Annotated in this window: 88 protein-coding genes and 2 pseudogenes (2 of these 90 cut by a window edge); 62 read left to right on the top strand and 28 right to left on the bottom strand. The window is 68.8% G+C overall.

Annotated features, from left to right (window positions below):
- Positions 1–869, bottom strand: the 5' portion of a protein-coding gene (locus tag AC07NX_RS01035) for a phytanoyl-CoA dioxygenase family protein (RefSeq protein ID WP_494638330.1). The gene continues 61 nt to the left of window position 1, outside the view; 869 of the gene's 930 nt are visible here — the first part of the coding sequence; its start codon is at positions 867–869; its stop codon lies beyond the left edge, outside the window.
- Between the two features lie 202 nt (positions 870–1,071).
- Between AC07NX_RS01035 and AC07NX_RS01030 the strand changes: the two genes are divergently transcribed.
- The 6 genes from AC07NX_RS01030 (at position 1,072) to AC07NX_RS01005 (ending at position 7,415) form a co-directional block, all read left to right on the top strand.
- Positions 1,072–1,767, top strand: a complete 696-nt coding sequence (locus tag AC07NX_RS01030) for an XrtA/PEP-CTERM system exopolysaccharide export protein (protein ID WP_494638328.1) — start codon at positions 1,072–1,074, stop codon at positions 1,765–1,767.
- Between the two features lie 69 nt (positions 1,768–1,836).
- Positions 1,837–3,201: a hypothetical protein gene (locus AC07NX_RS01025; protein WP_494638326.1), complete on the top strand. Its 1,365-nt coding sequence runs from the start codon at positions 1,837–1,839 to the stop codon at positions 3,199–3,201.
- A gap of 5 nt (positions 3,202–3,206) precedes the next feature.
- Complete coding sequence (locus tag AC07NX_RS01020; protein WP_494638597.1) at positions 3,207–4,016, top strand: nucleotide-binding protein; 810 nt, start codon at positions 3,207–3,209, stop codon at positions 4,014–4,016.
- 104 nt (positions 4,017–4,120) lie between these two features.
- A complete protein-coding gene (locus AC07NX_RS01015; protein ID WP_494638324.1) occupies positions 4,121–5,524 on the top strand; it encodes a TIGR03016 family PEP-CTERM system-associated outer membrane protein in 1,404 nt (467 codons plus the stop codon).
- Positions 5,521–6,405, top strand: a complete 885-nt coding sequence (locus AC07NX_RS01010) for an XrtA system polysaccharide deacetylase (protein ID WP_494638322.1) — start codon at positions 5,521–5,523, stop codon at positions 6,403–6,405. The genes AC07NX_RS01015 and AC07NX_RS01010 overlap by 4 nt, the downstream gene beginning before the upstream one ends.
- Positions 6,402–7,415 carry a FemAB family XrtA/PEP-CTERM system-associated protein gene (locus tag AC07NX_RS01005; RefSeq protein WP_494638320.1) on the top strand — a complete coding sequence of 338 codons (1,014 nt, stop codon included), beginning with the start codon at positions 6,402–6,404 and terminating at the stop codon, positions 7,413–7,415. Before AC07NX_RS01010 ends, AC07NX_RS01005 begins: the two co-directional genes overlap by 4 nt.
- On the opposite strand, the gene AC07NX_RS01000 is transcribed toward AC07NX_RS01005, so the two are convergent.
- Positions 7,395–8,612 carry a TIGR03087 family PEP-CTERM/XrtA system glycosyltransferase gene (locus AC07NX_RS01000; protein WP_494638318.1) on the bottom strand — a complete coding sequence of 406 codons (1,218 nt, stop codon included), beginning with the start codon at positions 8,610–8,612 and terminating at the stop codon, positions 7,395–7,397. The two genes, AC07NX_RS01005 and AC07NX_RS01000, sit on opposite strands and share 21 nt — an antisense overlap.
- An 86-nt stretch (positions 8,613–8,698) precedes the next feature.
- Between AC07NX_RS01000 and asnB the strand changes: the two genes are divergently transcribed.
- Positions 8,699–10,681 carry an asparagine synthase (glutamine-hydrolyzing) gene (gene asnB / locus AC07NX_RS00995; RefSeq protein WP_494638316.1) on the top strand — a complete coding sequence of 661 codons (1,983 nt, stop codon included), beginning with the start codon at positions 8,699–8,701 and terminating at the stop codon, positions 10,679–10,681.
- A 145-nt stretch (positions 10,682–10,826) separates the two neighbouring features.
- On the opposite strand, the gene AC07NX_RS00990 is transcribed toward asnB, so the two are convergent.
- Positions 10,827–12,092 (bottom strand): glycosyltransferase family 4 protein, encoded by a 1,266-nt coding sequence (locus tag AC07NX_RS00990; RefSeq protein WP_494638314.1) that lies wholly within the window; start codon positions 12,090–12,092, stop codon positions 10,827–10,829.
- 319 nt (positions 12,093–12,411) lie between these two features.
- On the opposite strand from AC07NX_RS00990, the gene AC07NX_RS00985 reads away from it, so the two are divergent.
- The 15 genes from AC07NX_RS00985 to AC07NX_RS00915 all read left to right on the top strand — a co-directional run bounded on the left by AC07NX_RS00985 (position 12,412) and on the right by AC07NX_RS00915 (position 29,157).
- Positions 12,412–13,767 (top strand): TIGR03013 family XrtA/PEP-CTERM system glycosyltransferase, encoded by a 1,356-nt coding sequence (locus tag AC07NX_RS00985; RefSeq protein WP_494638312.1) that lies wholly within the window; start codon positions 12,412–12,414, stop codon positions 13,765–13,767.
- Positions 13,764–14,957, top strand: a complete 1,194-nt coding sequence (locus AC07NX_RS00980) for a glycosyltransferase family 4 protein (RefSeq protein WP_494638310.1) — start codon at positions 13,764–13,766, stop codon at positions 14,955–14,957. Before AC07NX_RS00985 ends, AC07NX_RS00980 begins: the two co-directional genes overlap by 4 nt.
- Positions 14,864–15,982 (top strand): glycosyltransferase family 2 protein, encoded by a 1,119-nt coding sequence (locus AC07NX_RS00975; protein WP_494638308.1) that lies wholly within the window; start codon positions 14,864–14,866, stop codon positions 15,980–15,982. Before AC07NX_RS00980 ends, AC07NX_RS00975 begins: the two co-directional genes overlap by 94 nt.
- Before the next feature lie 69 nt (positions 15,983–16,051).
- Entirely contained in the window at positions 16,052–16,561 is a 510-nt protein-coding gene (locus AC07NX_RS00970) for an acyltransferase (protein WP_494638307.1), read from the top strand.
- Positions 16,558–17,586, top strand: a complete 1,029-nt coding sequence (locus AC07NX_RS00965; protein ID WP_494638305.1) for a Gfo/Idh/MocA family protein — start codon at positions 16,558–16,560, stop codon at positions 17,584–17,586. Before AC07NX_RS00970 ends, AC07NX_RS00965 begins: the two co-directional genes overlap by 4 nt.
- Positions 17,583–18,707 (top strand): DegT/DnrJ/EryC1/StrS family aminotransferase, encoded by a 1,125-nt coding sequence (locus AC07NX_RS00960; RefSeq protein ID WP_494638303.1) that lies wholly within the window; start codon positions 17,583–17,585, stop codon positions 18,705–18,707. The genes AC07NX_RS00965 and AC07NX_RS00960 overlap by 4 nt, the downstream gene beginning before the upstream one ends.
- Complete coding sequence (locus AC07NX_RS00955; protein ID WP_494638301.1) at positions 18,707–19,399, top strand: acyltransferase; 693 nt, start codon at positions 18,707–18,709, stop codon at positions 19,397–19,399. The genes AC07NX_RS00960 and AC07NX_RS00955 overlap by 1 nt, the downstream gene beginning before the upstream one ends.
- Entirely contained in the window at positions 19,396–20,403 is a 1,008-nt protein-coding gene (locus tag AC07NX_RS00950; protein WP_494638299.1) for an NAD-dependent epimerase/dehydratase family protein, read from the top strand. The genes AC07NX_RS00955 and AC07NX_RS00950 overlap by 4 nt, the downstream gene beginning before the upstream one ends.
- Positions 20,400–21,572, top strand: coding sequence for a DegT/DnrJ/EryC1/StrS family aminotransferase (locus tag AC07NX_RS00945; protein WP_494638297.1), 1,173 nt, complete (start codon positions 20,400–20,402; stop codon positions 21,570–21,572). Before AC07NX_RS00950 ends, AC07NX_RS00945 begins: the two co-directional genes overlap by 4 nt.
- 36 nt (positions 21,573–21,608) lie before the next feature.
- Positions 21,609–22,457 (top strand): ABC transporter permease, encoded by an 849-nt coding sequence (locus AC07NX_RS00940; RefSeq protein WP_035090961.1) that lies wholly within the window; start codon positions 21,609–21,611, stop codon positions 22,455–22,457.
- On the top strand, positions 22,441–23,730 hold the full coding sequence (locus tag AC07NX_RS00935; protein WP_494638295.1) for an ABC transporter ATP-binding protein: 1,290 nt from the start codon (positions 22,441–22,443) through the stop codon (positions 23,728–23,730). The genes AC07NX_RS00940 and AC07NX_RS00935 overlap by 17 nt, the downstream gene beginning before the upstream one ends.
- Positions 23,727–24,722, top strand: a complete 996-nt coding sequence (locus AC07NX_RS00930; protein ID WP_494638293.1) for a glycosyltransferase family 2 protein — start codon at positions 23,727–23,729, stop codon at positions 24,720–24,722. Before AC07NX_RS00935 ends, AC07NX_RS00930 begins: the two co-directional genes overlap by 4 nt.
- Positions 24,719–25,765 carry a glycosyltransferase family 8 protein gene (locus AC07NX_RS00925; RefSeq protein ID WP_494638291.1) on the top strand — a complete coding sequence of 349 codons (1,047 nt, stop codon included), beginning with the start codon at positions 24,719–24,721 and terminating at the stop codon, positions 25,763–25,765. Before AC07NX_RS00930 ends, AC07NX_RS00925 begins: the two co-directional genes overlap by 4 nt.
- A 151-nt stretch (positions 25,766–25,916) precedes the next feature.
- Positions 25,917–27,917: a hypothetical protein gene (locus AC07NX_RS00920; RefSeq protein WP_494638289.1), complete on the top strand. Its 2,001-nt coding sequence runs from the start codon at positions 25,917–25,919 to the stop codon at positions 27,915–27,917.
- Between the two features lie 7 nt (positions 27,918–27,924).
- Positions 27,925–29,157: a glycosyltransferase family 4 protein gene (locus AC07NX_RS00915; RefSeq protein WP_494638287.1), complete on the top strand. Its 1,233-nt coding sequence runs from the start codon at positions 27,925–27,927 to the stop codon at positions 29,155–29,157.
- Here AC07NX_RS00915 and AC07NX_RS00910 read toward each other — a convergent pair.
- The gene (locus tag AC07NX_RS00910; protein WP_494638285.1) at positions 29,099–29,371 is read right to left on the bottom strand and encodes a hypothetical protein; all 273 of its coding nucleotides are present in this window, start codon (positions 29,369–29,371) and stop codon (positions 29,099–29,101) included. The genes AC07NX_RS00915 and AC07NX_RS00910 overlap by 59 nt on opposite strands.
- Positions 29,372–29,561: 190 nt before the next feature.
- On the opposite strand from AC07NX_RS00910, the gene AC07NX_RS00905 reads away from it, so the two are divergent.
- The 4 genes and pseudogenes from AC07NX_RS00905 to AC07NX_RS00890 all read left to right on the top strand — a co-directional run bounded on the left by AC07NX_RS00905 (position 29,562) and on the right by AC07NX_RS00890 (position 32,745).
- Positions 29,562–30,881 (top strand): putative O-glycosylation ligase, exosortase A system-associated, encoded by a 1,320-nt coding sequence (locus tag AC07NX_RS00905; protein WP_494638283.1) that lies wholly within the window; start codon positions 29,562–29,564, stop codon positions 30,879–30,881.
- 117 nt (positions 30,882–30,998) lie between these two features.
- Positions 30,999–31,979, top strand: coding sequence for a UDP-glucose 4-epimerase GalE (gene galE, locus AC07NX_RS00900; RefSeq protein WP_494638281.1), 981 nt, complete (start codon positions 30,999–31,001; stop codon positions 31,977–31,979).
- Between the two features lie 208 nt (positions 31,980–32,187).
- Positions 32,188–32,289 (top strand): annotated as a pseudogene (locus AC07NX_RS00895) (hypothetical protein); the annotation flags it as partial.
- Between the two features lie 189 nt (positions 32,290–32,478).
- The gene (locus tag AC07NX_RS00890) at positions 32,479–32,745 is read left to right on the top strand and encodes a hypothetical protein (RefSeq protein WP_494638603.1); all 267 of its coding nucleotides are present in this window, start codon (positions 32,479–32,481) and stop codon (positions 32,743–32,745) included.
- Positions 32,746–32,810: 65 nt separating this feature from the next.
- Here the strand turns inward: AC07NX_RS00890 and AC07NX_RS00885 are convergent, their stop codons facing one another.
- Positions 32,811–33,596: a Crp/Fnr family transcriptional regulator gene (locus tag AC07NX_RS00885; RefSeq protein ID WP_494638279.1), complete on the bottom strand. Its 786-nt coding sequence runs from the start codon at positions 33,594–33,596 to the stop codon at positions 32,811–32,813.
- 914 nt (positions 33,597–34,510) lie between these two features.
- On the opposite strand from AC07NX_RS00885, the gene AC07NX_RS00880 reads away from it, so the two are divergent.
- A complete protein-coding gene (locus AC07NX_RS00880) occupies positions 34,511–36,028 on the top strand; it encodes a calcium-binding protein (RefSeq protein ID WP_494638277.1) in 1,518 nt (505 codons plus the stop codon).
- A 213-nt stretch (positions 36,029–36,241) separates the two neighbouring features.
- Here the strand turns inward: AC07NX_RS00880 and AC07NX_RS00875 are convergent, their stop codons facing one another.
- Positions 36,242–36,964 (bottom strand): energy transducer TonB family protein, encoded by a 723-nt coding sequence (locus AC07NX_RS00875; protein ID WP_494638275.1) that lies wholly within the window; start codon positions 36,962–36,964, stop codon positions 36,242–36,244.
- Positions 36,965–37,161: 197 nt separating this feature from the next.
- Here AC07NX_RS00875 and AC07NX_RS00870 point away from each other — a divergent pair, with 197 nt between their 5' ends.
- A complete protein-coding gene (locus AC07NX_RS00870; RefSeq protein WP_494638273.1) occupies positions 37,162–38,034 on the top strand; it encodes a lytic transglycosylase domain-containing protein in 873 nt (290 codons plus the stop codon).
- A 179-nt stretch (positions 38,035–38,213) separates the two neighbouring features.
- Here AC07NX_RS00870 and AC07NX_RS00865 read toward each other — a convergent pair whose 3' ends face one another.
- Both AC07NX_RS00865 and AC07NX_RS00860 read right to left on the bottom strand, forming a co-directional pair.
- A complete protein-coding gene (locus AC07NX_RS00865) occupies positions 38,214–39,419 on the bottom strand; it encodes a CaiB/BaiF CoA transferase family protein (RefSeq protein WP_494638271.1) in 1,206 nt (401 codons plus the stop codon).
- Between the two features lie 65 nt (positions 39,420–39,484).
- Positions 39,485–41,293, bottom strand: coding sequence for an ATP-binding protein (locus AC07NX_RS00860; RefSeq protein WP_494638269.1), 1,809 nt, complete (start codon positions 41,291–41,293; stop codon positions 39,485–39,487).
- A 160-nt stretch (positions 41,294–41,453) separates the two neighbouring features.
- Here AC07NX_RS00860 and spbR point away from each other — a divergent pair, with 160 nt between their 5' ends.
- From spbR to AC07NX_RS00830, 6 genes are all read left to right on the top strand, one after another.
- On the top strand, positions 41,454–42,590 hold the full coding sequence (gene spbR, locus AC07NX_RS00855; protein WP_494638267.1) for a pole-localized protein SpbR: 1,137 nt from the start codon (positions 41,454–41,456) through the stop codon (positions 42,588–42,590).
- A gap of 143 nt (positions 42,591–42,733) precedes the next feature.
- On the top strand, positions 42,734–43,486 hold the full coding sequence (locus AC07NX_RS00850; RefSeq protein ID WP_494638265.1) for an NUDIX hydrolase: 753 nt from the start codon (positions 42,734–42,736) through the stop codon (positions 43,484–43,486).
- 174 nt (positions 43,487–43,660) lie between these two features.
- Positions 43,661–44,902, top strand: coding sequence for a glycosyltransferase (locus AC07NX_RS00845; protein ID WP_494638263.1), 1,242 nt, complete (start codon positions 43,661–43,663; stop codon positions 44,900–44,902).
- 80 nt (positions 44,903–44,982) lie between these two features.
- Positions 44,983–46,509, top strand: coding sequence for a methyl-accepting chemotaxis protein (locus AC07NX_RS00840; protein ID WP_494638261.1), 1,527 nt, complete (start codon positions 44,983–44,985; stop codon positions 46,507–46,509).
- An 85-nt stretch (positions 46,510–46,594) separates the two neighbouring features.
- On the top strand, positions 46,595–48,166 hold the full coding sequence (locus AC07NX_RS00835) for a tryptophan halogenase family protein (protein WP_494638259.1): 1,572 nt from the start codon (positions 46,595–46,597) through the stop codon (positions 48,164–48,166).
- A gap of 89 nt (positions 48,167–48,255) precedes the next feature.
- Complete coding sequence (locus tag AC07NX_RS00830; protein ID WP_494638257.1) at positions 48,256–50,025, top strand: hypothetical protein; 1,770 nt, start codon at positions 48,256–48,258, stop codon at positions 50,023–50,025.
- A gap of 74 nt (positions 50,026–50,099) precedes the next feature.
- On the opposite strand, the gene AC07NX_RS00825 is transcribed toward AC07NX_RS00830, so the two are convergent.
- The gene (locus AC07NX_RS00825; protein ID WP_494638255.1) at positions 50,100–51,470 is read right to left on the bottom strand and encodes a cation:proton antiporter; all 1,371 of its coding nucleotides are present in this window, start codon (positions 51,468–51,470) and stop codon (positions 50,100–50,102) included.
- A gap of 198 nt (positions 51,471–51,668) precedes the next feature.
- Here AC07NX_RS00825 and AC07NX_RS00820 point away from each other — a divergent pair, with 198 nt between their 5' ends.
- From AC07NX_RS00820 to AC07NX_RS00795, 6 genes are all read left to right on the top strand, one after another.
- On the top strand, positions 51,669–51,923 hold the full coding sequence (locus tag AC07NX_RS00820) for a type II toxin-antitoxin system Phd/YefM family antitoxin (RefSeq protein WP_494638253.1): 255 nt from the start codon (positions 51,669–51,671) through the stop codon (positions 51,921–51,923).
- Complete coding sequence (locus AC07NX_RS00815; protein WP_494638251.1) at positions 51,893–52,420, top strand: type II toxin-antitoxin system VapC family toxin; 528 nt, start codon at positions 51,893–51,895, stop codon at positions 52,418–52,420. Before AC07NX_RS00820 ends, AC07NX_RS00815 begins: the two co-directional genes overlap by 31 nt.
- Before the next feature lie 351 nt (positions 52,421–52,771).
- Positions 52,772–55,654, top strand: coding sequence for a TonB-dependent receptor plug domain-containing protein (locus AC07NX_RS00810; protein ID WP_494638249.1), 2,883 nt, complete (start codon positions 52,772–52,774; stop codon positions 55,652–55,654).
- A 71-nt stretch (positions 55,655–55,725) separates the two neighbouring features.
- Entirely contained in the window at positions 55,726–56,388 is a 663-nt protein-coding gene (locus tag AC07NX_RS00805) for a putative 2OG-Fe(II) oxygenase (RefSeq protein WP_494638247.1), read from the top strand.
- Between the two features lie 85 nt (positions 56,389–56,473).
- Entirely contained in the window at positions 56,474–58,771 is a 2,298-nt protein-coding gene (locus AC07NX_RS00800; protein ID WP_494638246.1) for a heparinase II/III domain-containing protein, read from the top strand.
- A gap of 215 nt (positions 58,772–58,986) precedes the next feature.
- The gene (locus AC07NX_RS00795) at positions 58,987–60,093 is read left to right on the top strand and encodes a LacI family DNA-binding transcriptional regulator (RefSeq protein ID WP_494638244.1); all 1,107 of its coding nucleotides are present in this window, start codon (positions 58,987–58,989) and stop codon (positions 60,091–60,093) included.
- Between the two features lies 1 nt (position 60,094).
- Here AC07NX_RS00795 and AC07NX_RS00790 read toward each other — a convergent pair whose 3' ends face one another.
- The 3 genes from AC07NX_RS00790 to AC07NX_RS00780 are packed head-to-tail and all read right to left on the bottom strand — an operon-like array spanning position 60,095 to position 63,495.
- Positions 60,095–61,027, bottom strand: coding sequence for an ROK family protein (locus AC07NX_RS00790; RefSeq protein ID WP_494638242.1), 933 nt, complete (start codon positions 61,025–61,027; stop codon positions 60,095–60,097).
- Positions 61,024–62,235: a glycoside hydrolase family 88 protein gene (locus AC07NX_RS00785; protein WP_494638240.1), complete on the bottom strand. Its 1,212-nt coding sequence runs from the start codon at positions 62,233–62,235 to the stop codon at positions 61,024–61,026. Before AC07NX_RS00785 ends, AC07NX_RS00790 begins: the two co-directional genes overlap by 4 nt.
- Positions 62,236–62,238: 3 nt before the next feature.
- The gene (locus AC07NX_RS00780; RefSeq protein WP_494638239.1) at positions 62,239–63,495 is read right to left on the bottom strand and encodes an oligosaccharide MFS transporter; all 1,257 of its coding nucleotides are present in this window, start codon (positions 63,493–63,495) and stop codon (positions 62,239–62,241) included.
- Between the two features lie 450 nt (positions 63,496–63,945).
- Here AC07NX_RS00780 and AC07NX_RS00775 point away from each other — a divergent pair, with 450 nt between their 5' ends.
- The 5 genes from AC07NX_RS00775 (at position 63,946) to AC07NX_RS00755 (ending at position 73,756) form a co-directional block, all read left to right on the top strand.
- The gene (locus AC07NX_RS00775; RefSeq protein WP_494638237.1) at positions 63,946–65,409 is read left to right on the top strand and encodes a glycosyl hydrolase family 28 protein; all 1,464 of its coding nucleotides are present in this window, start codon (positions 63,946–63,948) and stop codon (positions 65,407–65,409) included.
- Between the two features lie 127 nt (positions 65,410–65,536).
- Positions 65,537–66,544, top strand: a complete 1,008-nt coding sequence (locus tag AC07NX_RS00770) for a LacI family DNA-binding transcriptional regulator (RefSeq protein ID WP_494638235.1) — start codon at positions 65,537–65,539, stop codon at positions 66,542–66,544.
- A 232-nt stretch (positions 66,545–66,776) separates the two neighbouring features.
- Positions 66,777–68,747 (top strand): glycoside hydrolase family 97 protein, encoded by a 1,971-nt coding sequence (locus tag AC07NX_RS00765; RefSeq protein ID WP_494638233.1) that lies wholly within the window; start codon positions 66,777–66,779, stop codon positions 68,745–68,747.
- Positions 68,748–68,758: 11 nt separating this feature from the next.
- Positions 68,759–70,477: a glycoside hydrolase family 43 protein gene (locus tag AC07NX_RS00760; RefSeq protein WP_494638231.1), complete on the top strand. Its 1,719-nt coding sequence runs from the start codon at positions 68,759–68,761 to the stop codon at positions 70,475–70,477.
- A gap of 339 nt (positions 70,478–70,816) precedes the next feature.
- On the top strand, positions 70,817–73,756 hold the full coding sequence (locus AC07NX_RS00755; protein WP_494638229.1) for a TonB-dependent receptor: 2,940 nt from the start codon (positions 70,817–70,819) through the stop codon (positions 73,754–73,756).
- 76 nt (positions 73,757–73,832) lie between these two features.
- Here the strand turns inward: AC07NX_RS00755 and AC07NX_RS00750 are convergent, their stop codons facing one another.
- The 6 genes from AC07NX_RS00750 to AC07NX_RS00725 form a co-directional block, all read right to left on the bottom strand.
- Positions 73,833–76,997, bottom strand: a complete 3,165-nt coding sequence (locus tag AC07NX_RS00750; protein WP_494638227.1) for an efflux RND transporter permease subunit — start codon at positions 76,995–76,997, stop codon at positions 73,833–73,835.
- A gap of 4 nt (positions 76,998–77,001) precedes the next feature.
- Positions 77,002–78,156, bottom strand: a complete 1,155-nt coding sequence (locus AC07NX_RS00745) for an efflux RND transporter periplasmic adaptor subunit (RefSeq protein WP_494638225.1) — start codon at positions 78,154–78,156, stop codon at positions 77,002–77,004.
- Positions 78,153–79,397 carry a TolC family protein gene (locus AC07NX_RS00740; RefSeq protein ID WP_494638223.1) on the bottom strand — a complete coding sequence of 415 codons (1,245 nt, stop codon included), beginning with the start codon at positions 79,395–79,397 and terminating at the stop codon, positions 78,153–78,155. The genes AC07NX_RS00745 and AC07NX_RS00740 overlap by 4 nt, the downstream gene beginning before the upstream one ends.
- A gap of 52 nt (positions 79,398–79,449) precedes the next feature.
- Entirely contained in the window at positions 79,450–79,776 is a 327-nt protein-coding gene (locus AC07NX_RS00735; RefSeq protein ID WP_494638221.1) for a hypothetical protein, read from the bottom strand.
- An 89-nt stretch (positions 79,777–79,865) separates the two neighbouring features.
- A complete protein-coding gene (locus tag AC07NX_RS00730; protein ID WP_494638219.1) occupies positions 79,866–80,303 on the bottom strand; it encodes a DUF2147 domain-containing protein in 438 nt (145 codons plus the stop codon).
- On the bottom strand, positions 80,300–81,160 hold the full coding sequence (locus AC07NX_RS00725) for a metal-dependent hydrolase (RefSeq protein ID WP_494638218.1): 861 nt from the start codon (positions 81,158–81,160) through the stop codon (positions 80,300–80,302). The genes AC07NX_RS00730 and AC07NX_RS00725 overlap by 4 nt, the downstream gene beginning before the upstream one ends.
- Before the next feature lie 316 nt (positions 81,161–81,476).
- Here AC07NX_RS00725 and AC07NX_RS00720 point away from each other — a divergent pair, with 316 nt between their 5' ends.
- The 6 genes and pseudogenes from AC07NX_RS00720 to AC07NX_RS00695 all read left to right on the top strand — a co-directional run bounded on the left by AC07NX_RS00720 (position 81,477) and on the right by AC07NX_RS00695 (position 87,268).
- Positions 81,477–82,091, top strand: a complete 615-nt coding sequence (locus AC07NX_RS00720; protein ID WP_494638217.1) for a TetR/AcrR family transcriptional regulator — start codon at positions 81,477–81,479, stop codon at positions 82,089–82,091.
- Between the two features lie 102 nt (positions 82,092–82,193).
- Positions 82,194–82,808 carry a TetR/AcrR family transcriptional regulator gene (locus tag AC07NX_RS00715; RefSeq protein ID WP_035071414.1) on the top strand — a complete coding sequence of 205 codons (615 nt, stop codon included), beginning with the start codon at positions 82,194–82,196 and terminating at the stop codon, positions 82,806–82,808.
- 157 nt (positions 82,809–82,965) lie between these two features.
- Positions 82,966–83,464 (top strand): annotated as a pseudogene (locus AC07NX_RS00710) (TonB-dependent receptor plug domain-containing protein); the annotation flags it as partial.
- Positions 83,465–83,808: 344 nt separating this feature from the next.
- Positions 83,809–85,938: a TonB-dependent receptor domain-containing protein gene (locus AC07NX_RS00705; protein WP_494638594.1), complete on the top strand. Its 2,130-nt coding sequence runs from the start codon at positions 83,809–83,811 to the stop codon at positions 85,936–85,938.
- 134 nt (positions 85,939–86,072) lie between these two features.
- A complete protein-coding gene (locus AC07NX_RS00700) occupies positions 86,073–86,543 on the top strand; it encodes an RNA polymerase sigma factor (RefSeq protein WP_494638216.1) in 471 nt (156 codons plus the stop codon).
- Between the two features lie 251 nt (positions 86,544–86,794).
- Positions 86,795–87,268: a PraA/PraB family alkane oxidation protein activator gene (locus tag AC07NX_RS00695; protein ID WP_494638215.1), complete on the top strand. Its 474-nt coding sequence runs from the start codon at positions 86,795–86,797 to the stop codon at positions 87,266–87,268.
- 125 nt (positions 87,269–87,393) lie between these two features.
- On the opposite strand, the gene AC07NX_RS00690 is transcribed toward AC07NX_RS00695, so the two are convergent.
- From AC07NX_RS00690 to AC07NX_RS00680, 3 genes are all read right to left on the bottom strand, one after another.
- Positions 87,394–88,704: an HlyD family secretion protein gene (locus tag AC07NX_RS00690; RefSeq protein ID WP_494638214.1), complete on the bottom strand. Its 1,311-nt coding sequence runs from the start codon at positions 88,702–88,704 to the stop codon at positions 87,394–87,396.
- Between the two features lie 68 nt (positions 88,705–88,772).
- Positions 88,773–89,996, bottom strand: coding sequence for an ABC transporter permease (locus AC07NX_RS00685; RefSeq protein ID WP_494638213.1), 1,224 nt, complete (start codon positions 89,994–89,996; stop codon positions 88,773–88,775).
- The gene (locus AC07NX_RS00680; RefSeq protein ID WP_494638212.1) at positions 89,993–90,676 is read right to left on the bottom strand and encodes an ABC transporter ATP-binding protein; all 684 of its coding nucleotides are present in this window, start codon (positions 90,674–90,676) and stop codon (positions 89,993–89,995) included. Before AC07NX_RS00680 ends, AC07NX_RS00685 begins: the two co-directional genes overlap by 4 nt.
- 164 nt (positions 90,677–90,840) lie before the next feature.
- Here AC07NX_RS00680 and AC07NX_RS00675 point away from each other — a divergent pair, with 164 nt between their 5' ends.
- Positions 90,841–92,295, top strand: coding sequence for a TolC family protein (locus tag AC07NX_RS00675; RefSeq protein WP_494638211.1), 1,455 nt, complete (start codon positions 90,841–90,843; stop codon positions 92,293–92,295).
- 3 nt (positions 92,296–92,298) lie between these two features.
- Here the strand turns inward: AC07NX_RS00675 and AC07NX_RS00670 are convergent, their stop codons facing one another.
- Entirely contained in the window at positions 92,299–93,354 is a 1,056-nt protein-coding gene (locus AC07NX_RS00670; protein ID WP_494638210.1) for a LacI family DNA-binding transcriptional regulator, read from the bottom strand.
- A gap of 218 nt (positions 93,355–93,572) precedes the next feature.
- On the opposite strand from AC07NX_RS00670, the gene AC07NX_RS00665 reads away from it, so the two are divergent.
- The 3 genes from AC07NX_RS00665 (at position 93,573) to AC07NX_RS00655 (ending at position 96,858) form a co-directional block, all read left to right on the top strand.
- Positions 93,573–94,844: an MFS transporter gene (locus AC07NX_RS00665; protein ID WP_494638209.1), complete on the top strand. Its 1,272-nt coding sequence runs from the start codon at positions 93,573–93,575 to the stop codon at positions 94,842–94,844.
- A gap of 135 nt (positions 94,845–94,979) precedes the next feature.
- On the top strand, positions 94,980–95,786 hold the full coding sequence (locus AC07NX_RS00660) for a TrmH family RNA methyltransferase (protein WP_494638208.1): 807 nt from the start codon (positions 94,980–94,982) through the stop codon (positions 95,784–95,786).
- A gap of 79 nt (positions 95,787–95,865) precedes the next feature.
- Complete coding sequence (locus AC07NX_RS00655; RefSeq protein ID WP_494638207.1) at positions 95,866–96,858, top strand: alpha/beta hydrolase; 993 nt, start codon at positions 95,866–95,868, stop codon at positions 96,856–96,858.
- A gap of 58 nt (positions 96,859–96,916) precedes the next feature.
- Here the strand turns inward: AC07NX_RS00655 and AC07NX_RS00650 are convergent, their stop codons facing one another.
- Positions 96,917–97,639: a helix-turn-helix transcriptional regulator gene (locus AC07NX_RS00650; RefSeq protein ID WP_035071153.1), complete on the bottom strand. Its 723-nt coding sequence runs from the start codon at positions 97,637–97,639 to the stop codon at positions 96,917–96,919.
- A 122-nt stretch (positions 97,640–97,761) separates the two neighbouring features.
- On the opposite strand from AC07NX_RS00650, the gene AC07NX_RS00645 reads away from it, so the two are divergent.
- Complete coding sequence (locus tag AC07NX_RS00645) at positions 97,762–98,487, top strand: glutathione S-transferase family protein (RefSeq protein ID WP_494638206.1); 726 nt, start codon at positions 97,762–97,764, stop codon at positions 98,485–98,487.
- Between the two features lie 52 nt (positions 98,488–98,539).
- Here the strand turns inward: AC07NX_RS00645 and AC07NX_RS00640 are convergent, their stop codons facing one another.
- Both AC07NX_RS00640 and AC07NX_RS00635 read right to left on the bottom strand, forming a co-directional pair.
- Complete coding sequence (locus AC07NX_RS00640; protein ID WP_494638204.1) at positions 98,540–98,770, bottom strand: hypothetical protein; 231 nt, start codon at positions 98,768–98,770, stop codon at positions 98,540–98,542.
- 2 nt (positions 98,771–98,772) lie between these two features.
- Positions 98,773–98,967: a hypothetical protein gene (locus AC07NX_RS00635; protein ID WP_494638202.1), complete on the bottom strand. Its 195-nt coding sequence runs from the start codon at positions 98,965–98,967 to the stop codon at positions 98,773–98,775.
- Between the two features lie 166 nt (positions 98,968–99,133).
- Here AC07NX_RS00635 and AC07NX_RS00630 point away from each other — a divergent pair, with 166 nt between their 5' ends.
- A complete protein-coding gene (locus AC07NX_RS00630; protein WP_494638200.1) occupies positions 99,134–99,919 on the top strand; it encodes an IclR family transcriptional regulator in 786 nt (261 codons plus the stop codon).
- A 21-nt stretch (positions 99,920–99,940) separates the two neighbouring features.
- Here AC07NX_RS00630 and AC07NX_RS00625 read toward each other — a convergent pair whose 3' ends face one another.
- The 3 genes from AC07NX_RS00625 to AC07NX_RS00615 are packed head-to-tail and all read right to left on the bottom strand — an operon-like array spanning position 99,941 to position 104,646.
- Positions 99,941–103,054: a TonB-dependent receptor gene (locus AC07NX_RS00625; protein ID WP_494638198.1), complete on the bottom strand. Its 3,114-nt coding sequence runs from the start codon at positions 103,052–103,054 to the stop codon at positions 99,941–99,943.
- On the bottom strand, positions 103,044–104,021 hold the full coding sequence (locus tag AC07NX_RS00620) for a FecR family protein (RefSeq protein ID WP_494638196.1): 978 nt from the start codon (positions 104,019–104,021) through the stop codon (positions 103,044–103,046). Before AC07NX_RS00620 ends, AC07NX_RS00625 begins: the two co-directional genes overlap by 11 nt.
- A complete protein-coding gene (locus tag AC07NX_RS00615) occupies positions 103,999–104,646 on the bottom strand; it encodes an RNA polymerase sigma factor (RefSeq protein WP_494638194.1) in 648 nt (215 codons plus the stop codon). Before AC07NX_RS00615 ends, AC07NX_RS00620 begins: the two co-directional genes overlap by 23 nt.
- A 309-nt stretch (positions 104,647–104,955) precedes the next feature.
- Between AC07NX_RS00615 and AC07NX_RS00610 the strand changes: the two genes are divergently transcribed.
- From AC07NX_RS00610 to AC07NX_RS00590, 5 genes are all read left to right on the top strand, one after another.
- Positions 104,956–108,438 (top strand): TonB-dependent receptor domain-containing protein, encoded by a 3,483-nt coding sequence (locus AC07NX_RS00610; RefSeq protein ID WP_494638192.1) that lies wholly within the window; start codon positions 104,956–104,958, stop codon positions 108,436–108,438.
- A gap of 183 nt (positions 108,439–108,621) precedes the next feature.
- Positions 108,622–109,497, top strand: a complete 876-nt coding sequence (locus AC07NX_RS00605) for a rhamnogalacturonan acetylesterase (protein WP_494638190.1) — start codon at positions 108,622–108,624, stop codon at positions 109,495–109,497.
- Positions 109,498–109,520: 23 nt separating this feature from the next.
- Entirely contained in the window at positions 109,521–111,863 is a 2,343-nt protein-coding gene (locus tag AC07NX_RS00600) for a glycoside hydrolase family 95 protein (protein WP_494638188.1), read from the top strand.
- Positions 111,864–111,865: 2 nt separating this feature from the next.
- A complete protein-coding gene (locus tag AC07NX_RS00595; protein ID WP_494638186.1) occupies positions 111,866–112,825 on the top strand; it encodes a pectinesterase family protein in 960 nt (319 codons plus the stop codon).
- Positions 112,826–112,880: 55 nt separating this feature from the next.
- Positions 112,881–115,343 carry the 5' portion of a sugar-binding domain-containing protein gene (locus tag AC07NX_RS00590; protein ID WP_494638184.1) on the top strand. It continues 684 nt past the right edge of the window, so only the first 2,463 of its 3,147 coding nucleotides appear in the window; its start codon is at positions 112,881–112,883; the stop codon falls past the right edge of the window.

Here is a 115,343-nt window from a genome sequence, read left to right as displayed (position 1 = left end):
CAATAGGCGTCCACCATCGCCTCGCTCTCCACGGGGTCGTAGCGGAATGCGAATATGGGCAGCAGCGAATACTGCACCTGGAGCATCAGGCGCGGGCCTGTGGTCGGGCGGCCGCCACAGTGCACCCCCAAGGTGTCGGCCATGAAGGTGGTGCCCATCGGCCCCGTCACGATCGCTATTTTGTGCCCCCCGAAGCGCGTTTCAATTTCGAGTTGCGTGTAGGCCCTCATGGTCAATCCGAAGGCGGTGTCGTGGGATCTTCGAACGAAACAGTGCGGGCCCGAGCCAGCGTCGACGTCCGACAGATAGATGAACAGCTTCAGGAAGCGCCAGTCGTCGACATCGCGATGAAAGCTCTGAAACCGCGTGGCCTCGCGGCTGAACGGGAATGTCCAGCGCACGCCGATGCTTGAAATCGTGGGTTTGCAGCCCAGATAGTCCGCCGCGATCCGCAGAACCCGCGGCGTGTTCACGAGCGTCAGCAGACCTGGACAGGCAAGGACGGTCTCCAGGCTGTAATCCGCCGCGGCGGCGCCCGCCGGTATCTGTTCGATAGGGAGGCGCGCGCCGTTCGGCGCGGCGACCATGTTGCCGCGGAAATAGTCGGCGATCCGTTTGACCTCGACCGGGGGAACGAGGGGCGGCAGCATGGCCAGCCCCTCCTTCCTGAGGTCGGCCAGCGCGGCTTTGCACGTCCCGTCGCGTGGCCAGGTCACCGGTCCGCCCTGTCGCACGCGCACGGCCGCGGCGATGAGAAACGACAGGGCGCGGCGGATCACGGGCGCGGTCGCCATCCGCTGTCCGTAGTAGAACAGCGCGCGTCGCGCCTGGAACCCGGGCCCAGGCTTGAGCCGAGCATAGGGGATCATGGTGCCCTCGTGGTGTGGTGCGGCATCTCGCCCGGGGGCCGAATAGCGCCTTCTCACCGGCCGACGATCCATCATTCGACATAGTCATGATCGTCCCAGTGTTCCTATTCATGAGGTGCAACCGCTCGATCGTTCAGCGGCGAGCGGAGATCTGGGGCGACGCCACGTGGCCCCGGGTCGCAGGCGTAAAAGGGGCCAGACATTGGAACGTCGACTGTCGAGTATCTCCGCGGCCACTGACGGATCGTCCGGGCGACGGACCCTCAAGATCAGCATTGCGCGTCATTGGCGGAAGCTCGGCGTTGTGAGCTTGCTCTGCGCGGTGATCCCGCTAGCCGCCAACGCCCAGCCCGCCACGGACCTTGGCCGACCAGCGGCCGTGTCGGAGGCGGCCGACTACCTCATCGGGCCGGGCGACATCCTCCAGATTTTCGTCTGGAAGAACCCTGACCTTTCGGTGGAAGCGCCGGTCCGCCCCGACGGTCGGATCACCACCCCGCTGGTGCAGGACATCCAGGCGCAGGGCCGCCGGCCGACGGAACTGGCCGAAAACCTCCAACGGTCGCTTTCCAACTACATCCAGGAGCCGGTGGTCACTGTCGTGGTGAAAGCCTTCGCCGCGCCAGGCAACTCGGCCGCGGTCCGTGTCATCGGGGCGGCCGTGACGCCCAAGACGGTCCCGTATCGGGCCGGGCTCACCGCGCTGGACGTGCTGATCGATGTTGGCGGCCTCACCATGTTCGCCAATGGCAATGGGGCCAAACTGCTGAGGCGTGAGAACGGCGCCTACCAGTCCTACCCGCTGCGGCTCAAGGACCTGGTCCGATCGGGCGACCTGCAAGCCAACGTGAACCTGATGCCGGGCGACATCATCCGCATTCCTGAACGGATGTTCTGACCTGGCCCATCGGCCTTCAATACCGACCGCGCCCCGGGGCGAGGCCGGTTTCGAGAGAGTAGTGCTTCCATGCTCGATCCCCTCTTCACGCTCATCAGGAACGAAAGCCGCCGGATCTGGTGCTACCGCTGGCTGGCGGCCGCGACCACCGTGGTCCTGTGGGGCGGCGCGGCGACCTACGTTCTTCATCTCCCGAACGTGTATGACGCCTGGGGGCAGATCTACGTGAACGGCCAGACGCCGCTCGCCGCCACCGCCGAGGGCATGTCTCTGGTGGGGGAGGGCTATGGCAGCCCCTACGTCGTCCAGAAGACGCTGCTCAACGACGTCAACCTCGAGAAGGTCGTGCGGCAGATGGATCCGGCGGCGGCGTCGATGGACCGGGCCGCCCTTGAGGTGGAGATGACCCGGCTCAGGAAGAAAATCCACCTGGCGCGAGACCCGGGAGAGGATTTCGTCGAGCTTCATGTCACGGACAAGGACCCGGTTCGCGCGCGCGACGTGGTGCGGCTGTTGTTGAACCAGTTCGTCGCCCGCAACGTGGATCGCGCTCAAGCCGATCTCGGACGGGCGGGCCAGTTCCTCGACGAGCAGGTGGCTTCCTACGCCGCGATGGTCGCCGCCTCGCAAGTCAAGATCGCCGAATTTCGGAAAAGCCACCCCGCGGTGTCCGCCACGACGGTCGACACGGGCTTCCAGGACCAGGGGCTGGCCCCCGCGCCCGTCGCCCAGGCGGCTTCGCCGCCAAGGTCATTCGCCGCCAGCAGACGCGTGTCGGAGCTGGAGTCGCAACTCACCGCTCTCCGCGCCACCTACACCGAACAGTATCCGGACGTTATCGCGACCCGCCGGCAGCTCGCCGAAGCGATCCGCGCGCGCGATCTTGAGGAGAGGGCTGCCCTGACCACCGCAGGCCGATCGCCGGCCCTGGTCGGGGGATATCGGCCGCGGCGGATCATGCCCGCCCCGATCCCGCCCGAGGTCGCTTCGGAATGGGCCAATTTGCAGAAGAACGACGAGGTGCTTCGCAACGCCTACCAGCAACTGCTCAACAAGCGTGTCGCCACCCGGATGTCACAGGCCGTCTACGGCGCCGACGGCGTTGGCAAGTACCAGGTCACCCGGGAGCCCACGGTTCCGACGGTTCCGACCGGGCCGCACCGCCTCCTCTACCTGGCCCTGGCCGGATTGCTCGCGGTCGCCGGCGGGCTGGGGGCGGGATGGCTGCGCGCCGCCACAAGGAGCATATTCGTGTCGACGCAGGAGCTGGAACAGGCTGTACAGCTTCCCGTGATCGGCACGCTGTCCTGGGAGCCCGCATGGAGCGCCCGGCCGACTCGACTGGCGCGCGCGCCTAGAAGCATCCGCGGCGCGGCGCCGAACCCCCCCATCATCCTGAAATCCTATCGTACAACCTGGGATTACCGGCCGTGAGCAACATGCCTCAAATCCTCCCGAGCCTCGTCGCGACCGACTCCAGGGCCCTGACGACCAACAACCGCGACACGCCTATGGTCCAGAACCTGTGGACACGCGCCGGAGAGTTGAAGCGGGTCGGCGTGGTCGCCCCCCCTCGCTTCGACGAATCCCGCACGCGCGAGGAGTTCCGGGTCCTGAAGCGACACATGCTGGCGCGGATGGAAGCGGATGTCGGGCCCTACGATCCCCGGACGATCCTGATCACCAGCGCTTCGCCTGGGGAAGGCAAGACCACGATGACCCTCGGGCTCGCCTTGAGCTTCATGTTTGAGCACGACCGTCGCGTCGTCCTCATCGACACCGACATGGGCGGTTCCGAGCTCTCCAAGCGCATGAAGCTCGGCGACCAGCTGGGACTTCTCGACTACCTGGACGACGAGGATCTGGAAGTCAGCGATATCCTGTACCCAACCAGCGTCCGGGGCGTTTACGCCGTCCCGTTCGGCCGGCCCCGCGTAACGGCGCCAGAGCTGATGGCCGGCCAACGCATGGGTCGCCTGATCGAGACGCTGCACCACGGAACCGAGGAGCGGATCGTGATCATGGACTCCGGCTCGGTGCTCTCCTGCAGCGTGACCGTCTCGCTGGCCAAGCACGCCGGCCAGATCCTCTTCATCGCGGCCATGGGCGAGTCCAAGCGGGCGGAAGTCGACGAAGGACTGGGCATCCTGCATCGCCACGCGGGTCCGCTTGACGCGGCGCGTGTCGCGCTGGTGTTCAACAAGACCGACCGGTCGCAGTCGCACGTTCGCTATTCCAGGCGGCATTGAGCCGGCCGGCTCGGGGGAAACGGCAGAACATGTCTTGCGAACACCCCTCGCGGCGGAGACCTCATCCCGGCGGCACGTGGGCCGTGCTCTTCTGTACAACCTGCATGACCCTGACCGGAGGCATTGCGCCAGCCGCGGAACCCGCCGATCAGCGCCCGTTCTCGATCACCCCGACCTTGGGCGTGCAGGGCGTCTACACGGACAATGCGCGCGTCACCGCCTCCGACAGGAGGTCGGACTTCATCCTGCGTGGCCTGCTCGGCGCGGACGTGAAGCTCGCCACCAGCCGCGTGACGGCCCAGGCTGTCGGCGAGGCGTCCTACGACGCCTATTCGCGCCTGTCGGAACTCAACGGATGGTCCGTGTCCGGCAACGGCGCCGCGAACCTGCAACTGATCAGGAACACCCTCGCCATCGAGGCCGAAGGCGCGGTCACCAATGGCGCCATCTCGACATTCGGCGCCCCCGCCACCCAGCGTCACGGCGCCGGCCAGCGCGTCCGGCTGTCCACCTACACCGTGGGCCCGCGCCTGACGATGACGCGGGGCGACCACGTCGACGTCGCGGCGGCGGCGCGCTTCTCGCAGGTCTTCTACGCGACGGACGACCGCGGTTCCAAGGGGAGGCTGCCGGAAGACGACAGCATCGTCCAGCTGGTCGGCAGCATTGGCAGCGGCGCGCGGCTGCGGCGATACGAATGGCTGACCACCGGCGAGTTCGTCAAGAACGACCATGGCTACAGGGCCGCGAACGCGACCCAGTCGGTGTTCGTGGGGCTCCGGCCGAAAGTCCGCCTGATTTCGCGCCTCGGCTATGAGCGCGTCACGCCGCCGGGCCTTGCGCGCATCACCGCGCCGATCGCCAGCGCCGGTTTGGAGTTCACGCCGAACGCGCGCTCGAAGATCAGCGTCGAAGGCGGCAGGCGATACCACCGCACCGCCTGGGCGGCGGACGCCAATTTCCAGGTCTCGCGGACCTTGCTTCTGATCGGCGCCTATTCGAAGACGATCCAGCCGGGCCAGGTCGCCGTGGCCAGATCGTTCCGCGAGTTCGTCCAGCGCAGCGCCCAATTGCAGCCGGCGAACGCGCCGACGGGCTTCACATTCGACGGCAACCTCTACGGCGAGACATCGGTGTACAGGTCCGGCGATCTGCGCGCGATCTATACCGGCGCCACCGATTCCCTGACGGCCTCGGGAAGCTGGACGAACAGGACCTTCCTGCGATCGGGCGGCCGCGACCGGACCTTCATCGGTCAAGTGGGCTACACCCGGCGTCTTCGACCGGATCTCACGCTCTCCCTCGGAACGAACTACAGCCACACCTATGAGAGCCTGCTCTATGGGGCGAGCAAGACGCACGGCTTCTCCGGCCGCCTGGCCTACAAGATCAATCCGAGAACCGAGTTCGACACCCGGTTCGATCGGACCAAAAGCCGGCAGCTCTTCCCAGGCGGCGAACGGATCACCGAGAACGCCGTCTCCATCGGCTTCAGGAGGACCTTTTGAACCGCCGGGGTCAGAGATCGGCCGCGCCGCCCGCCCAGGTCATCAATGGTCTCTCCGTCGACGTGGAAGACTACTTCCAGGTCCAGGCCCTTGCCTCCATCTACCCGCGCGCGGACTGGGAGGGGTGCGAATCCCGGGTGGAGCGCAACACGCAGCTTATCCTCGACGTGTTCGCCGAGGCGGGCGTCAGGGCCACCTTCTTCACCCTGGGCTGGATCGCCGTCCGCCACCCTGGCCTCGTCCGCCGCATCGCCGACGCCGGCCACGAGGTCGCCAGCCACGGCTTCAGTCACATCCGGGTGGACAGCCAGACGCCCGAGGCCTTCCGCGACGACGTTCGCAAATCGCGTCTGGTTCTGGAAGAAATCGCCGGTGTGCCGGTGCGGGGCTATCGCGCCGCGACCTTCAGCGTTGGGCCGCACACGCCCTGGGCTTGGCGGACGCTGGAGGAAGAGGGCTACGCGTACAGCTCGAGCGTCTATCCGGTCGCCCGGGACTTCTATGGCGTGCCGGACGCGCCGCGCACCGCCTACCGACCTGACGGCGCCACGACGCTGGTCGAGATTCCAATCTCCACCGTCCGGTTCGGCGCGCGCAACTGGCCTTGCGGCGGCGGCGGCTATTTCCGGCTGCTGCCCTACTGGCTTTCCCGCGCCGCCATCGACCGCGTGAACCGCGTCGATGACATGCCCGCCGTCTTCTACATCCATCCCTGGGAACTGGACCCCGGACAGCCGCGCGCCAGGGGCGCGCCGCTCAAGTCCCGCCTTCGCCACTACGTGAACCTGTCCAAGACGCACGACCGCCTGAGGCGGCTGGCCCGCGACTTTCGCTGGGACCGGATAGATCGCGCCTTCAACCTGGCCGGAGGCCCTCGATGACGCCGACTTCCGAGCAACAGTGGGATGAGTTCGTTCTCAACCATCCCGACGCCACCTTCTTTCACCGATCGGCATGGCGCGACGTGGCGAGCCAGGTCTTCGGTCACCGGGCCCACTATCTGACCGAGCGGCGCGACGACGGAAGCCTCGCGGCGATCCTGCCGATGGTGGAGATCCGCAGCCGCCTTTTCGGCCATGCCCTGATCTCGAACGCCTTCTGCGTTGGCGGCGGCCCGCTCGCATCGGATGCGGATTCTTTCGCCGCCATCCTGGACCAGGCCGAAACACTGGGACGCAAGCTGGGGGTCGACTATGTCGAGTTGCGCGACCTGCCCGTGGCCCCCGGGAACTGGCGCGCGCGGGGTGACCTCTATGCCGGCTTTGAAGCGCCGATCGCCGCGGCCGAGGAGGACAATTTCGAGCAGCTGCCCAAAAGGCAGCGGGCTCTCCTCCGCAGGGTTTTTGCGCGCGGCATGACCAGCCGCGTCGAGACCTCTCCTCAGGTGTTCTACGAACTCTATTCTCGCACCATGAGGAACCACGGCACGCCCGCCTTGCCGCCACGGTTCTTCGAGCGGCTGTACTCGGTGTTCGGATCGGACTGCGACATCCTGACGGTGAGTTCCGAAGGCCGACCCATCAGCTCGGTCCTGAGTTTCTACTTTCGTGGCCGGGTCCTGCCCTACTATACCGGCAGCCTGCTGGAAGCGCGCGCCCTTGGGGGCAATGACCTGATGCTCTGGGCCCTCATGCGGCACGCTGTGGAACGCGGCTGCACCACCTTCGATTTCGGGCGCAGCAAGGTCGGAACGGGTCCCTACGAGTTCAAGCGCCACTGGGGCTTCGAGCCACGGCCGATCACGCATCAATATCGATTGCTGAAGTCCAAGGTCCTGCCGAACGTCAACCCTACGAACCCGCGCTACGCCGCGCTGATCGGAATCTGGCGGCGGCTGCCCTTGCCAGTCGCCAACGCCATTTCCCCGATCCTAAGCCGCAGTCTGGCCTGAAAGCGGCTTGACCAAGTCGGCGATGAGCCGGTCCATCGCCTCGAGTTGGGCGTCCCAGCGATGGTGGCGCTGCACGAACCGCCGGCCGCGGGAGCCCAGGTCCGCAGGGGCGACGCCCAACAACACGTCCGCGACCGCCATCGCGAAGCCCTGAGCGTCCGCCCCTACCAGAACATCGCGCCCGGGTCGCGCGGCGATGCCGTCAAGAGCGTCGGGCGTGGCCACGACGGGACGCCCGGCGGCCAGGCCTTCGAGCACCTTGTTCTGGATCCCGCGAGCGATGCGCAGCGGCGCGACCACGACCGCCGCTCCCGCGAGGTAGGGCCGGACGTCCGGCACCGTGCCGGTCACCTCGACTCCTGGCGTCGCGCGCAGGGCCAACACGCGCGCGGCGGGCGCCGCGCCGACGATGCGAAAAACCGCGTCGGGTCTACGCTCACGGACTTTCGGCAGGATCTCGCGCACGAACCATTCGGCGCCGTCGATGTTCGGCTCGTAGTCCATACGCCCGCAGAAGACGATCGTCGGTTGGAGGTCCGGGTTCGGAATCACCCCGAAGCAATCGGCGGCCACCCCGTTGGTGATGACGTGCAGCTTGTCAGCGCCGTCGGGCTGAAAGTTCGCCAGCAGCCGCCGTTCGGTCTCGGAGACCAGGATCCCGGCGACCGCCGCGTCGAGGGCGCGCCGCTCGAAGCGGATCAGCCGCCGCGTCTCGGCGGCGTAGATCCAGCGCGCGGGGGCCGGGGCGCGTTCGGCGTAGGCGCGCCACTTCTCGGCGTCCGCATCGACGAAATCCACCACCAGGCGCGCGCCGGGGCGCATCCGGCCGACGACGTACTGGGCCATGGCGGAGGAGAAGACGAAGACCACGTCCGGGCGGACCTCCCGCAGCACGTCCTCGATCCAGCGTTCAAGCATCGGATGCCGAAAACGCGCCACGCTCAGGGGCGCCCCGACAACCGCCGCCCAGGCCATGTTGCGGGCGCGACGGAAGCGGTCGAGAGGGGCGAAGCAGGCGTCGCGATAGCGGGCCTTCGCCATCGGCAGGCTCCGCAGGTCAGCCAGGTCGTCCGCCCCCGCACCGAGCCAGACCTCATGCCGCGCGGCGAGATGCTCCAGGATATGGAACGCCCGGATCTTGTCGCCCTTGTCAGGCGGGAAGGGCACGCGGTGTGCGAGGAACAGAATTTTCGCCATCGGGGGTCGTCCTCGCCTTTTGACAGACCCGCCACGACGCGGCGGAGCCAAACTCCAGTCCTCGTAGCGGCGGACCTGGAGGCAGCATGTGCGGGATCGCGGGCCTGTTCGATATCAAAGGATCACGGACATACGATCCGGCGCTGATCCGGCGCATGATCGCCGCGATCGCCCACCGCGGTCCCGATGGCGCGGGCGTCCATCTTCAGCCTGGCGTGGCGCTCGGCCATCGACGGCTGGCCATTATCGACATCGTGGGCGGCGCTCAGCCGATGGAGACCCGCGATGGGGCCCTCACCGTCGTTTTCAATGGCGAGATCTACAACTTCCATGAGCTGCGGGGTGAACTGGAGGCCAAGGGCGCGCGCTTCGAGACCCGCAGCGACACGGAAGTGTTGCTGCATGGATGGCGCGCATGGCGGGAGGTTCTGTTCTCGAAGCTACAGGGACAGTTCGCGTTCGCGCTTTGGGATCGGGATGAGCAGACGCTGGTCCTCGGGCGCGACCACTTTGGGAAGAAGCCGCTGCACTATCAGGTGAGTCCCGACGGGACCCTGGCGTTCGCCTCCGAGATCAAGGCCCTGCTGACCCTGCCTGAAGCCGATCGCGCCTTGGACGCGCAGGCGGTCGAGGACTTCTTCACCTACGGCTATGTGCCTGACCCGAAGACCATCTATCGTTCCATCCGGAAGCTGCCGGCCGGGCACTACCTGTTGGCCCGGCGCGGGCGCCTGCCGGAGATTCGTCGATACTGGTCCTTGCTGGAGACCGCGCCGGCGTCGGGAACCGCGACTCCCGAGCTTCTGGTGGAAACACTGGCCGCGGCGGTCAAGCGTCGCCTCGTCTCCGACGTGCCCTTGGGGGCGCTGTTGTCGGGCGGCGTCGATTCAAGCGCCGTCGTCGCCCTGATGGCGTTGCAGGCCGGGCGCCCCATCGACACCTTCTCAATCGCGTTCGGCGACCGGGATTTCGATGAAACCTCCTACGCCCGCGCCGTGGCCGAACGCTATGCGACGCATCACGACGTCCGCCGGGTGAGCGCCGACGATTTCGAGCTGATGGGGCGACTGCCGGAAATCCATGATGAGCCGTTTGGCGACGTCTCGGCGATCCCCACCTTCGCCGTATGCGCCCAGGCCCGGCGATCGGTGACGGTGGCCATGTCGGGCGACGGCGGCGACGAGGCGCTCGCCGGCTATCGACGCCACGCCTTCCACTGCGTCGGGGAGCGCGTGCGCGCCCACGTCGCGCCGTCCGTGCGCGCTCGCCTGCTCGGCCCGCTGGCGGACATCTATCCGCGCGGCGCCTGGCTCCCACGGCCCCTCCGCGCGAAGACCACCCTGCGCGAACTGTCGCTGGATTCCGCGAGCGCCTACGCCCGCATGTCCTCCGCGCTCCCCGAAGAGGCGCGGGCGGCCCTGCTGACAACCGATTTCCGAAAGGCGCTGGGAGGCTACGACGCCGGCGACATCATTCGCACGGCGTTCAATGTGGACGCGCCGCTGGATCCCCTGCAACGCGCCCAATACGCCGACATCATGACCTATCTGCCCGGCGACATCCTGACCAAGGTGGACCGGGCGAGCATGGCCAATTCCCTGGAGGTCAGGTCGCCGATGCTCGACCCGCGGTTCGTCGCCATGTCCTTCTGGCTGCCTCCGGCCCTCAAGCTGTCGCGCGCGAGCGGCGGCAAGGCCATCCTCAAGCGCGCCATGGAGCCCTACCTGCCGCGCGATCTGCTCTACCGGCCCAAGCAAGGCTTCTCGGTGCCCCTTGCGCGCTGGTTCCGAGGTCCCTTGCGAGAGGCGATCCTTCGCCTGGCGGACAGTCCGCACCTACGCGACTGCGGCATGATCGACACCGGGCGTGTGAGGAAGATGGCCGTCGAGCATGTCGAGGGGTTCCAGGATCACTCCAAGGCGCTCTGGTTGACCTGGGTGTTCGACGCCTTCCTGGCGCACAACGCCGCATCCGGCGCTCAGGCGGCCAACGACTGGCGCGATGAGGACCCGTCGCCGAGCGACTGGGGGACCGCCACGCGGCCCGCGGCGTCATCGACTCTGGTCTAATAATACCAACGGCCTTTATCCCAATGGTTCTCCCCCTTACCAACAGTCGTCATCCCGGGCCCGGGATGACGAGGAGGAGGGGGAAAGCGGGGAGCCGAACTTTAAAGGCGCCTAGTCTGAGCGTTGACCGTCCAGCGGTCCGCCATCACGGCGCCGCTGGGGCACATACGCCATTCTCCGGTTCGCCGAGGAGATGGCGAGCGAGGTCCAGGACGCCCGGGGCGTGTCTGCCTTCGAACCCCGCCGCGGCCGCCCCATCCAGCAAGGCCTTGTTGGCTTCGCCGATCCTGGTCCAGCTGAAGGCCTCCGCGTAGCGCCGGGTCTCCGTCCGGCTCGGCATGTTTCGACGCAGGAGGTCCAGCGCTTCCACCAGACCTTCCGGCGTGCGTCGGTTCATGAGCACGCCCGCGGCGTCCGACCGAACGACCTCCTCGGCGCCGTTGACGTTTGTAGCGACCACCGGCGTGCCGCAGGCCATCGCCTCAAGCAGCACGTTCGCCCAGCCCTCCCGCGAGGAAGCCAACACCAGGACGTCGGCCGCGGCATAGACGCTCGGCAGGTCGGCGTGCGCGACTTCACCGAGGAAGCGGACGCGGCCGGCGACGCCCAGGCGCCTGGCATGAGCTTCCAGCGCCGCGCGCAGGGGGCCGCCCCCCGCGATGAGGAGATTGCAGTCGGGGCGTTGCGCGAGCGCCTCAAGGACAAGGTCGACTCCTTTTCGCGGGATGAGGCCGCCCACGCAGAGCAGCGTGAATCCGTCCAGCCCGAGGGCCGCGCGCGCGGCGGCCCTGTCTTGTGGGTGAAAAAGCCCAAGATCGACACCATTGCGCAGGACCATGGTCCGATCCTCGGGCGCGCCAAGGGCGATCAGCCGACGCCTCAGGTCGCCGCAGACCGTGACCATGGCGCTCGCCTGATGGGCCGCCCAGCGGATCCGTCGGCGGGCGCCGGTTTCGTCGGGGATCAAGGTGAGGTCCGTTCCTCGGCCGGTGATGATCACCGGCAGCCGAAGGGCCTGCCCTAGACGCGCGGCGGCGACGCCGTCCGGGTAGAAGTAGTGGGCGTCGATGACGTCGAACTGCTGGCCGGCCGCCCGCAGCTGGCGCGCGAGCGCGAGCCCGCGGCGAAAGAGCGCTTCGGGCGCATAGCCGGAGCCGACCTTCGGAATGACCAGGTAGCGCGGGTGCCAGACCTCGACGCCGTGCCGCACCTCGTGCCGCGGGACCCGGGCGAAGGTCGAGTAGCGACCGAAAAATTCGTGGGACAGCGGGAAATACGGCACCGGCGCAATGACGGTGGCCTCAATGCCGCCCCGCGCGATCGTCGCTCGGAGCCGGTTCTCGACGAACACCCCGTGGTTCGGCTGAGCCGCGTTTGGATAAAGGGTCGAGAATACCAGGACACGGGTCACGCGGGAGCCTCTCGGAGCGGCGCACTCGTCCGGGATGTACGGAGAATGTCCGGGCGCCCGCATTTCAGAATGATGCATCGCCGGATCGACGCCCTGACCGCGCGCCCCGCTTGAGTGGCCGCTTTCATCGTCGACGACCCGAAAGGTGATCATTCGACAGGGCGGCGGTCCAGTCCGCCGAAGTTAATTGGGGTTAACCGTGGCGGGCCCGACGAGGCGCCGCCGTGAAGACATTCCAGAATTGTGGGATTTGGCCGTGAACATTTTTGGACATCACGCTCCTCGCCAATTCTGCGTCCTCGCTTGCCTGGATGTCGGAATGCTCCTGTCAGTCCTGCAGCTTCTGGACATCTCCCAACGATGCGCGGGGTGTTTCGCCGGACCCCTGGTGCAATTCGATCCGCCGGAGGCCGTTCTGCTGACCGCCGGATTGCTGCTCATCACGACAGCGGTCGGGCTTTACAACAACGACGCGGCCCAGAATTTCAGGATCATCCTGAAACGGTTCCTGGTGGCGTGGCTGATCATATTGGTGCCGACCGTCGCGGTCATCGCCCTGACCAAGATCGCCGCTGGACTTCCCTTCAGCGAACACGTTGGCGTCCTGTCGCTGGCCATCACCCTGTTCATGCTCATCATGCTGATGCTGCACGTGGTGCTGGGATGGTGGCTGGGGCTGTCGTTCATGAAACGACGGGTCCTGGTGCTCGGTGACGGTCCGGGCGCCGAGGCGGTGACAAGGTTCCTCATTGGGCCCGGTCGCGGCCACTTCCACCACTTGCAGACCGTCCGCAGTTGGCGGGCGCCGGACTACGCCTCTCCCCGGATCGGCAACCTTCTGGTCGCCGTCCCGCCCCCCGAACGGGCGCCGCTTTCGATGCTCGCGGAGAGGCTGCGCACGGACGAGATCATCGTGGCGGTGGACGACCACGGAGGGCTTCCGGTCGCCGAACTCATGGAGTGCAAGCTGCACGGCATGGAAGTGGTCGACGCGCTGATCTTCTGGGAGCGCGAAGCCGGCGTGATCGATTCCTCCAAGGTCGAACCGGGCTGGCTCACCTTCTCCAGCGGCTTCGTCTTCAATCATCGCCACCGCTTGCTCAAGCGCGCGCTCGATCTCATCGTCAGCCTGGCCTTTCTGGTCATCGCCCTGCCGGTGTGCCTGCTGACGGCCCTGGCCATCCGGCTGGAGAGCCGCGGGCCGATCTTCTATCGGCAGGAGCGCGTCGGTCTGAACGGACGGACCTTCAAGGTTTGGAAGTTCCGCAGCATGAGGACCGACGCCGAGCAGGACGGCGTGGCCCGCTGGGCGGCCTCCGCCGATGATCGTGTGACCCGTGTCGGCCGTTTCATCCGCAAGGTGCGGATCGACGAAATTCCCCAGGTCATCAACGTCCTGGTGGGAGAGATGAGCTTCATCGGCCCGCGGCCGGAACGCCCGTGTTTCGTCGAACAGCTTCGCGAGGTGCTCCCCAACTACGACCTTAGACATCGCATGAGGCCGGGCATCACCGGCTGGGCGCAGGTGAACTATCGCTATGGCGCGTCCATCGAGGACGCAAAACAGAAGCTCTCCTACGATCTCTACTATCTCAAGAAGAACGACATCCTGCTCGACTTGGTGATCTTGGTGCAGACGGTCCGCGTGGTCCTTTTTCCGGACGGCGCCCGGTGACCCACGACCTGCAGTCAACCGACTTCCTTGCCTCGCCGAGGATCGAACCGACGCCGTGGTTCGACGGGCACGATGATCGCCCGCATCTGGTCCACGTCTTCCCCAGCTTCAATATCGGGGGCACCCAGGTGCGTTTCGCGGCGCTGGCCGCGGCCCTGCACGCGCGCTTTCGTCATACGGTGGTGTCGCTCAACGGCGACTACGGCGCCGCCGCGCTCGTCTCGCCTTGCGCACCGGTGCGCTACGCCGATCCGGCGCCGCCGACCTCGGCGTCCCTGTCCGGGCGGCTGAGCCTCTATCGCGCCAAGCTCGCCGCGCTCAAGCCGGACGTGTTGGTGACCTACAACTGGGGAGCCATGGAGGTCGCCTTCGCCAACGCGATTGGCGGTGTTCCGCATGTTCACATGGAAGACGGCTTTGGTCCGGAGGAGGCCGTCCGGCAGTTCCTGCGGCGGATCTGGGCGCGTCGGGTCGCCCTCGCTCGCAGCCACGTGGTCGTGCCGTCGCGAACGCTGCAGACCATCGCGATCGACACCTGGCGTCTGGCCCGACGCAACGTCCAGCACATCCCCAATGGCGTCGCCCCGCAGGCGGACTACGTCACGCGCCTGGGCAGCCTGCGGCCGAAGCTGCCACTGGGGCTTCCAATGATCGCCTGGGTCGGCGCGCTCAGGCCCGAGAAAAATCCGCTTCGCCTGCTTCGCGCCTTCGCGCCGCTCAAGACGCGCGCCGCGCTTCTCCTGATCGGCGACGGGCCCGAACGGGACGCCGTCGTGCGGGAAGGCGCGCGGCTCAAGCTTGGAGGGCGACTGTTTCTTCTAGGGCCCCGGACCGACACGCGGGACCTCATCATGCAGTCTCAGATCCTGGCCTTGTCGAGCGACACCGAACAAATGCCGTTCGCCATCCTGGAAGCGATGGCCGCAGGGCTGCCGGTCGCCTCAACCGACGTCGGTGACGTTCGCGACATGGTGGCGGTGGAAAACCGGCCTTTCGTGGTGCCGCCGTCCGAGGCCGCCCTCAGCAACGCGTTGCAGGCCCTGATCGCCGACCCGGCGTTGCGGGAGAGCATCGGCCAGGCCAATCGCGCCCGCCAGTGCGACCTCTACACCCTGTCCGCCATGGTCGAAGCCTATGGTGCGCTGTTCGACAGGCTCAGCGCCCGGTCTCCCGCAAGGCGGTCCAGGTGAGACGGGAGCCACGCGTTTCGATCATCGTGCCGGCCTATGGCGTCGCACATCTGCTCGGCGACGCCCTGGCCTCGCTCCAGGGGCAACACCGGCAAGATTGGGAAGCGATCGTGGTCGACGACGGAACGCCCGATGACGTGGTCGCGGCGTTCGCGCCCTTTGCGGACGATCCGCGTTTTCGCCTGCTGCGGACCGACAACCGGGGGGTTTCCACCGCCCGAAACCGCGCCATCGCCGCGTCGACGGCGCCCTTCGTCGCTTTCCTGGACGGCGACGACCTCTACGACCCGACCTATATCGAGCGGATGCTCGCGGCGATAGAAGCCGACGCCGCCCTGGCGTTCGTGAGTTGCGACGCGATCTGCTTCGGCGCGGGCGAGCGCGCGCCGCGGCGCTATTCCGCGATCTACCCCATGGCCGGGCCCGTTTCGCTGGAACGGGTCCTGAATCGCGAGATGAACATCTTCGTGGCCGCGATCGTCCGCCGGGAAGCCCTGGACGCGATCGGCGGCTTCGACGCAGGGTTGGTCGCCTCCGAGGACCTGGACCTGTGGATACGCCTGCTGGCGGCGGGATGGGGCGGCGCCGTTCTGGCCGAGCCGCTCGTCCGCTACCGCCGCCGTCCCGGTTCGCTGTCGTCGAGCGCCCGGCGCATTCTGGTCGGCTCCTGCACGGTCTATCGCAAGGCGTCCGCGGCCCTGGAGGGGCGGGCCGAGCAGGCGGTGGCCGACCGCATGCTCGCCGCCTGCGCCCAGACGTTGCGGTGGATGGACGGCGAAGCCCTGATCCTTGGCGGCGACGTCGCCGCGGGCCTGCGGCTGCTGGCGGGCGCCGAGCAGCGCTCCCGGCGCTGGCGCATCGCCGTGAGCGTCATGCGACGAGCGCCCCGTCTGGCCGCCTTTCTGCTGCGGATCAGGCCTTGGCTGCCAAGCCCGAGCCGCTCCCCGGGCGGTGGCGTTCCTTCCGAGACGACGGGTCGCACCGACCGCGGAGCCTTGACCGCTCCGCCGCCCATCAAACGATAGGGTGGGGCGCAGGCGATCGATTAAAACAGTAGATCATTCGCTGAATTCCAGTGTGGGATCTTGTGGGACATGTCCATTACTAGCGACACATCTCTTGGATTGAACGTAGAAATCCCTCAAAGAGAACTCGTAAACTTGTACGGGTGTGTCATTGGTGATTTCACTCGCATAGGCGCGTTCGTGGAAGTCCAGAAACGGGCGAAAATCGGCGCGCGATGCAAGATTTCATCTCATAGCTTTATTTGTGAAGGTGTTGTCATCGAGGACGATGTCTTCGTCGGCCACGGGGTGATGTTCACCAACGACCTGTACCCACGGGCGACGATCGCGGGCGGCGGCCTGCAGACGGAAGCGGACTGGCGGGTCGTTGCGACCATCGTTCGCCAAGGGGCCTCGATCGGTTCCAACGCCACGATCCTCGCCGGCGTCGTCATCGGCGAGGGCGCGCTGGTAGGCGCCGGGGCGGTGGTCACTCGGGACGTGGCCGCCCACGCCATTGTCGCCGGCAATCCCGCCCGGCCCCTGCGGGACGCGCGTCGTCCCGCGCATCTTCGGCCAGCACAGGAAGTTCGCACATGATCGGCGTCGCGGTGATCGGTTACGGCTATTGGGGCCCCAATCTGGCGCGGTGCTTCGCCGAGACGGACGACTGCCGCCTTGTCGCCATCGCGGATTCGTCGCCCGCCAGCCTGGCCCGCGCCGGGAAGCGCTACCCCCATGCGCGCCTGCTGGCCGATTGGCGCGAAGCCTTGGCCGATCCGGAGATCGATGCGATCGCGATCGCGACCCCCGTGCGGACCCACTACGAGATCGCCCGCGCGGCGTTGCAGGCCGGCCGGCACGTGCTGGTCGAAAAGCCGATGACCGAGAACTCCGACCAGGCCCGCCAACTGATCGAGATGGCGGAGCAGCGCGGCCTGACCCTGCTGGTCGACCACACCTTCGTCTATTCCAGCGCCGTGCAGAAGATGAAGGAACTCATCGCGGCCGACGATCTGGGGCAGATCTATTACTACGACTCGACGCGCATCAACCTGGGTCTGTTCCAGCGCGACGTGAACGTCATCTGGGACCTGGCGGTGCATGATCTGGCGATCCTGCAACATGTTCTCGACAGCCCGCCCACCGCCATTTCCGCCAACGGGATCAGCCATGTGCGCGGGGCGCCCGAGAACATGGCGCAGATCACGCTCTATCTGGAAAGCGGCGCGGTCGCGCACCTGAACGTCAATTGGCTGGCGCCGGTGAAGGTCCGGCGGGTGCTGGTCGCCGGGACCCGAAAGATGATCGTCTGGGACGATCTCGAGCCCAGCGAGAAGATCAAGGTCTATGATCGCGGCGTCAGCCTGACCGCCGACCCCGAAGAAATCTACCAGATGCTGGTCAGCTACCGGATCGGCGACATGTGGGCGCCGCGGCTGTCCACCGCCGAACCCGTCCTCACCGAAACGACGCACTTCATCGCCTGCATCAGGGACGGCCTGACCCCGATCACGGACGGTCGCCTGGGCCTCCAGGTCGTGGAGATGCTCGAGGCGGCGACCCGTTCGATGAGCATGCGCGGCCATCCCGTCGAGCTGAATCCTCAGCGGAGAGCGTCATGATCCCGTTTCTCGACCTCAAGCTTCAGCACGGCGCGCTCGAGCCCGAGCTCGCCGAGGCGGCGCGCCGCGTGATCGCCAGCGGCCAGTTTGTCCTGGGCGAGCACAACGCGGTGTTCGAGGCGGCCTTCGCGGCGTTCTGCGGCTGTCCCCATGCCGTCACGGTCAACACCGGAACCTCGGCGCTGCACCTGGCCCTGCTCGCGGCCGGCGTCCGGCCGGGCGACGAGGTGATCACCACGCCCTCGACCTTCGTCGCCACCGTGGCCGCGATCCAGTACGCCGGGGCGACCGCCCGGCTTGTCGACATCGATCCCGAAACCTGGACGATGGACCCGGCGCTGCTCGAAGCCGCCATCACGCCGCGGACCAAGGCGATCGTTCCGGTGCACCTGCATGGGCGCCTGGCGGACATGGCTCCGATCATGGCGATCGCCCGCGCCCATGACCTGATCGTAATCGAGGATGCGGCCCAGGCGCACGGCGCCGAGCTGGACGGACGCCGCGCCGGCGCCATCGGCGACATCGGCTGCTTCAGCTTCTATCCGGGCAAGAACCTCGGGGCCTGCGGCGAAGGCGGCGCCGTCACCACGCACCGCGCCGACCTGGCCGCCCGCGTCCGGCTGTTGCGGGACTGGGGGCAGGAACGGAAATACCTGCACGTCGAAAAGGGCTTCAACTATCGCCTGGATGAACTCCAGGCCGCCCTGCTGAACGTCAAGTTGCCCCATCTGCAAAGCTGGACGCAGATGCGCCGCCACGCCGCGGCGCGCTACGACCGGAACCTGGCCGGCGCCGGCGTCCAGCAGCCCGCGCCGCCACGGAGCCGCAACCACGTCTACCATGTGTACGCGGTCCGGGTTCCCGATCGCGACACCGTGCGCGCCAAGCTCGCCCCCGACGTCGGAACCAACATCCACTATCCGATCCCGGTGCACCTGCAGCCGGCCTATGCGGACCTCGGCTACGGGCGCGGCGACTTCCCGGCCAGCGAGCTGCTGGCGGACGAAACCCTGTCGCTGCCGATGTTTCCCGGCATCACGGACGAGCAGGTGGACGCGGTCTGCGACGCCCTGCGTGACGTGTGCAAGACGTCTTCATCGCTTCACGGAAAGGCCGCCTGATGGAGCCCGCACGCATCGCCAGGGCCGTTCACGGCCGGGGGGCGGTCAAGCCCGATCCGGCCTTCGAGATCGCGTTCGCCCAGGATCTGGCGCACCGCTGCGCGCCGTCCGAGATCATGGCTCTGTTCCGCCGCTTCAATCAGGGCGAGGACCATATCGATTTCCTGATGCGGCGAACCTGCGTCCGCGCCCTGGCCAGGCGGTGCGGGTCCGGCCTTCGGATCGAACCGGGCGTCGGCCTGCGTCACGTCGAGACGTTCGAGATCGGCGACGGCGTGGTGATCGGCGAACAGGTCGTGATCCATGGCCGGTTCGACGGGAGGTGCGAGATCGGGAACAAGGTCTGGATTGGCGCGCAGGCCTTTCTCGACGCCCGCGACCTGGTGATCGGCGACAATGTCGGCTGGGCGCCGGGCGCCAAGGTGCTCGGCTCGAAACATTCCGGCCTGCCGATCGACGTGCCAATCATAGCGACGGACCTCCTCATCCCGCGGACCGTGGTCGAGGATGACGCGGATATCGGCATGAGCGCCATCCTGCTGCCCGGCGTCACGATCGGCCGCGGGGCGATTGTCGGGGCCGGCGCCGTCGTCACCAAGGACGTGCCCGCCTTCTCGAAGGTGGCCGGCTGTCCGGCCCAGTTGATCGGCTACCGAGACGGCCGCGAGGTCTTGGCGGAGACCTCGCGATGACCCGTCCCCTCTATGACCTGTCGGGCCGCAAGGTGCTCGTCACGGGCGGCGCCGGCTTCATCGGCAGCCGTACGGTCGATCATCTCCTCATGGCCGGCGCTGGCGAGATCGTCGTGGTCGACGACATGGTGCGCGGCCGGCGCGACAATCTCGCCCTCTCGCTCGCGAGCGGCCGGGTTCGCCTGGTGCAGGGCGACATCTGCGATCGCGCGCTGATGAACGATCTGGTGAGCGGGTCGGACACCGTTTTCCATCTGGCCGCGCTGCGCATCACCCAATGCGCGGCCGAGCCGCGCCGCGCCATCGAGGTGATGGTCAACGCCACCTACGACCTCCTGGAAGCGTGCGTCGCGGCGAAGGTGCGGAAGGTCGTCATGGCCTCGTCGGCGTCGATCTACGGCATGGCCTCGTCGTTCCCCACCCGCGAAGACCATAACCCTTACGCCAACCGCACGCTCTATGGCGCGGCGAAGACCTTCGCCGAAGGCCTGCTGCGGACCTTCAACGACATGCACGGGCTGGACTATGTCGCGATGCGCTACTTCAACGCCTATGGCCCGCGCATGGACGTCCATGGCCGCTACACCGAAGTGCTGATCCGCTGGATGGAGCGCATCGACGCGGGACTGCCGCCGATCGTGTTCGGCGCCGGCGATCAGACCATGGACATGGTGCATGTGGACGACATCGCCCGCGCCAACCTGCTCGCGGCGCGCGCGCCGGCGAGCGACCTCGTGCTCAATATCGGCAGCGGGGAGGAAACCAGTCTGGCCCGTCTGGCGGAGCTCACCGCCAAGGCGATGGGCGGCAAGGGTTTGATGCTGGTGCATGAGCGGGAGCGCGCCGTGAACCCCGTGCCCAAGCGCCTCGCGGACATTTCCCTGGCCATGGAGCGGATCGGTTACGCGCCGAAGGTCTCCCTCGAGGATGGTCTGCGCGGCCTGGTCGCCTGGTGGCGCGCGGAAAAGGCCAGGAGCGCGGCGACGAAAGGAGAGGTGGCATGATCCCGATCACGAAACCCCTGCTGGACCAATCCGAGGCCCAGGCCGCGGCCGAGGCCGTTCTGTCCGGCTGGCTCAGCCAGGGCGCGCAGGTCGCAGCCTTCGAGGCCGAGTTCGCGCATCGGGTGAGGGCGCCCTACGCCTGCGCGGTCTCGAACTGCACGACGGCGCTGCATCTCGCGCTGCTGGTCGCTGGCGTCGGCCCCGGGGATGAGGTCATCACCGTCAGTCACAGCTTCATCGCCACCGCCAACGTGGTGCGGCAATGCGGCGCGACGCCGGTCTTCGTCGACATCGATCCCGCCACCTACAACCTGGACCCTGAACTGCTCGCCGCCGCGATCAGCGCGCGGAGCAAGGCTATCCTCTGCGTGCACCAGGTCGGTCTGCCCTGCGACCTCCGGCGCATCTTGTCGATCGCGGGCGCGCATGGCTTGGCGGTCATCGAGGATGCGGCCTGCGCGATCGGCTCGGACATCCGCCTCGACGGAGCCTGGGCGCCGATCGGCGCGCCGCACGGCGACGTCGCCTGTTTTTCCTTCCATCCGCGCAAGGTGATCACGACCGGCGAAGGCGGCATGCTGACGACCCGGCACGCCGACTGGGATCGCCAGTTCCGGCTGTTGCGCCAGCACGGGATGAGCGTGCCCGATACAGCGCGCCATCACGCCAGCGATGTCGTGTTCGAGGAATACCCGGTCAGTGGGTTCAACTACCGGATGACCGACATTCAGGCCGCGATCGGCCGCCGGCAGCTTGAGCGTCTGCCGGAAATCGTGACGCGCCGCAGGGCGCTTGCCGCCGCCTACGAGCGCATGCTCGCCGAAGTTCCGGGCGTAAGGACTCCGTGCGAGCCGGCCTGGGCTCGCGGCAACTGGCAGAGCTACTGTGTCCGCCTTCCCGACGGCGTGGACCAGCAGCGGATCATGCAATCGATGCTGGACGGCGGGGTGGCCACCCGGCGCGGCGTCATGTGCTCGCACCTGGAGGCGCCCTATGCGGGGATGGGCGTCGGATCGCTACCCCATTCCGAACAGGCGCATCGCCGCTGCATCCTGCTGCCCCTCTATCCGCAGATGACGCAAGGCGACCAGCACGAGGTCGTGGACGCATTGCGCCTCGCCCTGGCCGCCGAACGCTGGGCGGCCGGCGCGCCGCGCGAAGTGGCCTGAGATGACGCGCGCGCCTCCGATCGATTGGACCTTCCGATGACCGCCGCGACCTTGCCCAAGCCCGATCACCGGTCCATCGACATCCGCCCGGGCAGAGCCCTGGGGAAGCTGGAGCTGGGGGAGCTCTGGCGGTACCGCGAACTGCTCTATTTCCTCATCCTGAGGGAGCTCAAGATCCGGTACCGGCAAGCGGCGATCGGCGCCGCATGGGCCTTGATCCAGCCCATCATGACCGTGGCGATCTTCAGCGTGGTGTTCGGCCATTTCGCGAAGATGCCGTCGGGCGGCGTGCCCTATCCGATTTTCGCCTTCACCGCCGTCCTGCCCTGGATGTACTTCGCCGAGGCCGTTCGCCGCGGTTCGACCGGTCTGGTCGGCGATTCCGATTTGATCCGCAAGATCTACTTCCCCCGGTTGCTTGTTCCGCTCGCCATGGTGGCCGCACCGCTTATCGACTTCGCCGCGGGATTTGTTGTTCTCCTAGCGATACTTGCCTTTTACCAAGTTCCGATCACCATATACATTCTTCTCTTGCCACTATTTCTTCTGGTGGCCCTCGGTCTCTCGCTATCCGTGGCGCTTTGGCTTGGACCTTTGAGTGTTCGGTTTCGCGATGTCATGCATGCGCTGCCATTCGTCATCCAGGTCTGGATGTATGCTTCGCCTATTGCCTATCCGATGGCCATCGTTCCTGAGCGCTGGCGGCTTCTATACAGCCTTAACCCCATGGTCGGGGTGATCGAGGGCTTCCGCTGGGTGCTCCTCCGTGACGGCCACCCGGATTTCAGAGCGATCGCGATCAGCTGCGTGATCATCTCGGCCTGCCTGGTGGGCGGCTTGGTCTACTTCAAGAAGATGGAGCGCTCCTTTGCGGACGTCATCTGATCCGGCGGGTTCGATCGCCATCGAGGCGCGGGGACTTGGCAAGAAATATCGGCTCCAGGGTCGCGGTCGGCGGCACGACACGGTTCGTGACATCCTGGCCTCCGCCTTCAGCGCCGCGCTCAAGGGAGGGCGCGAGCCCAACCGCCCCGCCGAGAGCTTCTGGGCGCTGAAGGACGTCTCGTTCCAGATCCGGCACGGCGAGAATGTCGGCGTTCTCGGCCTCAACGGCGCGGGCAAGAGCACCTTGCTGAAGGTGCTTTCAAGGGTGACGGCCCCGACCACGGGGCAGGCTCGCATCCATGGCCGCCTGGGGTCGCTGCTCGAAGTCGGCACGGGCTTTCACGGCGAGCTGACCGGGCGCGAGAACATTTTTCTCTACGGCGCGATCCTCGGCATGAAGAAATCCGAGACGGAGCGGAAGTTCGACGAGATCGTCGCCTTCGCCGAACTCGAAGAGTTCATCAACATGCCGGTGAAACGATATTCGAGCGGCATGTACGTTCGTCTGGCGTTCGCCGTCGCGGCGCACCTGGAACCGGACATCCTGCTTCTGGACGAGGTCCTGTCGGTCGGAGACCTGCCCTTCCAGCGAAAGTGCATGGAGTTCGCGCGGAACCTGCAGAAACGGCGCGCGACGATCATTCTGGTCTCCCACAACATGTTCAGCATCAAGAGCATGTGCGACCGGGTCATCTACCTTCGTGGCGGGCGCGTTCAATTCGACGGTCCGACGGAAAAAGGCGTTGAACTCTACGAGGCCGATTGCCGACTCAGCGCGGTGCCCTGGGCGAGCCACGAGGCCGCCGACTGGCCGATCGCCATCACCGATGTCATGGTGATGGACGAGACCCACGCGCCAAGGGCCATATTCGACCACGGCGAAAGAATGCGGGTGCGGGTCGACTACACCACGACCCGGTTCGTGGACGCCCCCAATTTCGTGATTTCGATCGTGCGGTCGGACGGCGTCGCCTGCTGCTGCTACAGCACCGAACTGGACGGGATTGTCGTCGCCCCCTCGTCGGGTCGGGGTGCGATCGAGTTGCTCACGCCGCCGCTCGCCCTGATCTCCGAGCACTACAGGATCGAGATCCTCGTGCGCGAAAAGGGCTTTCAGAAGCTCATCTGCGCCCAGGGCGGCGGCTCCTTCCACGTCAGGCACCCGATGCTGGACACGCACTTTGGCGTGTTCCACGAGCCTGGAGCGTGGGAACTGGAAGACGGGCGGCGGCCGGCGACCCTGCGGACCATCGCCATGGGGGCGGGATCGTGAAACCGGCTGGCGTCGATGTCATCGTTCCCTGCTACAACTATGGCCGTTACCTGCGGCGGTGCGTGGCCAGCGTTCTGCGGGAAACGCGAATTCCGATCCGCGTTCTGATCATCGACGACGCCTCGGACGACGGTTCGGCGGCGGAGGCCCGCAAGATCGCCGCGGAGGATGACCGGGTCGAGGTCATCGCCCATCGCGTGAACCAGGGCCACATAGCCACTTTCAACGAAGGCATCGGCTGGGTGCGGGCGGACTATCTGCTGCTCCTCTCGGCCGACGACCTGGCGGCGCCCGGGGCCCTGGCGCGGGCGGTCGGGCTGATGGAGAGCCATCCCGACGTCGCCTTCGTGCACGGGCGCGCCATCCGTTTTTCGCACGAGGATGAACTCGATCAGCTCCCCGAAAGCCTTGACGCCGACGGCGCGGCGATCTGCAGGGGCGTCGACTTCATCGGCGACCTGTGCGCCCGCCCGGTCAATCTGGTCGAGACCGCCACCGTCGTCGTGCGCAGCAGCATCCAGAAGCGGATCGGCGGCTACCGCCCCCACTTGCTGCATTCGGGCGATCTGGAGATGTGGTTGCGCTGCGCCGCCTACGGCAACGTCGGCGTGATCGGCGCGGTCCAGGGCTATGTCCGCCTGCACGCCAACAATATGCGCGACCGGTACAAGGGGCCAGCGGACTACCAACAGCGATACGAGGCCTTCGTTGATTTCTTCGACCACAACTCGGCGGTGGTCGCCAACGCCCCGCAACTGAAACGTCAAGCCCTGAGGGCGCTTGCCCGTCAACTGGTGGGCGACGCTTCGAACGCCCTCGACAATGGGCGGCGCTACGCGTGGATGATCGCGCGGGCGCGGAAGATCTGGCCTGGGGTTCGTTGGACGAGATCCTATTGGAGGCTGGCCCTCAAGGGGATCGTCGCGCCCCTCCTGGCGCGCGGGACGTGGAAGGGGGCGCCGAAGCCCGCCGATACGGGGCCAACGCCGTGAACGCCGCTCCGAACGAGATCTCCCCGCCGCTCGCGGGGCGCACGCCCGGCGAACAGGCCAGGGCGGCGGACAGGACGATCACGGTCCTGTTCTGCTGCGACCCCGGTTACTACCAGCACCTGGCCGTCGCCCTGGTTTCATTGCTGCTGAACAACGCGAATAACTTCCTGGACGTGCACCTGATATCGAGCCGTCGAGACTCCGCCCTGGAGGCGAAACTGGCCGGATCCTTGGGTGGACACGACAATTTTCGACTTCGGATCTACTACTGGAATAACAATCAAAACCTATACACATCGCATCATATAACGATGGAAACCTATACAAGGTTGTTCGCGGCGAGCATACTTGACAACTCCATCGACAAGATCCTTTACCTGGACTCGGACCTGATCGTCGTGGACGACCTGATGAGCCTATGGCGAACAGACGTCCGGAATCATGTCCTGGCCGCCGTTCCGGATCCCTTCGGCCTGGGGCGCCGCGAGGCGCTGGGCATGCCGCGCGAGGGTTCCTACGTGAACGCCGGCGTCCTCCTGCTGAACCTGGCCAGGTGGCGCTCCGATGATCTGACAAGGCGGCTCGCCGATTTCATCGCGCGAGAAGGCGATAATCTCGTCTTCCATGATCAGGACGCGATCAACGCGATCCTTCATGCCACGACCAAGGTCCTGCCTTATCGCTGGAACCTCCAGGCCAGGATGCTTCGCCCCCGCCGGCTGACATCGCTCGCCGATCATGCCGCGATCGCGCGGGCCGCGCGGTCGCCGGCGATCATTCACTACACGTCGGCCCGCAAGCCCTGGCTGTTCGTGGCGGCGACGCCGGGAAAGCGGCTCTATCGCCACTATCTTGGACTTACCGCGTGGCGCACGGCCCCGCCGATCGGCAAGAGCTGGTCGCGCCTGCCGGAATACCTGGCCAATCACGCCCTGGATCTTCTCGGGTCCGACTATACGTGGGAGCGGGTCTTGCGAAGCACCACCATCGGCCGCGTCATCGACAGGTCCGCCCGCCTGCTTGCGACGGGTCGGGCTCACTAGAGCCCCGTGCGGCGCGAGAAACCCTCAACCTGTCAAATGACCCGGCCGTCGCGGCCGCTGGGCGCCACCCTGGCCTGAGCGCCCCTCGCCTGGGCGTAGCGCCGGCCGGACCTGTTGTCCCGTTGGCGTTGCCGGGAGCGTCGGATCAGACATGCGTTGGATTTTGCTCGTCATCCTTCTGTTGGGGTTCGCGCCCTGCGCGCCGGCCGCGGCCGAGCCGTTCAAGGGCGAAGCCGCGAGATTTCGCATCACGAACGACGCCGACGGCGCCATCGCCAAGCGGATCGTCTCTTTCGGCCAAGTCTTCCGGCGCGGCCAGGTGAGGCCGAATTCGCGCCTGGCGGTCAAGCTGGGAGGCGCGATCGCGCGGTCGCAGATGGATGCCAAGGCCTTGTACCCCGACGGCTCCGTGCGCCACGCGATCATCACCATCCAGGCGCCTGGCATGGCGCAAGGGGGAGCGCTCGACGGCGTCATCGCAACAGCGGCCGCCGGCCCGTCGCCAGCGGTGGCCGCCCCTCCGCGGCGCGTGCCGAACGTCCAGCTGGCGTTGACCTTCCATACTCGCACCAATCGGGTCGAGACCTTCAACATCGACCTGCGGAATCTCGCGCAGGCCGCCGCCGGCGGCGGCGAGAGGCCTTGGCTCAACGGGCCGCTGGTGCGGGAACGACGCTATGCCTCCGAGCGCATGCACGGCGTCCAGGTGGTGTTCGACGTGTGGACGCCGGCGGTGGGCGCGCCCCGCGTGGATGTGATCTTCCACAACGACATCGCGCTGAACCCGGATATTTCGACCCAGGTCTATGATGTGAGGTTGAGTATTGATGGGACGCCGGCCTACCGGGTCCAGGGCGTCGCGCATTACCCCTATGCGACCTGGCACAAGGTGATCTGCGCCGACAGGGCGCCGCCGCCGCGGGTGACGCCGGACCTCGACCTGTTGATCGCCACGGGCGCCGTGCCGCGCTATGCCCGTTTCCAGCCGGATCGGCGCGCGACCGACGCCGTTCACAAATTGGCGACCCGCAACGATCGGCCGCTCGGGTCGGCGAGCGTCACGCTCCACATGCCCGCCACCGGAGGACGTGCGGACATCGGGCCGCTGCCCGCCTGGGCGGTGTTCTATCTCCTCGATCCGTCGCGGGAGAACCAGGAGACGCTTCTAGCCAACGCCGACGCGGCGGGATCCATCCCCTGGCACGTCCGCGACGTGCACACCGGCGGCCCGATCAACATCGACCAGCACCCCCTGGTCTGGGTGGACAAGCGCGGCGTCGCGGCGCCCGGCGTGCTGGGCCGGAGGTACGAGATCCGCGACACGCGCTGGCAGCCCGACGACGCCCATCAACCGTCGCTCACCTATCTGCCCTATCTGCTCACAGGCTCGCAGTACTATCGCGATGAACTTGCGATGCAGGCGGGGTTCGACCTTCTGTCGATGAATCCGGAGTATCGCGGCCAGGCGGCGGGCATCCTGCTGGGGTCCCAGGTCCGCGCCGTCGCCTGGTCCCTGCGAACGCTGGCCAACGCGGCCTACATCCTGCCCAGCGACAGCCCCTTGCCGCGCTATTTCGAGGCCAAGCTCAAAGGCAATCTGGACGAGATCGTGCGCCGATACGTGAAGGGCGACGAACTCGCCGGCGCCGGCGACCTGCGCGGCTACCTGCCGGGCCCCTACGCCCAGGAAGGCGCCACGCCGCCGTGGCAGAGCGACTACCTGGTCATGGTGCTCGGCTGGATCGACAGCATGGGCTACCCGCAGGCGCGCACGATCATGGCCTGGATGACCAATTTCGTGGCCGGCCGCTTCACCAACGACAAGCGCGGGTACGACCCGATCTACGGCACCCCGTATTTTCTGTTCGTGGCCGACCCGAAGTCGACGCGCCTGTTCTCGACCTGGCCCGAGGCCTTCAAGGCCACGTTCGATCCGGTGCGCCAGCCCGTGACCACACTCGACTATCCAGATTGGGGAGGAGGCTACGCCGCGCTCGCGCGGGCCTCCCTGGCCTCGATCATCAACGCGACCGGATCCGCCCAGGCCCGGGAAGCCTACCGCTTCGTGAAGGCCCAGACCCCGCGGATGGACGCCAGCTATCCCAGTGAGCCCGCCTTCGCGATCGCTCTCGCCATCCCTGTCCAGGACTAGGCCCAGCATGGATCAGCGCCCGCTCCGCATCCTCTACCACCACCGGATAGCCGCGTCGGACGGCATGCGGGTCCACATCACCGAGGTCGTCGCCGCCCTCAGAAACCAGGGACACCTGGTGTGTGTCGTGGGGCCCACCTCGGCCGATGAGGCCCAGGCGGCGGGCGCCAGCAGCCAGCTCGAACGCACCACGGACCTGTTGCGCCGGCTGCTTCCGTCCGCGGTGTTCGAGCTTCTCGAGCTGGCCTACAATATCCCAGCCTATCTGAGGCTGCGAAGCCATGTGCGCGCGTTCAGGCCGGACGTGCTCTACGAACGCTACAACCTCTTCCTGCTGGCCGGCCTTCTGCTGCGGAAGCGTCATCGCCTGCCGATGCTGCTGGAGGTGAACTCCCCCCTGGCGGCGGAGCGCGGTTCCTTTGGCAAGCTGCAATTGACCTCCGTGGCGCGCGCCTGCGAGACGGCGCTCTGGCGAGGGGCGGACGCGGTTCTGCCCGTGACCGAAGTACTGGCCGCCGAGGTGCGACGAGCCCGCGTCGGACCGGAGGGGGTGCACGTGATCGCCAACGGCGCGGATCCGCGACGGTTTCCGGCGGCCGGCTCCGGCGCGCGCCTGCGTCGGGACCTCGGCTTGCCAACCGCCGCCGTGGTGCTGGGCTTTGTCGGCTTCGTCCGCGATTGGCATGGCGTGGGCTGGGCCGTGGAGGCGTTGCCGCGGCTGCCGCCGGAGGTTCACCTGTTGATCGTCGGGGACGGCCCGAGCTTGCCGCACCTGCAGGCTCGGGCCGAGGCGCTCGGCGTGGGCGCGCGCCTGCACTGTGTGGGCCGCGTGCCGCACCCGCGGGTGGCCGCCTACACGCAGGCCTTCGACATTGCGTTGCAGACCGCTTCGACCCCCTACGCATCACCATTGAAGCTCTTCGAATACATGGCCCTGGGCCGCGCCATCATCGCGCCCGACCAGCCGAACATCCGCGAGGTGTTGGCCGACGGCCGCAACGCCCTGCTGTTCACGGTAGGGAGCCAGGCGTCCTTCGCCGCGGCCCTGCTGCGGTTGTGCGGAGACATCGAGCTTCGCCGCGAACTCGGCGCCGAGGCGCGGCGCACGGTCGAGCAGACGCCCTACACCTGGGCGCACAACGCCGGCCGCATCGCGGCGCTGGCGCGCGCCGCCCGGACGTCTAGAACGGCCGTCCCGGCCGACGTTGGACGGTCTTCCATCTCGGTTCCGCACGACTGACATCGGGCGCCTCCGACGCCGGCGGAACGCGGGGCGCGCCGCGACGGGGGGAGGCCTTCCACTTCGGAGCGGCGTCCACCGGAGCGCGCCTGCCCGACTTCATGCCGAGCAGCCCCGCTTCGGCGGCGTCCTCGCCCGCGTCCGCCCGCCGGTAGACCCACCACGCCACCGCCAGCAAGGCGATGATCTCCAGAGCGAACAGAATGCCGGTCATGTCGGGTCTCCTGGGCCCATTGCCCGACAATGCGCCCAGGCCCGCACGCGCAAATGACATTCGCGCCCCAGCAATCGGGCGGCGGCGTCCACATCCGGGCAGCTGGCGCGGGAAAGCGGCCCGAGGACCATCATTTGCCGCAGAGCAGCCGGGCGCCCCAGCGCACCTTGTGGCGCATACGAGGCCCTCCATGCGCGATCTGATCCTCCTGGCCGCTCTGATCGGCATCATACCGATGATCCTGCGCGCCCCCATCGTGGGTCTCGTGGCCTGGCTCTGGATCGCGATGATGAACCCCCAGCGCGAAGTCTATGGCTTCCTCATGGGCTTCCCGCTCAACTTCCCGATCGCCGTGCTGACAGGTCTGGCGTGGATGATCTCCAAGGAGCGCAAGCTGGTTCCGTTGAACCCGTTCACGGTGTTCATCGGCCTCTTCGCGCTGTGGGCCTGCCTGGCCACCTACCTCGCCCTGGATCAAGCATACTCGATGACGATCTGGAGCCGCGCGATCAAGACGATCGTCCTGGTCCTGGCGGTCGCGACGCTGGCGAACACCAAGGCGCGCATCCAGGCGGTGCTCTGGATCTGCGTGGCTTCGCTTGGCTACTACGCCGTCAAGGGTGGCGGCCATATGCTGCTGACCGGTGGGGGGCAGCGCGTCTACGGCCCCGATGACACGATGATCGCGGACAACAATTCGCTCGCCCTGGCCCTGGTCATCGCGCTGCCGCTGATGAACTACCTGCAGGCGACAAGCCGCAGTCCACTGGCCCGCCTGACGTGCCTGACCGTCCTGGGCTTCTCCCTGCTGACGATCGTCGGCACCTATTCCCGCGGCGCCTTGCTGGCGCTGGGCGCGGCGGCCGTGGCCTATGTCTTGAGAACCCGGGCCGCGGCCAAGTTCGTGGTGGTGGGGGTGGTGATGGCGGCCGCGCTGCCAAGCGTGGTGCCGTCGAGCTGGTTCGAGCGGATGTCCACGATCCAGACCTACAGCGAAGACGCCTCGTTCGAGGGCCGGGTCGCGGCCTGGGCCACCAGCGTCAACATCGCGACCGCGCGTCCGCTCACCGGCGGCGGGTTTTCCGCCGTCGAGCTTGATCCGGTCGCGCGGCAGTTCCAGTCCCCGGGCAGCCTGAGGGCCGGCCGGGCGGCTCACAGCATCTACTTCCAGGTGTTGGGCGACACGGGGTTCGTGGGCCTGGCTCTCTACCTGCTGATGATCGCGGCCGCCGCTCTCAACACGATCCTCGTGCTCGCGGCGACGCGCGGCCGTCCGGACCTTGGCTGGGCCAACCTGCTGGCGCGTATGCTTCAGGTGAGCATCGTGGCCATGCTGGTCGGGGGCGCGGCTCTCTCGATGGCCTATTATGACGGCTTCCTCGTGCTCCTGGCCATCACGGCCTCGCTGCACCGGGTCGTGCGCGGGACCGCGCCTCAGGCCGCTACGGTCGTCGCCGCTTCGTGGGAGCGATCCATGGTGGCGCTAGCGCCTCGCGCAGAGCAGAAATAAAGACATAGAAATATCCTTTGAGTGAAGGTGTTCTGTAAATACATCTAGAATTTCCCTTATAAATCCAAGGGTGTGAGCGTTATTTCACACTCATTTCTGGTTTCATAGGGTGAAATCATGACGGTGCTCATCACGGGTGGCGCTGGATATATTGGCAGTCACATGGCTTTGACGCTACTGGAGCAGGGTGAAGACGTTTGTGTGCTTGACAACATCTCGACTGGAATTAGGTCTCTGGTTCCCGGCGCCGCACATTTCTTCCAGGGCGATATCGCCAACCAAGCGCTGGTCCAGTGGATTCTCGCCGACCACGACATAGACACGGTCCTGCACTTCGCGGGCTCGACCGTTGTCCCCGAGTCTGTCGAAAACCCGCTGCTGTACTATGAGAACAATACGTCCAAGACGCGTCACCTGCTGGAGGCCTGCGTCCGGAGCGGCGTGAAGCACTTCATCTTCTCGTCAACGGCCGCCATCTACGGCGCTTCCCAGGAGGCGGTGATCGGGGAGGATGCCGCCAAGTCGCCGGCCAACCCCTACGGTCGCTCCAAGCTCATGACCGAATGGATGCTGCAGGACACCGCCCGTGCGACGGGCCTGCGCTATATCGCTCTGCGCTATTTCAACGTCGCCGGCGCCGACCCGTTGGGCCGGTCGGGGCAATCAACGCCCAAGGCGTCGCACCTCGTCAAACGCGCCTGCCAGGCCGCGCTTGGGCTCCTGCCTTACATCGGAATTTTCGGCGTGGATTACGAAACACCGGATGGCACCGGCGTACGGGACTACATTCACGTCAGCGACCTTGTCGCCGCGCACGCCCTCGCGCTTGGCCACTTGCGTTCGGGCGGCGTGTCTGGCGCCTTCAATTGCGGCTACGGGCACGGCTTCTCCGTCCGGGAGGTGATCGGGGCCGTCGAGAACGCCGCCGGCCACCGGCTGGCCGTGCGGGAGTTTCCCCGGCGGGCGGGAGATCCGCCGATCGTCGTGGCCGATCCGACGCGGCTCAAGACCCAACTCGGGTGGATTCCGTCACATGAGACGCTGGAGAAAATCGTCGGGGACGCGCTGGCCTGGGAGCGTCGTTTGAGCGCCGCCTGAAACATGGCCCACGGCGTCCTTGGCGGGATCTGGTACGAAGCGTTCGCGAGATCTCGACGGTTGGCTCCGACGAGAGGCCCGGCCATGGGTGGCGCGGGGCGAGGCCGCCCGGATCGCCAAGGCGCCGATATCGACGCCGAAGCTCTCCGTATGCACGTGAAGCACGCCTAAGTCTGGCGGGGCCCCGCCGGGCGAGGAAGGATCGTCGATGGTTTTCGAGCACCCCTCGGCCGCGCTGCTATCGGACTACGGCCGCGGGGGCCTGGCGCCGGGCGCGGCGCTGGCGGTGGTCGCGCATCTGGACCTCTGCCGGCAATGCAGGCTGACCCTGGGAGAGATGGCCGGTCGGCGTTCGACAGCGGTGACCTCGCCGAACGTTCCCGACGGCGGGCTGGCGGCCGCTCGTGGCCGCCATGAGGCGCCTTCGGCGGCTGGACCGCTCCCACGCGCCCTGAGGCGCATAGTGGTCGGGCGTTGGCGTGGGGCCGGCCGGGACGTCATGAGTGCGCCGCTCCGGGGCGTCAGCGGCCTTGGCGAGTCCGTCCATCTGCTTAGGGCCGCGGCGGGAGCGTCGTTCGTCCTGCCGGACGCGGCGGAACTTCTTCTGGTGGCGAGGGGCGCCGTCCGGGTCGGCTTGAGCCGCTATGCCGGCGGCGACTTCCTGGACCTGTCCGACGCGCGTGCATCACGCGCCATGGCCGACGCCCGGACAGGCTGCCTCTGCCTCGTGGTGGGGGGCGACGAACTGTATCGGCCCCATCCCTGAGCGGCCCCACGCGTCCGCACGCCTCCCGCTTCCAGTCCGAGGCCGCTCGGAGGTCGGAAAAGCGCCTAGGCCGACAAGTTCCGTTTCGGGGGCAGGATGGCGCGACCCATGCGATCCTCGCCCGCGCACAGCGTCAACGCGTCGAACTCCAGATCGTCGGCTTCCGATCGATAGCATGAGGCCGCCGCCAGCCTTGGCCGATTCCTGAGCGTCACGGATCCGGCCTTGATGCAGACCCAGCCCTCCTTGCGCAGGCCTTTCAAGGTGCGGTTGATGTGCACGACGCTGAGCCCCAAAGCGTCCGCGAAGACTTCCTGGGTCAGGGGTATCTTGAACGTCTCGCCATGAACCAGGCCGACGCGTTCGAGCCGCTCATGGAGCTCGAGCAGAAGGTGGATCACCCTTTCCTTCGCCGAGAGCCGCCCCATGCGCATGAGGTGGTCGTAGAGGCGCTGCTCCCGTTGAAGCGCCGCGTCCCGGCCAGCGGAGTCGACCGTCAGCTGCGGCTCGCGGCTCACGACCTCGAGCCGCGTGAGCGCGACGACGCCGCAGGCGCCGACGCTTCCAGCTCCGCGCGCCTCGATGGCGTCGCCGGGGAGAAGAAACGAGAAAATCTGTCTCCGGCCATCAGGGAGGATACGCAACTCGCAAGCCCAGCCCGAGACGATGATCAGCTGTTTTTCAGGACCGGTGCGCTCGCCCTGTCGAACCTGCGACCCGGCGTCGTAATGCTCGACGCGGCGCCAGAATGCGCGGACGCGCTCAACGTCTGAGATCTTTCCCGACCCAATATCACCCAGGGTAGATGCCTGGAATGATGATTGACTAACAGAATACGTCTCGCCTTCCATCGGCAGCCCTCGCTTTCGACCATATATTATTGATTTTTACTATGTAAATATCAGTACCTATAGTCACCATTACATAATAATCATCCTCTTTATGAAGGTTGCATTATGTAATGATTTACCAATCTTAACAGTGAACTCGATGAATTATTTGTCAATACATCATTCGATAGGTACGGGGCAGCGACTCAGCGGGAATGGCGGACCTTCCATGGCTGCGGAACGCCCGTGGCCGATATCCCCTCCCACTGAGGTCGCATGCCCTTGCGGCTTAGCCATCGCCGCCCAGGGGGCGGGCGGGGGCGCGGACAAATCGCCGGACGAAGAGATCACGCCAGGGTGATCCCCGACCGTGCGGCCTAACGAGCAAGGCCTGAACCCGGCGCCGCTCAAATAGCGATCGGTTCGCCTTGAGACATAGCAGAAGGGGCGGTCGCATCCTCCGGTGGCGCCGCCCCGGCTCGGGAGATCCAATACACCAATGATTCGCGAACACTGTTCTCTAAAGTCTACGAACAGCGCTATTTAAAGTCTACGAACAGTGTTCTCTGAGATTTTCGAAGAATAGGCACAGTATCTATTGCGGCATTCTGACGCGGCGCCGATTCATATCTGCTGCGAACCTAAAAGCTCGGGTTGCAAAGCTTCGCAGCAGGAGAATTTCGCCGCCATCGAGGCGGTTTTCCAAAGCTGCGCAAGCGATCTGTTTGTCGTGAAGGGGCCGTGGCGCTCGGGTCCTCGTATCAGCGCGCGCCACAGAACGTTGCAAGCAAGACACACAGGCCGACAGTCAGAGGTTGTTTAAAATCAATGGATTGGGGCGGAGCGGCTCTCATTCGCGCCGCACCGTCGCCCCAATTGGCCCAGCATTGGGACCTTGGAGGGCGGGGGCGCCGTCAAGCAAGAATGGAAGCCGAATGACCACACTCACGGTCGGCCAAGGCCAGCAATACGCGACGATCAGCGCTGCGGTGAATGCGTCCCATGATGGGGACGTCATCCAGGTGCAGGCTGGGACGTACACGAACGATTTCGCGACCATCAACACCAAGATCACCCTGCAAGGCGTGGGAGGGATGGTCCACATGGTGGCGACGGGCGACATCCCTAACGACAAGGGCATCCTGATCGTCAACACCGACGTCACGATCGACCATTTCGAGTTTTCGGGAGCCACCGGCGCGAGCAATAACGCCGCCGGCATCCGCTATCAGGGCGGCGCGCTGACCCTGACCAACGACTATTTCCACGACAATCAGAATGGCCTGATGGGCGGCGGCGTCGTAGGCGGCACCATCACCATCATCAACAGCGAGTTCGCCAACAACGGGGCCGGCGACGGCTACACCCACAACCTCTATGTCGGCGACATCGCCAAGCTGACCATCAGCGACAGCTACTTCCATGACGCGGTGGTCGGCCACGAGATCAAGAGCCGGGCCGCCGAGACCGTCATCACCAACACGCGGATCATCGATAACAACTCCACCTCGAGCTACAGCGTCGACCTGCCGAACGGCGGCAAGGTGACGCTGAGCGGCAACGTCATCCAGCAGGGCCCGAACGGCGAAAATCCCAATATCATCGCCTACGGCGCCGAAGGTGTGACCCATGCGGTCAACACGCTGACCATGACCAACAACACCGTGCTCAACGATATGGGCAGGGGAACGCTGGTGTTCGACGCCAGCGGCACGTCGGCCACGCTGGACGGGACGAAAGTGTGGGGGCTCAGTGACAGCCAGATGGCGTCCAGCTCGGCGGTAACGGTCACCAACACCACGCACTTGTCCGCCGAGCCGACGCTCGACACCTCGCATCCCTGGGCGACCAGCACCACGACGCCGCTCCCCGAGCCGACCCCGACGCCGACGCCGACGCCGACGCCGACCCCGACGCCGACCCCCGAGCCGACCCCGACCCCCGAGCCAACCCCGACGGGCATCGTCTGGTCGGGTGGTAGCCGCGGTAACGTGAAGTCCGGCGGCGCGGGCAATGACAGCCTCTCGGGCAACGGGGGCGCCGACACGCTCTCTGGTCTGGCGGGCGATGACACCCTGTCGGGCGGCTCCGGCAAGGACACTCTGTTGGGCGGCTCCGGCAATGACACCCTGTTGGGCGGTTCCGGCAATGACTTCCTGCTCGGCGGGACTGGCAATGACCAGCTGGCCGGCGGCGGCGGCAACGACGTCTACAAGTTCGAAGCCGGCGGCGGCCACGACACCGTCATGGGCTTCGCCACGCACAACTACTCCGGCACGGAACGCGACCACTTCGACGTTTCGGGCCTTGGCGTCCATTCGTGGGAGTACGCCTCCGCGATCCACATGACCGACACGTCGGCCGGCGTGGTGATCTCGGTGGGCGACATGGACATGCTTGTGTCCGGCATGCACGCGTCCAGCTTCAGTGCGGCCGACTTCATCTTCGCTTGATCGAACACGCCCGCCGCGCCGGGAGCCTGCTACGGAGCGGGACGCCCGGCGCGTCGGTGCGTGTAGGCGCGGGGCCTGGGATGACGGGCGAAAAAGGGAGTGTCGGGGACACGCCCTCGGTGGACGCCACCGACCAAGCATAAAACCCCGGGGCGCCGCGCTGGAAGGCGCGCGACGCCCCGGGGCTCCCCCGTGACCCGAGGGCGGCGCCGGTTAGCCCTCGGCCGCGTTGAAGCGGATCGGGATGCGGACGCTGGCGCCGTCGACGGCCTGGCCGTTCTCCATCTGCGGGCTCATCCGGAAGAACCGCGACAGCTTGACAGCGGCCTTGCCGAAGCCCTCCTCGGCCGGGGTTTCGTCTAGCACGCTGCAGGCCTGGATCGTGCCGTTGGCGGCCACCGTGCAGTTCAAGGTGGCCATGCCGCCGACGCCCCGGCGCATGGCGCTTTCCGGATAGAAGCGGCTGAACTCCGAGGCCCCGGGCTTCTTCAGCCAGTTGGGCCGGGTGACGACCTTGGGCTGGATCGGTTCGACCAGGGTCGGCGGACCGGGCGGCAGATCGGTTTTCAGGTCCACCGGACCCGGACCGGGCGGATCGCGCGGACCTTCGACCGGCTTGACCGGCAGCGGATCGACCGTTGGGGGCGTGACCAGCGTCGGCTTGTGGACCAGGGGCGGGTTCGACGTCGCCTTGGGCGGCGTCGGCTTGTCGGGCTTGGGGGGATCGGGGATCACCGGGTCGATCAGGATCGGCGTCGGATCAATGTACTCGATCTTGGTCGGCTCGACCCACTTCTGATAGGCCAGATAGGCGAACAGGCCCGCATGGGCGGCCGAAACCACCACCAGCGCCGCGAACAGCGCCTTGGACGGCTTGCCGCGCTGGGTGTCCAGGCCGGGAATGTAGGAACCGACCGCGCCTTCGTAAGCGACCATGACAACCTCCTTCTGCATCGACCGCCTGAAGAAGCCGGGGTCGATGAAGCAAGCCTGTCACGCAGAATTACGTTTGTAAATATTACGGGCGTAGAATTTTTACACCTGTAACTGCGGCGACCCGCCACAGGCAATTTCTGCCGGGCTCCCGGGCAGGGTTAAGGCGCGATTAACCATGCGGGTTCACATCTTCGGGCATGGCGAATGTCACCTCCATCCGTAGCGTCGTCGAGTCGGCGATCCAGCGCGCGTCCAGCGCGACGGGCGTGGATTTCTCGTTCCTGATGGGCACGGCCAAGCGCGAGAGCGGCTACAACCCCGCCGCCAGGGCGCGGACCTCGTCGGCCTCGGGCCTGTTCCAGTTCGTCGACCAGACCTGGCTGTCGACCCTGAAGAAGCATGGCGCCAAATACGGCTACGCCCGCTACGCCGACCTGATCCAGCAGGGATCGGACGGCCGGTACCGGGTCGCCGGCGACGAGGCCCGCAAGGCGGTGCTGGGCCTGAAGCTGGACCCGCACGCCGCCTCGTTGATGGCCGGCGAGCTGGCCAGCGACCACGCCTCCTACCTGCGCGGCCGGGTGGGGCGCTCTCCCACCTCCGGCGAACTCTACGCCGCCCATTTCCTGGGCCCCCAGGGCTCGGCCCGGCTGATCGAGGCCGTCGGCAATGCGCCCGGGGCCAGCGCCGCGGCCCTGTTCCCCGACGCGGCGGCCGCCAACCGCTCGATCTTCTATCGCGAGGGGCGCCCGGCCACGGTCAGCGAGGTCTACGCCAACCTGACCCGAACGGGCGGCGGCGGGGCTGTTCCCGACACCGCGCCGGTCGTCAACGCGCCGGACGCCGACCAGGGCTTCGTCCAGTACGCCACCGGCCGCCGGCTGGAGCGCATCCAGCAGCAGCAGGAATTGGTCAGCCTGATCCTGCGCGGCCCGCAGGACGCCGACGACGGCTTCAGCTTTGCTTCGAACGGCGGCTCGTCGGCCTCGCGGATGGCCAGCTCGATGTTCTCGTCGGAAATGCTGCGCGTGCTGTCCGACGCCAGCGACGGCGGCAAGCGCCGGCGGTAGTCAGGCCGGGCTCAATCGAAACACGCCTCCAGCGTTGTCATCCCGGGCGGAGGACCGCGTAGCGGGCAGCAGACCCGGGACCCAGGGCCATCGCACCGCCTCAGCCCAGTCCCCTGGGTCCCGGACAGCCTCTGCGAGGTTTCCGGGATGACAACAAAAGTCGCTCTGAGATGAGCACCCTATTCCGGCGGTCCGATTGAGCTGGGCGCCGAAGTCACCCCCGCGATCTCCGCCGCCGACCACCCGATCTCCGCCAGCACCGCCGCCGTGTGCTCGCCCAGCCGCGGCGCGGGGCCGCGCGGTCCGTCCTCCGCGCCGGGGAACCGGGCCGGACCGGCCGGAGCGCGGAAGGTTCCGCCACGCCCGTCGGGGGTCTCCACGAAGCAGCCGGCCGCCGCGGCCTGCGGGTCGGTGAGCAGATCGCGCGGGGTTTGCCAAGGCGCCCAGGTGATGTCGCCGGCGTCGAGGGCCGCGGCGGCGGCGGCGTAGTCCATGGCCCCGAAAGCCTCGTCCAGGGTCTCGACCAGGGCGGGGCCGTTCTCGCGACGCAGCTTCGCGCTGGAAAAGCGCGGATCGTCGACCAACTCGGGTCGGCCGGCCGCCGCCGCGATCCGCGCCCAGTCGGTGGCGCCCTGGCGCGCCAGCAGGCAGATCCAGCGGCCGTCGCGGGTCTGGAAGAAGTTGGCCAGTGGCTGCACCGCCTCGCGCCGGGACCGGGTGGAGGCCAGCTTCCCGAACCGAAGCTGGATGGCCATGTCCGAGCCGATCGCATAGACGCCGGTGCGCAGCAGCGAGGTCTCGACCAGCCGGCCGACGCCGGTCCGCTGGCGTTCGTGCACGGCGGCGAGGATCGCCGACACGGTCGCCAGCGAGGTGACGTGGTCGCCCATGCCGGTGCGGATCGGGAAGGGCTCGGCGCCCTTGGGGGCGGTGATGGCTCCCACGCCCGCCCGCGACCAGAAGGCGGCCACGTCCATGCCCGGGCGGTCGGCGTCGGGACCTTCCAGGCCGTAGCCGGTCAGGCTGCAATAGATCAGGCGCGGATTGACGGCCTTCAGGGTCTCGTAGTCGAGCCCGGCCCGCGCCAGGCCGGCGGGGCGGACATTGGTCAGGAAGACGTCGGCGCCCTGGGCCAGGGCCTTGGCGGCGTCGCGGCCGGCCGGGGTGCGGATGTCCAGCACGACCGAGCGCTTGCCGCGGTTGTCCAGTTCGAAGATCGGGTTGGCGGCCTGGTCCGAGCCGATGGTGTCGAAGAAGCCGCGCATCGGATCGCCGTCGGGCGACTCGATCTTGATCACCTCGGCGCCCCAGTCGGCCATGATCCCGGCCGCGCCGGGGGCGGCGATGTAGGTGGCCAGCTCGATGACCCGCAGATCGCGCAGCATCCCGTCCTCCCGCGTCTTGTCGTTGCGGGCAGTGTGGACGAGTCAAACGGTTGTTGGGAAGCGGTTTAGGCGACCGCCGCCTGGTGGTTGGCGTTCTTGCGGTCGAGCGCGGCCGCGTCGGCCACGGCGCGGGCCACGGCCGCGACGCTGACCGGCTTGCGCAGGACGGTGTCCGCGCCGGCGTCCAGGCATTCGCGGGCCTCGTCGGCGTCGCCGCCGATCACCGCCACGATGGCCACGTCGCTGTTGCCGCCGTCCAGGGCGCGCAGGGCGGCGGCGGTCTGCGGGCCGTCCATGACTGGCATCCGGCCGTCCAGCATCACCAGGTCGAAGTCGCAGATCCGGGCCAGGTCCAGGGCGCGGCGGCCGTTCTGGGCGTGGACCACCTGGTGGCCCAACTGCTCGAGGATGGCCCGCAGCATGGCGGCGTTGAGGGCGTCGTCCTCGGCGATCAGGATCCGCAGGTTGCGGGGCGGGGCCCCGGCGGCCTCGACGGGCTGCGGCCCCTCGCCGCCGGCCGGCTCGGTCGCGCAGGGGGCGTTGTCGTCGAAGGGCAGGGTCAGGGTGAAGCAGCTGCCGACGCCGACGGCGCTGGTCGCCTCCAGGGCTCCGCCCATCAGCCGGGCCAGCTGGCGCGACAGCGACAGGCCCAGGCCCGCGCCGTTGACGCCCGCGCCGGTGCGCTCGACGCGCTGGAACGCCTGGAAGGCCTGGTCCATCTCCTCGGGCGACAGGCCGGGGCCGGTGTCGGCCACCGCGATGGCGATCTGGTTCTCGCGCCGCTCGACCCGCACCTCGATCCGGCCGCGCACGGTGTACTTGACGGCGTTGCCGACGATGTTGGCGATGATCTGGCGCGTGCGCAGGGGATCGCCGATCGCGGCGCCCAGCTGGCGGTGCTCCAGGTCCGGCTCGACGTGGACGGCCAGCTCCAGGCCCTTGGCCACGGCGTGCGGCCGGTCCAGCAGCACCAGGTCGCGGATCAGGCGGACGGGTTCGAAGGCCACGCTCTCGACGGCCAGGCGGCCGGACTCGGCGGTCTCGGAGTCCAGGGTGGCGTTGAGCACGGCGACCAGGTCCTGGGCGGCGTCGAGGGCGGCGTTCAGCTGCTCGCGGGAGGGGGCGGCGCGTCCGCCCTTGCCGGCGGCGGCGGCCAGCACGTGGGTCACGCCGGTCAGGCCGTTGCGGATCTCGTGGCTGAGGGTGGCGACGATGTCGGACTTGGAGCGGGCGGCGCGCTCGGCCGACTCCAGCACGTTCAGCCGCTCCTCCAGCAGGGCCTCGTGGGCCAGGGCCAGGGCGTGCTGGCGGCGCAGCATGCGGTTGAGGACCAGCGACAGAGCCATGGCCAGGGCGATGGCCCCGAAGGCCATGACGCCGGACCGCTCGCTCTGGGGATGGGCGAACAGCAGGTACAGCGGTCCGACGGCCGCGATCGGCGCGGTCACCAGCAGGGCCAGCAGGCCGGGGGCGGCGAAGAAGATGCAGACCACGGCCGCTCCGGCCGACAGCAGCAGCAGGGTCTCGCGCACGCCGCCGGCCCCGTCGGCGAAGACGGCCATCTGACACACCGCCACGGCCCACAGCAGGCCGGACATCACCTGCACCCGCGCGCGGCGGGCCAGGTCCTGGGCCGCGTCGGTGCGCAGCCAGGCGACCACGCCGTAGAAGACGCCCCAGTTGATCGCGAACACCGCGAAGCTGATCGCCATCCAGCCGGCGTTCTGCGCGAACGAACCGGCCCAGACGTAGATCGGCAGGCTGACGGCGAACACGGCCAGGGCGTAGGGCAGCAGGGCGGTCTGGGCGTCGAGCGCCAGGCGGGCGTCGGCGCCGCCGTCCGCGGGGGTGTTTTGTCGGCGCTCGGCGAACAAGGACTGATTCCTCGGCTGGTGAGGACAGACCCTAGGAGATCGCGGTTTGCGCCGCGTTACGGCTTATCGTTAACGACCGCGGCTTTGAGGGCAAACAATCGTTAAGCATACCGGGCGATGATCCGATTCCTCGCCGTTCCACGGGCTTGAGGGGAGAACGATGGCCACCACCCGCGCCGCCCTGACCGAACACGACATCCGCATGCTGGTGAAGGGCGCGACGCCCGACGAGCGGGCCCTGGCCGCCCACAAGCTGTGCCGCACCATCGACCGGGCCGAGCTGGATGAGGCGCAGCGCGCCCTGGCCGCCGAGATCCTGCGGGTGATGGCTGCCGACGCCGCCGAGCTGGTCCGCCGCGCCCTGGCCGTGACCCTGCGCAATTCGCCGACCCTGCCGGCCGACGTCGCCAACCGCCTGGCCCGCGACGTCGAGAGCGTGTCCCTGCCCGTGATCAGCTTCTCGCCGGTGTTCAGCGACGCCGACCTGGGCGAGATCGTCCGCCTGGGCGGGCCGGTGCGCCAGCTGGCCGTGGCCAGGCGTCCCAGGCTGTCGGGCAAGGTCGCCGCCCTGCTGGTTGAGCAAGGCGACGAGGAGGTGGTCGCCACCGTCTGCGCCAACGACAACGCCCGGATGTCGGAGACCGCCCTGCAGCGGGCGCTGGAGCGTTTCGCCAAGTCCGAGAAGGTGCTGACCGCCGTCGCCTATCGTTCGGCCCTGCCGCTGTCGGTGACCGAGCGCCTGATCGACATGGTCGGCGACCAGCTGCGCGACCACATCCTGGCCACCCATCCGCTGTCGGCCGAACGCACCCTGGAGCTCATCCTCGGCGCCAAGGAGCGGGCGACGATCGACCTGGTCGACCAGGCGGGCCGCGCCGCCGACGCCAAGGCCTTCGCCGCCCACCTGGCCAGCGTCGGCCGGCTGACGCCGTCGCTGCTGCTGCGCGGCCTGGCCCATGGCCACATGACCTTCTTCGAATGGGGCGTGGCCGAGCTGGCCGGCGTGCCGCATCACCGCACCTGGCTGATGATCCACGACGCCGGGACCCTGGGCCTGAAAGCGATCTGCGAGCGGGCCGGCCTGCCGCCGCGCCTGTTCCCGGCCCTGCGCGCCGGGGTCGACGCCTTCCACGCCCTGGAATACGACGGCCGCCCCGGCGACCGCGAGCGGTTCCAGGAGCACATGATCCAGCGCTTCCTGACCGCCTCGCCGGCGGTGTCGCGCGAGGACGCCGACTACCTGCTGGACCGGGCGGATCGCCTGCACGAGCAGGGCAAGGCGGCCGCGGCGGGGTAGGGGCTTCTCGGGCCCGTCCAGGTTCGGCTTTCCAGCAGCGCTTCCGGGATGACAACTCTCCGGGCCTTCCGGTCGGTTTGGATCGTTCGAACGTCTGTTCGAAATCCCTGGGCGCCACGCCGCTTCCGCGCCACTCTCTCTCGATGACAGACCCCATCCGCCCCGCCGCCACCATCCTGCTGTTGCGCGACCAGCCCGCGTTCGAGGTGCTGATGGTCAAGCGCCACCACCAGATCGACTTCGCCGGCGGGGCCCTGGTGTTTCCGGGCGGCAAGAGCCACGCCGGCGACCACGATCCGGCCTGGGCCGATCACGCCACCGGCTGGGAGAGCGTCGGCGAGGACGGCGCGTCGCTGCGCATCGCCGCCCTGCGCGAGGCCTATGAAGAGGCCGGCGTGCTGCTGGCCCGCGACGCGGCGGGCGGGCTCTACGCCGGCGAGGCGGCGATCGACGTGCGGGCGGCGGTGGCCGAGGACCGCCTGGCCTTCCTCGACGTGGTGCGCGACCTGGGCCTGAGGCTGGACCTGGCGGCCCTGACCCTCTTCGCCCGCTGGATCACCCCGCCGCTGACGGCCAAGCGGTTCGACACCTGGTTCTACGCCGCCCACGCGCCCCTGGCCCAACTGGCGATCTGCGACGGCCACGAGGCGGTCGACGCCGAATGGATCGCGCCGGGCGAGGCCCTGGACCTGGCCGCGTCGGGCCAGCGCAAGGTGATCTTCCCCACCCGCATGAACCTGCGACTGCTGGCGCAGAGCGCCAGCGCGGCGGCGGCGATCGAGACGGCGCGGGCCCGGCCGCTGGTCACCGTCGAGCCCTGGATCGAGGGGGCGTCGTTGCGGATCCAGCCCGACGCCGGCTACGGCGACGTGGCCGAGCCGCTGTCGGCGCTTTAGCCCGGGGCGAAGGGCCAAGGGTTCGAGCGTCCGCCTTGGGTGGGTTTCGGCCTCCACAAGCCCTCAGAGCCCCCCGCCTGACAGGGATCTGGGGACGAAACAGTTTCGTTCAAGAATTGGCGGGCGGCGATTTATGCGCAGTTTGTAGAGTCCTCAACGCAAGGGGAGGACGAAATGCGGGTGCTGTTGTCGACCTTTGGATCGCGCGGGGACGTCGAGCCGATGGCGGGCCTGGCCGCGGCCCTGCGGGCGCTGGGCGCGGAGGCGGTGGTGTGCGCCCCGCCGGACCCGGAACTCGCCGAGCTGGTGTCGCGAGCCGGCGCGTCGCTGGCGCCCGCCTTCACGCCGGTGCGCCGGTGGGTGGCCTCGGCGCTGGAGAGCCGGCCGCCCATGGACCTGTCCCAGCGCGCGGCGGGGGTTCTGACCGCCCAGTTCGAGGCCATCTCGGCGGCGGCAGAAGGCTGCGACGCGATCCTGGCCGCCGGCCTGTTCCCGTCCACCGCCGCGGCGCGATGCGTGGCCGAGCTGCGGGGCGTCCCGTACGTCTACGCGGCCTATTGTCCGGTCTTCCTGCCGTCGATCCACTACCGGCCGCTCCCGTTTCCCGGTCACCCGGTTCCGGCGGACGTGACCGACAACCGGGTGCTGTGGGCGCGGAACGCGGAGGCCATGAACGCCATCTTCGGGGCGGCGTTCGGAGCCCTCCGCGCCGAGAACGGCCTGCCGCCGGTGGACAATGTGCGCGACCACGTCTTCACCGATCGGCCCTGGCTGGCGTCGGATCCGGTCCTGAGCCCGTGGCGTCCGACGGACCTGCGCGAGGTGGTGCAGACCGGCGCCTGGATCCTGCCGGACGACCGTCCGCTGCCGCCGGCGCTGGACGCCTTCCTGAGCGCCGGCCCGCCGCCGGTCTATGTGGGTTTCGGCAGCATGCCCATGCAGACCCTGAACGATACGGGGCGGGCCGCCGTCGAGGCGGCTCGCGCGCAGGGCCGCCGGGTGCTCCTCGCCCACGGCTGGGCCGACCTGGCCCTGGCCGACGACCGGGGCGACGGTCTCGCGGTCGGCGAGGTCAACCAGCAGGCGCTGTTCGCCCGCGTGGCCGCGGTCATCCACCACGGTGGCGCGGGAACCACGACGACGGCCGCCCGGGCCGGCGCGCCGCAGGTGGTGGTTCCGCAGATCGCCGACCAGCCGTATTTCGCCGGCCGGGTGGCGGAGCTCGGCCTTGGTGTCGCGCACGACGGCCCCACGCCGAGCGTCCCGTCCCTGTCGGCCGCGCTCGGAACGGCCCTGGCGCCCGAGACCCGCGCACGGGCCGGCGCCGTGGCCGCTTCCATGCGTCCGGACGGGGCGATGGCGGCCGCCGAGCGGCTGCTCGCCTTGGTCGGCGGCGGCGGACGCGCGAACCCTTAAGGGGCCTGGATTTCAAGCTCGGTTAACCTAATCCGGTCACCTCTCTGGGCCTTGTGGATTTCGTGACTCGGGGCAGCGGCATGAGCGTCAACCAGCAACTCGACCAGCGCATGGCCTTCATGCGGTTCGACGATCGCGCGCGGGCGGCCCTGAAGGCGGCCAAGCCGGTGGTCGATGGCGAAATCCACGCCGCGCTCGACAGCTTCTACGACCAGGTCCGCGCCTATCCCCAGATGCGCGAGCTGTTCGCCAGCCGCGCCCAGATGGACGGGGCCCAGGCCCGCCAGGGCGACCACTGGCGCAAGATGGCGACCGCCGAGTTCGGCCCCGACTACGCCGCCGACGTGCGGCGCGTCGGCCAGGCCCATGTCCGCGCCGGCCTGGAGCCGCGCTGGTACATCGGCGGCTACGCCCTGGTGGTCGAGCATCTGGTCCGCGCCGTCCTGGCCAAGCGCGCGAAGGGCGGCCTTTTCGGCGGCAAGGGCGGGGGCGAGGTCTCCGACCAGGTCGTGGCCCTGGTCAAGGCCACCTTCCTGGACATGGACCTGGCCATCTCCAGCTATCTGGAGACCCTGCAGGAAGAACGCGAGCGGATGGCCGCCGAGCGCCAGGCCGCCGACCAGCGCCAGGCCGCCGCCGTGGCCGCCGTGGGCCAGGCCCTGGCGCGGCTGGCGGCGGGCGATCTCTCGGCCCGGGTCGAGGGTGAACTGTCGCCCGAATTCATGAGCCTGAAGGCCGACTTCGACCACGCCGCGGCCGCCCTGGCCGACACCATCAAGGCCGTGGAACGCGCCACCTCGGGCATCCGCTCGGGCGCCGACGACATCGCCCACGCCGCTGACGACCTGGCCCAGCGCACCGAGCAGCAGGCCGCGACCCTGGAAGAGACCGCCGCCGCCGTCGAGCAGCTGACCGCCACGGTCGACCGCACCGCCAAGAGCGCCAAGGCCGTCTCGGCCCAGGTCAGCGAAGCCGCCGCCGACGCCCAGCGCTCGGGCGCGATCGTGACCCGCGCCGCCGAGGCCATGACCCAGATCGAGAGCTCGTCGGCCAAGGTCTCGCAGATCCTGGGCGTCATCGACGAGATCGCCTTCCAGACCAACCTGCTGGCCCTGAACGCCGGTGTTGAAGCGGCCCGGGCCGGCGACGCCGGCCGCGGCTTCGCGGTGGTCGCCCAGGAAGTGCGGGCCCTGGCCCAGCGCTCGGCGGACGCGGCCAAGGAGATCAAGACCCTGATCGCCGACTCCAGCCGCCAGGTGGGCGAGGGCGTCGACCTCGTCGCCCAGACCAACCAGGCCCTGCGGGGCATCGTCGACAAGGTGGGCGTGATCGACACCCTGGTCGACGAGATCGCCGCCTCGGCCAACGAGCAGGCGTCCGCGCTCGGCCAGGTCAATGTGGCGGTCAACCAGCTGGACCAGGTGACCCAGCGCAACACGGCCATGGTCCAGCAGTCGACCGAGGCCACCCACGCCCTGCGCGCCGAGGCCGCGGACCTGTCCAACCACGTGGGCGGGTTCCGGACGGGGCCGGCGTCCTACGCGGCGGAGAATCCGGTCCACCAGCAGCACGCCCGCGTGGCCGCGTTCGCGCGACCGGGGCGGTGACGATGGCGCGGGAGGGGCGCATGCGCCGGCCCCCGCCGCGAACTTTGCTTTCCGCTTTCCGCGCGGAGGGCGCTATCAAGGCGGCATGGATCGTAGACGCAGAATCCTGATCGTCGGGGGCGGCACGGCCGGTTGGCTGACGGCCGCCTATCTGGCCAAGTCGCTGCGGATCGCCGAGCAGGCGCATCTGGAGATCACCCTGCTCGAGTCGCCCGACGTGGGCATCATCGGCGTGGGCGAGGCGACGTTTCCCACCATCCGCGCGACCCTGCAGTTCCTGGGCGTCGACGAGGCCCGGTTCATCCGCGAGACCTCGGCCACCTTCAAGCAGGGCATCCGTTTCAACGACTGGGCCTGGGCGCCGAAGGAAGGCGAAGGCGGGGGCGGCGAGCGCCACCAGTACTTCCATCCGTTCGAGGCCCCGTTCTCGACCGACGGCACGAGCCTGGCGCCCTACTGGTTGCTGCAGAACGAGGCGACCCGCGCGCCGTTCGCCGAGGCCATGACCATCCAGGCGCGGGTCGCCGACGCCCAGCGCGCGCCCAAGCGCCCGCACGAGGGCAACTTTTCTGGCCCGCTGAACTACGCCTATCATTTCGACGCCGCCAAGCTGGCCCAGGTGCTGGCCGAGCGGGCCCGCGAACTGGGCGTGCGCCACCTGCAGGGGCGGCTGACCCAGGTTGAGCTGGACGCGACCGGGGCCATCGACCACGTGGTCTGCGCCGAGCACGGCCGTCTGGAGGCCGAACTCTACATCGACTGCACCGGCTTCCACGCCGAGCTGATCGGCCAGGCCCTGAAGGCTCCGTTCAAGTCGGCGCGGCCGATCCTGTTCGCCGACCGGGCCCTGGCCTGCAAGATCCCCTACGACCGTCCCGACGCCCCGATCGAGAGCTTCACGGTCGCCACCGCCCACGAGGCCGGCTGGACCTGGGACATCGGCCTGAACGGCGCGCGCGGCGTCGGCTGCGTCTATTCCAGCGACCACGTCGACGACGGCCGGGCCGAGGCGATCCTGCGCGACTATGTGGGGCGGGGCGTCGAGATCACCCCCCGGGTGCTGTCGTTCGAAGCCGGCTATCGCACCAAGCAGTGGATCAAGAACTGCGTGGCCGTGGGCCTGTCGGCGGGGTTCCTGGAGCCCCTGGAGTCGACCGGGGTGGTGCTGATCGAGGCGGCGGTGGCGATCATCGCCGAGCTGTTCCCGCACAACGGCCCGATCAGCGCCCCGGCCTTGCGCTTCAACGAGCTGATGACGGCCCGCTTCGACAACATCATCACCTTCCTGAAGCTGCACTACTGCCTCAGCCAGCGCACCGAACCGTTCTGGCGCGAGAACGCCGACCCGGCCTCGATGCCCGAACGCCTGGTCGATCTCCTGGAGCAGTGGCGCTGGCGTCCGCCCACCCGCTACGACTTCATCCTGGACCTGGAGACCTTCGCCTTCTTCAACTACCAGTACATCCTGTACGGCATGGGCTTCAAAACCGACCTGTCGCCGGGACGCAGCGAGTTTCCGGACGTGGCGGCGGCCGAGAAGCTGTTCGCCAAGATCCGCAACTTCGGCGAACGCGCCACCCACGACCTGCCCAGCCACCGCGACCTGATCGCCCAGATCAACCGCTTCGGCTTCGACCGTTCGCTCGCGCCGGCCTGAGGCCGAGCGGGGATACTAGGGAATTCCCCAGCTGTTTCTTCCCGGCCGAAGCGCGCAGGCTCGTCGCCTTCCGTGGAAGGAGCCTATCCATGTTGAGCGCGGACGGCGGCGGCTCGGTCACCGCCACATCCCAGACGACCCATGTCGATCACACCGCCTCGGCCCAGATCGCGAGCCAGGTCGCGACCCAGGTCACCCCGCAGAGCGAGGCTGAGCGCGTCACGGGCCAGGCCGACGACCGGGCCAAGGCCCAGGCCTTCGCCACGGCCTACAACGCCGCCCCCGCCGACCAGCGCGAGGCTCTGGTGCGGGAAGTGTTCGCCAAGGACCCCGAGGCGCTGAACGGCTGGCTCAATCCCGAAAGCGTCAACACGCTGGTGAAGGACGGCTGGCTGACCGACAACGAGCGGGCGGGCCTGGCCGAGGCCGTCGCCATGGGGTTCAACCACGGCGCCATTCCGGTGGAGCCGGGCCAGGCCGCCTATTCGATCACCACCAGCCTGGCCTTCGACCGGATCCCGGTCCAGAACACCGGCCTGGCGCCCCACCTGGAGGTCGACGGCCTGCCGGCGGCCTACCAGTACGCCGACAACATCAACCAGTTCCTGGAGTTCTTCGGGTCCTCGCCCAGTCCCGAGGTCACCGCGTTCCGGACCAACTACGCCAATCACCTGATCGACACCTATGTCGAGAATCCCAAGCAGCAGAACTACGACGTGCGCGACGCCGCCGCCCACTTCGCGACCCAGATCCTGGCGGACAAGGCCGCGCCCCGCGAACTGGCCTCACAGGTCCTGTACGACCGCTACGGCGCCAAGCCGGACGACTTCCGCGCCTTCGCCCAGTACGCGGCCCAGGGCGGCCTCTACACGTCCGAGGCCTATCTGCAGAACATCACCGACATGTGGGGCGGCGACGAGCAGGCCAGCCGCTACGCCGTCGACGATCCGGTGATCGCCCTGGCCCAGGCGGCCGACGGCTATCGCGGCAACGTGCCGACCCACCTGGTGTCGCCGCTGGCCACCAAGGCCTCGGACTGGCTGGCCGCCGAGCTGACGGGCCTGGTCGCCGACCCGCCCGAGCTGTCCAACACCCACGAAAGCCTGGCCACCACCGAGCGGACCCAGGCGATCACCGGCGCGTTCATCAGCCATTCCGACGCGGTGCTGGACCGCTTCACCAATCCCGAGGTGGTGTCCGAGAACTATCGCGGCACGAACATGAACCAGTGGCAGTACAATCTCGACACGTTCTCGGGCTTCCTGCAGCGGACGATGTTCTCGTCCGACGTGATCGGCGGGGCCGCGGTGCGCGACAAGGTCCTGGACTATATCGGCGACCAGCGTCAGATCGTCGAGAGCGGTAAGAATCCCGGCAACCAGGCCGAGGAGCGCATCGCCCTGCTGAGCGCCACGACCGTGGAGTCGGTGCGCAACATCCAGGACGACATCGCCGCCGAGAAGGCCGAGCGCGAGGAATTGATCGGCTTCACCGTCGACCTGGCCCTGGCCGCCCTGCCTCTGCCCAGCAAGGCCAACGACGCGGTGACGGGCGCGCTGGGCGACCTGTTCGGCGCGGGACCGATCGCCACGGCGCTGAAGGACTTCTCGGGCCAGTTGGTGGACGCCGGCACGGGCCGCCTGACGGACGAGGCCAAGACCTGGCTCACCGACCATGCGACGCCTTCCGAGGCGCAGCTGCTGGACGCCTACACCGCGCAGGACGGCCTGACCGCCGCGACCGTGACCCTGTACGAACAGCAGAGCCGCAATCCGGGGATCGGCTCGGAACTGGCCGACGACTATCAGGACATCGTCAGGGCCTACAACGACTTCAACAATTGGGCCGACACCCGCTGAGCGGCGCTGACCTCGCACAAGAAAGCCCTCGCTCCGGCAGGAGAGCGAGGGCTTAGGGAAGCGACTTGTGGAAGTTAGGCGGCGGCCTTGGCGACCGCGCTGTCGATGGCGTCCAGCTCACCGGTTTCCCGGGCCTTCTTGCCGTAGACCACCTCGAACAACGGGCTGGCCATCACCGTGGTGACGATGGCCATCAGCACCAGCATCGAGAACAGGGTCGGGCCGATGATGCCCTTCTGCAGGCCGATGTTGATGATAATCAGCTCCATCAGGCCGCGCGAGTTCATCAGGGCGCCGATGCCCATGGCGGTGCTGTGGTTCTCGCCGGTGAGTCGGGCGGCGGCGTAGCAGGCGCCCCACTTGGCCAGGATCGAGCAGGCCAGGATGCCCAGGGCGATCAGCAGCAGCTGGGGCGAGTTGACCATGTCCATCCGGGTGTTCAGGCCCGAATAGGTGAAGAACATCGGCAGCAGCAGCACGACGGCGATCGGTTCGACCTTCTTCTTCAGCTCCTCCACCAGCAGGCCGCGCGGCATGACCACGCCCAGGATGAAGCCGCCGAAGATGGCGTGGATGCCGACGGCGTCCATCAGGAAGACCGAGACGCAGAAGGCCAGGATGATCAGGGCCAGGACCGAGGTGCTCATCTGGCCCTCGCGCTCGACCATGCGGCCCAGCGGCGCCAGGATCCTGGGGCCGACCAGGGTGACGAACAGCACCCAGGCCAGGCCGCCGCCGATGGCCAGGATCGCCACGCCGGGGCCGCCGCCGAAGGTCGCCAGCACCACGGCCAGCACGCACCACGAGACGGCGTCGTCGAAGGCGCCGGCGGTCAGGGACAGGGTGCCCAGCGAGGTCTTGGCCAAGCCGCGCTCATTGATAATGCGGGCCAGCATCGGGAAGGCGGTCAGGGCGATGCAGGCGCCCATGAACAGGGTGGCGGCGCCCTGGCTGATGGTCGGGGCGAACAGGCCTGGGACCTTCAGCAGGAACGGCGTGATGATCGCGGCGATCAGGAACGGGGCGGCGATGCCGGCGAACGACACGCTCATGGCGCTTTTGGCCTTGGCCTTGAAGTGATCGGCGTGGAAGCTGGTGCCGACCATGAACATGTAGAGCCCGACGCCGAGCTGGGCGCCGACATAGAGGACGTTCTTGGTTTCCTTGGGGAACAGCAGGCCCTGGAAGTGCGGGAACAGCAGGCCCAGCAGCGACGGGCCCAGGATGACGCCGGCGACCATCTCGCCCACCACCTGCGGCTGGCCGACCTTCTGGCCCAGCCAGCCGACCACGCGGCAGGCCAGCACGATCACGGCCAGCTGCAGGAAGAAGTGCACGCTGAAATCGGCCGGCGCGTAGCTGTGCGCGCCGGTGGCGGTGGCCGGACCGTGCGGGCCGAGTATGCCCGTCACCGTGCTGATGACGCTGGATATGATGTCGGACAAAGCGTCCCCCCTTTGTGAATCCTTCTCGGCGTTGCCCGCCGTTGAGGCCATGCCGCGCAGACTTGGCTTTTCGCCGCAAGTCGAATTTTCGTTTTTGGTGGACTGGCCCAGAAGATTGTTTTTGCTGGCGAATTCCCTGTTGCTCGAACGCCACAATGTAGTAACATACCTACAAGACAGCCTTGTCAATGTAGGTACATGAAGGTCATCTCGAGCCGTGACTTCAACCAGGATGTCAGCCAGGCCAAGCGCGCCGCGCGGATCGAGCCGGTGTTCGTCACCGACCGCGGCCGGACCACCCATGTGCTGATGAGCATCGAGGCCTATCGCAAGCTATCGGGCCAGGCCGAGACGATCGTCGACCTGCTGGCCCTGGCCGCGCCGGTCGTCCTGGATGTCGCCGACACCCGGTCGGACGACGCGTGGGACAACCCCGTGAACTGGCGCGGCTGATGTACCTGCTCGACACCGACATCGTCTTCGAGCTGCGCAACGCCAAGGGCGGGGGGACCGATCCGGGCCTGGCCGGCTGGGCCGCGGGCCAGGCCCGATCCAGCCTGTTCATCTCGGCGATCACCCTGCTGGAACTGGAAACCGGCGTGGCGCGCGTCGAGCGCAAGGACAAGGCGGCGGGCCTGGCCCTGCGCGCCTGGCTGAACGACCAGGTCGCCGTCGCCTTCGAGGGCCGCATCCTGCCGGTCGACGCCGCCGTCGTCCGGGGACGGGGCCGCCTGCCGCTGACCGACGCCCGCGACGCCCTGCTGGCGGCCACGGCCCTTGAGCACGGCCTGACCCTGGTCACCCGCAATGTCGCGGCCTTCAAGGTCAACCGGCTGAAGCTGTTCAATCCCTGGGGCTACAAGCCCGAGGCGCTGGACGACAGCGAAGACTGGGGCCAGGCCGCCAAGGCGGGGTCGCAGTGGTTGCGGAACATCTTCGTGCGGGGGTGATCCCGCGTCCGTCGCCGCATGGCGAGCGCCGATTGCATCTGTCGAATGATATCGTGAACAAATGGGGCGCCAGTCCCGGCCTTCCGTAGGTCGGCGGTAACGGGCCTCGACAGGGAGTCCTGCGCTTGTCAGCCCGAAGCTTGGGCCTTTCTAGCGGCGGAGCAGGGGGAGGTCTGGCGGGAAGCGTGGCCGTCGAAAGCCGTTGACAGCTTTCGAATTACATTGATATCGATAACAATGGGCCGACCGCGACGCTTCAAGGCGCCTTCGGTTTCGACAACGCGGTCGGTCAAGCGGGCTTCGAGTCTCGCGTCGAACAAGGTCGGGCCAAAGCCCGAAGGGGAGGAAGGAATGGGTGTTCAAAGCACCGCGCGCATCCGCATGCGCGCCCTGCGGGTTTCTCGCATGGCGCTGGCCCTGGCCGTCGGCGCGAGCGCCCTGGCGGCGACCGCGGCCCAGGCTCAATCGACGCCGGCGCCGGACCGCGCGGACGCCGAGGTCAACGCGGTCGACGAGGTGATCGTCACCGGCGTCATGGCCAACACCCAGGCCAGGAAGGCCAATGTGTCGTTCTCGGTGCTGAACGAAGACGACATGTCGAAGTTCACCCCCATCAGCGCCGACGACATGCTGCGCGACATGCCCGGGGTGGTGGTCGAATCCAACGACGGCGTCGCCCGCAACGAGGTGTTTACGCGCGGCATGACGATCGGGACGGGCGCCAACACCTCCGGCTATTTCTGGACGACCATCCTGGAAGACGGCCTGCCGGTGGTCCCCTTCAAGTTCAGCGGCTTCCAGGACGGCTACTTCTATCGCGCGGATATTTCGACCAGCCGGGTCGAGTCGGTCCGCGGCGGTTCGTCGGCGACCGGCGTGACCACCTCCGTGGGCTCCACCTTCAACTACATCACCGGCGCGGTCAGGCCGGGCGGGGTCATCCAGACCCGCCTCGGCTTCGAGGGCGAGGACCTTCACCTGTCGTGGAAGCAGGTCGACGGGTCGTATGGCTGGGTCAACAAGGCCGGCGACGCGGGGATCGGCGTCAGCGGCTTCTATCGCCGGTCGAACGGGCAGGTGGACCCGGGATGGGACCTGAACCACGGCGGCCAGTTCAAGGTGAACCTCTACAAGCAGTACCAGGGCGGCGGCGGATCGGGCTCGTTCAACGTGATCCTCAAGCACCTGGACGACACGAACGCCGAACTGACGACCTTCCAGCAGCCGACCTACGGCTACCAGGACGCCCAGGAGATCCCCGGCTTCGGCCGTGACGTGAACCTGTTCATGAACGGCGGCCGGCAGACCGTTCCAAACTACTTCAAGCCCGGCAGCCACACGCTCGATCCGTCGGCCGGCTATCGCTACAAGCAGGACGCCATTTCGCTCAACTGGCGTCACGACACCGACGGCGCCTGGGGCTTCACGGGCGCGCTGCGCCTGCAGAAGTCCGACTATCGGGGCCAGTCCTACAAGCCCCAGGGCCTGGCGTCATTGGCTTCGGCGGCGGCGACGCGCGAACGCTTCGGCCTGAACGTCAACAACCTGGACCGCACGCCCGGCTACTACGAGCTCTACAATTCGGCCGGCGCCCTGGTCGCCCGCGTCGCCAACAATGTCGCGGGCTCGCAGCTGGGGACGAACTACCGCACCGGCGCGGCCTGTCCGCGCGTCACGGCGACCACCTGGCAGACCAACAGCCTCTGCATCGTGGGCAACAGCCTGCCCAATCGCGACATCGACATGCGCGGGGGACTGGTCACCGCCACGATCCCGAGCGCCAACGGAACCTTCAATTCCGGGGTCGTGCCGGTCGCCAGCGCCTCGCAGGACCTGGTGTTGCTGACCCGGGCCGAAGACAACGACCGCGGGTCGAAGGACTCCATGGGCAATTTCACCGCCAGCTATCACGGCGAGTCCTACAACCTGAATTTCGGCGTCTACGTGGCCCGGTCCAACCAGGCCAATGACAACTGGGCCAACGGCCTGGGCGTGTCGGCCTGGGCCGACGGCCAGGTTCAGAACCTGAACGTCAAATACGTCACGGCGTCGGGAACGACCTATCAGCTGACCGACGCCGGCGGTTGGGGCTCCTATGGCAGCGGCCTGTTCACCACGGTGTCGCAGCGCGCCAGGATCCTGGAAACCTCGCCCTACGCCGGCTTCAGCTGGTCGCCGGGCAAGCACTGGGACTTCAACGGCAGCGTCAAGTACCAGCACTTCAACGCCAAGACGTATTCGGAGACCTGGGACACGCGCAATTCCGGGGCCCCCTCGCTGACCAACGGCGGGCTGGATGGCGATCCGCTGACCGTCTACGACAACCTCTACATGACCCAGACGGCGTCGAAGGTCATCCGCGCCGACCGGGCCCTCGGCGTCGTCGATTACAGCGTCTCCGTCGGATACAATTTCAACGACAAGCACAAGGTCTACTACCGGTACACCGACGCCAAGCAGCCGGCGGCGGGAGTCATCAACCGCTATTCGACCGTGGCCACCCTGGTGCGCCCGCTCGGCCCGACCGCCTTCATCAAGGGCCATGAGCTGGCCTATACGTTCGGCGATCGCAAGTTCAATGGCCAGATCACCTACTTCTACCAGAACTTCGCCGTGAACGACTACCCGACGGCGGTCGACAAGGACAATGTCTCGACCTACCTGCTGCCAGAAAACTTCAACAAATACTTCACGCGCGGGATCGAATCCTGGGCGAAGTGGCGGATCACGCGGAACCTGGAATGGTCGCCATCCGTGACCTACCTCAACGGCAAGACCACCGAGGCCTACAACTGGCTCAACACCGGCGCCAACGGCCTGGGCGTGGATGACGACGTCCTCCGCGTCGACTCGGGGATCCTGGCCCGGTCGCCGAAATGGACGGTGAGCAACACGCTTTCCTATCGATACAAGGACTTCCGCTTCAATGTCCGTCACCGCTGGATGGACGAGCGCAAGCTCAACACCAACGCCCTGGATCACCGTTTCCTGCCCAAGCAGGACAATGTGGACGTCTCGGTGCAGTACGAGGGCCTGGCCAAGACCAGGATCACCGTCGATGTCCGCAACCTGTTCGACACGCAGTACGTCTCGGCCTACGACCCGATGATCAGCAGCAACCTGCCCGCCAACGTCCAGGTCTATGACGTCGTCGCCCAGCTGCCGGAGTCGGGATACCTGCTCAAGCGCAACGCGCCGCGGTCGGTCTGGCTGACGGTCCGCAAGGAGTTCTAGGCGGTTGGCGGAGGGATCGGCCTGGCCGGCCCTGCGCCTTCGTCGATCCCGCGATCGCTCAAGGGGGGATGATGACCAGCAACCACGACCTGAAGCTTGTCGCGCCGTTCAGCCCGACCATCCTCAAGGCGACGATGCCGGACGGGATGGTCGAGCGGCTGAACGCGCGCATCGACGACCTGGTCCAGCGCGAGGACGAGGTCGCGGCCCGCGACTGGTCCGCCCACCTGGCGGGCGCGGTCAGCACCGAATTGCGGTTCACCGACATGATCCGGCGGACGCCCGAGGTCACCGACTTCCTCTACGATGTCGCGCGCACCTACGCCTATCGCTGCGAAAACGCCCTCATGCACTATGGTGACTACGAGCGGACCGAGGAGCTGGCGGACAAGAAGCTGCAGATCCAGATCAAGGAAGGCTGGATCAACGACATGGTCGCCGGCGACTACAACCCGGCCCATTTCCACCAGGGCTGCCTGTTCAGCAGCGTCGGCTATCTTCGCGTGCCGCCCGGCTACGAGGCGGAATTCCAGGCCGACAAGGCGCGCCAGAACACCGCCGGGTGCCTGCAGTTCATCGACAGCCGCAGCGCCGTGGGCGTGCGCAACCTGTTCGTCGTCAAGCCGGTCGTGGGCGAGTTCTACCTGTGGCCGTCATGGATGCTGCACTGCGTCTATCCGTTCAAGAGCCCGGGCGTGCGCCGGAGCATCGCGGTCAATCTCGCCCTGGCCTAGGCGGTGAGAACTGATATCGATATCATCAACGAGGCCGAAAGGCACAATGACAACGGCGGGGAGGAGGCACGTGGTGCGAGGCGTGATGCGGCGGGTTTCCGGCCTGGCCCTGGCGGCGTGCCTGATCAGCGGGGCGGCCCAGGGCCAGACCTTGCGCTCGGGCCATCCCTACCTGGCCTTCAGCGACAGGCACGTGGCGCAATTCCGCGCCCGAATGGCCGAGGATCCGGACGCCAAAGCGGCCTGGACACGCGCGCACGGCCAGGCCGACGAGGCCTTGACCCGCAAGCCGGCCAACGACCGCGAACTCAACGCCGCCCTGATGGACCTGGCCCTGGCCTATCGCATGACCGGCGAGCGCCGCTACGCCGATCGCGCCAAGGCCCTGCTGGACGTCTATGCGGCCCGGCCCAACTGGGTCACCGACAAGCCGCTGCTGGCCCGCGCGCCGGTCTGGAACTCCGACCTGGGCATGGGGACCAGCGCCTATGTCTACGGCCTGACGTTCGACGCGATCCACGACGCCCTGACCTCGGCCGAGCGCGACCGGCTGGCCAAGGCCCTGACCAAGGGCGCCATCAAGCCGATCCTGGGCGACTGGGTCGACGGCGCCGAGCGGATCCACAGCCTCGACACCATGGGCCACAACTGGTTCAGCCACATCGTGTTCGGCGCGGGCGTGGCGGCGATCGCGGTCAAGACGGAGGAGCCCCAGGCCGACGCCTGGATCCGGCGGATCGACGAGGCCGCCGAGGAATGGGCCGCCTACGACGGCAGCGCGATCGAGACCAAGCCCCAGCATTTCGCCGCCAACGGCGCCTTCGTCGAAAGCATCAACTACGCCGACTTCGCCGTCGAAGGCTATCTGAGGTTCAAGCGGGCCTGGCTCGACGCCTTCACCGAAAAGCCCGCGCCGACGCCCCGCCTGGCCGGGGTCGGCGACCTGTTCATCCAGAACCTCTATCCGACGGGGTCGGGCGCGCTGTCGTCCAACTTCGGCGACGGCAATCCCACCGCCAGCGGGGCGCACGCCCTCGTCAACCTGTGGGCCATCGGCGACCAGCAGCCCCGCTATCTCTGGTACCTGGACAAGGTGCGATCCAATCCCGGCCAGGATGTCTGGAACGAGCCCGAAAACATGCTGCAGTGGCCCTCCGCCAAGGCGCGGGCGGACGCGGCGCGCGGGCCCGGCCTGCCGACCCGCTGGATCGACCGGGACCTGGGCTCGGCGACGATGCGCTCGTCCTGGGATCGGGACGCGACCTTTCTGGCGCTCCGCTCGGGCTTCACCTGGAACCACAACCACGCCGACGCTGGCGGCTTCATCCTGTGGCACAAGGGCAAGCAGTTGCTGATCGACTCCGGCAACAGCAGCTATTCGCGGCCCGAATACGACGGCTACTACCGCCAGAGCGTGGCCCACAACGTCGTCACCCTGGACGGCAAGGCCGAGCCCCCCAGCAACACCTATGATGGCTCGCACTTCCCCGGGCGGGTCGACCATCTGGTCGACGCGGGCGACCTGCGCTTCGTCTGGGCCGACGCCACGGGGCCGAACGCCAGCGTCTTCGAGCGCAAGTACCGCAGCTTTCTGTGGGTGGGCGACGTGGTCCTGGTGATCGACGACCTGAAGGGCTGGCGGCCGGGCCAGTTCGAGTGGCTGCTGCACTACGAGGGCGAGGCCAAGCGGCAGGGCCAGGTGATCACGGTCAGGAACGGCGACGCCGAGGTGGCGGTCCAGCCGCTGTTTCCGCAGACCCTGCCCGACGGCGGCCTCCCCACCGACTATCCGGAGCTGCTGCGCATGGCCCAGGGCGAGGGCCTGAAGGACCACGCGCCTGACGAAGCCCAGCCCTATCTGCGGCTGCAGGCGCCGGGCGTGTCCGACCGCATGAAGTTCATCGTCGCCCTGACGCCCAACGGTCCGGCCAGCGCGCCCAGGATCGAACGCTTCGAGACCAAGGACTACCTGCTGGTCAGGGTCCACCAGAAGGGGCTGGTCACCGACGTCTATTTCAACCTGCTGGCCGACGGGCGCGTTCGCCACCGCAACGCCAACGCCAATCTCGGTGGATGGGAGACCGACGCCTATCTCCTGGCGCTGACCTATCCCGAGGGCGGCGGGGCGCAGAAGCCCCGGCGCTGGTTCGTCGCGGACGGCAGCTATCTGCGTCGCGACGGTCGGGTCGAACTGGATTCCCTGTCCAAGGCCTTCGTCGTCAAGACGGTGGGCGGGCAGGGCGTCGAGGCCAGCATCGACGGCCAGCCCGTCTACGCGATCCGCCTGGCCTGCGACGGCGCGCGGTCGATCACCGTGGATGGCGCGCCCAAGGCCTGCGAGCGCGACGTCGCGCTGGCGCGGCGAACCAACGCGACGCGCTGAAGTCGCTCCATGGGCCCGTCCGGCGCACGACGAAACTTGCCAAGGCCTTCCAGGACTGAGAAGTTATCGATAACGACGAGAGACGTCGGAATCGGTCGCCGGCCTGGCGCGACCGGCCGTTCCCCCGACGGGGCCTGGATCGACGCCGAGAGGGCGCGATGCGGCCAAGGTCACGGCGGCGATCCTTTCGTCCTCAACGCTCAAGGAGCCCGCACTTGGCCAAGGGCAAGACCAAAGTCGAAACGCCCCTGGCGCCGGAGTCCGGGCGGGCGGTGACCATTCACGACGTGGCGCGCTACGCCGGCGTCGCCTCGATGACCGTTTCGCGCGTCGTCAACGGCAACAGCTATGTCAGCGACGCCATGCGCGAGCGCGTGCAGGCGGCGGTCAAGGCGCTGAACTACTCGCCCAACCTGGCGGCGCGCAACACGCGGGCCGGCAGCACCGGGCCGCGGGTCGGCGTGCTCTACAGCAATCCCAGCGCCTCCTATCTCAGCGAGGTCATGCTGGGCGGCATCGAGCAGAGCTCCAAGCTGGGCACCCAGTTGGTCCTGGAAAGATCGACCGGCCTGGCCAGCCAGAAGGCCGCCGTGCGCCGTCTGCTGGACCAGGGCGTGGACGGCGTCATCCTGCCGCCGCCGCTGTGCGACTCCCGCCCGACCATCAACATGCTGCACGCCGCCGGTGTGAAGGTCCTGGCCCTGGCCACGGCCCGGCCGATGCACGACGTCTCGTCGGTGCGCATCGACGACTACCAGGGCGCGGTGGCCATGACCCGCCATCTGATCGAGCTGGGGCATTCCCGGATCGGCTTCATCAAGGGCGACCCGCAGCACACCCCCACCCAGCTGCGCTACGAGGGCTTCGTCGACGCCATGACCGCCGCCGGCCTGCCGATCGACCCCGACTGGGTGGTCCAGGGCCAGTTCACCTACCGCTCGGGCCTGGCGGCGGCCGAACTGCTGCTCAGCTCGGACGAGCGGCCCACGGCCATCTTCGCCAGCAACGACGACATGGCCGCGGCCGCCCTGGCCGTGGCCCACGGGCTGCAGATCGCCGTGCCCGAGGCGCTGACCGTCGTTGGCTTCGACGACACGCCGATCGCCAGCACCGTCTGGCCCGAGCTGACCACCATCCATCAGCCGATCAGCGCCATGGGCCGGGCGGCGGTGTCGCTGATCGTCGAGGAGATCAAGGCCGAGCGGGCCGGAAACGCGCGCGGTCCGACCCACCAGCTGATGAAGTTCACCCTGGTCAAGCGCGGCTCCTCGGGCCCGGCGCCGGCCAAGGCCCCGCAGCGTCGGCGGACCGCGAAGGCCTGACCTAAACCAGGGCGCGCGGGGCCGCCTGGGCGTCGGCTAGGACGTTCCACAGTCGCGCGGCTCCACGCACGCCCGAGGCGTCGCCCCAGCGGGCCGGGGCGATGCGGGCCGACCAGCGGTCGGAGAACACCCGGGGCGCGATCAGGGTTGGCAGGCGCTCGTAGATCTCGCCGACATTGGACAGGCCGCCGCCGAGCACCAGCACGTCGGGATCGGCGATGTTGACGAGCACGGCGATGGCCCGGCCCAGCCGGTCGACATAGCGCTCGAACGCCGCGACGGCTTCCGGCTCGCCCTGGCGGAACCGGGCGATGATCGCCTCGCCGCTGGCCTGGACGCCAGTGGTGGCCGTGAAGTCGTGCTGCAGGCCGGTGCCCGAGATCCACATCTCCAGGCAGCCGTGCTGGCCGCACCAGCATCGCGGACCCGGGGTTTCCCGCGGCGTCGGCCAGGGCAGGGGGATGTGTCCCCATTCGCCGGCGACGCCGTTGGGCCCCTCGACCAGGCGGCCGTCCACGGCCAGGCCCCCGCCGCACCCGGTGCCCAGGATGATGGCGAAGGCGACGCGCGCGCCGGCGGCGGCGCCATCGACCGCTTCGGACAGCGCCAGGCAATTGGCGTCGTTGGCCAGGCGCACCTCGCGGCCCAGGGCGGTGGTCAGGTCCTCCCGGAAGGTGCGGCCGTTCAGATAGACCGAGTTGGAATTGCGCATCACCCCGGTGCTCGGCGAGATCGAGCCGGGCGCGCCAATGCCGATCGTGCCGCGGCCGCCGGCCTGCTGCTCGACCTGGGCGATCAGGTCGCGCACGGTCTCGATCGCGGCGTCGTAGGCGCCGGGATTGGGGGCGCGCACGCGGGCCAGATAGTTGCCCTGGGCGTCCAGGGCGGCGGCCTCGACCTTGGTCCCGCCGAAATCAATGCCGACCTGGATCACCAGTAGGGCTCCCAGGCGCGCGTCAGCCGGACCAGGGCCTCCAGGAAGAAGTAGTCGCCCCAGATGCAGGCCTCGTCGACGCCCACGCCGTTGGGCATGTGGTAGACCGCATGGGCCAGGACGCCCGTGCCGGGCGGTCCGGGGGGCAGCAGGTAGCGCGTTCCCAGGGTCTCGACGGTCGCCAGGGCCGCGCCCTCGTAGGCGGCGCGGTCGGGGTCGGTCAGCGGCAGGCCGCGGGCCAGTTCCAGCAGGCCGCAGGCGGCGATCGCCGCCGCGGAACTGTCGCGCTCGTGCGGCGCGGCGGTGAACACCAGGTCCCAGCAGCAGATCCGGTCGGCCGGCAGGCGGTTGAGGTAGTAGTTGGCGAGACGGGCGCTCAGCGCCAGCAGCGACGGATCGGCCTTGTAGCGGTGGACCAGCGGAAAGCCGCTGATCCCCCAGGCCTGACCCCGCGCCCAGCACGAGCTGTCGCTGTAGCCTTGGTGGGTCTTGCCCATCCGCGGGGCGCCGGTGACCGGATCCATAAAGAAGGTGTGGAAGGTCGAGCTGTCGGGCCGCACGATATGGCGCGCGGCCTGTTCGATATGGCGGTCCGCCGCGTCGGCGAAGGTCCGGTCGCCGGTCGTCTGGCTGGCCCAGTAGAGCAGGGGCAGGTTCAGGTTGCAGTCGATGATCATCCGGCCGGCCTGGGCGGGATCGTTGAGGTCGCCCCAGGCCTGGATGATGCCGGCCTGCGGCAGGTAGCGGGCCAGCAGCAGGCGGGCGGCCTCCAGCGCGGCGTCGCGCGCGACGGTGTCGCCGGTCAGCTTGTAGGCCGCCACGCAGGACAGCGAATAGAGGAAGCCCAGGTCGTGGTGGTCGACGTTGACCCGACGGTCGACGCGGTCCTTGAAGCTCAGCACCTGGCGTTCGGCGGCCTGGCGGTAGCGCGCCTCGCCGCTGACCTCGTAGGCCAGCCACAGCATGCCGGTCCAGAAACCGTTGGTCCATTCGACATTGTCCATGGCGGGATAGACCCCGCCGGTGCTGGACGGCGCCGGGAAGGCGTCCGTGAACACCGCCAGATTGGCGTCGATGCGCTCGAGCACCGCCGCCAGGATGGCGTCGAGGGCGCCGCGGTCGGGCGCGCGGCCTTCCAGGGCGCTTCGCAGCTTCAGCGGTTCGCGGTTCGCGGGTTGGGCGTTGGGCATCGAGGAAGTCGGGAGCATGGATCAGTCGACCTTGGCGAGATCGGCGTCGGGGAGGGCGGTCTTGAGCGCCGCGTCGGCCCGGCCCGCGGACGCGGGCGTCGGCGACAGGGCGAACAGCGAGGCGGTCCAGAACAGCGCCGCGCCCAGGGCGATCAGCAGGTAGGTGTTGGGAAAGCCGATCAGGTCGTACGACTTGCCAACGATCGGCGAGAGGATCGCCAGGCCCAGGGAGTGGCCGAAGCTGACGCCCACCAGATAGAGGGTCGAGGCCAGCCGGGCCTCGAAATGGGCGGCGATGTAGCGGAAGATCGACACCGCCAGGATCGGCAGCTCCAGCGAATGGAGCATCTTCATCGCCGAGATCGCCACCGGCCCCTCGACCAGACCCGATCCGGTGATGCGGAAGATCATGATCGCGGCCGCCAGCAGGAGGCCGTTCTTGGCGCCCGTGCGGTTGACGATGAACGGGGCCACGAACAACATCCCCGCCTCGACGAAGATCTGGGCCGAGTTCAGGTAGCCGAACATCGCCGCCCCGTGCTTGGGGTCGGCGAACTGCGAGGCGTAGTAGGCGGGAAACTGCTGGTCGAAGACCAGGTAGAGGTTGGTCACCCCCAGGATCAGGACCATGAAGCCCCAGAACTTGGGCAGCTTCAGGATCGCCAGGGCGTCCAGCGGCTTGAGGCTTTCCGAGCGGGCCTGCTCGTCGGCGGCGCCCTCTATCCGGGTCATGGCCAGGATCGGCAGCAGCAGCAGGCCGGCCAGCGAGGCCAGGGAGAAGTTGATCAGCGGATCGATGTTGTAGAGCCGGCCCGAGAAGAACGCCGCGAAGGCGAAGCCTAGCGAGCCCCACAGCCGGGCGCGGCTGTACTCGAACCCGTCCTTGCGGCCGACGCGATCGACGTAGGACTCCAGGGCGTAGCTGCCAGCGATGAAGGTGACGCCCAGATACAGCCCGCCCAGGACCGCGCCCAGCAGGATGTTGGTCTTCAGCAGCGGACCGTAGACGAAGGCGAAGAAGGCGCCCGACAGCATCACCAGGGCGGCGATGACCCACAGGATGGTCTTCCGGAAGCCGACCTTGTCGGACAGGAAGCCGTAGATCGGCTGCGAGGCCATGGCGAAGATGAAGTTGGCCGAGAACACCACGCCGGTCTCGGCGCCGGTCAGGCCAAGGGTGCGCTTGAGCCACAGGGCCAGCAGCGAGATGCTCATCGCCTGGGCGAAGAAGTAGAGGAACAGGAAGGCGCTGAGCAGCGCGTAGTTCTTCTTTTTCATGGCCTCGAGCAACTCCTCCCCCCGTTTTGCGCCAGGCGGCGACGCGGCTCTGGAGCCGCACGGGTCGCCTTGTGATAATCGAAAGAGATATCGATACCAAACAAAATCCTCCGCGCCGATGCACAATGGAAATTGCTTGCCAACCGATGATGATATCGATAACAGAGGCGGCGGGCCGTTTAAGCCCTGTCCTGCGAATTTTCTCGGGTGGATTCCTCCTGACTCCGAGAACGGGGCGCCGGGCCTAGCCGGCGCCCCGCGTTTTTCGATTCGGCGGGGCGGTCGCCACGCCCCCGGCGGCGGGCCTGGCGCAGGAAGCGGCGCGATCCATTCCAGCCGACGGCGATCTCGAGCGGGGCGGATAGTGACACGCCCCGCCGAGTTGGCTAAGACTGTTGTGATATCGATATCAAGTGACGGCGTCCCAGCCGTCCTCCAGGGAGCGACGCCATGCGCAGACACAGAATTTCCCGATCCGCGGCGGCCGGGGCGCTGGTCGGGTCCGTGCTCGCGGGAATGGGGCTTTCGAGCGCGGCCGTCGCGCAGAGCGACACCGACCAGGGCGCGGCCGCGCGGGTCGACCCCAACCTGCAGATCTACGCCACGCCGCCCGCCAAGCTCGTCTACAGCCTGCACAACGACGATTTCACGGTGCGGGTGAGGCGTCCGGGCGGGCCCTGGCGCGATCTCTACGAGTACAACATCAAGGTCGACCAGGATCGCCCGCACGACGCTTCGCTGGTCCAGTTCGATTTCCGCGGGACCGTCGAGGTCGCCGTGCAGAAGAACAACGGCGACTTCAAGAGGGTCGAGGTCCGCCCCGGACGGAACGCGATCAAGACCATGGTGAAGGACGGGGTGGTCTTCTTCACCCTGGACCGGCCGCGGAACCTTTCGGTGGAGTTCGACGGCGACCGCCTGGGCAATCTGCACATCCTGGCGGGCGAGCCGATCGCCTCGCCGGCGCCGGGCCCCGGCGTCGTCGTCTACGGGCCCGGCCTGCACGTCCCGCCGGAGGGCGCGACCTCGTTCCCGGCGGCTTCCAACCAGACGATCTATCTCGCCGGCGGCGCGCTGATGCAGGGCGTGTTTCAGCCGACCAAGGTCGAGAACCTCAAGATCATCGGCCATGGAATGTTCCTGGAGTCCGACCAGCTGGTGGTCCAGGACTCGAAGAACGTGCTGATCCAGGGGCCGACCTTCCTCAACCCCATCCACGGCTCGCTGGCCTGCAGCTCGTCCAGCCAGGTGCGGTTCCACGACATCAAGGCGTTCGGCAAGGGCCCCTGGTCGGACGGGATCAATGTCTTCGCCTGCCAGGACGTCAATATCGAAGGGGCCTTCATCCGCACCTCGGACGACAGCGTAGCGATCTACGCCACCCGCAAGAACGGCGTGGGCGACACGCGCCGCGTCCGGGTGAGCCGCTCGATCTTCTGGCCCGACGTCGCGCATGCCATGTTCGTCGGGCTGCATGGCGACAGCGCCAAGCCCAACACGCTGCAGGACATCTCCTTCGACGACATCGACGTCCTCAACCTCGACGAGGACGACCCGGAATATGAGGGGGCGATGGCCATCAGCGCCGGCGACACCAACACCGTCCGCGACGTCACGTTCAGCAACATCCGCGTGGACCACATCGAGGAAGGCAAGCTGATCAATCTGCGGGTGGTCTATAACGCCAAGTACAGCACCAGTCCGGGCCTGCTGGTCGACGGCGTCCACTTCAGGAACGTCAGCTATACGGGATCGGGCTGGGCCGGGCCGTCGATCATCGCCGGCTACGCCCCGGACCGGCCCGTGCGCAACGTGACCTTCGACAACGTCACCATCGCTGGCCGCAGGTTGACCGGGCCGGCGCCGGAGGTCCTCGAGGTCGGTCCCCATGTGAGCGGGCTTTCCTTCAAGTAGGCCCCCGCCGCCGCGGTCGTCGATTTAGCCTAGGCGGCCGACGGCAAATCTTGGCTAGAATGCTCCTCGGAACCGTTCGCGCGGCAGCCCGTGGGAGATCTTCTTGAGCGGCAAACGACGACCCAGCGTGACCCTTCACGATGTGGCCAAGCACGCTGGCGTCTCCTCGATGACCGTCTCGCGGGTGATCAACGACTACGCCTTCATCAGCGAGGCGGCGCGGGCCAAGGTGCTGAAGTCGATCGACGAGCTGGGCTACCGCCCCAACGCCGTGGCGCGCGCCACGCGCACCGGCGTGGCCCAGGTGGGGGTGCTGTACTCCAATCCCAATTCGTCCAATCTCAGCGCGTTCCTGATGGGCGCCTTCCGCAAGGCCGGAGAGATCGGCTGCCAGCTCCTGATCGAGCCCACGGCGGCCCATCCCACCTCGGCCAGGGCGGTGGTCAAGCTGATCGACGCGGGCGTCGGGGCGGTGGTCCTGCCGCCGCCGCTGTGCGACGACGCCAAGATCCTCAAGCTGCTGGCCGCCGCTGGCGTCGAGCCCGTCAGCTTCGCCACCGCCAGACCGTCGCCGGGCGTGACCTCGGTCGCGATCGACGACTTCGAAGGGGCGGCGATGATGACCCGGCACCTGATCGAGCTGGGGCACGTCGACATCGCCTTCGTCCGGGGGGATCCCTCGCACTCGACCTCGACGCGGCGCGAGGAGGGCTTTCGGGCGACCATGGCCCAGGCGGGCCTGGCCGTGGCCGACACCTATGTCGTCGAGGGCGCCTTCACCTACCGCTCGGGCCTGACGGCGGCCAGCCAGTTGCTGGGCCTGCGCCGCCGGCCCTCGGCGATCTTCGCCAGCAACGACGACATGGCCGCCGCCGTCAGCGCCGTCGCCCATGGCATGGGCATCGCCGTGCCGACCGAACTCAGCATCGCCGGCTTCGACGACACGCCCGTCGCCTCCACGATCTGGCCGCAGCTGACGACCATCCATCAGCCGATCGCCGACATGGCCGCCACGGCGGTGGACCTGGCGGCGGGGTTGGCGCGGCGCGAGTCCGACAATGACCAGGGGCGCAAGCACATCCTGGCCGAACTGACCCTGGTCGTCCGCCAGTCAACCGCGCCGCCAGCCAGCTGAAGCGTGTTCTCCTCGACGCCGGTTGGCGCGGCGGGCCGGGGCGCGTGGTCGTGATTGACGCCCCGGAAGGGGTGATGATATCGATATCAAACGTCGCGTCACGAAATGTCGCCGACGAGAAAACAGGTCGCGGCCAAGGCGCCGAAGGCCAGGCCGTCTGGGAGGCGTCGATGATCAGCCCGCTCTTCAAGCGCGTTCGCGTTCGCCCCGCGCATGGACCCGGAGCGTGCTGATGGTCCGCCGGCCCGTCGATCGTCGTCGCTTCGTGCTCCTGGCCGCCGCCGCGGCCGCGCCGCTTGGCCTGGCGAGCGCCGCCCTGGCCGCGCCGCGCGAAGGTTCCGCGCCCTCGCGGGTGGTCTCGCCCGACGGCCGGGTGCGGCTGGACCTGAGGCTGGGGGACGGCGACCTGTCCTGGAGCGTCCTGCGCGAGGGCCGCCCGGTTCTTCGCCCGAGCCGATTGGGACTGGTCCTGGCCGATGGCGACAAGCTCGGGGCGGGCGCGACGATCGTCTCGGTGTCGCGGCGACGATTGACGGGAACCTGGACGCCGACCTTCGGCGTGAAGGCCGCCTACAGCCAGGCCTGCGAGGAGATCACCGTCGAGCTGCGGGATCCCAAGACCGGGATCGCCTTCGCCGTGGTGGCCAGGGTCTATGACGCCGGCTGCGCGGTTCGCTACGTCCTTCGCCAGGCGCCGGGCGGACGGGGCGTGACCCTGGTCGGCGAGGCCACCGGCTTCAACCTGCCCGACGGTGTCGAGGTCTATTCCAGCCGGGACGAAGGCGAGTACCAGCGCTCCACGCCGGCCGCCTTGGCGCCGGTCGTGCACCCGGACCTGACGGCAAGCTCCGACGTCGGTCCCCTGGCCGACCTGCCGGTCACCGCCGTGGCGGCCGATGGGGGCGCGGTGCTGATCGCCGAGTCCGATCGCCTGCACTATCCGCGCGCCATGCTGCGTCCGGCCGCCGACCAGGCTGACGGGCTGGCGGTCCACCTGATGCACTATCCGGGCCGCGCCACCGGCTGGTCGGGACCGGGCGACACGCCGCCGGCCCCGACCTTCCGGCTCGACGTGGGCCAGGCCACGCCCTGGCGCGTCCTGATCCTGGCCGACGACGTCGCGGGCCTGATCGAGCGCGCCGACCTGATCCCGACCCTGGCCACGCCCAACATCCTGGGGGACGTCAGCTGGGTGAAGCCGGGCAGGGCGGTGCGGATCCGCAAGCCCTACAGCACCGAGGCCAGCCTGAAGGTGGTGGAGTTCGCGGCCGCGCGGAAGCTCGACTATGTCGAGTTCGACGCCCACTGGTACGGCGACGGCACCGATCCGGGCGACGCCACCGTGCCGATCGCGGGGCTGGATCTGCAGCGCATCATCGACGCGGCCCGCGCCAAGGGGATCGGCATGATCCTCTATGTCGACCGCGTGCCGGCCATGCGCCAGCGGGACGCGATCCTGGACACCTACCGGCGCTGGGGCGTGGCGGGGATAAAGTTCGGCTTCGTCTGGGAAGGCCGGCAGGCCGACAACGACTTCATCTTCGACCTGGTCAAGGCCTGCGGCGAGCACCGGCTGCTGGTCAATCTGCACGACAACCTGCGCCCGGCCGGCCTGGAACGGACCCTGCCCAACTATGTCGCCCTGGAAGGCGTGCGCGGCAACGAGCAGTTCCCGACCGCCCGCCACAACGTCACCCTGCCGTTCACCCGCGCGGTGGCCGGGCCGATCGACTATACGATCTGCTACGCCCATCCGAAGAACCAGACGACCAACGCCCACCAACTGGCGATGGCGGCGGTCTACTACAATCCGCTGACCTTCCTCTATTGGTACGACACGCCGGACAAGTACGCCGGCCGGCCCTGGCCCGACTTGCGATGGTTCGACGAGTGCCCGACCACCTGGGACGAGACCCGGGCCCTGTCCGGCGCCATCGGCGAGCACGTGATGGTCGCCCGCCGCCACGGCAAGCGCTGGTTCCTGGGGGCGATGACCAATGAGGCGCCACGTGTCCTGAAGGCGTCGCTGGGGTTCCTGGGGCGTGGACGATGGATGGCGACGGTGTTCGCCGACGGTCCTCGCGCGGGCGCGGCGTTCGAGACGCCGGTGGTCATCCGCAAGGTTCCGGTCACCGCCGCGACGGTGCTGTCGCTGGCCCTGGCGCCCAGCGGCGGCCAGGCCATCCTGTTCGAGCCCCTGTAGCGGAGACGCCCGTGCCCTGGACCCAATCCATCGTCGGCGCGCTCCTGGCCTGCGTCACCGGCGCCTCGGCCCTGGCCCAGCCTGGCCCTCCGCCCTTCGCCGCCGACCAGGGGGACGGGACCTATCGCAACCCCGTGCTGGCTGGCGACTATTCCGATCCGGACGTCGTCCGGGTGGGCGAGGCCTATTATCTGGTGGCCTCGTCGTTTACCAACGTGCCGGGCCTGCCGATCCTGAAGTCGACCGACCTGGTCAACTGGACGCTGATCGGCCACGCCCTGCCGCGGATCACCCCCGTGGCCCATCACGCGACGCCGCGGCGCGGCGGCGGCGTCTGGGCGCCGGCCATCCGCCACCGCGGCGGCAGGTTCATGATCTACTATCCCGATCCGGACTTCGGGATCTTCCTGGTCACGGCGACCGACCCGGCCGGGCCGTGGAGCGCGCCGGTGCTGGTCGACGACAGCAAGGGCGCGATCGACCCGGCGCCCTTCTGGGACGACGACGGCCAGGGCTGGCTGGTGCACGCCTGGGCCGGCAGCCGGGCGGGGTTCAGCAACGTCATCACCGCGCGGCGCCTGAACGCGGCCGGCGACAGGACGGTCGGCGAGCCAGTGACCCTGATCGACGGCGCCAAGCTCCCGGAGGTGGCCACCACGTTCGGACCGTCGCCCTGGTTCACCACCGAGGGGCCCAAGCTCTACAAGCGCGACGGCTGGTACTACATCTTCGCCCCGTCCGGCAGCGTGAAGGGCGGCTGGCAGGGCGTCTTCCGGTCGCGCGCGCTGCTGGGCCCCTACGAAGGCCGCAACGTCCTCGACCAGGGCAAGACCCAGATCAACGGACCCCACCAGGGCGCCTGGGTGACCACGCCCAAGGGCGAGGACTGGTTCCTGCACTTCCAGGACACCGACTCCTACGGCCGGCGGGTCTGGCTGGAGCCCATGGTCTGGAAAGACGGCTGGCCGGTGATCGGCGAGGACCTCGACGGCGACGGCCGGGGCGAGCCGGCGCTGCGGTGGCGCAAGCCTAAGGTCGACAAGCCCGTGACGCCGTCCGTGGTCCAGGCCAGCGACGGGTTCGACGGCGCCTTGTCCCTGGCCTGGCAGTGGAACGCCAATCCCGGCGACGACTGGGCCAGCCTGACGGCCAGGCCCGGCGCCCTGCGCCTGAAATCGATCTCCTCGCCGGAAAACCTTTGGGAAGCCGGCACGTTGCTGACCCAGAAGCTGCCCGGCCCGACCTTCAGCGCGACGACCAGGATCGATTTCGCGCCCAAGGCGGTCGGCGAGCGCGCCGGCCTGGTGATGTTCGGCGCCGACTACGCCTGGATCGGCCTGGAGAAGACGGCCGACGGCGTGCGCCTGGTCCGGGTGGACCGCATCGGCGCCGACGCCTTCCAGCCCGAGCGCGTCACCGTCGGCCTGACCTCGGCGCCGGCCAGTATCTATCTGAAGCTCAGCGCCTCGCCGGTCACCGTCGCCGACCCGCCGCCGAGCTTTCCGCACTATGCGCCGTCGATGCTGCGTTCGACCCATGCCCGGGTCGTGTTCAGCTACAGCCTAGACGGCGTGTCCTATACGCCGCTCGGCGATCCGTTCATCAGCAAGCCGGGGCGATGGGTGGGCGCGCAGATGGGCGTCTTCTCCCAGGCCGCCGCGGGGCGACCGGCCTATACCGCCACGCGGATCGGATGGACCGACATCGACTCGTTCGACGTCACGCCCTGACCCGCTCCGGCCAAGCGCCACGGGAATGATATCGATAACTACTCCTGCGTGCGCCACGGCGCGCAAAGGGCGTCATTTTGTCTCAGCTGACCGACAATTCGCCAATAGTAGGACAATTGACATATTGCCATTCGGCTTGATATCGATAACAGTACTTCAGCGGCGGACACGGTCGCCAGAACGAAAACGAAATGGCCTCGGCGTCGCCGCGGGCCGTTCAGGAGCGAAACGAAGAGGCTAACCGCAACTGCGTCCGAGCGTCACGGCAGAGCCGGGCGCGCGCTGCGCTACCGTCGCCCCGACCGGGCGGCGCAACGAGACAATCCGGAGGGGAACACCATGTCGAAGCCAACCCGCAACCGATCGGCCCACGGCCGACTCCTGGCCACCGCGTCGATGACCGCCCTGCTGGCGGCCGGCTGGACGGCGGCCAGCGCCCAGACGGCGTCCGCGCCCGCCAACGACACGGCCGTCGAGGAGGTGGTGGTCACCGGCATTCGCCAGAGCCTGCAGTCGGCGGTGTCGATGAAGAAGAACACCATGGAGGTGGTGGACTCCATCCGCGCCGAGGACATCGGCAAGCTGCCCGATCCCAACGTCGCCGAGACCCTGACCCGCGTGCCGGGCGTGCAGGGCTACCGCTACGGCGGCGAAGGCGCCTCGCCGGTCGGCGTCGGCTCGGGCCTGACCATCCGCGGCCTGTCGGGCCAGACGGCGTCGCAGGTCGACGGCCGCGCCTACTTCACCGCCGGCGGCAGCGAGTTCAACATCGAGGCGGCCATCCCGGGCATGATCGCCGGGCTCGACGTCTACAAGAACCCGTCGGCCGAGCACATCGAGGGCGGCATCGGCGGCCTGGTGGATGTCCGCACCCGCCGCCCGCTGGACCTGAAGGGCTTCACCGCCAGCGCCGCGATCAGCGGCAAGTACAACGACATGGTCAAGAGCCTGCAGCCCGAATACTTCGGCCTGGTCGCCAATCGCTGGAACGTCGGCGACGGCGAGATGGGACTGCTGCTGGCCGCCAACTACCAGAAGAGCTGGAACCGTTCGGACAACGCTCCCGGCCCCGGCGGCACGAACCTGCGCCGGGTGGCGGCGGCCAACAGCAGCGACTGCAGCGCCGCCAACCTGGGCTCGGCCTATAATGCGACCCTGGCCGGCCGTTCGGATCTCAACTGCCTGCTGACCGTCACCAACGCCGACGCCTTGGCCATGACGCCGGCCCAACGCGCCAACCTGGTCAATTTCGCCGGCGTGCAGATCAACCAGAACGAGGAAGACATCCAGCGCACCCGCAAGGGTGTCAACGGCGCGTTCCAGTGGAAGCCGAAGTCGAACCTCGAATTCTACATCGACGGCAACTACAACTCGTACCTCTACCACCAGAGCTACCGGTTCCTGAATTCCAGCGACAGCCGCTACGTCCAGAACCTGACGACCACGCCGTTCAGCACCAACGAGGGCCTGGCGAGCCGTAACGCCAACGGCGGCGAGGACGCGATCCTGGCCGGGCAGCGCTTCGCCGGCGGCACGTTCGTCGGCTCGACCTTCAGCAGCACTGGCGGCGAAGAGCACCGGCTCTACAAGACCTGGATCCTGGCCGGCGGCAGCAAGTGGAGCCCGACCGACGACCTGGACCTGAAGTTCGACCTCTCCTACGTCAAGGCCGACCAGCATCAGGACAACCGTGCGGTCGTCATGACTCCCCGGGCCGGCCTGACCTGGAACACCACCCGCGCCATCGGCATGCCGCAACAGGTCTCGATCTCGGGTCCGGATCTTGGCAGCCCGAGCACCTGGGTGTTCCAGAACTACGCCAACGGCACCAACAACGTCTATGACGATGCTGGCCTGGCCGCCCAGTTCGACGGCAAGTACAAGCTGCACGACAGCTTCATCGAGGCCATCAAGTTCGGCACGCGATATTATCGCAAGAAGTCGAAGTTCTATAACTACTCGTTCAGCGGCAAGAACCTGACGACCGACGGCCTGGGTCTGGCGGCCAATCAGTCGAACGCCATCTTCGCCACCAGCGCCGCAGACCTGGTCAACGGCTCGCACACCAACTGGCTGGACGGCGACGCCGGCTACGGCGGCGGCTTCCTGACCTTCAACCCGGACGCGCTGCTCGGCGACAACGTCCGCAACCGCTTCCCCCTGGCCGGCATCCCGGCCGAGGACTCCCTGCCCGAGATCGTCCAGTCGCGCCGCCTGGCGACCGAGCAGACCTTCGCCGGCTATGGCGTCGCCGACTTCTCGTTCCTGAACGACAAGATCCGCGGCAACATCGGCGCCCGGGTGGTCCGCACCGAACTGGACGCCGAGGCCCGAATCTTCGACGCCACCGGTGCGATCGTCCCCAACAAGAGCAGCAACGCCTATACGGACATCCTGCCGACCTTCAACGTCACCGGCTACATCACGCCCGACACCCTGGTGCGGTTCGGCTATGGCCAGGGCCTGACGCGCCCCAGCGTCGGCGACATCAATCCGACGATCTCGGTCAACACCACCAACGGCACCGGATCGCAGGGCAACGCCGACCTGGCGCCGCTGCGGGCCGACAGCTACGACCTGTCGTTCGAGAAGTACTTCAACAACACCAGCTATGTGTCCGCCGCGGTGTTCTACAAGGACGTCAAGGGCTTCGTCCTGGGCGTCGAGGAATGCCAGACCGTGGCGATCGCCGCGCCCTATTCGGGAACCACGCCGAACAGCTGCCCCACCGGCCAGTATCGGGTCACCAAGCCGGTCAACGCCCAGCCGGGTTACGCCAAGGGCGTGGAACTGGCCTTCCAGACCTTCTTCGACTACGGCTTCCTGCCGGATGTACTGAAGAACTTCGGCGTCCAGGGCTCCTACACCTACGTCAAGACCGAACTGCCGCTGAAGCTGACCGGCGCCTCGGGTCCGGTCACCAACGTTCGCCAGCCCTTCCAGTCGGACAACAACTACAGCATCGCCGGCCTCTACGAGAACGGCTTCATGTCGGCCCGCCTGGTCTACACCTACCGCTCGGATTTCGTGCTGTTCGGGGTCTCGGCCAACCCGATCGACGGCCGTTACCTAAAGGGCTACGGCCTGCTCGATGCGTCGGTGAACTTCAACCTGCGCAAGGACCTGACCCTGTCGCTGACGGCGTCGAACATCACCAACAAGGCGCCCCAGCGCTATGTGGGCGAGCCCGACAACGGCTACGACACCGACATCCTGCGCCAGGCCTTCATGAACGGCCGCATCTACGGGGTGAGCCTCCGCTACAAGTTTGGCGGCTAGCCCGGTCACGTATCCTCCCCCTGCTGCGCCGCCCTTCGGGGCGGCGCTTTTTTGCGTGGAAGGGGCCGCCGCCGGGTCATCCGGGCGGCCTGCTCCGCGACGCCAGCGAGGCCGCGAAGACGGGCAGGGCCAGCAGGGTCAGGGCCGTGGAGGTCAGCAGGCCGCCGATGACGACCGTGGCCAGCGGCTTCTGCACCTCAGCCCCGGCGCCGATGGCGATCGCCATGGGCAGGAAGCCCAGCATGGCGACCAGGGCGGTGGTCAGGACCGCCCGGAGGCGACCCGCCGTACCGGTGACCACCGCCTCGACGGGGGCGAGCCCCATGGCCAGCTGCTGCCGGATGCTCTGCATCAGCACCAGGCCGTTCAAGGTCGCCACCCCCGACACCGCGATGAAGCCGACGGCCGCCGAGATCGAGAACGGCATGCCGCGCAGCGCCAGGGCCGCCGCGCCGCCGACCAGGGCCAGGGGCACGCAGGCGAAGACCAGCGCCGCCTCCGCCGCCGAGCCCAGGGCGAAATAGAGCAGGACGGCGATCACCAGGAACACGACCGGCACGATCACCATGAGGCGGGCCGAGGCCCGCTCCAGGTTCTCGAACTGTCCCCCCCAGTCCAGCCAGGAGCCGGCGGGCAGGGGAACCTGATCGCGGACCGCGACCTTGGCGTCGGCGACGAAGCCGCCCAGGTCGCGGCCCCGGACATTGGCCTGGACGACGATGCGCCGCTTGCCGTTCTCGCGGCTGATCTGGTTGGGCCCCTCGGCGGCGTCGAAGCGGGCCACGGTCGAGAGCGGGATGGCCGCCGTGCCGGGCGGCGCGCCTTCCGGCATGACCGGCAGCTGGCCCATGACGGCCGGGTCGTTGCGGCGCTGCTCGTCCAGGCGCACGACCACGTCGAACCGCCGGTCGCCCTCGAGGATGTGACCCGCCTCGCGTCCGCCCAGGCCGATGGCCAGGGCGTCGGCGGCGTCGCTGGCGTGGACGCCCAGGGCGGCGGCCGCCGTACGGTCCACCGTGGCGGTGATCGTCGGCTGGCCCGAGACCTGTTCGACCTTGACGTCGGCCGCGCCCCGCACCCCGCGCAGGGCCTTGGCCACCTTCTGGGCCGTCTGGTCCATGACCGCGAAGTCGTCGCCATGGACGCTGACGGCGACGTCTGAGCGGACCCCCGCGATCAGCTCGTTGAACCGCATCTGGATCGGCTGGGTGAACTCGTAGGCGTTGCCCAGGTGCTGGCCCAGCGCCGCCTCCATGCGCGAGACCAGCTCCGTCTTGGGCAGGCGCGGGTCGGGCCACTGCTTGCGCGGCTTGAGGATGACGAAGGTGTCCGAGGCGCTGGGCGGCATGGGGTCGGAGGCGATCTCGGCGGTGCCCGTGCGGGTGAAGACCAGGGCGACCTCCGGCATGGCCGCCAGGGTCTTCTCGACCCGGAACTGCATGGCCTGGCTCTGCTCCAGCGAGATCGACGGCACGCGCGAGGCCTGGACCATCAGGTCGCCCTCGTCGAGCGTCGGGATGAACTCGCGGCCCAGGCTCAGGAAGGCGACGAGGCCAACCAGCAGAGCGACGCCCGCGCCCGCCGCCACCGCGACCGGCCGGGCGACGAGGCGGCGCAGCAGGGGCTCGAACCGCGCGCGGGCGGCGGTCATGACCCGGGTCTCCCCATGCCCCCTGGGCTCGCCGATCAGCAGGGCGGCCATGGCGGGCACGAAGGTCAGGGACAGCAGGAAGGCGCCGGCCAGGGCGAACATCACCGTCGCCGCCATGGGGCCGAACATCTTGCCCTCCACCCCCTCGAAGGCCAGCAGCGGCGCATAGACCATCAGGATGATGGCCTGGCCGAAGGCCGCCGGCCGGGCCATCTCCCGGGCCGAGGACGCGGCGATCTCGATCCGCTCGCGGGCCTCCAGCGGCCGGCCCAGGTCCCGCCGGCGGAGCGCCAGCCGGCCCAGGGTGTTCTCGATCACCACCACGGCGCCATCGACGATCAGGCCGAAGTCCAGGGCCCCCAGGCTCATCAGGTTGCCGCTGATCCCGAACCGCCGCATGGCGATGGCGGCGAACAGGAACGACAGCGGAATGACCAGGGCGGTGATGATCGCCGCCCGGATGTTGCCCAGGGCCACGAACAGCACCGCGATGACCAGCAGGGCGCCGAAGGCCAGGTTGTGCTCGACGGTGGCGATGGTGGCGTCGACCAGGTCGGTGCGGTCCAGCACCGGCTTGACCACCACGCCGGCCGGCAGGCTGGCCTGGATCGTCTTCAGGCGTTCGCCGACCCGCGCGGCGACGGTCCGGCTGTTCTCGCCCGCCAGCATCAAGGCGGTGCCGATCACCACTTCGCGGCCCGCCTCGCTGGCCGAGCCCAGGCGCGGGGCCTGGCCGGTCACGACGGTGGCGACGTCGGAGACGCGGACCACCGATCCGCCGCGTCGCCCGACCGGGGTCTCGGCCAGTTCGGCCAGGGTCTTCACCCGGGCGTCGGCGCGCACGATATAGGCCTCGCCGCCGCGCTGGACATAGCCCGCGCCCTCAACGCGGTTGGCGTGCTCGAGCGCCTCGATCAGCTGCGGCAGGCTGATGCCGAAGGCCGACAGCTTGGCCGGGTCGGGCTGGACGACATACTGCTTGACGTAGCCGCCCAGCACGTCGATCCCCGCCACGCCCTTCAGCGTCTTCAGCTGCGGGGCGACGATCCAGTCCTGGACCGTGCGCAGGTAGGTGGCCTTCTCGACGTCGGTGGTCAGGCGGTCGCCCTCGGGGGTGACATAGACCGCGCCGGGCCGCGCGGCCGGACCCGCCAGTTCGACCGTCCAGATATAGACCTCGCCCAACCCCGTGACCGGTGGCCCCATGGCGGGCTCCAGGCCGTCGGGCAGGTCGGCGCGGGCGGCCTGCAGCCGCTCGTTGATCAGGTTACGGGCGAAATAGAGGTCGGTGGCGTCGGTGAAGACGGCGGTGATCTGCGAGAAGCCGTGCCGCGACAGCGAGCGGGTCTCGACCAGCCCCGGAATGCCGGCCAGAGCCGTCTCGACCGGGAAGGTGACCTGGCGCTCGACCTCCTCGGGGCCGAGGGCCGGGGCGATGGTGTTGATCTGCACCTGGCGGTTGGTGATGTCGGGGACCGCGTCGATGGGCAGGCCGGCCAGCTGGCTTCCGCCATAGGCCAGCAGGGCGACGGCCAGCAGGGCGACGATCCAGCGGAAGCGGACGGAAAGGTCGATCAGGCGTGCGAGCATGCTCTCAGTCCTCGTGTCCGGCTTCGCCCTTGCCGAGTTCGGCCTTGAGCAGGAAGGCGCCCTTGCCGGCGATGCGTTCGGTTCCGGCCAGGCCGCGCAGGATCTCGGTGGAGCCGGCGGCGACCCGGCCGGGGGTCACCGGCTTGGCGCGGAAGCCACCCGGCTCGACCACGAACACGACCGGACGCCCGCCGACGGTCTGGACCGCCTCGCTGGGCACGATGATCGCGCCGGCGGCCTCGGCGCCCGTCATGACCCGCGCCGAGACGACGGACCCGACGGGCGCGGTCCGGCCCGAGGGCGTCGCCCGCACGGTGGCGGTGTTGCCTCCTGACGCGCCCGGCGCCACGGCGCTGATCGTGGCCGGCGCCTGTTGGCCGTCGGGGGTCTGCACCTGGATCACCTGTCCCAGCCGGATCGAGCCGGCCGCGGCCGCCGGGGCGTCGAAGACGTACTCGGCGTGGCTCTGGTCGGCGACCTCGGCCACCAGAGCGCCCTGGGTCAGGAAGCCGCCGACCTGGGTGTCGAGCCGCGTGACCACGCCCCTGATCGGGCTGCGCAGGACCGTGACGCCATTGGCGCCCGGCCCGCCCATGGCGCGAACCTGGGCCTGGGCGGCGCGCTGGTCGGCCTGGGTCTTCTCGGCGGCGGCCTGGCTGGCTTCCCAGTCCTGGCGGGCGACGACGCCGGCGTCGAACAGGCGGCGGTCCCGGGTGGCGGCGGCCTGGGCGGCCCTGGCCGCGGCGGCGGCGGCGTCGAGGCTGGCGCGACCCGAGGCGGCGTCGGCGCTGCGCAAGGTGGCGATGGGCGATCCCGCGGCGACGGCCGCGCCCGCCGAGACATGGACCCGTTCCACCACGCCCGACACCGGCGCGCCCAGGGCGGCCAGGGCGTTGGCGGCCAGGGTCACGCGTCCGGGCAGCAGGATGTCGCCGCCGCCGCCGCGTCCCGGGGTGATGACCGAAACCCCGGCCGCCGCCGCGTCGGCGAGTTTCAGCGGCACGAGGTCCGCCTCGCCATGGACCTCGTGCTCCGCGCCTTCCTCCTCGTGGGCGGGCGCGGTGGAGCGGTTTTCGATTAGCTGGGCGGCGCCGTAGCCGAGCCCCGCGGCGGCGATGAGCGCGACCGCCGAGGCGATGAGGGAACGACGAGCGATCACGGCTGATCTCCGAAAGGCATGCGGCCCTGGGCGCGGGCCAGATCGGCCAGCGCCTTGACGCGGGCCAGCTTGGTGTCGACGGCCCGGCTCCGGGCGGCGACTAGGTCGCGGCGAGCGGCCAGCAGTTCGGACAGCGGCAGGCGGCCGGCGTCGTAGCCGATGCGGGCCAGGCGATAGACCTCGGCGGCGGCGGCTTCGGACTGCCGGGAAGCGTCCAGCGTCTGGTCGGCGGCGGCGGCCTGGGCGGTCGCGGCGCGCCGGTCGCCGTCCTGTTCGGCCTGGGCCATGGCCAGCCGAGCCTCGGCCGCCTGGGCGTTGGCCGTGGCGGCCGCGACCGCGCCGCGGTTGCGGTCGAACAGCGGCAGGGGGACGGAGATGCCGAACACCGCCGCCGTGGCGTCCTCGTCCTGGAACCGGCGGACCCCGAAGCTGACGGCCAGGTCGGGCGTGCGTCGCGCCCGCTCCAGGGCGATCCGGCGCTGGGCGGCTTCGCGTTCGGCGCGCGCGACGGCGATGGCCGGGCTGAAGGCCGGCGGCTGTGGCGTGGCCGCCGGGACGATGTCCAGCAGGCCGCCAGCCACGGCGGTGTAGGCGGCGGGCGACCCGGCCAGGGCGCTCAAGCGGGCCAGGGCCGTTTCGGCTTCCGCCTGGGCGCTGCCCAGTTCGGCTCGCGCCGCGGCCAGCCCCGCCTCGGCCTGCACGGCCCGGACCTGGGCCTCCTTGCCGTTGTCGACCAGCAGGCGGGCGACCCTGGCGTCGGCCTGAGCCAGGTCGACGCTGTCCCGCGCGATCGTCAGGCGCTGCTGCGCCGCCTCGGCCTCGGCGTAGGCCAGCGCCAGGTCGCGGGCGAAGTCGACCTGCCCCTGGGCGGCGCGCGCCCGGGCGGCGGCAAGGTCGGCCTGCGCCGCCGAGGTCCGCGCGGCGCGCTTGCCGCCCAGCTCGAGCGGCTGCTCGATCGACAGGGTGGTCTCGGCGCCGTCGAAGTCCTTGTAGGGCCCCGATCCGGCGGCGTTCTCGACCACCAGGCCAAGGGTCGGATTAGGTCGGGCGGCGGCCTGGGCCGCCAGGCCCTCGGCGGCGCGGGTTTCGGCGATCCCCAGCGCCAGGCGGGGCGCTGAGGCCTGGGCCTGTTTCAGCAGGGCCGGGAAGGCCGGCGCGGTCTGAGCCCCGGCCGAGGCGCCAAGCACCCCGGACGCGACGCAGGCCAAGGCCGCGCGCAGCGGCCATCGGTTCGATGACATGGAGATTCCTCGCGATGGATGAACGACGGCGCGCGGATGGCGCGCGGGCCGTTCAGGCGCGAGGCGGTCGGTCGGGGCCGGAGATCGGACGCGAGGCGAGCGCCGGGGCGGACGCCAAGGCGTGCTCGGACACGACGGGAACAGGCGCGGAAACCGCCGCGACGGGCGTATCGAGCATGGCGCCGCCGTGATGGCAGTGGCCGCCCACGCAACACGCGGCCTCGCAAGGCGCGCCGTGGTCCTGCAGGTCGCCCTGGACGGCCTGGCCGCCGGCCACGCGCGTCTCGACGCCGGCGACGGAGGCGGCGTCGTCGCAAGTGCAGGCGGCCAGGCTCACCGAGGGCGCGACGACGAGCAGCGCCAGGACGCAGGCGGCCATCAGGGCCCCCAGGTTCCGCCACCATGTCATCGTTCGCCGCATGGTCGTCCTATAGCTTCGGGCGTTCGACTTGAGAACGCGTTACATGATTACACCGGCGGCGCGGCGGCCGAGACGCCACCTCGGCTCGCGCGGCGCCAGGTCTGGGTCTTGCAGAAGGGGGCGACGATGCAGCCCTTCAGGCTCAGCAGGCCGTCCGGCCGCAGGGTCATGACGCCCTGATAGGTGCCGCCGTCCTCGGGGTTGTAGACCCAGCCGTCGCCCCAGCGGCCCGGACCGATCGCCCGGACCTTCATGAACATCAGGTTGCGCAGGGGGCGGCCGCGCTGGGCGGCGTCGCGGTTGCGGACGTCCTTCTGGCCGGGATCGGCCTGGATGTGCGGCGAGGTGACGATGTAGCCGCACAGCCCGTCGCCGCAGCGTTCCAGCCGCACGGTCGAGCCGCCGTCGCCGGGCGCGTTCCACAGGCCGGTGACGTCGGCGGGGGCCGCGCTCACCGTCGCGGCCAGCGCCAGGGTCGCGATCACGCCACCGCCTCCACGGGCGCGTAGGCCGCCGAAAGGTCGCGCTCGGCCTCCTGCATCAGGGCCCGGTCGTCATGCTGCCAGGGGTGGAAGCCCGGCCGGAAGTACGAGAAATAGGCCCCCAGCACCTGCCTCAGCATGCCGGGCTTGACCAGCATGAAGCGCAGCAGCCGCCGCCAGCTGCGGGCGTTGTTGACGCCGTCGGCGGTGAAGATGTCGCCGATGTTGCCGCCGACCGTGGCGAACAGCAGGCGGGTGGCGGCGATCATGGTCATGGTGCGCAGGGTCCAGCGCCGCCAGGCCGGCAGCCGCGCGGCGGCCAGCATGAAGGTGTCGTAGGCGACCGCCTTGTGCTCGACCTCCTCGATCGCATGCCAGCGCCACATGGCCTTGGCTTCGTCGGAGGCGCCGTCCAGGTGGCGCGGATCGGCCAGCAGGGCGTGGGCCAGGATGGCCGTGAAGTGTTCCAGCGCGACGGTCGCGCCCAGCTGCTGCAGCGGCGGCCGGGTGCGGGCGAAGGCCAGGCGGTCGCGCGTGCGCTGCTCCATCGCCGCGACGTCGAAGCCGTGGTCGGCGACCTGCTTGTTGAAGAACAGGTGCTCGCGGGTGTGCATCGCCTCCTGGGCCAGGAAGCCGGCGATCTGCTGGCGAAGTTCCGGCGGGGCCACGTTGCGGTAATGGCGGACCGCGTCCATGAAGAACCGCTCGCCCTGGGGGAAGGTCACCGACAGCGCGTTGTAGAAGGCGGTGCCCACTGGATCCCCGCCCAGCCACCAGCGGCTGGCGGGCGTCTCGCGGCCGAAGGCCATGTCACGGGCGCGGATGTCGAGATCCGGCGGGGTCTTGTCCAACTTGCTCATGAAGGGGGCTCCTGGCGCGCCATCTCCGACGGCGGCTGCGTTTGAGGGCTCGGGGGTGTCACGCGCCTGGCGTGACGGGGCCCCGGGCGAGGCGAAAAGGGCGGGATCGGAGGTCGCGAGGCGCGCCGCGGACCGTCCGGCTTGGCGACCTCGCCGGCGTCGTCGCGACGGCATGGCGTGGAAAGGCCTGGGCCATGGCGGCAACTTCTCCTAAACTGCCTGTCAATAAGGCGACGATTCTGGACAACCCAGGTCGCCGTCGGACCGCGGAATATATCGACGCCCGACGATATCTACATGCATGTAAGTTACATCGATGTCAATAGATGGTCCTGAAATCGGGACAGCCGCCAAGCGTCGCCGCCGCGTGCCCGAGGTCGCGCGCCGCGAGGCCCTGGCCTCGGCGCGGCAGTTGCTGATCACTTCGGGACCGACGGCGGTGACCTTGAAGGCCGTGGGCGACGAGATCGGCGTGACCCACGCCAACCTGATCCATCACTTCGGTTCCGCGGCGGGCCTGCAGTCGGCGCTGATGGAATCGATGGTCCGCGACCTGACAGACGCCCTGGGCGCGGCCGTGGAACAGCTGCGCTCGAACCCCGGGGCGCCCCGGGCCCTGGTGGACGCGGTGTTCGACGCCTTCGACCAGGGCGGGGCGGGGCGCCTGGCCGCCTGGATCGCCCTGTCCGGCGACCTCCAGCACCTGGAGCCCGTCCGGGCCGCCGTGCGTGACCTGGTCGACGCCATCTGCGAGACCTTCGCCGCCGAAGGCGAGCAGACCCATCACCGCGTCACCTCGGCGGTGCTGTTCATCGCGCTGTATGCGTTCGGCGATGCGGTGATCGGCGCGCCGCTGCGCGACATGCTCGACCGCGAGGACGACGCGGGCCGCAAGATCGTGGCCCGGCTGCTGCCGACCTTCCTGTTCTGACCCCGCCTGGGGGAGGTTGACGTCCAGTCAACCGTGACGGGTTTACATCCTATGCGGATGTCGCCCATGCTGTCGTTGACTTCAATATAAATAGTGACGGTTATGGCGGGGGCGGGCAAGGCGAAGGTCGAACAGGCCGTCAGGCGGCGACGCTCCCCGGACGAGGCCCGCGCCCAGGCCCTGGTCAGCGCCCGCAAGCTGCTGATCGCCAGCGGTCCCAACGGCCTGACCCTGCAGGCCGTGGCCCAGGACATCGGCGTCACCCACGGCACCCTGATCCATCATTTCGGCTCGGCCGCCGAGCTTCAGTCCGCTCTGATGGGCGCCATGGTCCGCGACCTGGCGACGGCGCTGGAATCGGCCGTGGCCCATGTCCGTTCCGACGAGCGAGCGCCGAGAACCGTTGTGGACATCGTGTTCACGGCGTTCGACGAGGGCGGGGCGGGGCACCTGGCGGCCTGGATCGCCCTGTCCAATCGCTATGAGCACCTGGAGCCCGTGCGCGAGGCGGTCGTCGACCTCGTCGCGGCCCTGAGCGAGAAGGTCCTGACCGCCGGCGACGACCCGCCGCGGCACATTCCTTCGGCCCTGCTGCTGATCACCCTGTGCGCGTTCGGCGACGCGGTGATCGGCGGTCCGTTGCGCGGAATGCTGGGGCGCGACCGCGACGCCGTGCGCCGCCTGGCGGCTAATTTGCTCCCGGCCCTGATTGAATAATCAACACCGGCGTCAATAAGTATTGACACCTAGGTGAATAGACGCATCCTTAGGGTGAGGAGCTCGCCCGGCCGCTGGCGACTCCAACAAAAAAGTGCGGCGAGGAAACGCTTTTTGAAGTCCGCCCCGACCGGGGAGAGGACCCTTGGGAGGGGATATGTCTCAACGCATCCGCGCGCGCGCCTTTTGGATCGCCGGAGCCTCCGCCATGGCCGTCGTCCTGTCGGCGGGTTTGGCGCAGGCCCAGGTTCAGGGACAGGCGGCGGCGTCGACCAAGTCCAACCTCGTCGACGAGGTGGTGGTCACCGCCCAGCGCAAGGAAGAAGCGGCGCAGGACGTGCCGATCGCCATTTCGGCCTTCTCGCAGGAGGCCCTGGACGCGGCGAAGATCGAGGGCGGGCCCGACCTGCTGAAGGCGATCCCGAACGTCAGCTTCACCAAGACCAATTTCAGCGGCGTCAACCTGACGATCCGCGGCATCGGCACCCAGGCGGTGTCGGTTTCGACCGACCCCGGCGTGTCGATCAATTTCAACGGCACGGCCTTCATCCGCAACCGCTTCTTCGAGCAGGAGTTCTTCGACGTCGAGCGGGTGGAGGTGCTGCGCGGCCCGCAGGGCACGCTGTACGGCCGCAACGCCACGGCCGGGGCGGTCAACATCCTCTCGGCCCGTCCCACCGACGTCTTCGAGGGCGAGATCAAGGGCGAGGTCGGCGATTACAACAGCCGCCGGCTCAGCGGTTTCGTCAACATCCCGCTGTCGGGCGACAAGCTGGACCTGCGGCTGGCCGGCGCCTCGACCACCCGCGACGGCTTCGCCGAGAACGACGTCACCGGCGCCAAGATCGACAGCCGCGATCTCTACTCCACCCGCGTCACCCTGGGCTTCAAGCCGGTCGAGGCGGTGCGCGGCGCCTTGATCTGGGAACACTTCAGCGAAAACGACAGCCGGGCGCGCAGCACCAAGCAGCTGTGCACCCGCGATCCTGGCCCCCAGACCATGGAGGGCATCGCGCTCAGCCCGCAGGCCAGCGCCTTCTTCAGCCAGGGTTGCCTGAACGCCTCGCTCTATGACGACGCCGCCTACGGCACCCCCAACGGCCTGTCGATCCCGTTCGTCCTGGCCTCGGTGACCAACACCGCCGTGCTGGGCCTCAATCCCGACGGCGTGTCGGGTCCGGTCAACCTGATGAAGGTGGCCGACCCCTACGGCGGCATGATGCAGTCCAAGGACCTGCGGCGCATCTCGTCGATCTTCGATCCGAAGTATCGCGCCAAGGCCGACGTGCTGGAGCTGAACGTCGACATCGACGTGGCGCCGAACCTGACCCTGACCTCGCAGACGGCCTACAACCGCGACCGCTACTTCTCGAGCCAGGACTACAACCGCTTCAACACCCTGCCCGGGGTGTTCAACGACTCCACGGGCCTGATCAACGCGGTGGTGCCCGGCGCCCCGGCTCCGAACCTGACGCCGGGCGGCGTCTATTGCGATCCGCAGTTGGGCTGCTCCAGCACGATCGCCGGCCTGGACCAGGTGCGCGCCAAGAGCCGCCAGTTCTCGCAGGAGCTGCGCCTATCGTCGGCTTTCGATGGGCCGGTCAATTTCAGCCTCGGCGGCAACTACACCGACTATCGCACGACCGAGGACTATTACGTCTTCTTCAACATCGTCTCGGCCATCGCCCAGAGCAGCGGCTATGGCAACAACAGCCTCGACCCGACCAAGTGCGGCGCCAGTTTCGACGGTTCGACCCCGACGATCACGCCCGACGGGACCACCGGCTGCATCTATATCGACCCCCATCCGCTGGACCAGATCGACGGCCTGGGCCACAACTACTTCCGCAGCAAGAACATCTACAAGGTCAAGTCGGCCGCGGTGTTCGGCGAGCTCTATTACGAGCTGACGCCCGACCTGAAGCTGACGGCCGGCCTGCGCTATACCCGCGACCGCAAGACCTTCACCCCGGTGCCGACCCAGGTGCTGCTGTCGTCCTCGAATGGCGGCACGGTCGACGGCGGCTATCCGATCGGCGAGGACATCAAGCAGAAGTGGGGGGCGGTGACCGGGCGCCTGGGCCTGGACTGGTCGCCGACGCTGTCGTTCACCGAACAGACCCTGGTCTATGCGTTCTACAACCGGGGCTACAAGGGCGGCGGCGCCAATCCACCGGCCATCGGCTACAGCGACGAGCCGTTCCTGCCGGGCCTGCCGCCGCTGGTGCAACTGACCTCCTATCCCGACACCTTCAAGCCCGAGTACGTCAACGCCTTCGAGCTGGGCACGAAGAACACCCTGCTGGGCGGCGCGCTGACGCTGAACGGCGCGGCGTTCTATTATGACTACAAGGGCTACCAAGTTTCGCAGATCCAGGATCGCACCGCGATCAACGAGAACTTCGACGCCAGGATCTGGGGGCTCGAACTCGAATCCGCCTGGCGGCCGACCCGCGACCTGCGCCTGACCCTGAACCTGGGCTACCAGGACAGCAAGCTGGCCGACGGGTCCAGGTCGATCGATGTCGAGAACCGCACCCAGGGCAATTCGGACTTCACGGTGATGAAGGGCAGTCCGTTCCTGCCGTCCAACTGCGTCGTCTCCAAGAGCTACGTGGCCAGCCTGCTGGCCACCAACGCCGCCTTTGGCATGCCCGACTACGCCAATCTCAGCGCCGTTTGTCCCGGCTCGATCCTCGGCCTGTTCCTGTTCCCGGCCCCGACCGAGGCCGATCTGCCCAACGGCGGCCGCGGGTTCTATGCCGACCTTTCAGGCCACAGCCTGCCCAACCAGCCCAAGTGGACCCAGTCGATCAGCATCGACTACGCCCTGCCGCTGTCGGGCGGCTGGGTCGGCGGCGTGCACGGCGACGTCTACCACCAGTCCCAGTCCTGGGCCCGGGTCTACGAGGACGCGATCGACAAGCTGCACGGCTGGTACAACGTCAACCTGCGCCTGACCCTGGCCAAGCCGGACGACGGCCTGGAGTTCGAGCTCTACGCCAAGAACCTGCTGGATGACACGCCCATCACCGGGGCCTTCATCAACAGCGACGACACCGCCCTGACCACCAACGTCTTCACGCTGGACCCCCGAATGATCGGCGCCAGCGTTCGCAAGCGTTTTTGATCCAAACCCCGCGGCGCCCGTCCCGGCCGCGGGGCGGGCGCCGCTGTCGTGCCGGAGTTCCTACGATGGCATTACCCCGCGCGCCCGCGCCCCCGGCGGATTCCGCACCGGCCCGGCCTGACCTGGGAGCCTGGATGGCTGTCCACGGGCCCCGGTTGCGCCGCTATTTTACGCGCCGGGCCCCGCGCGCCGAGGCCGAGGACCTGGTCCAGGACGTTTTCCTGCGCGTACAGGCCGCCCAGCTGGACAAGCCGATCGTCGAGGTCGAACGCTACCTGTTCACTGTCGCGCACAACGTCCTGGTCAGCCGGGTCAGGCGGCTGGGCGTGCGCGCGGCCGAGCTGCAGCGCTCGTTCGCGGAATGGTCCGAAGCCGCCGAGGACCTGTCGCCCGAACGTATCGTCGGCGCGCGGCAGGACTACGCCCGCGTCATGGCCGTCATCGAGCGCCTGCCGCCCCGCACCCGCATGGCCTTTCGGCTCAACCGTATGGAGGATCTCAGCTACGGCGCGGTCGCCGAGCGCATGGGAATCTCGAAGGACTCCGTCAAGGAGCTCCTGCGACGCGCCCACGCCCATCTCGACCAGGCCTTGAAAGGCGCCTGATCCGCCGCCATTCGCGGCGAGACCTTTTCCGTGAGGGGGCATAGTCGATCTCGGACCGAAAGGCCTTGCAAGCCTGGCGGCGCCATTCTGCGTCCTGATTTCAACAATGTTCTCAAGAAAAGGTTGTGTAACCTGTCATCGAATATTTTTAGGATACATACCCCCCGTATTTTATTCTGGGGCGTCTAGTACATCGGGTGAGGTAATCACCCGAACGGCGCCGTAGCGCCTCATAATACTAGGGAACCGCCATGAAAATCTTTGCTTCCGCCGTTGCTCTGCTGGCCACGGCCGCCTTCGCCGCCTCGGCCTCGGCCGCCTCGTTCAGCCCGGCCAACGGCACCTTCACCGGCACCGGCACCACCAGCCTGACCAAGGGTTCGCTGACCATCCCCTGCACGGCCAACTTCACCGGCCACACCACCGGCGGCGTCGGCGTGATCGACACCGCGACCTTCAGCGGCGGTGGCGGCCTGTGCGCCCTGATCCACAAGACCGGCACCTGGAACGCCACGGCCACCTCGGCCTCGGGCACCGGCGCCGGCACGGCCAGCATCACCGGCGTTGCGGTGACGGCCTCGCTGTTCGGCACCTGCGGTCCGAGCACCGTGAACATCACGGTCAGCGCGACCGGCCTGATCACCTTCAACAACCAGACCCTGAGCCCGAACTGCGCCATCAACGGCTCGGTCCAGACCAGCCCGGCCCTGACCATCGTCCCCTAAGCACGCCGATCCCGGAGACGTCGCCTTCCCCCTACCCCAGCGACGCACGACCGGTCTTGCCCTGACGACCCCGTCGTCAGGGCGTTTCTTTGGGCGCAGGGCCTGGAACCGCGCGGCGAGGCGGTTCAGGACGCGGGAGCGGCGACCCCCGCGGCGGGCGCCGACCACACCAGCACGTCGCCGGTCCTGACCCCCGAGACGATCTCGACGCCGTCGGGCGCGACCCGGCCCAACCTGACCGGGACGGTGCGCGGGGCGCCGCCACGCGGATCTCGCACCTTGACCCAGGCGGCGGGCGCCGCGCCCTGGATGGCGGCCGCCGGCGCCACCAGGGCGGCGGGATTGCGATAGACGTCCACGGTGACGTTGGCGGTCATGCCGATGCGGATGGCGCTCGCCTGCTCGGCCGTCAGGGCGTCGAGACGCGCCACGGCCGGGAAGCTGGCCAGCGGTCCGCCGGCCATGGCCGGGGCGGCGGCCTGGCCGGCGACCGAGGTCACGTGGCCCGCGACCGCCAGGCCGCCGAAGCCTGGACCCGTGACCGTCACGGCCATGCCGGGCCGCACGCGGTTGGCGTCGGTCTCGCTGAGCTGGAAGGCCACCGCCAGCCCCCCGGCCCGGGCGATCGAGCCGATCAGCTGGCCCCGGGTCACGGCCTGGCCGGCGTGAAGCGGTTCGGCGTCCTCGCCCTTGCCGACCGGCCGCACGATGACCCCCGCTTCGGGCGCGCGGATGATCGCTCCGGCCGCCTGGTCGTCCAGGCGGGCCAGCTGGGCGCGGGCGTTGGCGAGATCCAGGGCCGCGACACGGCGATTGGAACCCGCGCCCTGGGCCAGCACGGCGGCCAGGTCCTGCCGGGCGCCGGCCAGCACCATCTCCTGGTTCCGCTTCTGCTGGACCAGGCCGTCATATTCGCCGCGCGCCACCAGTCCCCGGTCGAGCAGTCCCTTGGTCTCGGCAAGCTTGCGCTCGAGATCGGCGAGGTCGAGGGCGGCGGCGTCCACCGCTCGGCGCGCGCGCGCGACCTCGGTCCCGCTGGACCAGCCGGCCAGGGTCTCGGCGGCCCTTGACGCCTTCAGATAGGCCGCTTCCGCCTCGTTTCGGCGCTGGCCGATCTCGGCCGGATCCAGCTCGACCAGGACCTGACCCGCCGCGACGCCGGCTCCGTATTCGAAGCCCAGGCGCCGCACGACGCCGTCGAACGGGGCGACGATGTCGACGCTGTCGCCTGGGACCACCGAGCCGACCAGGTCCAGCGTGGCGGCGAAGGGGCGGGGAGACAGCGTCTGGGTCTGGAGCGCGGCCGGGTCGGGACCGGGGGCGCGGCGCGGCGCCAGGGCCAGGCACAGCCCGAGGATCGCGACCCCGGACACGGCCGCCACGACCGTCCATCTCCGAGACCGCCAGATCGCCAGGGCCTGTCCGCGCGCCGCCATGGCTCAACCTTAGGATCGACGCCGCGCCGCCGTCTACAACAATGTCAGTAGCTGGCGATCCCGACGGCTCATTCGTCGCGCAGCGCCACGATCGGGTCCAGTCGCGAAGCTCTGAGGGCCGGATAGAAGCCGAAAGCCACCCCAACCGCCGCGGCCAGGCCCGGTCCCAGCGGCAGGACGTACAGCGACAGGCTGAACGACCATCCCGAGGCCCTGGCGGCCACGAAGGCGGCCAGCAGGCCGAACGCCAGGCCGACGACCCCGCCCATCAGGGCCAGGACCCCCGCCTCGATCAGGAACATCGCCTGGATATCGCGCGGGGTCGCGCCCAGGGCCGCCCGCAGGCCGATCTCGCGCCGCCGTTCCATCACGCCCATCATCATGACGTTCATTACCCCGATGCCGCCGACCAGCAGCGAGATCGCTCCGATCGCCGTCAGCAGGCGGCTATGGATGGCCTTCTGGGCGTTCAGGCTCTGGATCAGCTCCTGGGCGCTCAGGGCCTGCGGGGCCGAGGTCGGGTTGGCGAGCTGGACGACCAGGCGTTCTCCCACGGCCTTGGCGTCGGCGCCCGGACGCAGGCGCAGCAGCGCGGTGCTGGGCTCCGGCGCGGCCATGATCCGAGCGGCGTCGCCCAACGGCACGAGCACGGCGGTGTTGTAGTCGGTCGGGTCCATGGCCGTGAACGCCACCGGCGCCAGCACGCCGATCACCGTGAACACATAGCCCCGGATGCGGACCCGCGAGCCCGGTCCCGCCGGCGCGCCGGGCGTTGAGAGCGCCGCGGCGGCGTCGGCGCCCAGCACGGCCACCAGATTGCCGTCGTCGGTCGGGGCGAACAGCCGTCCGTCGGCCGGAGACAGGCGGACCAGGTCGGGCAGGTTGGGGGCGACGGCGATGATCCCGGCGTCCTGGCTGGCCGGACCGATCGCCACCTTGGCCCGGTCGACCGCCAGGGGGACGGCCGCCTCGATGTCGGGGTCCGTGCGGGGCAGGGCTTCGATCGTCGCCCGATCCATGGTCGCCGGAAAAGGCCCGACGGGGTTGGCGTGGATCTGCAGAATGTCCACGCCCATGTGCGCGAACAGTTTCAGGGTCTCGCGCTGGGCCATGTGCCCGATGGTCAGCATGGCCACGATCGAGGCGGCGCCGATCAGGATGCCCAGCAAGGCCAGGGCCGAACGTTGCCGCTGGGCCAGGAGATTGGCCAGGGCCTCGGCGCCCGCCTGGGCTCCCGACCGGGCCCAGGCGCGAAGGATCTCGCGCGGCGAAGGTGGGGCGAGCGCGGTCACGCCGTCGCGCCCGTGTCGGCCACGACCTGACCGTCCAGCACCTCGATCCGCCGCGCGCAGCGCGCGGCCAGGTCCTTGTCATGGGTGACCATCAGGACGGTCACGCCCAGGCGCTGGTTGAGATCGCGCAGCAGGGTCATGACCTCGCCGGCCGTGACGCTGTCGAGGCTGCCGGTCGGCTCGTCGGCCAGGACCAGGCGGGGCTGGCGGATCAGGGCGCGGGCCAGGGCCACGCGCTGGCGCTGGCCGCCCGACATTTCCGCCGGCCGGGCCTGGGCGCGATGCGACAGACCCACCCGCTCGAGCATGGCCAGGGCGCTCTGTTCGCGCTCGCGGGCGGCGGCGCCGGCATAGACCAGGGGCAGGGCCACGTTCTCCCAGGCGCTGAGGCGCGGCAACAGATTGAACGACTGGAAGACGAAGCCGATCGTCGCGCCGCGAAACCGGGCCTCCTGTCCGCGGTCGCCGAACGCCACGTCCCGGCCGTCCAGGCGCAGGACGCCGCTGGTGGGCCGGTCCAGCAGGCCGATGATGTTCATCAACGTGCTCTTGCCCGAGCCGGACGGGCCGACGACCGCGCAGAACGACCCCGCCGCGACCTTGAAGCTGACGCCGCGCAGCACGGACGTGGCCTGGTCGGGCGGGCCGTAGGTCTTGGTCAGGTCGAGGACTTCCAGCACCCGCCCATCTTGCGCGCGGCGGCGCAACTTGAACAAGAGCCCAGGGCGTGTTTTGTTGACTTTAGTGTCAATATCGTTCGTCGGGTGGCGCGAGGATGTCTGCGTATCGGGTTGCCGAACCTCGCTCGTCCCGTCGGTTTCCGGATTGGCTGCTCGTCCTGGCGATGTCGGCGTCGGCCCTGGCCTCGCCGGCCCGGGCGCAGGCTCCAGTCGCCTCGCCGGCCCGGCCACCGCCCGCGGCGGTCGGTCCGCGCCTGACGCTCAGCCTGGCCGACGCGGTGTTCCTGGGTCTGCGCGACAACCGCACGATCAAGTCGGCCTATGTGGTCCGCGCGGCCGAGAAATACGACCTGTTCGTCGCCGAAACCCGCTTTCGCCCGATCGGCGCGATCATCGGCTCGGCCGAGGCCACGCGGGCCGGCGACCTGCGCGGTTCGACCCTGCAACTGAACCCAAGCGCCTCATGGCTGGTCCCGACCGGGGCGCAGTTCGACTTCGGCTGGGCGCGCCAGACCGTGCGCAGCGGCGGGAACGACCTGACCACCGAGGTGGCGACCCTCGGCGTCAGCCAGCCGCTGCTGCGCGGCGCCGGCCTGGCCGTCAACACCGCTCCCGTGCGCCTGGCCCGCCTTCAGGAGTCCATCGACCGCCTGACCCTGAAGGCGACGGTGTCGGACACCGTCAGCCGGATCATCCTGACCTACCGCGGCCTGGTGCAGAGCGAGCAGCAGCTGGTGATCGCCCGCCAGTCGCTGGAGCGCTCCCGCGTCCAGCTGGCCACCAACCAGGCGCTGATCGACGCCGGGCGGATGGCCGCCGCCGACATCGTCCAGACCCAGGCCGACATCGCGGCCCAGCAGGTGGCCCTGCTGCAGGCCGAGCAACAGCGCAACAGCGCCCAGATCGCGTTGCTGGTCTTGCTGGCCGTCGACCTTCACACCGACGTGGTCGCCGCCGACGCCCTGGAGGCCAGGCCGGTCGCGGTCGATCTCGACCAGGCGATCGCCACGGCCCTGGACAACCGCCCCGACTTCCTGTCGCAGAAGCGCGCCGTCGAGCAGGCGCGACAGGGCCTGATCCTGGCGCGCAACAACCGCCTGTGGGACGTGTCGGTCTACGGCTCGGTGCAACGCCAGACCGAGCGCGGCGATCTGTTCGACGACCCGATCACCGGGGCGCCCCTGGCCGGGACCGGGCTGCCGCGCACCAGCGGCGGGGTGGGGGTGCAGTTCCGCATCCCCCTGGGTGACTACCGCCCGCGCCAGGCCGAGATCCAGGCCGAAACCCTCGTGCGGACCCAGGAGCTGCGTCTGGACGACCTGCGCCAGGCCGTCGAGGCCCAGGTGCGCGACGCCGTCCAGGGCGTGGAACTGGCCTGGCGCCAGGTGGAGGCCACGCGGCTGTCGCGCGACCTGGCGGCCAAGACCCTGGAGCTGGAGCGCGAGAAGCTGAGCGCCGGCCGGGCGTCGAACTTCGAACTGCTGACCTTCGAGGCGAACCTGCGCTCGGCCGACCTGCAGGCGCTGAACGCCTCGATCAACTACCTCAACGCCCTGACCACGCTGGACCAGCAGCTGGGCGCCACCCTCGACACCTGGAAGGTCGGCCTCCAGGACTGAGGCTCACCCTTTCGGCGCGGCCGTCGAGGCTCGGTGGATCAGCGTGAAGGGGATGAGTTCGTCCCGTGGACGGGCCCCGGCCTCGGCCTTGCGGGCCACGCCGTTGATCAGCATCCTGGTGGCCAGGGTCGACATCTCCACCAGGGGCTGGCGGATGGTGGTCAACTGCGGGCGGCTGAGGCGCGAGACAGGGCTGTCGTCGAAACCGGCCACCGAGATGTCGCCCGGGCACGAAAGCTCGGCTTCGGCGGCCGCCGCCAGGGCGCCCAGGGCCATTTCGTCGGAGCTGGCGAAGATCGCCGTCGGCCGCTCGTCGAGGGCCAGCAGGGCCGTGGTGGCCTTGTGGGCGGACTCGAAGGTGAAGTCGCCCTGGCGGATCCAGGCCTTGTCGACCTTCAGGCCGCGCGTCTCCATGGCGGCGACGTAGCCCTCGCGGCGGGCCTGGCTGGCGCCGTAGCGCTGGTCGCCGGTGATGAAGCCGATCCGCTTGTGGCCCAGCCCGATCAGGTGATCGGTCATCTCGCGCGCGGCGGCGACATCGTCCATGTGCACGCGGGGACCCAGGCCCTCGGGCTTTTCCGGACCCAGCCGCACATAGGGCGTGCCGGCCTTGTCCAGCAGCTCCAGCACCACCTCGTTGTCGCAGGAGGGCGGGGTCAGGATCACGCCGTCCGGCTTGAGGGCCGCCAGCAGGGCGCCGACCTCCTGGCGCACGCGCGGGCCGTCGTGATCCACCAGCTCGACCAGCAGGTGGTAGCCCGCGCCCCGGGTCTCGACCGTGGCGCCCAGCTGGATGCGCTGCAGGTAGTCGGAGCCGCGCTCGCTGCGCCAGTGATCCAGGGTCAGGGAGGCATCGACGAAGACGGCGATCACGAACGAGCGCGAGCCGGCCAGGCTGCGGGCCGACAGGTTGGGCGCATAGCCCAGGGCGCCGGCGGCCTCGAGCACGCGCTCGCGCATCTGCGGCCGCACGTTGGGCTCGTTGTTCATCACGCGCGAGACGGTCTTGATGGACACGTCGGCCCGCGCCGCCACGTCATAGATCGTCACCGACGCCATGGGCCTGCCCGCTCGCCTGGGTCCTGATGGATTGGACTCATCTTCATGCGGCCAGCCTAGTGCAACTGCGCGCCATAAGGCGACGCTCGGAATCCAAAAAAGCACGAGGGACAGCCACAATGTGGGCTTTGTCGTCGCTCGCGCCTTGTGTCGCCCGACGCGGAAGGCCAGTGTCCAAGCCAATCGCGGCGGAGACCGCGTGCGTCAGGGGAGGGATGATGACGACGGTGGAGGCTGTGGGAATCGACAGGGCAAGGCCGACGACCGCCGTGAAGCCCAGCTTCATCGCCGCCTTCACCCTGGCCCAGATCGGGGCCTATGTCAGTTTCATGCCTCTGTTCCAGGTGCTGCTGCCGCTGAAGGCCGAGGCCATCGATTCGGCCGGCAAGGCGGTGGTGCTGAGCCAGGTGGCCATCCTGGGCGCGATCAGCGCCAGCCTCGCCAACCTGCTGGCCGGGGCGATCAGCGACCGGACCACCTCGCGGTTCGGGCGGCGGCGGCCGTGGATGGTGGTCGGCGCGCTGGGCACGGTGGCCTCCTATTTCCTGATCATGATGGCCCACAGCGCGGTCCAACTGATGGCGGGGATCGTCTGCTTCCAGCTGGCCTTCAACCTGCTGTTCGCGGCCCTGCTGGCGGTGCTGCCCGACCGGGTGCCCGACGCCCAGAAGGGCAGGGTGGCGGCCTTTCTCAGCCTGGGTCATCCGATCGGGGCCATGGCCGGCGCGATCCTGGTCGGCGGCCTGCTGGTCGGCGAGGCCTCGCGCTACCTGGCCATCGGCGTGGTGCTGCTGGTGGCGATCGCGCCCTTCGCCCTGGCCCTGAACGATCCGCCGCTGCCGCCGGGCGAGCGGCCGCCCTTCGACTGGCGCAGTTTCCTGGCGGGGTTCTGGATCAATCCGCGGGCCCATCCGGACTTCGCCCTGGCCTGGGTCAGCCGGTTCATGGTGCTGGTCGCGATCACCCTGACCCAGTGCTACATGCTGTTCTACCTGCAGGACGCGCTGCACTATTCGGACCTGTTCCCGGGCCGCCGCGCCGAGCAGGGCATGGCCCTGCTGACCACCGTGGCCACCTGCGCCAACGTCGCCTGCGGCATGCTGGGCGGCATGCTGTCGGACCGTCTCAAGCGCCGAAAGCTGTTCGCGGCCGGCGCGGCCATGGGCCTGGCGGTGGCGATGGTGGTCTTCTCGCTGGTGCCGGGCTGGCCCGTTGTGGTGGCGGGCTTCGTGATCTTTGGATGCGCGGTCGGCTGCTACTACGCCGTCGACATCGCCCTGGTCAGCCAGGTGCTGCCCTCGCAGAAGGACGCGGGCAAGGACCTGGGAGTGATCAACCTGGCCAACACCCTGCCCCAGGCCATGGCGCCGATCCTGGCGATGTGGGTTCTGGGCCCGACCCATGTGAACTATCACGCCCTCTATCTGGTGGCCGCCGGACTGGCGGCGGCTGGCGGTCTGGCCATCCTTCCGATACGGGGCGTGCGCTAGAGCCTTTTTTAGACGCCTCACATGGAATCATGTGAGGCGTCTAAAAAAGGCTCTAAATCAAACATTTAGAGCGTGGCGGGCGCCGAAACCGCTCACAGCTTTCGGCTGCCACGCTCTAGCCTTCCAGAGAACCTCGTGCCCGAACTGATCTCCATAGACGACCCGAGCGACCCGCGCGTCGCGGCCTATCGCGACATCAAGGAGCGCGACCTAGTCGGCCGCCAGGGGCTGTTCATCGCCGAGGGCGAGACCGTGCTGCGGGCCTTCGTCCGTGACGCGCCGCAGCGGGTCCGGTCGATGCTGATCGACGGCAAGCGCGCCGACAAGCTGGGCGAGGTGTTCGCGGGGCTGCCCCTGGGCGCGCCGGTCTATGTCGTTGGTCAGGCGGTGCTCGACGCCATCGCCGGCTTCCACCTGCATCGCGGCGTCCTGGCCGTCGGGGAAAAGCCCGAACCGCCGTCCGCCGACGCGCTCCTGGCCGGCGTGGGTTCGCGCGCCGTGGTCCTGGTGCTGATGGGCGTCGCCAACCACGACAATCTGGGCGGCATCTTCCGCAACGCCGCCGCGTTCGGCGTCGACGGGGTGATCCTGGACAGCGACTGCTGCGATCCGTTCTACCGCAAGGCCATCCGGGTCTCGATCGGCGCCACGCTCAGCGTGCCGACCGCCTGGCTGGCGCCGGGCGAGGAGGTGGTCGCCCTGCTGGCGCGTCATGGCTTTCAGGGGCTGGCCCTGAGCCCGTCGGCCGGCGAGACCCTGGCCGAGCTCGATCCGCCGGCCCGGGCGGCGGTGCTGCTGGGCGCGGAGGGGCCGGGACTGTCCCAGGCTGTCATGGACCGGGCGCGCACCGTCGGCATTCCGATGGCGAACGGCTTCGATTCGCTGAACGTGGCCACCACCAGCGGGATCGTGCTGCATCACCTGAGGTTCGCGCGGGCTTGAGCCGCGGGGAATGACACCGGTAGCTTGCCGGGACCGGAGCCCCGCCCTAGGGTCCCTTCGCGTCGCTTAGGGAGGTCGCATGTTCAATCGCCGGGGAACACTGGCCACCTTGACGGGCGGCCTGCTGACATCGCTGCTGGCCGGCGCCGCGACGGCCCAGACCGTCCAGACCTCCCAGCCCGCGAAGGCCCCGATGGACCCGACCGAAGTCCTGCCCCTGTGGCCCGGCGACCCGCCGGGCTCGGCCGGCGTCACGGCCGTCGAGACCGTCCTTGACCGCACCGTTCCCGGGGGCCTGCGCGACCGCGCCACCACCCACACCCGCAAGCCCACCCTGACCGTGTTCCGTCCGGCCCGCGCCAACGGCGCGGCGGCGGTGCTGATGCCCGGCGGCGGCTACGAGCGCGTGGTCAGCGACAAGGAGGGGTTCGAGACGGCCCGCTGGCTGGCCGACCGCGGCTACACCTGCTTCGTCCTGCTGTACCGCCTGCCGGGCGACCACTGGGGCGCGGGCCCGGACGCGCCCCTGCAGGACGCCCAGCGCGCCGTGCGCCTGGCTCGGTCGAAGGCGGCGGCGATGCGGTTCGACCCGGCCCGGGTGTCGATCATGGGCTTCTCGGCTGGCGGCCACCTGGCGGCCAGCCTGACCACCCGCTTCGACGCCAAGGTCTATGACCGCGTCGACGCCGCCGACGACCTGTCGGCCCGGCCCGACCTGTCTGCCCTGATCTATCCGGTGGTCTCGATGGCGGAAGGGCCGGCCCACGCCGGCTCGCGCAAGCAACTGCTGGGCCCGTCGCCGACGCCCGAGCAAGTCGCCCTCTATTCGCCCGACCAGAACGTCACCGATCGGGTTCCGCCGGTGTTCCTGCTGCACGCCGCCGACGACAGGACCGTGCCGGTGGCCAACAGCCTGATGATGTTCACCGCCCTGAAGGCCAAGGCCGTCCCCGCCGAGCTGCACGTCTTCGAGGAGGGCGGCCATGGCTTTGGCCTGCGCTCGATCGACGGCAAGCCGGTCGCCGCCTGGCCGACCCTGTTCGAGACCTTCGCCAAGCGGCACGGGATCTGAGGCCGTCGCTCGTCCGTCTTGGCGAAGGCCGGTGCGGGCGGCGTCGGAGGCGCGGGCTTCAGGTCGCCGCCGGCTTCTCGCAATCGCGCCACCGCTTGCGCTCCTCCTCCAGCGCCCGCTGCCAGCGCGTCCGCAGCACGCCGGGCCGCTGGCCGTGGCGTTCGTCGAGGAATTCGGCGCCCTCGATGCGGTCCGTGCGGAAGTTGCGGAAATCGTTGCGCAGCTCGCACCAGGCGATCAGCAGGCGCACGGTCTCCAGATAGCCCACCGTCACCGGCCAGACGACCCGCTGGCTGACCGCGCCCTTCTCGTCGCGATAGTCCAGGCGGATCTTGCGGCCGGCGTGGATCCAGGCCCGGGTCTGGGCGATGTCGATGCCGTCGGGCAGGGCCTTCCAGTTCATGCCGGTTCCCGTGGCGGGAGTCAGCACGTAGGGGCGCAGCTGTTCGGGCACGGCGGCGGCGATCTTGGCGATCAGGTCGTTGGCGGCGGTGGCGAGCACGGGATCGCCGCGACCGGCGACCCACTGGGCCCCCAGCACGGCGGCTTCGATCTCGTCGGGTGTCAGCATCAGGGGCGGCATGTCGTATCCGGCCTCCAGCACGTAGCCGACGCCCGCCTCGCCGCGGATGGGCGCCCTCTGGCCGATCAAGGCGGCGATGTCGCGATAGACGCTGCGTTTGGAGGTCTCCAGCTCGGCCGCCATGGCGTCGGCCGTCACCGGCTGCCGGCTGCGGCGGAGGATCTGGATGATCTGGAAAAGGCGTTCGGCGCGTCTCATGGGGCCACTCTGCTCGACCGATGCTGACAGCATGCTGGCAGCAGGATGGCGGTAGCGTCCGATTGTCGCAACACGAGGTCTTCGAGGGACATCGAACGGCGGCTCAGCAGGGAGAGACCACCATGATCACGCTCTACGCCGCCGGACCCGCCTTCGGCCTCCCCGAAGGCAGCCCCTATGTCACCAAGACCGAGATCCACCTGAAGATGGCCGGCCTCTGGTACCAGAAGGTCCCGGCCCATCCCGAGACCTCGCCCAAGGGGCAGCTGCCGTGGATCGACGACGACGGCGTCAAGGTCGCCGATTCCACCTTCATCCGCGCCTATGTCGAGCGCAGCTACGGCGTCGACCTGGACGCGGGCCTCAGCAAGGCCCAGCGCGGCCAGGCCTGGGCGATCGAGCGGATGGTCGAGAACCACCTGGGCTGGGCCAGCTGCCACTTCCGGTTCTTCGACGACGCCAACTTCGCCAAGGGGCCGGCCCGCTGGTTCGACGGCCTGCCGGGCGAGGCGCGGGCCGACGCCATCGACGGCCTGCTGGGCACGGTGCAGACCACCCTCAAGGCGGTCGGCATCGGCCGTCATGCGCCGGACGAGATCGTGGAGCTGGGCGCCTGGTCGCTGACGGCCCTGTCGGAGATGCTGGGCGACAAGTCGTTCATGATGGGCCACCGGCCCACCAGCGTCGACGCCATCACCTTCGCCATGCTGGCCCAGATCCTGACGCCGTTCTTCGACTCGCCGCTGCGCCGCCGCGCCGAGAGCCTGCCCAACCTGGTGGGCTACGCCGAACGGATGATGGCGGGCTATTATCCGGAGTTCGCGCCGGAGATGAGCCGGGCGGCCTAGGAACCACCGCTCATTCCGGCCTCGGCCGGGATGAGCGGTGTCCCTGTGAAGCTCAATGCTTCTTTTTCTGGGCGTCGTTCGCCTGGAAGTCGTCCTTGCGGTCCGGGTCGTGGGCGTGATGCACGTCGGACTCGCCGCCGCCGCCGGAGACCTTGCTGTGGCGGCTGTAGCGATCCGGATCGTCCGGATCCTTGACGGTAGGGTCGGGGTGCGGCGACTTGGCGTTCTCGTGACTGGCGCCGGGGCCGCCCCAGCGGTCGGCGGCGGGGTTCTTGTCGGGCATGGTCAACGATCCTGTACGTTGCCGGCGTGAGACGTGTTCTGGGCGAGGTTGCCGTGACGGCCCTGCGCCTTGAGGTTCACGTCGGCGTTGCCGGGGTCGGGCGACTGCAGGTCGTCGCGACCGCCTTCACCTTCGATCGCCGGCTTCTGGCCCGTGAAGGCGCGCTGTTCCGGCGGAATGGGCGGGGCTTTGGACATTGGTTTCCTCCATGTCTGCCCCAGTCAAACCGATCGGAGAGGTGGGCGTTCCCAGCGTCCAGCTTGCCCGCCGGCTCGAAGATTTCGATTCCGCATCCGCCACGAGGGATCTTCGGAATCGGCGTTCCGATGCTATCTAGGAGCGTGTTCGGGATAGGATGCCCCCTTGTCAGATACAGTCGCGCCTCAAGCCTCCGCCGTCTCGGATCGGGCCAGCCAGACCCTGCACCGGGCGCTGGACATCCTGGAGGCCGTCGCCGAGGGCGCCCATAGCCTGAAGGCGTTCGAGGCGCGGGTCGGCCTGACCCGCAGCACCACCCACCGCCTGGCCTCGGCCCTGGTCGATCGCGGCCTGCTGTCGGCGGTGGGCCGCGACTACCGCCTGGGCGGGCGCCTGGTGCAACTGGGCCATCAGGCGCGCGAGCGGCTGGGGCTGGCGGATGTGGCGAGGCCCGTCCTGGCCGCACTGTCGGCCGAGACCCAGGACGCCACCAACCTGGGCACGATCGCCGGCGACGAGGTCCTCTATGTCGGCCAGGCGCCGGGGCGGCGGCGGCTGGAAGTCCGCCACCGGGTCGGTGACCGCAACCGCGTCCGCGACACCGCCCTGGGCCGGGCCCTCCTGATCGACGCGCCGCCCGAGCGGTGGGCGCAACTGTTCCTCGACGATCCGCGATCGCCGGCGGCGGCGGCGTTCTTCCGCGAGATGGAGACGGCGCGCCAGGTCGGCCACGCGCTGCACCTCGATGACGGCCTGGACAGCATCCGCTGCATCGCCGCCCCGATCCGCGATGCCAGCGGCGCGATCGTCGCCGCCGTCAGCCTGTCCAGCGTGCCCCAGTATATGGACGAGGCGCGGATGGTCGAGCTGACCCCGCGGGTCAAGGCCGCCGCCCTGGAGATCGGCACGGCCCTGGGCTTCAACCCCGCGCGGCCGGGTCCGGAACGCTAAGGCGTCGCATCGCGCGAGGCTCTAGTACCGCATCTCCAGCCCCATGCGGATTTCGCGACCGGTGTGGTGCTGGTAGTTCGCTAGGCCGCTGGTGTCGGAGAACTGGCGCTGGGCGGCGTTGAACAGGTTGCCGCCCGCCGCCGTCAGCCACCAGCCGGGCGCGAGCCGGTAGCGGGCGGACAGGTCCAGGCTGGTGTAGCCGTTGACGCCGTCGACATCGGCCCCGGTCGGAGCCGGGATGGCGGTGAGGTAGCGGCCGCGGTGGGACAGGGTCGCGCGCAGGTCCAGGCCCTTGCGGCGATAGGCGGTGGAGATCGTGCCTACGAGGCGCGGCGAGCCCAGGCTGTCGTGGGCGATGAACGGCGCGCCGTCTAGACCCCAGAAGCGCATGCGCGAGCGGGTATAGGTCAGGCCGGCGCGGACGCTCCAGCCGCGCAGGGCCGGCGTGGCCAGGTCGAGGGGGGCCTGAAGCGCCAGCTCCAGCCCGTCCAGATGACCGCCGCCGCGATCGGTCCGGTTCAGGAACTGCCAGATCGGCAGTTCCGGCGCGCAACCTGGCAGTCGTCCGCAGGCGATCACCGCCAGGCTGTCGGGCAGACCGAACGGGTTGTCGGCGAACACCGTCGGGGCGGTGGCGGTGGTCAGGACGTTGGACCGGATCGTCTTGTGGAAGGCGGCGATCGACAGGATCGAGCCGGGCGCGAAGTACCATTCGGCGGCGGCGTCCAGGGTGTCGGCCCGCACGGGGCGCAGGAACGGGTCTCCGGCCGAGACCGCCCGCAAGCCGCCCGTCGCGATATTGAACCCGGGGCGCAGGCTGCGCAGGTCCGGCCGCGCCATCACCCGCGCGGCGGCGAACCGCAGCAGCAGATCCTCCCGCGGTTCCAGGGCCAGGTTGAACGACGGCAGAAGGTCGTCGTAGGCCCGCGTCGCTGTGACCGGGGACACGAAGCCGGACGCGTCGGGGTCGATGGTGTACCCGCGCGACGCTTGGCGGGTGTGGGCGTAGCGCAGGCCCAGGTCGCCGCGCGGGGACCAGGGCCAGGGCATGGTGAAGGCGGCCTGCAGGTAGGCGGAGCTGTCGTGTTCCTCGACGCCATAGTTCAGGCCCAGAAGCGGCTCGGGGCCCAACGCCAACGAGTCGCAAGCGCTGGATGCGCAGGCGGCCTGGAAGAGGGCGAAGGCCTTGGCGACGTCCGGAGCCAGCCAGGCGTCCGGCGTGCCGGCGGCGGTCGCGAAGCGGTTCGACCAGGTTTGCCGCAGGTAGGTCGATGGCGGGATCGTCGCGAACTCGGGCGGGATGTCGGCGTTGAGGTTGGCGATGGAGCCGTTGGACCGCCCCTTCGCCGTCGCCTCGGTGACATAGGTCTTGTGCTGCAGCCCGCCCCGCAGCGTCAGGCCCTCGCGAGGCGTCCATTCCAAGTCGGCGCCGACGGTCTTGAAGCTGTTGTCGACCCAGTTGGGTTCGGACCGCAGCTCGGCCAGGGTCCAGTTCGTCGGCGTCGTCAGGTCGGCCGAGCCGAAGCCGATCAGCGGCCGCCGGCGGTCGCGAAAGTCGTAGGTGAAGCCCTGGACGTCGTACTGGTCGAGCTGGACCGTGGCCTGCAGCGGATTGCCGAAATCGGAGCGGCTGTAGCCGGCCAGGGCCTTCAGGGTCAGCCGGTCCGAAAGGCGCTGGCTGATCGACAGGGTGGTCTGGCGGAAGATGGTCTTCAGCCGATCGAGCCGCGACTCGGCGCGGACGTCGACATTGTCGAACGTGCCGGCGATCAGCACCGGCAGGCCCGGTCGCGGGGTGATGATCGTGGCGTCCCGCACCTTGACGGCGGCGATGCCGCAGTCGGCGTTCAGCGGCGTGCGGCAGGGCCCTGCCGTGCGGAGCGTGAAGGTTTCCAGCAGGTCCTCGCGCCGTTCCGAGGACAGTTCGGAATAGAGGACGTCCAGGGCGACCTGGGTGCGGTCGGACGGTCGCCACTGCAGGCCGCCGGTCAGGCCCAGGCGCTCCTGCTCGATCCGGAACACCTCCAGGCGGGGGATGCGCGGGTGCAGGGCGGCGTTCAGCACGGCCAGGTCGGGCGCGCCCGGCGCCGAGGCTCCAAAGCCAGGATAGACCGTGTCGCCGGCCTGCCACTGCCCGGCGTTGGCGCCGACGTCCTCGACCGTCCGCTTGCTGTAGGCGGCGGAGACCAGGATGCCGAACCGGTCGTCGCGGCTGCGGCGAGAGACGATGGCCGACAGGCGCGGGACCGCCTTGTCGGCGCCGAAATTGTACGCGCCCTCGACTGTCAGCTGGACCCGGGAGCGTGGTCCGTCGAGGGGTGAGCGGGTCTGGAGGTCGACAGTGGCGCCCAGCGAGCCCTCGTCGACGTCGGCCGACGGCGTCTTCCGCACGCGGATCTGGTCGAAGAGATCGGCGGCGAAGACGTTGAAGTCGAAGGCCCGACCGCGATTGGTGCCGCCGCCCGCGTTCGTTCCGCCGAACGTCGCCAGGGTCTCCATGCCGTTGATGCGCACCCGGGTGAATTCGCTGCCCACGCCCCGCACGCTGACCTGCCGGCCCTCGCCGCCGTCGTTGGTGACCGCGACGCCGGGCAGCAACTGCATGGCGCCGCCCAGGTTGGGATCGGCCAGGCCGCGCAGGTCGTCGCCCAGCAGGATGTCACTGGCGTCGGCCGAAAGGCGCTTCATGCGCAGGGCTTCGCCGCCGAGGTCGCGCGCCACGACCTGCACGGTGCTCAGGGCGGCGGGCTCGCTGTCCTCCGGCGGCAGCAGCCGGGGGCGGGCGGGCGGAGCTGCGGCGAGCGGGGCGACGACCCTGATGCTGATCACCCCGTCGGCGCTGACCGACAGGCCAAGACCCGAGCCGCGAAGGAGGCGTCGCACCGCCTCGGCCGGCTCCAGGCGGCCGCGTACGGCCGGCGCCGCGCGGCCCCGGACCAGGCCGGCCGGCGCGATGATGATCGCCCCCGTCTGGCGCGACAGGGCCAGCAGGGCGGTCGACAGAGGCTGGGCGGGGACATCGACAGGGCGCGTCGCGGCGGCCCGGACCGTTGTCGGCGCGAGGCTCCCGGCCAGCAACGCCGCGAGGCAGGTCAGCCGAAGGCCGCGCTCGGCGGCGCGGACCTCACGGGGCATGAGGCTCCGGCGCGCGTTTCGGATCGGCGGGGACCAGGATCCGGCCGCCGCGACCGTCCGAGGTCAGGCGCACGGGCAGCACGCGCGGCAGTTCGGCGACGAAGCGGTCGGCCTGGGCGACATCGAAAGCGGCGGTGACCTTGAGCCGGGCGGTGGCGGGGGAGCCGATCGCCAGAGGCCGCTGGCTGTAGCGGTTGAGGTCGGCCACCACCTCGGCCAGGGGCGCGTCGTCATAGGCCAGGCGACCTTGTCGCCAAGCGCCGGCCAGGTCCGCCTGGGCCAGCGTCCCGACGGTCAGGCCGCGCCCATCGGCGACCACGGTCTGGCCGGCGTGCAGCGTGACCGCGCGATCCTGGCTGTGTGGATCCGAGACCTGGACCACGCCCTGCTCGACCTCGACCCGCATGGCGCGCCCGACGCCGCGGTGGACATTGAAGCGCGTGCCGACGACGCGGACCAGCGCGTCACCCGCCTGGACCGTGAACGGCTGGCCGCTCTGGTGGGCGACGACGAAGAAGGCTTCACCCCGCTCCAGCGACAGCGTGCGCGGCCGCCAGCGCGAGGCCGCGCGCAGGCGCGAGGCGGGGGCGAGGATGATCTGGCTGCCGTCGCTCAGCGCGACCTGACGGCTCTCGCCCGGCCGCGTCTCGTAGGCCGGGCCGGGGAGGGCGAGGACGGCCAGGGCCAGGCACGCCGCCAGCAGGCCGCCGGCGGCGGCCATGGCCGGGACGCGCCATCGCGCCGCCGGGCGCCGGACGGGTTCGACGGCCGTCGGTGTCCGCAGGGCGCCCAGCATCATGACGACCGCCTCGGCCTGTTCATAGGCGTGACGGTGCCGTGGGTCGGCGTCCAGCCAGGCGCCGAACCGCCGCGAGCGCTCGGGCGGGAAGTCTTCGCCCATCACCGCCAGGGCCCAGGCACGAGCGGTCTGGCCGAGCGGCGAGTCAGGATCGACGGCTTCGTTCACGCGACAGTCCTCGATAGTCGGCGGTTCCATGGATCAGGGCGCGCTGGCAGACGGCCAAGGCCTCCTCGACGGTCTTGCGCACCAGCGACGGCGAGACGCCGAAGCGCTCGGCGATCGCCACGAAGCTCTGGCCCTCCAGCCGGTTGGCCAGCAGGTACCGGCGGTGCCGGTCGGGCAGTCCCTGCACGACCTTCTCCAGCAGGCCCATCTGCTGCTTGGCGATCAGGCTGCGCTCCAGGTCGGGGGCCTCCTCGCTGTCGATCGCCAGCAGCGGGGCCGAGGCGTCCAGGGTGCGGCTGACACGCGCCTGGCTGCGGCGCTCGTCCAGCATCAGGTTGATCGCCACGCGGAACACGAAGGCCCGGGGACTCTCGATCCGCTCGGCGCCTTCCAGCTCGCCCAGCTTGAAGAAGGCCTGCTGGGCCACGTCCTCGGGGTCGGGCGGTCCCGGACCGAACCGCGCGCGCAGGAAGGCGCACACGTCGCGCCATTCGCGGGCGTAGGTCGCCGAATAGGACGGACGATCACGCCATCGGCCCGTTCCCGCGCCGCCTGACCTGGCGGCGCCAGGCTCGACGCCGCTCGGCTTGACGATTCGAAGCTTGGGCGTCTTCGCCTCGAACACCGGTGCTCCCCAGTCACGTCGGTCGTTTTCTTGAGGCGGCGACGATGGGAGGGAACGGGGCCGCGATCAACCGAAAGCGAAAAATATGCGGCTGATCCGAACTTTCTTGTGCGGATCGGTGGGTCGAAATCGTCGTTCTCAGTCAGCCTTCGCAAGGGAAAAATATTCAACGTTTTTCACATGATAGCGCTAACTTTTCCTCTTTTCTCGCGGTTATCGCCATGTCTATCCTTATGACACCGGTGACAAAAGGCCGGAAGGAGAAAGGCGGTCACGAACCGCCCGGGACTGACTGGGGAGGAAAAGTCCATGACCACGTCCATGCATCCGCGCACCTGCGCCCTGCTGCGCGACACGTCGCGCCTGGCGCTGACGGCGGCGCTCACTGCCACGTTTTCAATCGGCCTCGCGGCAGGGGGCGCCCAAGCCCAGGACGTCCCCGTGGCGACCGCCAGCGGGCCCGACGTGGTCGAGGAAGTGGTCGTCACGGGCTATCGCGCCTCGCTGCGCAGCGCGATGGAGACCAAGAAGACCTCGGACGTCATGCTCGACGCCATCAACGCCGAGGACATCGCCGACTTCCCGGATTCGAACCTCGCCGAATCCCTGCAGCGCCTGCCCGGCATCTCGATCGACCGTGACAACGGCGAAGGCCGCACGATCAGCGTTCGCGGCCTGAGCGGCGACTTCAGCCGCGTGCGGATCAACAACATGGAGGCGCTGTCCACCGGCGCCAACAACGACGCCGGCGCCAGCCCCAACCGCTCGCGGGCCTTCGACTTCAACGCCTTCGCCTCGGAGCTGTTCAGCTCGGTGCGGGTGCGCAAGTCGTCGTCGGCCGAAGCCGACGAGGGCTCGCTGGGCGCCACGGTCGACCTGATCACCGGCAAGCCGTTCGATTACAAGCGCCGCGCCTTCGCGGCCTCGGCCGAGGACTCCTATTACGAGAACGGCAAGACCCACAGCCCGCGCCTGACCGTCCTGGCGTCGGACCGCTGGTTCGACGGCAAGGTGGGCCTGCTGCTGTCGGGCGCCTACGCCAAGCGCAAGTCGGTCGACGACAACTATGGCCGAGGCGGCGGATCGTCCGACTACACCTATCGCGGCTCGACCTGGACCGGCGACGAGCTGCCCGGCCGCGCCGGCTTCGCCGCGCCGACCGGCACGGTGTTCCGCGCCCTGATCCCCACCAACCTGACCGGCGCCGCGCTCGACGCCTACAAGGCCAATCCGGCCAATTACTACAACCCGCTGGCCAATCCGGACGCCTATGCCGAGATGACCGGTTCGGATCCGGCCGCCTACGCCAAGCTCTATCCGAACTGCGCCGCCACGGCCGCCCAGCCGGTGGCGTCCCTGACCCCGACCACGGCGGGCTGCAACGACTCGCTGATCCGCTTCCCGGCCCTGCCGACGCTGAACCAGAAGGACGTCGACACCGAGCGCCTGGGCCTGACCGGCGCGTTCCAGGTCCAGATCAGCGATCGCACCCGGCTGACGGTCGATGCGCTCTATTCGCGCTTCAAGAGCGTGACCACGAACTACGGCCTCTCGCCGGTCGGCCTGAACCGCAACAACACCAACGCCAGCTATTCCTATGGGGCCAACGTGCCCACCGCGACCGCCCGCAACGGCACGGCCATGACCGCCGCCCAGCGCCGGGCGCTCTATCCCGGCAGTTGCACCTTCGCGGAGGAAACCGAACTGAACCCCGGCCAGGATTGCGGCCAGTCATTGAACGGGACCGCGCCGGTCAGCGGCTACAGCTTCAGCTACAACCCGTACAATCTGGATCCGTACGAGTACTACACCAACCCGGCCTCGCCCGGTTACGCCGGCCCGGGCTCGTCCTTGCCGTTCCGCGGCGACCTGATCGGCCGTCCGTCGGTCAAGCTGCTCGACGCCGAGGTGGTGGGCCAGAACGCCGAATATCTGAAGCTGGGCAATGTCGACTGGCGCTCGGCCGCCGACCGTGGCGCCTACACCACCGACTTCCGCCAGGTGTCGCTGGACCTGACGCACGAGTTCAGCGACCGGTTCCGGGGCCAGTTCAGCGCCGGCCTGTCGGAATCGACGAACAAGAACCAGGGCACCCTGGTCGAGTTCAACTACATGGACGCCCCTGAGCCGTTCATCTTCGACGAGCGCGGCGCGACCGGCATGCCCAGGTTCGACGCGGGCTTCGACGCCGCTGATCCCAAGAAGTGGGGGATCGTCAAGGGTTTCTCGGCCATGCGCAATTACGAGCGCGAGACGGTCAACACCTACAAGGGCCTGAAGGCCGACTTCACCTACGAGGTGGACGACCACTGGACGATCAAGTTCGGCGGCACGGGCCGCAGGTTCAAGTTCACCACCAACCAGTTCGAGCGCAACAGCGACATCCTGAACCCGACCGAGAAGGAGGCCGGGGTCAGTATCGCGTCGCTGGGCCAGGTCATCGAGTTCGGCCAGGGCCTGGAGGTACCGGAAGGCACGACCACCAGCTTCTTCGCGCCCAGCCTGGAAGCGTTCGACAACGTCTTCGGCTTCACCTGCAACTGCATCAACAAGTACGGCGATTTCCGCATCACCCGGAAGCGCAACCGCTCGACCTCGTTCGGCGTGACCGAGGAGAACCTGGCCTACTACGCCCAGTTCAACTTCAACTACGACGTCCTGGACGGCCGCCGGCTGTCGGGCAACGTCGGGATCCGCCAGGCTCACACGGCCGTGGACTCCCAGGGCGAAACCACCGCCGGCCGGGCGATCTATGGCAAGAACAGCTATGACGACACCTTGCCGGCCGGCAACGTGACGTTCGAGGCCTTCCATAACTTCTACGTCCGAGCCGCGGCGGCCAAGGTCATGGCCCGGCCGCTGCTGGGCAACCTGTCGCCGGCGGTGACCGGCATCAGCATTCCCAGCGACGGCTCGAGCACGGGGGCGACGCTGACCGTGGGCAATCCCAAACTCTCGCCCTTCCGCGGCGAGGCCTACGACATCGCGGCCGAATGGTACTTCACGCCGGGCGGCCTGATCAGCCTGGGCTACTTCCGCAAGGACATCGCCTCGTATCCGCAGACGATCTTCTACGAGGCGCCGCTGTCGGACTTCCTCGATCCGGCGGCGATCGAACAGCTAAAGGCGCAGTTCCCGGGCGCGACCGGCGGCGACGTCTTCCGCCGCGCCTATATCGACGCCGACAATCCCGTGCTCGCGCGCCAGGTCCGCGACGCGCCGGGCGGCGTCCTGCAGGGCTGGGAATTCAACTACCAGCAGGACCTGACCTTCCTGCCCTGGTATTTCAAGAACCTGGGCGTCCAGTTCAACATGACCAAGCTCGACACCGAGCTGACCTACATCCTCGATCCGGGCTCGGTGAACGCCACCACCGGCGCGGTCACCAAGGCGCCGGTCTATGGCAAAGGGCCGTGGCTGGGCGCCTCGCCGAAGGGCGTGAACTTCACGCTCTACTACGAGACCGACAAGTTCAACGCCCGGGTTTCGGTGGCGCATCGCAGCCAGTACTACACGACCTACCCGATCACGGCGGGCAACTGTGATCCGGGGCTGCAGGCCAACGGCTCCGCCTGCGACAGCCCGCTGATCAACGAGTTCAACGGCGCCAAGTCGACCACCAACGTCGATTTCTCGATGCGCTACCAGCCGCTCAAGCAGGTCAGCATCACCTTCGAGGCGCTGAACATCACCAACGAGATGGCCGAACGGTTCAGCTACGCCGACCCGGTCATCCAGTCCTACGGCGGTACGGGTCCGAACTACCGGATCGGCATTCGCTACAAGTACTGATCCCCTTCGGCCGTGGTCGGCCGGCGTTCGCGCCGGGCGATCACGGCCGACCCGCGGGGTGTCGGTTCGCGCGGCGAGCCGGCGTCCGCGGTCGTCAAGCCGCCTCCCGCGGCGACTTCGGCGGACGGCTGGCCTTCCCGGTCGTCCGCCACCTTTCTTCAGTTCCCTTTCGGGAGACGACGGATGCGTTTCAGAGCCCTTGTCCTCGCGTCCTGCCTGACGGCCGGCGTCCTGACCGCCGTCGCGGGCGCCCGGGCCCAGACGCCGGTCGCCGCGCCGCCGCCGCGCTTCAATGCGATCAAGATCGTGCTGGTCGGCGACTCCACGACGGCCGTGCAGGGCGGCTGGGGGCCCAGCTTCTGCGCCAAGCACGTGACCTCGTTCGCCGCCTGCATCAATCTGGCGCGCGGCGGCCGCAGCAGCGGCAACTACCGGACCGAAGGCTCGTGGGCCTTGGCGATGGACGAGATCAGGTCGGGCGGCTTCAAAGACACCTATGTTCTGATCCAGTTCGGGCACAACGATCAGCCGGGCAAGCCGGGCCGGTCGACGGACCTGGCCACGGAATTCCCGGCCAACATGAAGCTCTATGTCGAGGACGTCCGCGCCGCCGGCGCCAAGCCCGTGCTAGTGACCCCGCTGACCCGCCGGCAGTTCAAGGACGGCAAGCTGGTCGACGACCTGGGGCCCTGGGCGGAGGCGGTCCGCAAGGTGGCCGCCGAGACCGGGACGCCGCTGGTCGACCTGCATGCCGACAGCGCCGCCGCCGTCCAGGCCATGGGCGCGGCCGAGGCGACGCGCTTCGCCCAGAAACCGCCATCGCCCGAGGTGCTGGCCGCCGCGCGCACGGGCACGACGGTCGCCGCCAGCGCCGGGGTCGCTCCCGCCGGCCCCGCCAATGCGGGGCAGAACAACGCCGCCGTCGAGCCGATGGGCCAGGCCAAGCTGTCGTTCGACTACACCCATCTCGGCGAGACAGGCGCCGACTATTTCGCCACCATGGTCACGGCTGATCTCGCCGGGGCCGTCCCGGTCCTGCGCAGGTTCCTTATCCCGTAGTTTGCATCACAAGGACTTTCGCCGTGCGCCTGACCCGTAGAACCACCCTGGCCCTGGCGGCCGGAGCCGCGACCGGCGGCCTGGCGCCGGCGACGGCCGCTCCGGCCTCGCCGTTGCGGCTCTGGTACCGCCAGCCGGCCCAGGAATGGGTGGAAGCCCTGCCGGTCGGGTCGGGCCGCATGGGGGCGATGGTGTTCGGCGGCGTGGCGGCCGAGCGGCTGCAGCTGAACGAGGACACCCTGTGGGCGGGCGGCCCCTACGATCCGGCCAATCCCGAGGCGCTGAAGGCCCTGCCGGAGATTCGGGCGCTGATCGACGCCGGCGACTACGCCAAGGCCACCAAGGTGGCCGAGGCCCGCTTCATGGCCACGCCCAAGCGGCAGATGGCGTACCAGACGATCGGCGACCTGAAGCTGGCCTTTGCGGGCCTCGGCGGCCAGGCGGTCGACTATGTCCGTGAACTCGACCTGGACGGCGCCATCGCCACGACCCGCTTCGCGCTCGGCGGAACCCGCTACACCCGTCAGGTCATTGGCAGCTATCCCGACCGGGTGATCGCCGTGCGGCTGAGCGCCGACAAGGGCCGGGCGATCACCGTGGACCTGGCTTTCGACAGCCCGCTGAACTCAAAGCCCGTCTCCAGGGTCGAGGGAGGCGACACCCTGGTCCTGGCCGGCGCCAACGAGAGCCAGCAGGGGATTGCCGCCCGGCTGAAGTTCGAGTGCCGCGTCCAGGTGATCAACAGGGGCGGGACCCTCGGCGCCAGGGACGGGGTGCTGTCGGTCGCGGGGGCGGACGAGGTGCTGCTGCTGATCGCCGCCGCCACCAGCTACCGCCGCTTCGATGACGTGGGCGGCGATCCCACGGCGCTCAATCAGGCGGTGCTGGCCAAGGCCTCGGCCAAGTCGTGGACGGCCCTGCTGGCGGCCCACCAGGCCGATCACCGGGCCCTGTTCCGGCGCGTGGAGGCCGACTTCGGAACCACCGCCGCGGCGCTGAAGCCGACCGACGAGCGGATCAAGGCCTCGCAGACCACCGACGACCCGGCCCTGGCGGCGCTGTACTACCAGTACGGCCGCTACCTGCTGATCGCCTGCTCGCGTCCCAGTGGCCAGGCCGCCAACCTGCAGGGCCTCTGGAACGACAAGACCTCGCCGCCCTGGGGCAGCAAGTACACGATCAACATCAACACCGAGATGAACTACTGGCCGGCGGAACCGACCGGCCTGGCCGAGTGCGTGCAGCCGCTGATCGCCATGGTCCGTGACCTGTCGGTCACCGGCGCCCGCACGGCCAAGGTGATGTACAATGCTCGCGGTTGGGTGGTTCACCACAACACCGACCTGTGGCGGGCCAGCGGGCCCATCGACGGCGCCGTGTATGGGGTCTGGCCGACGGGCGGGGCCTGGCTCTGCAAGCACCTGTGGGACCATTACGACTACAATCGCGACCGCGCCTACCTGGCCGAGGTCTATCCGCTGATGCGCGGCTCGGCGCTGTTTTTCCTCGACGCCCTGGTGGTCGATCCCAAGTCGGGCAAGCTGGTGACCAACCCGTCGATCTCGCCGGAAAACGACCACGGCCACGGCTCGTCCCTGGTCGCCGGCCCGACCATGGACCAGGCGATCATCCGCGACCTGTTCACCGCCTGCATCAAGGCCGGCGCCATCCTGGGGACCGACGCCGCGTTCGGCGCCGAACTGGCGACCGCGCGGGAGAAGTTGGCCCCCTACAAGATCGGCAAGGACGGCCAGTTGCAGGAGTGGCAGGAGGACTGGGACGCCGACGCCGGCGACATCCACCACCGCCACGTCTCGCACCTGTACGGTGTCTTCCCCAGCGACCAGATCGCCATCGACACCACGCCGAAACTGGCCCAGGCCGCCAAGGTGTCGCTGAACACCCGGGGCGACATCTCCACCGGCTGGGCGATCGCCTGGCGGCTGAACCTGTGGTCGCGCCTGGGCGACGGCGACCGGGCCCACAGGATCCTGTCGCTGCTGCTGGGTCCCGAACGAACCTATCCCAACATGTTCGACGCCCACCCGCCGTTCCAGATCGACGGCAATTTCGGCGGGACCTCGGGCATGACCGAGATGATCCTGCAGAGCCGCAACGACCAGATCCTGCTGCTGCCGGCCCTGCCGTCGGCCTGGCCGACCGGACGGCTGACGGGCCTGCGGGCCCGGGGGGCGGTCGGCGTCGACGTGACCTGGACGCGCGGCAAGCTGGAGGCGGCGGTGCTCACCGCCGCCGCCGATGGCCGCCACCATGTTCGCTATGGCGCCTCGGCGATCGATCTCGACATGAAGAAGGGCCAGCGCGTTCGCTTGACGTCGCGCGACGGCGTCCTGCGGAAAGCCTGAGCGTGGCCAGGCTGATCGCTTTCCTCTGCGGCCTGGCCGCCCTTGCGGTCGGCCTCGACGCGGGAGCCACGACCCTGCGGGTCGGCAAGGGCGGCGCCTATGCCAGCGTCCAGGCCGCCGTCGACGCCCTGCCGGCCGACGGCGGAACCTTGGAACTGGCGCCGGGCGAGTATCGCGAGAAGCTCGAGGTGGCCAAGCCCAATGTCCGCCTGGTCGGCAAGGGCAGGCGTCCGCGGGACGTGGTGCTGGTCTGGAGCGACGGCGCGATCACCGCGGGCGGCACGTTCAAGTCGGCCTCGGTCAACGTGTCGGGCGATGGCTTCCGGGCCCGCAACCTGACCATTCAGAACGACTATCACCTGAAGGACGCCCGGCCGTCCCAGGCCGTGGCCCTGGCCATCACCGCCGACCGCGCCGTGCTGGAGCGCGTCCGCCTGCTGGGCGCGCAGGACACCCTCTATGCCGCCAGCAAGAAGGGCGCGCCCAGCCGTCAGTACTTCAAGGATTGCTATGTCGAGGGCCATGTCGACTTTATCTTCGGCGACGCCAAGGCCTTCTTCGACCGCTGCCAGATCCATGGGATCGCCCATGAAACGGTGATGATCACAGCCCAGAGCAAGTCCAGGCCGGACCAGGACAGCGCCTATGTCTTCGACCGCTGCCGCATCACCGCCGATCCTAAGGTGGGAGCCCTCTATTTCGGCCGCGCCTGGCGGCCCTATGCGACCGTCGTCTTTCTACGCGCCCGGATCGACGCGGCCTTGCATCCGGAGGGCTGGCGCGAATGGACGCCCGGCAAGACAGACACCCTGAACACGGCGACCTATGCCGAGTTCGCCTCCACGGGGCAGGGGGCCAGTCCCCGGACGCGCGAGCCCCGCAGCCGCCAGCTGACGGCGGACGAGGCCAAGGCCTGGTCGCGCGACGCGTTCCTGGCCGGACCAGACGGGTGGCGTCCGTGACCCGTGACGCTCCGTTCCAAGACCTGATCGAAATCCAAGCCCAGTGAGCCGGATGATGCGCCCAGACCGACGAAGCCTGCTCGCCGCTGGCGGCCTGGGCGTGGCCGCCAGCCTGGCTGAGGTCCTGAGGCCCGAACCGGCGAACGCCGTCGGGACCAACCCGCTGGCCATCGCCGACGAGGGCTGGAGCCTGTGGATCGACACGGCCGCGTCCTGGAAGGACGACGACATCCACCTGCCTGGCCGGTTCGACCTGGCGGCGCTGCCGGTCAACCCGCCGACCGGCGGCTGGGGCGCGCTGTCCTCGCCCGACGCGGTGGCGGTGACCTTGCCGACGACGGTCGAGCAGCACTTCTGGGGCAAGTTCGGCGCGCGGCCCTACGGCGCCGACGAATACCGCTACGCTGAGGACGACGACGTGCCGCAATACGGCGCCTACAAGGGCGTGTCGTGGTGGTCGAAGGCGATCGACATCCCGGCGTCCGCCAAGGGCAAGCGGGTGAGGCTGAACATCCGCGGCGCGCGGCTGCGGGCCGAGGTGTTCCTGAACGAGCAACTGGTCGGCTATTCGATCCTATCGGAGCTCCCGATCGACTGCGACCTGACCGGCGCCATGCGGCCGGGCCAGTCCAACCGCCTGGCGATCCGCATCACCAATCCCGGCGGCCGGTTCGACTGGCGCGACTCCACGACGATGACCTGGGGCAAGGCCAAGCTGTTCGCGTCGCACGGCTTCGGCGGGCTGGATCGCGGTCTGACGTTGAGCGTCCACCCGCTGGCCGCGCGCATCGACGACGCCTGGGTGCTCAACACGCCCGACCCACGCCGCGTCACCGCCTTCATGGAGATCGCGCTGGAGCGGGGCGCGCCCGAGGGCGGGCTCGACCGCCTGAAGGCCAAGGCCTCGGCCGCTCTGGTCGACGCGGCGGGCCAGCCGGTCGCCGCCGACGTCCGGCTGGAAGCCCTGGAGCGGCTCGACGACCGCCGCCTGCGCGCACGGTTCGCGGTTCATGCGCCCGGCGCCAGGCTGTGGGATCTCGACACGCCCAACCTGCATCGCCTGCGATTCCGCTGGGCCGAGGCGCGCGACGCCGTCGACGCGTGCGAGGTGCGCTTCGGCTTCCGCTGGTTCGCGCCCGAGGGCCTGGGGACCGACGCCCTGCTGCGCCTGAACGGCCGGCGGGTGCGGCTGTATTCGGCGATCTCCTGGGGTTATTGGGGCTTCAACGGCCTGTGGCCGACGCCGGAACTGGCGCGGCGCGAGGTGAACTCGGCCCGGACCCTGGGCCTCAACACGCTCCACTTCCACCGCAATGTCGGCAAGCCCGAGGTGCTCGCGGCCATGGACGAGATGGGCCTGCTGCGGGTGATGGAGCCCGGCGGCGGCCGCCACGCGATCGGCAGGGACCTCAAGCCCGGCGAGACCCTGTCGCCCGCCGACGCCTTCAGCCGCGACTTCATGGTTGAGAAGTGCAAGGCCATGGCCCAGGCCTTCCGTTCGCACCCGTCGCTCGTGCAGTACACCCTGCAGAACGAGATCGGCGCCAACCTGGCCAATCCCGACGTCCAGGCGGTGCTGAAGGCGATCCACGACGTCGATCCCAGCCGCACGGTGATCCTCAACGACGGCTTCGTGGCGCGGGGCGCGGCCCAGGCCCTGTACCTGCCCTATGACGACCGCTACTGGCGTTCGGACAAGGACGAGTGGGGCGGCTGGTGGGTCAACCACCAGGGCGCCGGCGACCAGTGGTACGACCGCTTCTACAAGGGCAAGGACGACTATATCCACCGCCAGACCGGCAAGCCGTTCATCGTCGAGTTCGGCGAGATGCAGGGCTGCGCCGTCGCCGACAACCACTCGGCCATGGTGGTGGAAATCCTGGCCAAGGGCGGCAAGAGTTACGACCTGGAGGACCACAGGGCGGTGGTCGCCTCGACCAACGGCTATCTCGAACGCTGGGGGTTCCAGAAGGCCTTCCCGACCAGCGAGAGCCTGTTCCTGTCGGTCGGCCGCAAGGCCTACGAGGCCTGGCGCGAGTATCTGGAGAACATCCGGATCGGCGACACCGTCGACGTGGCCGCCATCTCCGGCTGGGAAAGCACCGCGATCGAGAACCATTCGGGGATCGTCGACAACCTGCGCGGCTTCAAGGCCGATCCGGCCCTGCTGAGCCAGAGCCTGCGACCGGTGCTGGCGATCGCCAAGCCAAGGGCCCTGGCCTACGCCATGGGCGACAGCGCCGAGCTGGATCTCTATCTGCTCAACGACACCGGCAAGGCCGTGTCGGGCGAGATGGCGCTCAGTCTGGTCGGACCGGACGGAAGCGTCGAGACCCTGGGCCGCTGGCCGGTCCCGGCCCAGTCGCCCGACCGCTTCAGTTATCTGGTCGTCGAGAGCGTGCGGACCCCGGCCTTGCGGCGCGAGGGGCTGAACCTGATCCGCATCGCCCTGGGCGACATCGTCTCCGACCGCGAAATCTGGGTGACCGGGCCAGGACCCAAGCCCGCCAAGGTCGCG

The organism is Caulobacter sp. GW821-FHT09A05 (genome assembly GCF_059418465.1).
Note: the sequence above shows the minus strand (reverse complement) of the source record. Positions and strands in the feature narration are given on the sequence as shown.

Excerpts from the sequence above, each read along its gene's own strand:
- AC07NX_RS00690 (WP_494638214.1), bottom strand. The coding sequence starts at position 88,704 with ATGGCGGCGCGCGGACAGGCCCTGGCGATCTGGCGGTCTCGGAGATGG.
- AC07NX_RS00945 (WP_494638297.1), top strand. The coding sequence starts at position 20,400 with ATGATCCCGATCACGAAACCCCTGCTGGACCAATCCGAGGCCCAGGCC.
- asnB (WP_494638316.1), top strand. The coding sequence starts at position 8,699 with ATGTGCGGGATCGCGGGCCTGTTCGATATCAAAGGATCACGGACATAC.
- AC07NX_RS00605 (WP_494638190.1), top strand. The coding sequence starts at position 108,622 with ATGCGTTTCAGAGCCCTTGTCCTCGCGTCCTGCCTGACGGCCGGCGTC.
- AC07NX_RS00695 (WP_494638215.1), top strand. The coding sequence starts at position 86,795 with ATGAAAATCTTTGCTTCCGCCGTTGCTCTGCTGGCCACGGCCGCCTTC.
- AC07NX_RS00735 (WP_494638221.1), bottom strand. The coding sequence starts at position 79,776 with ATGGCCGCCTGCGTCCTGGCGCTGCTCGTCGTCGCGCCCTCGGTGAGC.
- AC07NX_RS00870 (WP_494638273.1), top strand. The coding sequence starts at position 37,162 with ATGGCGAATGTCACCTCCATCCGTAGCGTCGTCGAGTCGGCGATCCAG.
- AC07NX_RS00865 (WP_494638271.1), bottom strand. The coding sequence starts at position 39,419 with ATGCTGCGCGATCTGCGGGTCATCGAGCTGGCCACCTACATCGCCGCC.
- AC07NX_RS00665 (WP_494638209.1), top strand. The coding sequence starts at position 93,573 with ATGACGACGGTGGAGGCTGTGGGAATCGACAGGGCAAGGCCGACGACC.
- AC07NX_RS00845 (WP_494638263.1), top strand. The coding sequence starts at position 43,661 with ATGCGGGTGCTGTTGTCGACCTTTGGATCGCGCGGGGACGTCGAGCCG.
- AC07NX_RS01020 (WP_494638597.1), top strand. The coding sequence starts at position 3,207 with ATGCCTCAAATCCTCCCGAGCCTCGTCGCGACCGACTCCAGGGCCCTG.
- AC07NX_RS00830 (WP_494638257.1), top strand. The coding sequence starts at position 48,256 with ATGTTGAGCGCGGACGGCGGCGGCTCGGTCACCGCCACATCCCAGACG.
- AC07NX_RS00645 (WP_494638206.1), top strand. The coding sequence starts at position 97,762 with ATGATCACGCTCTACGCCGCCGGACCCGCCTTCGGCCTCCCCGAAGGC.
- AC07NX_RS00750 (WP_494638227.1), bottom strand. The coding sequence starts at position 76,997 with ATGCTCGCACGCCTGATCGACCTTTCCGTCCGCTTCCGCTGGATCGTC.
- AC07NX_RS00775 (WP_494638237.1), top strand. The coding sequence starts at position 63,946 with ATGCGCAGACACAGAATTTCCCGATCCGCGGCGGCCGGGGCGCTGGTC.
- AC07NX_RS00785 (WP_494638240.1), bottom strand. The coding sequence starts at position 62,235 with ATGCTCCCGACTTCCTCGATGCCCAACGCCCAACCCGCGAACCGCGAA.
- spbR (WP_494638267.1), top strand. The coding sequence starts at position 41,454 with ATGGCCACCACCCGCGCCGCCCTGACCGAACACGACATCCGCATGCTG.
- AC07NX_RS00805 (WP_494638247.1), top strand. The coding sequence starts at position 55,726 with ATGACCAGCAACCACGACCTGAAGCTTGTCGCGCCGTTCAGCCCGACC.
- AC07NX_RS00970 (WP_494638307.1), top strand. The coding sequence starts at position 16,052 with ATGTCCATTACTAGCGACACATCTCTTGGATTGAACGTAGAAATCCCT.
- AC07NX_RS00875 (WP_494638275.1), bottom strand. The coding sequence starts at position 36,964 with ATGGTCGCTTACGAAGGCGCGGTCGGTTCCTACATTCCCGGCCTGGAC.
- AC07NX_RS00940 (WP_035090961.1), top strand. The coding sequence starts at position 21,609 with ATGACCGCCGCGACCTTGCCCAAGCCCGATCACCGGTCCATCGACATC.
- AC07NX_RS00890 (WP_494638603.1), top strand. The coding sequence starts at position 32,479 with ATGAGTGCGCCGCTCCGGGGCGTCAGCGGCCTTGGCGAGTCCGTCCAT.
- AC07NX_RS01000 (WP_494638318.1), bottom strand. The coding sequence starts at position 8,612 with ATGGCGAAAATTCTGTTCCTCGCACACCGCGTGCCCTTCCCGCCTGAC.
- AC07NX_RS00820 (WP_494638253.1), top strand. The coding sequence starts at position 51,669 with ATGAAGGTCATCTCGAGCCGTGACTTCAACCAGGATGTCAGCCAGGCC.
- AC07NX_RS00835 (WP_494638259.1), top strand. The coding sequence starts at position 46,595 with ATGGATCGTAGACGCAGAATCCTGATCGTCGGGGGCGGCACGGCCGGT.
- AC07NX_RS00985 (WP_494638312.1), top strand. The coding sequence starts at position 12,412 with ATGCTCCTGTCAGTCCTGCAGCTTCTGGACATCTCCCAACGATGCGCG.
- AC07NX_RS00675 (WP_494638211.1), top strand. The coding sequence starts at position 90,841 with ATGTCGGCGTCGGCCCTGGCCTCGCCGGCCCGGGCGCAGGCTCCAGTC.
- galE (WP_494638281.1), top strand. The coding sequence starts at position 30,999 with ATGACGGTGCTCATCACGGGTGGCGCTGGATATATTGGCAGTCACATG.
- AC07NX_RS01015 (WP_494638324.1), top strand. The coding sequence starts at position 4,121 with ATGACCCTGACCGGAGGCATTGCGCCAGCCGCGGAACCCGCCGATCAG.
- AC07NX_RS00960 (WP_494638303.1), top strand. The coding sequence starts at position 17,583 with ATGATCCCGTTTCTCGACCTCAAGCTTCAGCACGGCGCGCTCGAGCCC.
- AC07NX_RS00705 (WP_494638594.1), top strand. The coding sequence starts at position 83,809 with ATGGAGGGCATCGCGCTCAGCCCGCAGGCCAGCGCCTTCTTCAGCCAG.
- AC07NX_RS00755 (WP_494638229.1), top strand. The coding sequence starts at position 70,817 with ATGTCGAAGCCAACCCGCAACCGATCGGCCCACGGCCGACTCCTGGCC.
- AC07NX_RS00950 (WP_494638299.1), top strand. The coding sequence starts at position 19,396 with ATGACCCGTCCCCTCTATGACCTGTCGGGCCGCAAGGTGCTCGTCACG.
- AC07NX_RS00740 (WP_494638223.1), bottom strand. The coding sequence starts at position 79,397 with ATGTCATCGAACCGATGGCCGCTGCGCGCGGCCTTGGCCTGCGTCGCG.
- AC07NX_RS00765 (WP_494638233.1), top strand. The coding sequence starts at position 66,777 with ATGGTCCGCCGGCCCGTCGATCGTCGTCGCTTCGTGCTCCTGGCCGCC.
- AC07NX_RS00955 (WP_494638301.1), top strand. The coding sequence starts at position 18,707 with ATGGAGCCCGCACGCATCGCCAGGGCCGTTCACGGCCGGGGGGCGGTC.
- AC07NX_RS00885 (WP_494638279.1), bottom strand. The coding sequence starts at position 33,596 with ATGGAAGGCGAGACGTATTCTGTTAGTCAATCATCATTCCAGGCATCT.
- AC07NX_RS00700 (WP_494638216.1), top strand. The coding sequence starts at position 86,073 with ATGGCTGTCCACGGGCCCCGGTTGCGCCGCTATTTTACGCGCCGGGCC.
- AC07NX_RS00625 (WP_494638198.1), bottom strand. The coding sequence starts at position 103,054 with ATGCCCCGTGAGGTCCGCGCCGCCGAGCGCGGCCTTCGGCTGACCTGC.
- AC07NX_RS01005 (WP_494638320.1), top strand. The coding sequence starts at position 6,402 with ATGACGCCGACTTCCGAGCAACAGTGGGATGAGTTCGTTCTCAACCAT.
- AC07NX_RS00640 (WP_494638204.1), bottom strand. The coding sequence starts at position 98,770 with ATGCCCGACAAGAACCCCGCCGCCGACCGCTGGGGCGGCCCCGGCGCC.
- AC07NX_RS00670 (WP_494638210.1), bottom strand. The coding sequence starts at position 93,354 with ATGGCGTCGGTGACGATCTATGACGTGGCGGCGCGGGCCGACGTGTCC.
- AC07NX_RS00810 (WP_494638249.1), top strand. The coding sequence starts at position 52,772 with ATGGGTGTTCAAAGCACCGCGCGCATCCGCATGCGCGCCCTGCGGGTT.
- AC07NX_RS00840 (WP_494638261.1), top strand. The coding sequence starts at position 44,983 with ATGAGCGTCAACCAGCAACTCGACCAGCGCATGGCCTTCATGCGGTTC.
- AC07NX_RS00655 (WP_494638207.1), top strand. The coding sequence starts at position 95,866 with ATGTTCAATCGCCGGGGAACACTGGCCACCTTGACGGGCGGCCTGCTG.
- AC07NX_RS00610 (WP_494638192.1), top strand. The coding sequence starts at position 104,956 with ATGACCACGTCCATGCATCCGCGCACCTGCGCCCTGCTGCGCGACACG.
- AC07NX_RS00720 (WP_494638217.1), top strand. The coding sequence starts at position 81,477 with ATGTCAATAGATGGTCCTGAAATCGGGACAGCCGCCAAGCGTCGCCGC.
- AC07NX_RS00915 (WP_494638287.1), top strand. The coding sequence starts at position 27,925 with ATGGATCAGCGCCCGCTCCGCATCCTCTACCACCACCGGATAGCCGCG.
- AC07NX_RS00800 (WP_494638246.1), top strand. The coding sequence starts at position 56,474 with ATGCGGCGGGTTTCCGGCCTGGCCCTGGCGGCGTGCCTGATCAGCGGG.
- AC07NX_RS00650 (WP_035071153.1), bottom strand. The coding sequence starts at position 97,639 with ATGAGACGCGCCGAACGCCTTTTCCAGATCATCCAGATCCTCCGCCGC.
- AC07NX_RS00725 (WP_494638218.1), bottom strand. The coding sequence starts at position 81,160 with ATGAGCAAGTTGGACAAGACCCCGCCGGATCTCGACATCCGCGCCCGT.
- AC07NX_RS00880 (WP_494638277.1), top strand. The coding sequence starts at position 34,511 with ATGACCACACTCACGGTCGGCCAAGGCCAGCAATACGCGACGATCAGC.
- AC07NX_RS00715 (WP_035071414.1), top strand. The coding sequence starts at position 82,194 with ATGGCGGGGGCGGGCAAGGCGAAGGTCGAACAGGCCGTCAGGCGGCGA.
- AC07NX_RS01025 (WP_494638326.1), top strand. The coding sequence starts at position 1,837 with ATGCTCGATCCCCTCTTCACGCTCATCAGGAACGAAAGCCGCCGGATC.
- AC07NX_RS00780 (WP_494638239.1), bottom strand. The coding sequence starts at position 63,495 with ATGAAAAAGAAGAACTACGCGCTGCTCAGCGCCTTCCTGTTCCTCTAC.
- AC07NX_RS00965 (WP_494638305.1), top strand. The coding sequence starts at position 16,558 with ATGATCGGCGTCGCGGTGATCGGTTACGGCTATTGGGGCCCCAATCTG.
- AC07NX_RS00850 (WP_494638265.1), top strand. The coding sequence starts at position 42,734 with ATGACAGACCCCATCCGCCCCGCCGCCACCATCCTGCTGTTGCGCGAC.
- AC07NX_RS00905 (WP_494638283.1), top strand. The coding sequence starts at position 29,562 with ATGCGCGATCTGATCCTCCTGGCCGCTCTGATCGGCATCATACCGATG.
- AC07NX_RS00910 (WP_494638285.1), bottom strand. The coding sequence starts at position 29,371 with ATGACCGGCATTCTGTTCGCTCTGGAGATCATCGCCTTGCTGGCGGTG.
- AC07NX_RS00635 (WP_494638202.1), bottom strand. The coding sequence starts at position 98,967 with ATGTCCAAAGCCCCGCCCATTCCGCCGGAACAGCGCGCCTTCACGGGC.
- AC07NX_RS00920 (WP_494638289.1), top strand. The coding sequence starts at position 25,917 with ATGCGTTGGATTTTGCTCGTCATCCTTCTGTTGGGGTTCGCGCCCTGC.